This window comes from Kribbella sp. NPDC050124 (assembly GCF_044460355.1).
Taxonomy (GTDB): Bacteria; Actinomycetota; Actinomycetes; order Propionibacteriales; family Kribbellaceae; genus Kribbella.
Window position 1 is genome coordinate 171,402 of record NZ_JBITJU010000005.1, and the last position, 112,174, is coordinate 283,575.

102 protein-coding genes (2 of these 102 only partly in view) are annotated in these 112,174 nt (G+C 69.8%); 55 read left to right on the top strand and 47 right to left on the bottom strand.

The genetic code is table 11. The annotated features are described in order from the left end of the window. On the top strand, nt 1–47 hold the 3' end of the coding sequence (locus ACIBL3_RS15450) for a biotin carboxylase (RefSeq protein WP_396353947.1). Its footprint begins 1,393 nt before the window's first position; only the last 47 of its 1,440 coding nucleotides appear in the window; the start codon falls outside the window, past its left edge; its stop codon occupies nt 45–47. Between the two features lie 5 nt (nt 48–52). On the opposite strand, the gene ACIBL3_RS15455 is transcribed toward ACIBL3_RS15450, so the two are convergent. Further along, nucleotides 53–388, bottom strand: coding sequence for a hypothetical protein (locus tag ACIBL3_RS15455; protein ID WP_396353948.1), 336 nt, complete (start codon nt 386–388; stop codon nt 53–55). Between the two features lie 64 nt (nt 389–452). Here ACIBL3_RS15455 and ACIBL3_RS15460 point away from each other — a divergent pair, with 64 nt between their 5' ends. Then, nucleotides 453–3,878: an error-prone DNA polymerase gene (locus ACIBL3_RS15460; RefSeq protein WP_396353949.1), complete on the top strand. Its 3,426-nt coding sequence runs from the start codon at nt 453–455 to the stop codon at nt 3,876–3,878. Here the strand turns inward: ACIBL3_RS15460 and ACIBL3_RS15465 are convergent, their stop codons facing one another. The 3 genes from ACIBL3_RS15465 to ACIBL3_RS15475 all read right to left on the bottom strand — a co-directional run bounded on the left by ACIBL3_RS15465 (nt 3,879) and on the right by ACIBL3_RS15475 (nt 6,547). Continuing rightward, a complete protein-coding gene (locus tag ACIBL3_RS15465) occupies nt 3,879–5,126 on the bottom strand; it encodes a HEAT repeat domain-containing protein (protein ID WP_396353950.1) in 1,248 nt (415 codons plus the stop codon). Nucleotides 5,127–5,230: 104 nt separating this feature from the next. After that, nucleotides 5,231–5,626 (bottom strand): hypothetical protein, encoded by a 396-nt coding sequence (locus tag ACIBL3_RS15470; RefSeq protein ID WP_396353951.1) that lies wholly within the window; start codon nt 5,624–5,626, stop codon nt 5,231–5,233. Between the two features lie 78 nt (nt 5,627–5,704). Continuing rightward, entirely contained in the window at nt 5,705–6,547 is an 843-nt protein-coding gene (locus tag ACIBL3_RS15475; RefSeq protein WP_396353952.1) for an inositol monophosphatase family protein, read from the bottom strand. Nucleotides 6,548–6,647: 100 nt separating this feature from the next. Here ACIBL3_RS15475 and ACIBL3_RS15480 point away from each other — a divergent pair, with 100 nt between their 5' ends. The 3 genes from ACIBL3_RS15480 to ACIBL3_RS15490 all read left to right on the top strand — a co-directional run bounded on the left by ACIBL3_RS15480 (nt 6,648) and on the right by ACIBL3_RS15490 (nt 8,437). After that, nucleotides 6,648–7,499, top strand: coding sequence for a YhjD/YihY/BrkB family envelope integrity protein (locus ACIBL3_RS15480; protein WP_396353953.1), 852 nt, complete (start codon nt 6,648–6,650; stop codon nt 7,497–7,499). A gap of 118 nt (nt 7,500–7,617) precedes the next feature. Continuing rightward, nucleotides 7,618–8,040, top strand: coding sequence for an SHOCT domain-containing protein (locus ACIBL3_RS15485; protein ID WP_396353954.1), 423 nt, complete (start codon nt 7,618–7,620; stop codon nt 8,038–8,040). Then, on the top strand, nt 8,021–8,437 hold the full coding sequence (locus ACIBL3_RS15490; protein ID WP_396353955.1) for a hypothetical protein: 417 nt from the start codon (nt 8,021–8,023) through the stop codon (nt 8,435–8,437). The genes ACIBL3_RS15485 and ACIBL3_RS15490 overlap by 20 nt, the downstream gene beginning before the upstream one ends. Nucleotides 8,438–8,451: 14 nt before the next feature. Here ACIBL3_RS15490 and ACIBL3_RS15495 read toward each other — a convergent pair whose 3' ends face one another. Further along, on the bottom strand, nt 8,452–8,862 hold the full coding sequence (locus ACIBL3_RS15495) for a hypothetical protein (protein WP_396353956.1): 411 nt from the start codon (nt 8,860–8,862) through the stop codon (nt 8,452–8,454). Between the two features lie 96 nt (nt 8,863–8,958). On the opposite strand from ACIBL3_RS15495, the gene ACIBL3_RS15500 reads away from it, so the two are divergent. Then, entirely contained in the window at nt 8,959–9,963 is a 1,005-nt protein-coding gene (locus tag ACIBL3_RS15500; RefSeq protein ID WP_396353957.1) for a DUF2278 family protein, read from the top strand. A 76-nt stretch (nt 9,964–10,039) separates the two neighbouring features. After that, a complete protein-coding gene (locus tag ACIBL3_RS15505; RefSeq protein WP_396353958.1) occupies nt 10,040–10,498 on the top strand; it encodes a DUF4386 domain-containing protein in 459 nt (152 codons plus the stop codon). Here ACIBL3_RS15505 and ACIBL3_RS15510 read toward each other — a convergent pair. From ACIBL3_RS15510 to ACIBL3_RS15520, 3 genes are all read right to left on the bottom strand, one after another. Then, nucleotides 10,433–11,524: a Gfo/Idh/MocA family protein gene (locus ACIBL3_RS15510; RefSeq protein ID WP_396353959.1), complete on the bottom strand. Its 1,092-nt coding sequence runs from the start codon at nt 11,522–11,524 to the stop codon at nt 10,433–10,435. The genes ACIBL3_RS15505 and ACIBL3_RS15510 overlap by 66 nt on opposite strands. Next, nucleotides 11,521–12,426: a sugar phosphate isomerase/epimerase family protein gene (locus ACIBL3_RS15515; protein ID WP_396353961.1), complete on the bottom strand. Its 906-nt coding sequence runs from the start codon at nt 12,424–12,426 to the stop codon at nt 11,521–11,523. The genes ACIBL3_RS15510 and ACIBL3_RS15515 overlap by 4 nt, the downstream gene beginning before the upstream one ends. Before the next feature lie 61 nt (nt 12,427–12,487). After that, the gene (locus tag ACIBL3_RS15520; protein ID WP_396353962.1) at nt 12,488–13,372 is read right to left on the bottom strand and encodes an NADP-dependent oxidoreductase; all 885 of its coding nucleotides are present in this window, start codon (nt 13,370–13,372) and stop codon (nt 12,488–12,490) included. A 208-nt stretch (nt 13,373–13,580) separates the two neighbouring features. Here ACIBL3_RS15520 and ACIBL3_RS15525 point away from each other — a divergent pair, with 208 nt between their 5' ends. Genes ACIBL3_RS15525 through dmpG form a run of 7 tightly spaced genes read left to right on the top strand, consistent with a single transcriptional unit; the run spans nt 13,581 to nt 21,737 of the window. After that, nucleotides 13,581–15,140 carry an ABC transporter substrate-binding protein gene (locus ACIBL3_RS15525; RefSeq protein ID WP_396353963.1) on the top strand — a complete coding sequence of 520 codons (1,560 nt, stop codon included), beginning with the start codon at nt 13,581–13,583 and terminating at the stop codon, nt 15,138–15,140. A 13-nt stretch (nt 15,141–15,153) separates the two neighbouring features. After that, nucleotides 15,154–16,101 carry an ABC transporter permease gene (locus ACIBL3_RS15530; protein ID WP_396353965.1) on the top strand — a complete coding sequence of 316 codons (948 nt, stop codon included), beginning with the start codon at nt 15,154–15,156 and terminating at the stop codon, nt 16,099–16,101. 2 nt (nt 16,102–16,103) lie between these two features. Next, nucleotides 16,104–16,970 (top strand): ABC transporter permease, encoded by an 867-nt coding sequence (locus ACIBL3_RS15535; protein ID WP_396353966.1) that lies wholly within the window; start codon nt 16,104–16,106, stop codon nt 16,968–16,970. After that, the gene (locus tag ACIBL3_RS15540) at nt 16,967–19,039 is read left to right on the top strand and encodes a dipeptide ABC transporter ATP-binding protein (RefSeq protein ID WP_396353967.1); all 2,073 of its coding nucleotides are present in this window, start codon (nt 16,967–16,969) and stop codon (nt 19,037–19,039) included. The genes ACIBL3_RS15535 and ACIBL3_RS15540 overlap by 4 nt, the downstream gene beginning before the upstream one ends. Next, complete coding sequence (locus tag ACIBL3_RS15545) at nt 19,036–19,797, top strand: 2-keto-4-pentenoate hydratase (RefSeq protein ID WP_396353968.1); 762 nt, start codon at nt 19,036–19,038, stop codon at nt 19,795–19,797. Before ACIBL3_RS15540 ends, ACIBL3_RS15545 begins: the two co-directional genes overlap by 4 nt. 9 nt (nt 19,798–19,806) lie before the next feature. After that, nucleotides 19,807–20,733, top strand: coding sequence for an acetaldehyde dehydrogenase (acetylating) (locus ACIBL3_RS15550; protein WP_396353969.1), 927 nt, complete (start codon nt 19,807–19,809; stop codon nt 20,731–20,733). Further along, entirely contained in the window at nt 20,730–21,737 is a 1,008-nt protein-coding gene (gene dmpG / locus ACIBL3_RS15555) for a 4-hydroxy-2-oxovalerate aldolase (RefSeq protein WP_396353970.1), read from the top strand. The genes ACIBL3_RS15550 and dmpG overlap by 4 nt, the downstream gene beginning before the upstream one ends. Before the next feature lie 5 nt (nt 21,738–21,742). On the opposite strand, the gene ACIBL3_RS15560 is transcribed toward dmpG, so the two are convergent. The 3 genes from ACIBL3_RS15560 to ACIBL3_RS15570 are packed head-to-tail and all read right to left on the bottom strand — an operon-like array spanning nt 21,743 to nt 23,847. Beyond that, on the bottom strand, nt 21,743–22,510 hold the full coding sequence (locus tag ACIBL3_RS15560) for an alpha/beta fold hydrolase (protein ID WP_396353971.1): 768 nt from the start codon (nt 22,508–22,510) through the stop codon (nt 21,743–21,745). Continuing rightward, entirely contained in the window at nt 22,507–22,839 is a 333-nt protein-coding gene (locus tag ACIBL3_RS15565; RefSeq protein WP_396353972.1) for an indolepyruvate ferredoxin oxidoreductase subunit alpha, read from the bottom strand. The genes ACIBL3_RS15560 and ACIBL3_RS15565 overlap by 4 nt, the downstream gene beginning before the upstream one ends. A gap of 21 nt (nt 22,840–22,860) precedes the next feature. Continuing rightward, nucleotides 22,861–23,847, bottom strand: a complete 987-nt coding sequence (locus tag ACIBL3_RS15570) for an NAD(P)/FAD-dependent oxidoreductase (RefSeq protein ID WP_396353973.1) — start codon at nt 23,845–23,847, stop codon at nt 22,861–22,863. A gap of 205 nt (nt 23,848–24,052) precedes the next feature. Between ACIBL3_RS15570 and ACIBL3_RS15575 the strand changes: the two genes are divergently transcribed. The 8 genes from ACIBL3_RS15575 (at nt 24,053) to ACIBL3_RS15610 (ending at nt 31,857) form a co-directional block, all read left to right on the top strand. Then, a complete protein-coding gene (locus ACIBL3_RS15575; RefSeq protein WP_396353974.1) occupies nt 24,053–25,255 on the top strand; it encodes a Rieske 2Fe-2S domain-containing protein in 1,203 nt (400 codons plus the stop codon). Then, a complete protein-coding gene (locus tag ACIBL3_RS15580; protein WP_396353976.1) occupies nt 25,248–26,183 on the top strand; it encodes a hypothetical protein in 936 nt (311 codons plus the stop codon). Before ACIBL3_RS15575 ends, ACIBL3_RS15580 begins: the two co-directional genes overlap by 8 nt. Beyond that, complete coding sequence (locus ACIBL3_RS15585; protein WP_396353977.1) at nt 26,180–27,055, top strand: alpha/beta fold hydrolase; 876 nt, start codon at nt 26,180–26,182, stop codon at nt 27,053–27,055. The genes ACIBL3_RS15580 and ACIBL3_RS15585 overlap by 4 nt, the downstream gene beginning before the upstream one ends. Nucleotides 27,056–27,196: 141 nt before the next feature. After that, nucleotides 27,197–28,063 carry an alpha/beta fold hydrolase gene (locus ACIBL3_RS15590; protein WP_396353978.1) on the top strand — a complete coding sequence of 289 codons (867 nt, stop codon included), beginning with the start codon at nt 27,197–27,199 and terminating at the stop codon, nt 28,061–28,063. Next, on the top strand, nt 28,063–29,016 hold the full coding sequence (locus ACIBL3_RS15595) for a zinc-binding alcohol dehydrogenase family protein (RefSeq protein WP_396353979.1): 954 nt from the start codon (nt 28,063–28,065) through the stop codon (nt 29,014–29,016). Before ACIBL3_RS15590 ends, ACIBL3_RS15595 begins: the two co-directional genes overlap by 1 nt. A gap of 2 nt (nt 29,017–29,018) precedes the next feature. Next, nucleotides 29,019–30,281, top strand: coding sequence for a hypothetical protein (locus tag ACIBL3_RS15600; protein ID WP_396353981.1), 1,263 nt, complete (start codon nt 29,019–29,021; stop codon nt 30,279–30,281). Between the two features lies 1 nt (nt 30,282). Next, nucleotides 30,283–31,062, top strand: a complete 780-nt coding sequence (locus ACIBL3_RS15605; protein WP_396353982.1) for an IclR family transcriptional regulator — start codon at nt 30,283–30,285, stop codon at nt 31,060–31,062. Between the two features lie 21 nt (nt 31,063–31,083). Then, entirely contained in the window at nt 31,084–31,857 is a 774-nt protein-coding gene (locus ACIBL3_RS15610; RefSeq protein WP_396353983.1) for an IclR family transcriptional regulator, read from the top strand. Here the strand turns inward: ACIBL3_RS15610 and ACIBL3_RS15615 are convergent. From ACIBL3_RS15615 to ACIBL3_RS15650, 8 genes are read right to left on the bottom strand one after another with little or no spacing between them, the layout of a single operon-like run. Next, a complete protein-coding gene (locus ACIBL3_RS15615) occupies nt 31,854–32,621 on the bottom strand; it encodes an enoyl-CoA hydratase/isomerase family protein (protein WP_396353985.1) in 768 nt (255 codons plus the stop codon). The genes ACIBL3_RS15610 and ACIBL3_RS15615 overlap by 4 nt on opposite strands. Continuing rightward, on the bottom strand, nt 32,618–34,783 hold the full coding sequence (locus ACIBL3_RS15620) for a CoA transferase (protein WP_396353986.1): 2,166 nt from the start codon (nt 34,781–34,783) through the stop codon (nt 32,618–32,620). The genes ACIBL3_RS15615 and ACIBL3_RS15620 overlap by 4 nt, the downstream gene beginning before the upstream one ends. Continuing rightward, entirely contained in the window at nt 34,780–36,240 is a 1,461-nt protein-coding gene (locus ACIBL3_RS15625; protein ID WP_396353988.1) for an AMP-binding protein, read from the bottom strand. Before ACIBL3_RS15625 ends, ACIBL3_RS15620 begins: the two co-directional genes overlap by 4 nt. Nucleotides 36,241–36,299: 59 nt before the next feature. Then, on the bottom strand, nt 36,300–37,514 hold the full coding sequence (locus ACIBL3_RS15630) for an amidohydrolase family protein (protein WP_396353990.1): 1,215 nt from the start codon (nt 37,512–37,514) through the stop codon (nt 36,300–36,302). Continuing rightward, nucleotides 37,511–38,320, bottom strand: a complete 810-nt coding sequence (locus tag ACIBL3_RS15635) for an ABC transporter ATP-binding protein (RefSeq protein ID WP_396353992.1) — start codon at nt 38,318–38,320, stop codon at nt 37,511–37,513. Before ACIBL3_RS15635 ends, ACIBL3_RS15630 begins: the two co-directional genes overlap by 4 nt. After that, nucleotides 38,313–39,959, bottom strand: a complete 1,647-nt coding sequence (locus tag ACIBL3_RS15640) for a dipeptide/oligopeptide/nickel ABC transporter permease/ATP-binding protein (RefSeq protein ID WP_396353994.1) — start codon at nt 39,957–39,959, stop codon at nt 38,313–38,315. The genes ACIBL3_RS15635 and ACIBL3_RS15640 overlap by 8 nt, the downstream gene beginning before the upstream one ends. Beyond that, entirely contained in the window at nt 39,946–40,953 is a 1,008-nt protein-coding gene (locus ACIBL3_RS15645; RefSeq protein WP_396353996.1) for an ABC transporter permease, read from the bottom strand. The genes ACIBL3_RS15640 and ACIBL3_RS15645 overlap by 14 nt, the downstream gene beginning before the upstream one ends. Before the next feature lie 7 nt (nt 40,954–40,960). Further along, nucleotides 40,961–42,508, bottom strand: coding sequence for an ABC transporter substrate-binding protein (locus ACIBL3_RS15650; protein WP_396353997.1), 1,548 nt, complete (start codon nt 42,506–42,508; stop codon nt 40,961–40,963). Between the two features lie 279 nt (nt 42,509–42,787). Between ACIBL3_RS15650 and ACIBL3_RS15655 the strand changes: the two genes are divergently transcribed. Together ACIBL3_RS15655 and ACIBL3_RS15660 are read left to right on the top strand one after the other, a co-directional pair. After that, nucleotides 42,788–43,798 carry an Lrp/AsnC family transcriptional regulator gene (locus tag ACIBL3_RS15655; RefSeq protein WP_396353999.1) on the top strand — a complete coding sequence of 337 codons (1,011 nt, stop codon included), beginning with the start codon at nt 42,788–42,790 and terminating at the stop codon, nt 43,796–43,798. Nucleotides 43,799–43,929: 131 nt separating this feature from the next. Further along, nucleotides 43,930–45,183, top strand: coding sequence for an amidohydrolase (locus ACIBL3_RS15660; RefSeq protein ID WP_396354000.1), 1,254 nt, complete (start codon nt 43,930–43,932; stop codon nt 45,181–45,183). Here the strand turns inward: ACIBL3_RS15660 and ACIBL3_RS15665 are convergent. Together ACIBL3_RS15665 and ACIBL3_RS15670 are read right to left on the bottom strand one after the other, a co-directional pair. Continuing rightward, on the bottom strand, nt 45,175–46,050 hold the full coding sequence (locus ACIBL3_RS15665; RefSeq protein ID WP_396354002.1) for an IclR family transcriptional regulator C-terminal domain-containing protein: 876 nt from the start codon (nt 46,048–46,050) through the stop codon (nt 45,175–45,177). The two genes, ACIBL3_RS15660 and ACIBL3_RS15665, sit on opposite strands and share 9 nt — an antisense overlap. Further along, nucleotides 46,047–47,510 (bottom strand): amidohydrolase family protein, encoded by a 1,464-nt coding sequence (locus tag ACIBL3_RS15670; protein WP_396354003.1) that lies wholly within the window; start codon nt 47,508–47,510, stop codon nt 46,047–46,049. The genes ACIBL3_RS15665 and ACIBL3_RS15670 overlap by 4 nt, the downstream gene beginning before the upstream one ends. A 183-nt stretch (nt 47,511–47,693) precedes the next feature. Between ACIBL3_RS15670 and ACIBL3_RS15675 the strand changes: the two genes are divergently transcribed. The 5 genes from ACIBL3_RS15675 to ACIBL3_RS15695 are packed head-to-tail and all read left to right on the top strand — an operon-like array spanning nt 47,694 to nt 51,781. Then, nucleotides 47,694–48,857, top strand: a complete 1,164-nt coding sequence (locus ACIBL3_RS15675; RefSeq protein WP_396354005.1) for a CaiB/BaiF CoA transferase family protein — start codon at nt 47,694–47,696, stop codon at nt 48,855–48,857. Then, nucleotides 48,854–49,633, top strand: coding sequence for a citryl-CoA lyase (locus tag ACIBL3_RS15680; protein WP_396354006.1), 780 nt, complete (start codon nt 48,854–48,856; stop codon nt 49,631–49,633). Before ACIBL3_RS15675 ends, ACIBL3_RS15680 begins: the two co-directional genes overlap by 4 nt. A gap of 10 nt (nt 49,634–49,643) precedes the next feature. Beyond that, entirely contained in the window at nt 49,644–50,507 is an 864-nt protein-coding gene (locus ACIBL3_RS15685; protein WP_396354008.1) for a hypothetical protein, read from the top strand. Next, nucleotides 50,504–50,863: a hypothetical protein gene (locus tag ACIBL3_RS15690; RefSeq protein WP_396354009.1), complete on the top strand. Its 360-nt coding sequence runs from the start codon at nt 50,504–50,506 to the stop codon at nt 50,861–50,863. The genes ACIBL3_RS15685 and ACIBL3_RS15690 overlap by 4 nt, the downstream gene beginning before the upstream one ends. Before the next feature lie 9 nt (nt 50,864–50,872). Beyond that, entirely contained in the window at nt 50,873–51,781 is a 909-nt protein-coding gene (locus ACIBL3_RS15695; RefSeq protein WP_396354011.1) for a zinc-binding alcohol dehydrogenase family protein, read from the top strand. A gap of 3 nt (nt 51,782–51,784) precedes the next feature. Here the strand turns inward: ACIBL3_RS15695 and ACIBL3_RS15700 are convergent, their stop codons facing one another. Beyond that, entirely contained in the window at nt 51,785–52,705 is a 921-nt protein-coding gene (locus ACIBL3_RS15700; RefSeq protein WP_396354012.1) for an asparaginase, read from the bottom strand. Then, nucleotides 52,702–54,108, bottom strand: a complete 1,407-nt coding sequence (locus ACIBL3_RS15705) for a purine-cytosine permease family protein (protein WP_396354014.1) — start codon at nt 54,106–54,108, stop codon at nt 52,702–52,704. The genes ACIBL3_RS15700 and ACIBL3_RS15705 overlap by 4 nt, the downstream gene beginning before the upstream one ends. Nucleotides 54,109–54,214: 106 nt before the next feature. Between ACIBL3_RS15705 and ACIBL3_RS15710 the strand changes: the two genes are divergently transcribed. After that, the gene (locus ACIBL3_RS15710) at nt 54,215–55,774 is read left to right on the top strand and encodes a PucR family transcriptional regulator (RefSeq protein ID WP_396354015.1); all 1,560 of its coding nucleotides are present in this window, start codon (nt 54,215–54,217) and stop codon (nt 55,772–55,774) included. Nucleotides 55,775–55,940: 166 nt separating this feature from the next. On the opposite strand, the gene ACIBL3_RS15715 is transcribed toward ACIBL3_RS15710, so the two are convergent. Continuing rightward, the gene (locus ACIBL3_RS15715; protein WP_396354016.1) at nt 55,941–56,531 is read right to left on the bottom strand and encodes a DUF1989 domain-containing protein; all 591 of its coding nucleotides are present in this window, start codon (nt 56,529–56,531) and stop codon (nt 55,941–55,943) included. 118 nt (nt 56,532–56,649) lie between these two features. Here ACIBL3_RS15715 and ACIBL3_RS15720 point away from each other — a divergent pair, with 118 nt between their 5' ends. The 3 genes from ACIBL3_RS15720 to ACIBL3_RS15730 are packed head-to-tail and all read left to right on the top strand — an operon-like array spanning nt 56,650 to nt 59,815. Continuing rightward, nucleotides 56,650–57,777, top strand: a complete 1,128-nt coding sequence (locus tag ACIBL3_RS15720; RefSeq protein WP_396354018.1) for a tRNA-dihydrouridine synthase — start codon at nt 56,650–56,652, stop codon at nt 57,775–57,777. Next, complete coding sequence (locus tag ACIBL3_RS15725) at nt 57,774–58,643, top strand: polysaccharide deacetylase (protein WP_396354020.1); 870 nt, start codon at nt 57,774–57,776, stop codon at nt 58,641–58,643. Before ACIBL3_RS15720 ends, ACIBL3_RS15725 begins: the two co-directional genes overlap by 4 nt. 38 nt (nt 58,644–58,681) lie before the next feature. Beyond that, nucleotides 58,682–59,815, top strand: coding sequence for an MFS transporter (locus ACIBL3_RS15730; RefSeq protein WP_396354021.1), 1,134 nt, complete (start codon nt 58,682–58,684; stop codon nt 59,813–59,815). On the opposite strand, the gene ACIBL3_RS15735 is transcribed toward ACIBL3_RS15730, so the two are convergent. Then, nucleotides 59,784–60,365: a TetR/AcrR family transcriptional regulator gene (locus tag ACIBL3_RS15735; protein WP_396354023.1), complete on the bottom strand. Its 582-nt coding sequence runs from the start codon at nt 60,363–60,365 to the stop codon at nt 59,784–59,786. The two genes, ACIBL3_RS15730 and ACIBL3_RS15735, sit on opposite strands and share 32 nt — an antisense overlap. An 81-nt stretch (nt 60,366–60,446) precedes the next feature. On the opposite strand from ACIBL3_RS15735, the gene ACIBL3_RS15740 reads away from it, so the two are divergent. Continuing rightward, on the top strand, nt 60,447–61,535 hold the full coding sequence (locus ACIBL3_RS15740) for a serine hydrolase domain-containing protein (RefSeq protein WP_396354025.1): 1,089 nt from the start codon (nt 60,447–60,449) through the stop codon (nt 61,533–61,535). Nucleotides 61,536–61,574: 39 nt separating this feature from the next. Beyond that, complete coding sequence (locus ACIBL3_RS15745; RefSeq protein WP_396354027.1) at nt 61,575–62,858, top strand: BNR-4 repeat-containing protein; 1,284 nt, start codon at nt 61,575–61,577, stop codon at nt 62,856–62,858. Between the two features lie 3 nt (nt 62,859–62,861). Here ACIBL3_RS15745 and ACIBL3_RS15750 read toward each other — a convergent pair whose 3' ends face one another. Genes ACIBL3_RS15750 through ACIBL3_RS15760 form a run of 3 tightly spaced genes read right to left on the bottom strand, consistent with a single transcriptional unit; the run spans nt 62,862 to nt 66,315 of the window. Further along, entirely contained in the window at nt 62,862–63,641 is a 780-nt protein-coding gene (locus ACIBL3_RS15750) for an ABC transporter permease (RefSeq protein ID WP_396354028.1), read from the bottom strand. Continuing rightward, nucleotides 63,638–64,597: an ATP-binding cassette domain-containing protein gene (locus ACIBL3_RS15755; protein WP_396354030.1), complete on the bottom strand. Its 960-nt coding sequence runs from the start codon at nt 64,595–64,597 to the stop codon at nt 63,638–63,640. Before ACIBL3_RS15755 ends, ACIBL3_RS15750 begins: the two co-directional genes overlap by 4 nt. A gap of 56 nt (nt 64,598–64,653) precedes the next feature. After that, a complete protein-coding gene (locus ACIBL3_RS15760; protein WP_396354031.1) occupies nt 64,654–66,315 on the bottom strand; it encodes a phosphoenolpyruvate--protein phosphotransferase in 1,662 nt (553 codons plus the stop codon). Nucleotides 66,316–66,442: 127 nt separating this feature from the next. Here ACIBL3_RS15760 and ACIBL3_RS15765 point away from each other — a divergent pair, with 127 nt between their 5' ends. From ACIBL3_RS15765 to ACIBL3_RS15780, 4 genes are read left to right on the top strand one after another with little or no spacing between them, the layout of a single operon-like run. After that, complete coding sequence (locus ACIBL3_RS15765; RefSeq protein WP_396354032.1) at nt 66,443–67,210, top strand: DeoR/GlpR family DNA-binding transcription regulator; 768 nt, start codon at nt 66,443–66,445, stop codon at nt 67,208–67,210. Next, nucleotides 67,207–68,175: a 1-phosphofructokinase family hexose kinase gene (locus ACIBL3_RS15770; RefSeq protein WP_396354034.1), complete on the top strand. Its 969-nt coding sequence runs from the start codon at nt 67,207–67,209 to the stop codon at nt 68,173–68,175. Before ACIBL3_RS15765 ends, ACIBL3_RS15770 begins: the two co-directional genes overlap by 4 nt. Nucleotides 68,176–68,196: 21 nt before the next feature. After that, the gene (locus ACIBL3_RS15775; RefSeq protein WP_396354035.1) at nt 68,197–70,185 is read left to right on the top strand and encodes a fructose-specific PTS transporter subunit EIIC; all 1,989 of its coding nucleotides are present in this window, start codon (nt 68,197–68,199) and stop codon (nt 70,183–70,185) included. 11 nt (nt 70,186–70,196) lie between these two features. Next, nucleotides 70,197–70,454, top strand: coding sequence for an HPr family phosphocarrier protein (locus tag ACIBL3_RS15780; protein ID WP_396354036.1), 258 nt, complete (start codon nt 70,197–70,199; stop codon nt 70,452–70,454). Here ACIBL3_RS15780 and ACIBL3_RS15785 read toward each other — a convergent pair. From ACIBL3_RS15785 to ACIBL3_RS15795, 3 genes are all read right to left on the bottom strand, one after another. Continuing rightward, nucleotides 70,451–71,962, bottom strand: coding sequence for a hypothetical protein (locus tag ACIBL3_RS15785; protein ID WP_396354038.1), 1,512 nt, complete (start codon nt 71,960–71,962; stop codon nt 70,451–70,453). The genes ACIBL3_RS15780 and ACIBL3_RS15785 overlap by 4 nt on opposite strands. Before the next feature lie 223 nt (nt 71,963–72,185). Next, a complete protein-coding gene (locus tag ACIBL3_RS15790) occupies nt 72,186–72,851 on the bottom strand; it encodes a response regulator (protein ID WP_396354040.1) in 666 nt (221 codons plus the stop codon). After that, on the bottom strand, nt 72,827–75,097 hold the full coding sequence (locus tag ACIBL3_RS15795; RefSeq protein ID WP_396354041.1) for a sensor histidine kinase: 2,271 nt from the start codon (nt 75,095–75,097) through the stop codon (nt 72,827–72,829). The genes ACIBL3_RS15790 and ACIBL3_RS15795 overlap by 25 nt, the downstream gene beginning before the upstream one ends. 73 nt (nt 75,098–75,170) lie before the next feature. On the opposite strand from ACIBL3_RS15795, the gene ACIBL3_RS15800 reads away from it, so the two are divergent. Then, nucleotides 75,171–76,259, top strand: coding sequence for a mandelate racemase/muconate lactonizing enzyme family protein (locus ACIBL3_RS15800; protein WP_396354043.1), 1,089 nt, complete (start codon nt 75,171–75,173; stop codon nt 76,257–76,259). On the opposite strand, the gene ACIBL3_RS15805 is transcribed toward ACIBL3_RS15800, so the two are convergent. Both ACIBL3_RS15805 and ACIBL3_RS15810 read right to left on the bottom strand, forming a co-directional pair. Further along, nucleotides 76,234–77,097: a hypothetical protein gene (locus ACIBL3_RS15805; RefSeq protein WP_396354045.1), complete on the bottom strand. Its 864-nt coding sequence runs from the start codon at nt 77,095–77,097 to the stop codon at nt 76,234–76,236. The two genes, ACIBL3_RS15800 and ACIBL3_RS15805, sit on opposite strands and share 26 nt — an antisense overlap. After that, nucleotides 77,094–77,666: an RNA polymerase sigma factor gene (locus tag ACIBL3_RS15810; RefSeq protein ID WP_396354046.1), complete on the bottom strand. Its 573-nt coding sequence runs from the start codon at nt 77,664–77,666 to the stop codon at nt 77,094–77,096. The genes ACIBL3_RS15805 and ACIBL3_RS15810 overlap by 4 nt, the downstream gene beginning before the upstream one ends. Nucleotides 77,667–77,845: 179 nt before the next feature. On the opposite strand from ACIBL3_RS15810, the gene ACIBL3_RS15815 reads away from it, so the two are divergent. After that, nucleotides 77,846–78,502, top strand: a complete 657-nt coding sequence (locus tag ACIBL3_RS15815) for a lysoplasmalogenase (protein WP_396354048.1) — start codon at nt 77,846–77,848, stop codon at nt 78,500–78,502. Here the strand turns inward: ACIBL3_RS15815 and ACIBL3_RS15820 are convergent. Then, entirely contained in the window at nt 78,490–79,929 is a 1,440-nt protein-coding gene (locus tag ACIBL3_RS15820) for an alkaline phosphatase PhoX (protein ID WP_396354050.1), read from the bottom strand. The genes ACIBL3_RS15815 and ACIBL3_RS15820 overlap by 13 nt on opposite strands. Before the next feature lie 325 nt (nt 79,930–80,254). Between ACIBL3_RS15820 and ACIBL3_RS15825 the strand changes: the two genes are divergently transcribed. Then, a complete protein-coding gene (locus tag ACIBL3_RS15825) occupies nt 80,255–80,584 on the top strand; it encodes a hypothetical protein (protein WP_396354052.1) in 330 nt (109 codons plus the stop codon). On the opposite strand, the gene ACIBL3_RS15830 is transcribed toward ACIBL3_RS15825, so the two are convergent. The 3 genes from ACIBL3_RS15830 to ACIBL3_RS15840 form a co-directional block, all read right to left on the bottom strand. Continuing rightward, nucleotides 80,576–81,913 carry an NAD(P)/FAD-dependent oxidoreductase gene (locus ACIBL3_RS15830; protein WP_396354054.1) on the bottom strand — a complete coding sequence of 446 codons (1,338 nt, stop codon included), beginning with the start codon at nt 81,911–81,913 and terminating at the stop codon, nt 80,576–80,578. The two genes, ACIBL3_RS15825 and ACIBL3_RS15830, sit on opposite strands and share 9 nt — an antisense overlap. Nucleotides 81,914–81,976: 63 nt before the next feature. Then, nucleotides 81,977–84,715, bottom strand: coding sequence for an ATP-binding protein (locus ACIBL3_RS15835; RefSeq protein WP_396354056.1), 2,739 nt, complete (start codon nt 84,713–84,715; stop codon nt 81,977–81,979). Nucleotides 84,716–84,774: 59 nt separating this feature from the next. After that, complete coding sequence (locus tag ACIBL3_RS15840; RefSeq protein ID WP_396354058.1) at nt 84,775–85,398, bottom strand: sigma-70 family RNA polymerase sigma factor; 624 nt, start codon at nt 85,396–85,398, stop codon at nt 84,775–84,777. A 182-nt stretch (nt 85,399–85,580) separates the two neighbouring features. Between ACIBL3_RS15840 and ACIBL3_RS15845 the strand changes: the two genes are divergently transcribed. The 3 genes from ACIBL3_RS15845 to ACIBL3_RS15855 all read left to right on the top strand — a co-directional run bounded on the left by ACIBL3_RS15845 (nt 85,581) and on the right by ACIBL3_RS15855 (nt 90,442). Further along, a complete protein-coding gene (locus tag ACIBL3_RS15845; protein ID WP_396354060.1) occupies nt 85,581–86,138 on the top strand; it encodes a GNAT family N-acetyltransferase in 558 nt (185 codons plus the stop codon). Between the two features lie 117 nt (nt 86,139–86,255). Continuing rightward, nucleotides 86,256–87,989: an L-aspartate oxidase gene (locus ACIBL3_RS15850; RefSeq protein ID WP_396354062.1), complete on the top strand. Its 1,734-nt coding sequence runs from the start codon at nt 86,256–86,258 to the stop codon at nt 87,987–87,989. 86 nt (nt 87,990–88,075) lie between these two features. Next, complete coding sequence (locus ACIBL3_RS15855) at nt 88,076–90,442, top strand: glycosyl hydrolase (protein WP_396354063.1); 2,367 nt, start codon at nt 88,076–88,078, stop codon at nt 90,440–90,442. Here the strand turns inward: ACIBL3_RS15855 and ACIBL3_RS15860 are convergent. After that, the gene (locus ACIBL3_RS15860) at nt 90,418–91,068 is read right to left on the bottom strand and encodes a hypothetical protein (protein WP_396354065.1); all 651 of its coding nucleotides are present in this window, start codon (nt 91,066–91,068) and stop codon (nt 90,418–90,420) included. The two genes, ACIBL3_RS15855 and ACIBL3_RS15860, sit on opposite strands and share 25 nt — an antisense overlap. Before the next feature lie 113 nt (nt 91,069–91,181). Between ACIBL3_RS15860 and ACIBL3_RS15865 the strand changes: the two genes are divergently transcribed. The 4 genes from ACIBL3_RS15865 to ACIBL3_RS15880 are packed head-to-tail and all read left to right on the top strand — an operon-like array spanning nt 91,182 to nt 94,433. After that, on the top strand, nt 91,182–92,111 hold the full coding sequence (locus ACIBL3_RS15865) for an ABC transporter ATP-binding protein (RefSeq protein ID WP_396354067.1): 930 nt from the start codon (nt 91,182–91,184) through the stop codon (nt 92,109–92,111). Further along, on the top strand, nt 92,108–92,875 hold the full coding sequence (locus ACIBL3_RS15870; RefSeq protein WP_396354068.1) for a hypothetical protein: 768 nt from the start codon (nt 92,108–92,110) through the stop codon (nt 92,873–92,875). The genes ACIBL3_RS15865 and ACIBL3_RS15870 overlap by 4 nt, the downstream gene beginning before the upstream one ends. Next, the gene (locus tag ACIBL3_RS15875; protein WP_396354070.1) at nt 92,872–93,990 is read left to right on the top strand and encodes an FAD-dependent oxidoreductase; all 1,119 of its coding nucleotides are present in this window, start codon (nt 92,872–92,874) and stop codon (nt 93,988–93,990) included. Before ACIBL3_RS15870 ends, ACIBL3_RS15875 begins: the two co-directional genes overlap by 4 nt. Nucleotides 93,991–94,004: 14 nt before the next feature. Beyond that, nucleotides 94,005–94,433: a hypothetical protein gene (locus ACIBL3_RS15880; RefSeq protein WP_396354071.1), complete on the top strand. Its 429-nt coding sequence runs from the start codon at nt 94,005–94,007 to the stop codon at nt 94,431–94,433. An 83-nt stretch (nt 94,434–94,516) separates the two neighbouring features. On the opposite strand, the gene ACIBL3_RS15885 is transcribed toward ACIBL3_RS15880, so the two are convergent. From ACIBL3_RS15885 to ACIBL3_RS15910, 6 genes are all read right to left on the bottom strand, one after another. Further along, a complete protein-coding gene (locus tag ACIBL3_RS15885) occupies nt 94,517–96,427 on the bottom strand; it encodes a LamG-like jellyroll fold domain-containing protein (RefSeq protein ID WP_396354073.1) in 1,911 nt (636 codons plus the stop codon). Nucleotides 96,428–96,489: 62 nt separating this feature from the next. Next, nucleotides 96,490–96,885: a hypothetical protein gene (locus tag ACIBL3_RS15890; protein ID WP_396354074.1), complete on the bottom strand. Its 396-nt coding sequence runs from the start codon at nt 96,883–96,885 to the stop codon at nt 96,490–96,492. 24 nt (nt 96,886–96,909) lie between these two features. Beyond that, complete coding sequence (locus ACIBL3_RS15895) at nt 96,910–98,841, bottom strand: heparinase II/III family protein (protein ID WP_396354076.1); 1,932 nt, start codon at nt 98,839–98,841, stop codon at nt 96,910–96,912. Between the two features lie 192 nt (nt 98,842–99,033). Further along, a complete protein-coding gene (locus ACIBL3_RS15900) occupies nt 99,034–99,366 on the bottom strand; it encodes a P-loop NTPase fold protein (protein WP_396354077.1) in 333 nt (110 codons plus the stop codon). Between the two features lie 32 nt (nt 99,367–99,398). Further along, nucleotides 99,399–99,764: a universal stress protein gene (locus ACIBL3_RS15905; protein ID WP_396354078.1), complete on the bottom strand. Its 366-nt coding sequence runs from the start codon at nt 99,762–99,764 to the stop codon at nt 99,399–99,401. Between the two features lie 16 nt (nt 99,765–99,780). Next, the gene (locus ACIBL3_RS15910; RefSeq protein ID WP_396354079.1) at nt 99,781–101,205 is read right to left on the bottom strand and encodes a sugar porter family MFS transporter; all 1,425 of its coding nucleotides are present in this window, start codon (nt 101,203–101,205) and stop codon (nt 99,781–99,783) included. A gap of 162 nt (nt 101,206–101,367) precedes the next feature. On the opposite strand from ACIBL3_RS15910, the gene ACIBL3_RS15915 reads away from it, so the two are divergent. The 4 genes from ACIBL3_RS15915 to ACIBL3_RS15930 are packed head-to-tail and all read left to right on the top strand — an operon-like array spanning nt 101,368 to nt 105,222. Continuing rightward, on the top strand, nt 101,368–102,306 hold the full coding sequence (locus ACIBL3_RS15915) for a TIM barrel protein (protein WP_396354080.1): 939 nt from the start codon (nt 101,368–101,370) through the stop codon (nt 102,304–102,306). Then, nucleotides 102,303–103,286, top strand: a complete 984-nt coding sequence (locus tag ACIBL3_RS15920; RefSeq protein WP_396354081.1) for a Gfo/Idh/MocA family oxidoreductase — start codon at nt 102,303–102,305, stop codon at nt 103,284–103,286. Before ACIBL3_RS15915 ends, ACIBL3_RS15920 begins: the two co-directional genes overlap by 4 nt. Next, nucleotides 103,283–104,149, top strand: coding sequence for a sugar phosphate isomerase/epimerase family protein (locus tag ACIBL3_RS15925; RefSeq protein ID WP_396354083.1), 867 nt, complete (start codon nt 103,283–103,285; stop codon nt 104,147–104,149). The genes ACIBL3_RS15920 and ACIBL3_RS15925 overlap by 4 nt, the downstream gene beginning before the upstream one ends. A 20-nt stretch (nt 104,150–104,169) precedes the next feature. After that, a complete protein-coding gene (locus ACIBL3_RS15930; RefSeq protein ID WP_396354084.1) occupies nt 104,170–105,222 on the top strand; it encodes a LacI family DNA-binding transcriptional regulator in 1,053 nt (350 codons plus the stop codon). Here the strand turns inward: ACIBL3_RS15930 and ACIBL3_RS15935 are convergent. From ACIBL3_RS15935 to ACIBL3_RS15945, 3 genes are read right to left on the bottom strand one after another with little or no spacing between them, the layout of a single operon-like run. Beyond that, complete coding sequence (locus tag ACIBL3_RS15935) at nt 105,219–106,841, bottom strand: alpha-L-arabinofuranosidase C-terminal domain-containing protein (RefSeq protein WP_396354085.1); 1,623 nt, start codon at nt 106,839–106,841, stop codon at nt 105,219–105,221. The genes ACIBL3_RS15930 and ACIBL3_RS15935 overlap by 4 nt on opposite strands. Then, nucleotides 106,838–108,337, bottom strand: a complete 1,500-nt coding sequence (locus ACIBL3_RS15940; protein WP_396354087.1) for a sulfatase-like hydrolase/transferase — start codon at nt 108,335–108,337, stop codon at nt 106,838–106,840. Before ACIBL3_RS15940 ends, ACIBL3_RS15935 begins: the two co-directional genes overlap by 4 nt. After that, nucleotides 108,334–109,503: a hypothetical protein gene (locus ACIBL3_RS15945; protein WP_396354089.1), complete on the bottom strand. Its 1,170-nt coding sequence runs from the start codon at nt 109,501–109,503 to the stop codon at nt 108,334–108,336. The genes ACIBL3_RS15940 and ACIBL3_RS15945 overlap by 4 nt, the downstream gene beginning before the upstream one ends. A 135-nt stretch (nt 109,504–109,638) precedes the next feature. Here ACIBL3_RS15945 and ACIBL3_RS15950 point away from each other — a divergent pair, with 135 nt between their 5' ends. After that, nucleotides 109,639–110,667, top strand: coding sequence for a LacI family DNA-binding transcriptional regulator (locus ACIBL3_RS15950; RefSeq protein ID WP_396354090.1), 1,029 nt, complete (start codon nt 109,639–109,641; stop codon nt 110,665–110,667). A gap of 75 nt (nt 110,668–110,742) precedes the next feature. Next, on the top strand, nt 110,743–112,174 hold the 5' portion of the coding sequence (locus tag ACIBL3_RS15955; protein WP_396354092.1) for an ABC transporter substrate-binding protein. It continues 62 nt past the right edge of the window; 1,432 of the gene's 1,494 nt are visible here — the first part of the coding sequence; it begins with the start codon at nt 110,743–110,745; its stop codon lies beyond the right edge, outside the window.

The following is a 112,174-nucleotide window of genomic DNA, read 5'->3' on the forward strand; positions in this document are numbered from 1 at the left end:
CTCTGCAAGACCCGCCGGCCATGGCGCCGATCGCCTACGTCAAGTAGGCCGGCTACAGCGGGCGGAGGTCGGTGCCCGGGATCCAGGTGACCCGGCCGGACTTGTCGCGGACGCGGCCCAGCCACTCGCCGTTGTCGCGGATCCAGATGTCGAGCTCGCCGTTGGCCCACTGGGCGCGCTGGACCGGCTGCGGCGGGTCCACCTTGCGGATGGCGTCGGCCGGTCGCGGGCCGTGCGCGTCGTACTGGACGTCGAGGTCGCTGGCTATCCGGTGTGCCTCCGTCTCGTCGTCGATGTCTGTTGCCCGCCACCCGTTGACCGCGCCGTCCCAGACGCCGAATCTGTTCGATCCGTCGTCGGCAGGTCGCACCGTGAACCGCCCAAGCATGGCTTCAGATTAGCGCTACTTCGAACACATGTTCTAGTCTTGTGATGGATGGGAGGTGTGTGCGATGGGCTACAACAATCCGCCGATCAAGTGGTCGGAGCTGGAGCGCAAGCTGTCGGACCGCTCGCGTCCGGGCAGTCACGGCAATCGCCCGGTGACGGCCGACGGCGGCGACAGCCCGGCGTGGTCACAGCACCGCGGTCCGTACGTGCCGGCCCCTGCCCGCCGCCCGGAGCACGCGGTTCCTTACGCGGAGCTGCACGTGCACTCGAACTTCTCCTTTCTGGACGGCGCCTCCCAGCCGGAGGAGCTGGTCGAGGCAGCGGTCCGGCAGGGCCTGCACGCGCTGGCGTTGACCGATCACGACGGGTTCTACGGCGCGGCCCGGTTCGCCGAGGCCGCGGCGGCTTACGAGTTGCCCACGGTCTTCGGGGCGGAGCTGTCGCTGGGCCTGACCGGCCCGCAGAACGGGGTGGCCGATCCCGAGGGCAGCCACCTGCTGGTGCTGGCGGAGGGGCAGGAGGGGTACCACAAGCTGGCCGGCGCGATCACCGAGGCGCAGCTGGCCGGCGGTGAGAAGGGCCGTCCGGTCTACGACCTGGAGGAGCTCGCCGAGCAGGGCCGTGATCGCTGGCTGATCCTGACCGGCTGCCGGAAGGGGCTGGTCCGGCAGGCGCTGGAGCTGGGTGGGTACGCCGACGGCCCGGCCGCCGCGGGCCGGGAGCTCGACCGGTTGGTGGGCCTGTTCGGCAAGGACCGCGTGGTGGTCGAGCTGGTCGACCACCACCTGCCGGCCGACTCCACCCGGAACCAGGTGCTGGCCGGCCTGGCCGCGGACCGTGGGCTCCCGGTGGTTGCCACCAACAACGTGCACTACGCCACCCCGGCGCAGCACAAGCTGGCCGCCGCCCTGGCCGCGGTCCGGGCCCGCCGCGACCTGGACTCGATGGACGGCTGGCTGCCGCCGGCCGGGATGGCGTTCGTCCGGTCGGGGGTGGAGATGACCACCCGGTTCCAGCGGTTCCCAGGGGCGGTGGCGCGGTCGGTGACGATCGCGGACCAGGTGTCGTTCGACCTGGCCCGGGCCAAGCCGAAGCTGCCACTGCGGGACGTGCCGGACGGGCATGACCCGATGTCCTGGTTGCGGCACCTCACCTTCGAGGGCGCCGCCCTGCGGTACGGGACCCGCGAGGAGCGCCCGGATGCGTACGAGCGGCTGCAGCGGGAGCTGGACGTGATCGCGGAGAAAGGCTTCCCGGGGTACTTCCTGATCGTCCACGACATCGTCAAGTTCGCGCACGACCACGGGATCCTGTGCCAGGGCCGCGGCTCGGCGGCGAACTCGGCGGTCTGCTACGCGCTCGGGATCACCGCGGTCGACAGCATCCTCTACAACCTGCCGTTCGAGCGGTTCCTCGCCTCGACCCGGACCGAGGAGCCGGACATCGACGTCGACTTCGACTCCGACCGCCGCGAAGAGGTGATCCAGCACGTCTACGAGAAGTACGGCCGCCGGAACGCGGCCCAGGTCGCGAACGTGATCAGTTACCGCCCGAAGTCCGCCGTCCGGGACATGGCCAAAGCCCTGGGGTACTCGGTCGGCCAGCAGGACGCGTGGTCGAAGCAGGTGGACGGCTGGAGCCCGGAGATCACCTCGACCGAGCACGACATCCCGCCGCGGGTGGTGGAGATGGCGACCGGGCTGCTGAAGTTCCCGCGGCACCTGGGGATCCACTCCGGCGGGATGGTGCTGACCGAGCGGCCGGTGGGGGAGGTGGTGCCGATCGAGCACGCCCGGATGGAGAACCGCACGGTCCTGCAGTGGGACAAGGACGACTGCGCGTGGATGGGGCTGGTGAAGTTCGACCTGCTCGGACTCGGGATGCTGGCCGCGCTGCAGTACTGCATGGAGCTGGTCCGCGAGCACGTGGGGGAGTCGTGGCTGCTGCACACGATCCCGAAGGAGGAGGCCGGCGTCTACGACCAGCTGTGCCGGGCGGACTCGGTCGGGGTGTTCCAGGTGGAGTCGCGGGCCCAGATGGCGACGCTGCCCCGGTTGAAGCCGCGCCGGTTCTACGACCTCGTCACCGAGATCGCGCTGATCCGGCCCGGCCCGATCCAAGGTGGCGCGGTCCATCCGTACATCCGGCGCCGTACCGGGGAGGAGCCGATCACCTACCTGCACCCCAAGCTGCGGCCGGTGCTGGAGCGCACCATGGGGGTGCCGCTGTTCCAGGAGCAGCTGATGCAGATGGCGATGGCGGTCGGCGAGATCGACGGTGACGAGGCCGACCTGCTGCGCCGCGCGATGGGGTCGAAACGCGGGATCGAGAAGATCTCGTCGCTGAAGGAGAAGCTGTACGCCGGGATGGCGCGCAACGGGATCACCGGGGACCTGGCCGACGAGATCTACGACAAGATCGAAGCCTTCGCGAACTTCGGGTTCGCCGAGTCGCACTCGATCAGCTTCGCCCTGCTCGTCTACTCCAGCACGTGGCTGCGGCTGCACTACCCGGCGGCCTTCCTGGCCGCGTTGCTGCGGGCCCAGCCGATGGGGTTCTACTCACCGCAGTCCTTGGTCGCCGACGCTCGCCGCCATGGGGTGGAGGTGCGGCGCCCGGACCTGCATCTCTCTGGGGTCGACGCGGGCCTCGAGCAACTGGTCGACGGGCAGGAGCTGACTGGGCCGACCGGCTCGGCGGACTGCCTGGTGGATCCGCAGCCGCTGGTCGGGCCGTTCGACCCGAAGGCGCCGTTCGACACCACCATCCATCGCCGTGACGGCGCGTTCTCGGTCCGGCTCGGGTTGTCGGAGGTGCGCACGATCGGCGAGAAGGGCGCGAAGCTGATCGTCGAGGAACGCGACCGGGGTGGGCCGTTCACCGAGATGGCCGACCTGGTCCGCCGGACCGGGATCACTGCCGCCCAGGTGGAGGCGCTGGCCACCGCCGGGGCCTTCGACTGCTTCGGGCTCGACCGCCGACAGGCGCTGTGGGAAGCCGGACGGGCCGCCGAGGAGCGTCCGGGTCAGCTGGCCGGCATCACCGCCGCCGGGCCGCCGCCAACCCTGCCCGGGATGACCGACATCGAGTCCGACATGGCCGACCTGTGGTCCACCTCGATCACCACCACCAGTCACCCGATGCAGCGCATCCGGGCCGAGCTCCGGGCCGAAGGCATCCTGTCGGCCGCCCAGCTCCGCGAGGCCCCCGACGGCAGCCGGGTCCGGGTCGCCGGCGTCGTCACCCACCGCCAGCGCCCGGCCACCGCCTCCGGCGTCACCTTCATGAACCTCGAGGACGAGACCGGCATGGCCAACATCGTCATCACCGTCGGCTGCTGGCACCGCCACGCCACCGTCGCCCGCACCGCCGGCGCCCTCATCATCCGCGGCCGCGTAGAACGCGCCGGCGAAGTCACCAACCTCTCCGCCGACCACCTCCAACGCCTCCCCCTAGCCGCCAAAACCCCCTCCCGCGACTTCCGCTGATCATCTCCGGCCGCGAAGCACCGGCCACCGGCTCCTCCAGGTGCCGACGACGCGATCGAGATTTGCGCGGACCACGGGGTCGGTCTCCGTAGCCTGCAGCTTCCGTAGGTCCCGCAGCAGCGATCGTTCCTTACGTTGTTCGGCCGACTGGACGGCTTGGCGCCGTACGTCGGCATCAAGGTCCCCGAGTGCCCGGCGCAGCAGGCCGGTGGCGTCGCCGTGGGCCTTGACCGCGTAGTACACGGCCGACACGCGGTCACCGGCGGCGAGCCGTGTCAGCAGGGGCTCCAGATCGGCGACCTGACAGTCGCCGCTGTCGGTGAGGGCCCACGCCGCCGCCCACATCACTGCGGAGTCCGCGTCCGCCAGCAGGGCACGGGCGCGCTCAGCGAGGTCGGCAGTGCCAAGGACGCGGAGGACGTGGATCGCTGCGGCGCGCACCGGCGCGGCCGAGTCGGTCAACGCCGTCCGCGCGGCGGTCTCGACCTGGCGCACGGTGGATCGCCACCCGACGCCGAGCGCCGCCTCGCGGACGCGAGGATCCGGATCCGCGGCGGCTGCCGCGAGGCCGTTCCCCGCGCTGGCCCGGAAGTCCGGCAGGTAGCTCAGCGACCAGGCTGCCCGTACCCGCCGGTCCGGATCCGGGTCACCGGCAAGAATGGCGAGCAGCGCAGTCTCGTCCCCAGGCAGCTTCTGGCCGAAGTCGGTGACCGAGTATCCGGCCAGGAGTTCGTCGAGCCACCGCTCGTACCAGGTGAGGAAGTCCGGATCTTCACTCACGTACGGCGGGTCGCACCAGTCGGCGTTGACGTTGACGAGCCGCCCCCGACCCGGGCCGCTCACGACGAGATGGGTGTAGTACGCGCAACCGTGGTGAACGACGGCAAGACTGCCCTGCCGTGGCTCAGGGAACTCGCAGTACTCCTCGTCTCCGTGCGCGACGCCGTCGGCCAAGTAGCTGGGGGCGGCGAGGAAACCGACCGGGTCCTCGTCCCAGTCGAGCGCATCCCGTAAAGGCACCAGCCCGTAGCTGGAGCCTGCGCCACCGTCGCCGGCCTCGAGCAGGAACAGGCGGTACTCCGTCGGCAGCCCTACTTCGTGCTCGGCCTCGAACGCCGCGACCTCCGCCTCGGACAGTGGCGGTTTCAGCCGGTACGAGTGGGTCTTGGCGCCGAAAGACTCCAGCAGTGCAGGGGATTCGGCCGCCTGGGCGAGTTTCGCGCGGATGCGGATGATCCGGTCGTCCACCGGGACAGACTACAGAGCCACCGCGAAACCGCCCGCGGGTTTTCTGGCCCCACGCGTGAGGGGAGGTCCCTCAGCCGGCCGGCAGGGATCTGGGGTGGTGACTGCTACGGCTGGGGGAGTTTGGTGTTCCAGTGGTGGAGTTGGTCGGTCAGCCAGGGGATGAGGGGGTCGCCGACGGCGGTGTCGATGCCCAGGTAGCGGATGCCGACGGCGGCGAGGGCGAGCAGCCCCAGGAAGAGGCCGAGGACATTGAGAGCGGAGCCGGCGACGTCCGGGCGGTGGGTGCTGACCAGGCCGACCAGGCCGGTGAGTACGGCGAGGGCGCCGAAGACCAGCGAGACGCCGAACATGATCGAGAAGGTTGCCGTGAGCACCGCTCCGAGGCCGCAGACCAGCGCGGTCTCCGCCGCGACGGACATTCGCGCCCGTGGCGCCGGCGACGTGTCGATCAGTTCCTGCAGCCCCACATCGCCTCGAGGGCTGTGCCCGTACGTGGCCATACCCCAAGGCTAATCCGCAAACGCTCCGCAGACAGTCAACCAATGATCACGAAACAGCGTTTCCTTCCTGGACTGACGTCACCGAAGGTGTGGTGCGATCAGATCGAGGAGCCGGCGGTGGGTGGCAGGGTCGGCGGCGGCGATCAGGCCGGGGCCGGTGTGCAGGGGGTCGCCGCGGAAGTCGGTGACCGTGCAGCCGGCTGCTTGGCACAGGGCTGTGCCGGCGGTGAAGTGCACGCTGTCGATGAGGGTGCCGTCGGTGATGTAGGCGGCCCGGCGGCCGACGGCGACCCAGGCGAGGGTGAGCGTGGTCGAGGAGACCCGCCCGGCGAACGCCGCCCGGAACTCCTCGTCAGCCAGCAGTTGGGCACCGAGAAAGTCGGCGTCGGGCGGAGCGTCGATGTCGACGTCGACCAGGAGTGAGGTAGCGGAAGGCTCGGCCGGGACGTCGGTGACCGGCGGTGCGGCGGGGGAGTGGGCTGGGGAGTCGGCGTCGGTGGTGGCGTCGGCGGTGGCGTGGGCGGTGGCGTGGCGAACGTGGGTTGTGGTGCCGTCGGTCCAGAAGAGTTCGTGGGTCAGGGGGTCGGCCACGGCGGCGACGCCGGTGGCGGGGAGAGCCACATTGACCGAGAAGAGTGGGGTTCGGGCGGCGAAGTTGAGGGTGCCGCACAGCGGGTCCACCAGCCAGGTGCGGGCTGCTCGGCCGGTCGCGCCGTACTCCTCGCCGATCACCGCGTCGTCCGGGCGGGCCGCGCGGATGACCTCGAGGATCGCCCGCTCCGCGTGCAGGTCGGCCTCGGTGGCGAAGTCGGTCGGCGACTTGTCGTAGCGCTCGACGGTGGCGCCGTACATCCGCCGTACGACGGCGGCCCCCGCCGCGGCTGCCTCGATCGCCACCTCGGCATCAGTCAGCTGTTCCATGGCGGCATCCAACCCCAAGTCCGCCGGCGAGCCGGCAGCCGGGTGCGCTCACCCGTCGTGGATGAGTACGGAATCCGCAGGTCTGCCTAGCATCGAAATGATGAAGCAGCGGTGGGCGGAGCACCCGTGGGTGCAACGAGGCTGGACCTGGGTGCAGGGCAGCATCGTCTGGCGCATCGCGATGGCGGCGATGCACATCCGGTTCTACGACCGGGCGCTCACGATCGCGGGGCAGGCCTTCATCGCGCTGGTCCCGCTGCTGATCGTCGTCGCGACCCTGCTCAGCTCCTCCGACGCCGAAGCCATCGGCGACTGGATGATCGAGCGGTTCAACCTGTCCGGTACGACGGCCGACGCGGTGCGCTCGTTGTTCGCGCGACCGCCGTCCAGCTCGGGCGGTCTGACCGTCCTCAGCGTGCTCACCGTGCTGGTTTCCGCGAGCAGTTTCGCCCGGTCGATCCAGCGGACCTACGAGCTGGCCTGGGACCTGCCTGCGCGCGGACTCCGCCGTACCGTCGACGGCATCCAGGGCGCCGTGATGCTGCTCGCCTCCCTGGTCGCGCTGGCCGCGATCGCGAGCCTGGCCGACGACCTGCCCGGCGGCGTGCTCGTCACGCTGGTCGCACAGACGTGCGCGGCGGTCCCGGGCTGGTGGCTCGGGACGTGGTTGCTGCTCAGCCGTCGCGTCGCCTGGCGGCTGCTGTTGCCCGGAGCCGTGGTGAGCGCGGTGGCCCAGACGGTCGTCAGTACGGCGGGAGCGTCGTACGTCCCGTACCTGATCGAGCGGAACACCGAGCGGTACGGCGTCATCGGCGCGGCGATCGCGATCATCTCCTGGCTCGTCATCCTGGCCCTGGTGATCGTCGCGTCCGCGGTCGTCGGCGCCCAGCTGGGTGCTGCGCTGGCCGAGCATGACAACCGGAGCGAGCCTCCGGCGACTGCCACGCCGTAGGGGGGTGCCCGAGAACCGGCCGCAGGTCATCCGCAGGAGATGAGGCGGCGCGCCCGGGCGGCGGTCGAAACTGCCCACAAAAGGGTGCGCGCAGCGTGCCCGGAGAAGGGATACGACCATGTCGTTCTGGGATGTTGTGTGGTTCATCGTCATCAGCTTCGCCTTCGTGGCGTACCTGATGATGCTGTTCTGGATCTTCGCCGACCTGTTCCGCGACCACGCCACGTCCGGGTGGGTGAAGGCGATCTGGATCGTCGCGTTGATCATCGCGCCGCTGCTCACCGCGCTGATCTACCTGATCGCGCGCGGGCGCGGGATGGCGGAGCGGACGGCGCGCGACGCCGCGGAGAATCAGCAGCGGCAGGCGGAGTACATCCGGCAGGTCGCAGGCCAGAGCTCGGGGCCCTCGCCGACCGATCAGATCAGCCAGGCCAAGTCGCTCCTCGACTCCGGTGCGATCACGCAGGCCGAGTACGACACGCTGAAGGCGAAGGCTCTCGGCGACACGACGACGAGTGGCAATGGCCAGCGAGTCGGCTGAGCCGGGCACCGGCGCGAGCGCCGCGCCGGGTGCTTCCGCGAGCGCAGCACCGGGTGCTGCCGCGACCGCACTGGCCGGGAACATTGCCACCGCGCTGACGCGGCGGACCCGGTCAGTGGTGCGGCTCCTCTTCAGCCCGCTGCTCGACGTGCTGCTGCCGATGGCGGTGGCCGAAGGCGTACGGCGTACCGACCTGGCCGCCGCGATCGCCAAGGACGTCGAGGCCGCCCTGGCCAACGTGGACCTGACCGCGCTCGTACTCGAGCGGGTGGACCTCGACGCCGTGGTGAAGACCGCCCTGGCCTCGATCGACCCCAAGGTGCTCGCCGAGCAGATCGCCGACGCCCAGAAGGCCGAAGAGCGGGAGGCCGAACGACCGCCTGAACAGACCCCCTGAGCCTGCCAGACCCGTCAGGTACGGATCGCGCCCGGTCGGGTCAGCGACCAGATCACCCACACGTTGAGGCCGACCAGCAGCAGCGACCAGAACGGGTAGTACGGGATGAAGAAGAAGTTGTCGACCGCGCTCAGCACGGACAGGAACAGCGCGGTGATCCCGGCCCACGTCGACCGCCGCAGCAGCGCGATCCCGACCACGATCAGCAGCACACCGAGGATCAGGTGGATCCAGCCCCAGACCGTGGTGTCGAGGTCGAAGGTGTACGAGCGGACCACCACGAAGAACTCGTCGTCGATGATCGCCACCAGACCGGTGACCGACTGGAACAGCCCGGTCAGCAACAGCATCGTCGCGGCGAACGTGATTCCACCGACCGCCCAACCGGACACGTGCTCCGATGGGCTCTGCGCATTCTCGACCATGTCCCCTCCCGTCTCCTGCGGTGAATCGACGCTAGAGGGGCCCGAACACCGCCTGCCTCATCCCGGACGGGTGAGGCAGGCGATGGGGGGCAGCTCATGCCGTTGAAGTCGTACGGCGTACTCGTCGGCCGGGCCGTGGACGCGCGCCGGGAGGGCGGCACGGACACGCCGCACTACCAGGTGCGGCTGCGGGACGCGAACGACGTCGACTACCGGATCGCGGTGAACGTACGGTCGAAGGAGTTCCCGTCGGAGCTGTTGTTCCGGGTCGACGAGGACTTCCGGCATCCGGTCACCACGCAGCTGAGTGGGCTCGCCTCGGGGTGGCACCGGCTCGACACCGGGCCGCTTGGCGTGAACCTCGACTATGTCCGGCAGACGCTGTTCGACCGCGCCCTGCTGCGACCGCTGCCGCATGAGCTCGAAGGGCCGGGCAACGACCTGTCCGACCTGCTCGACGACCAGGTACGGCGTGCGATCCGCGAGCCGGCCGCGATCGTCTACGCCTTCGGGGAGCGGTGGGGGCCGGAGAGCGCCGTACCGGACAAGATCTTCGGCTTCCAGCCGGGGAACGGGGTACACGACATCCACATGAACCAGGGCAACGTCGGCGCCTTCCGCAAGGACGACGGAGTCTGGCAGGACGGCGCGCTGCTCATCACGCTGCCGGACCAGCAACGCTGGGTGGGCATCTTCCTGGCGTTCCAGAGCCAGTCGTGGCACACCGACGACGTGACCGGCCACGCGCTCGTCGACGCCCCGATCGAGGAGTTCGGCGCCGAGCCGGTGCGCATCGTGGCGGCCCTGGTCAACCCAGTCGGCCCCGCCCCCGAAGCCGAGACCGTCACCCTGCTGAACGCGTCACCCGACCCCATCGACCTCACCGGCTGGCACCTCGTCGACCGCGCCCTGCACGTCGGCCCGGTTCCCGGCGGCCTGCTCGCCGCCGGCGCGACCCTCGCCGTACCGCTGCCGCCGAACGTCCAACTGGGCAACAAGGGCGGCGAGCTCACCCTCCTCGACCCCAAGGGCCTCAAGATCCACGGCGTCTCCTACACCGCTGCCCAAGCCGCCCGCTCCGGCTGGACCGTCGTCTTCTGAACCGCGCCTCTCGCGCTTTCGTACTTAGTACGCTACCGTGGCCGTACTAAGTACGAATCCAGCAGAGGGGTACGCCGTGCGCGCTTGGAGCATCACCGGGGGAGCAGGCCTGCTGCGCGTCTTCGAGCCGGTCGACCGCACGCTGTCGCTGCTGGCAGCAGCCTTCAGGCTGGTCTACGCGGCAGTGTTCATGGTCGCCATCGGCCGGCTGCTCGGACCTTCGGCCGACCGCGAAGCGTTCTCGGAGCTCTGGCTGGTCGGGCTGGGCTTGTTCGGCGTCCACCTCGTCCTGCTCGGCTACCTCACCGTCCGGACCACCAGTTGGCTGGCCGTCCTGCTCACCATCGCCGGCCTCGGCTACCTTGCCGATGCTTTCGGCGCCATCTTCGGCCAGGACCTCGCCGTCGCCACCTACACGTTCGTCGGCGAGGTCGTCCTGGCCTTCTGGCTGCTGCTCAAACGGCCGGCGTCAAGCGAGCGGGCTCGGGCGGTCGCAGGTGCTGGTGAGACGGACGGCCGCGCCGTCGTCGGATGAGGTCTGTACGGCGCTGAGGGATTCGAGGACGTGGAAGGCGAAGGCGGCGTTGGCACGGTGCGGGCCGCCCTCGATGGCTCCGGCGAGGTCGTGGACGCCGAGGCCGCGGCGGGCCTGTTCGCGGGTGCCGACGGCGCCGAAGAGCGCGGTGACGGGTGGCAGCACGATCCACTCGTCGTCGGTGTGCCGTTTGACCCGGACGTCGCCGTCGAAGTGGTTCGGGTTCGCCAGTGACAGCGTGCCCTTGGTGCCGTAGACCTCGAGGTGCGGCAGGTCGCTGTCCCACACGTCGAAGCTCAGCTGGGCGGTCGCGATCGCGCCGGACGCGAAGGTGAAGATCGCGGCCGCATGCGTCGGCACGTCGACGTCGATCGTGTCGACCGCGCGGCCGGGCGCCGTGACGGTCCGCACCGCCGCGCCGATCCGGTTCGACGCAGTCACGGTGGCGATCGGGCCGAGCAGGTTGACCAGGATCGCCAGCGAGTACGGACCCATGTCCAGCACCGGGCCGCCGCCGGCCTGGAACAGGAACCGCGGGTCCGGGTGCCACTTCTCGGCCTTGCTGTGCCCGATGAAGAACGACGCGCCGATCGGCTCCCCGATCAGCCCGTCGTCGAGCGCCTTCCGCGCGGTCTGGCTCGCACTCCCGAGGAAGGTGTCCGGCGCGGACCCGAGAATCTTCCCGGTCTCCGTGGCCACCGCCAGTACGGCGCGCGCGTCGTCGACTGTGGTCGCCAGCGGCTTCTCGACGTACACGTGCTTGCCGGCCCGCAGCGCGGCGGTGATCGTGGCGGCGTGGTGCACCGGGGGGGTCAGGTTGACCACGATGTCGACCGCGTCGTCGGCGTACAGGTCCTGGTCGTCACCCCAGGCGGGGATGCCGAACTCGTTCGCGGCCTCCTTCGCCCGGGTGGTGTCGACGTCGCCGACCCGGGCGATCGTGAGCTCCGGGTAGCGGGCCAGCCCGGTGACGTAGCGGCCGAAGATGTTGCCGCTGCCAAGGATTCCGAGACGGTGCGCGCTCACTGGCGACCGCCTCCGAACGTGGCCCGCATCCAGGTCGCCGACGCGACCGCGCTCTCGTACGGGTCCGCGATGTCCGGCTTGTCCACCTCGACCATCAGCCAGCCGCCGAAGTCGTTGCCCAGGGCACCGAGGATCTCGACCAGCGGCAGCTCGCCGCGGCCTGGCTCGACCCACAGGCCCGACCGGACGATCTTCTTGTAGTCCCAGTCCCCGGCACGACCCTGCTCCCCGACGCTGAGGCGGCAGTCCTTCACGTGCACGAACGGCACCCGCCCGGCGTAGTCGCTGATCAAGGCGCGCACGTCGACGCCGGCCCAGGCGAGGTGACCCGTGTCGGGCAGGAAGCCGAGCTGATCGGCCGGCAGTGCCTCGAGCACTGAGCGGCCCTCGCTGTCGGTCTCGACCCAGGTGCCGACGTGCGGGTGCAGCGCCGGTCGCACACCCTCGGCCAGCATCGCGGCGGCGATGCGTCCGATCAGCTCGGTGATCGCCTCCAGCCGCGCCGGTTCCGGGTCGGTGCCCTGTGCCGGGCGCGCGAGCCGCGCCTCCGCGTTCCCCATGCCCAGGCCCAGGCCGACCACGTCGAGTCCGAGCTCGGCGTGCTGGCGCCCGATCCGGGCGGCGTCCTCGACCACGTCGTCCTGCTTGCCGTCCCGGCCGTCCGATCGGCAGACGAAGTATCCGGGGGCGAGCTCCAGGCCGGTGTCGGCGACGAGCTCGGTGTACTGCTTGGCCGTCCACTCGGCCGGTACGGCGGCCATCACGCCGTCGAATCCGGCCTTCTTGACCAGTGACAGCAGCTCCGGCGTCTCGGGCGCCTTGGACGGGTCGAGCCAGCCGTCGTCGGTCGCCATCCACTGGATCGGGTTGAGCGCGAGACGTGAGCCGGGCAGTGCGGTCATGGTCGTCCTTCCGTCGGGGTGAGGCCGTCGCCGCATGCTAAGGACGATCCTGCCGTCAAGATCAGTGTCGTGGTCCGGTAGGCAAACCGATCACGACCTTCCCAGCCACCTGACCGGCTTCCACCACGGCCAGTGCGTCCCCGGCTTCGGCGAACGGGAACACCTGCCGGACACCCGGATCGAGCTTCCCGTTCGCGACCAGCTCGGCCAGTACGGCGAGCACACCCGGATCCCCGCTGCGCTTCAGCGGCTGAGCGCCGTACTGCGCGGCAACCGCCGGATCCGCCACCGTGAGGATCCGCTCGGCGCAGACCGCTCGCAGCGCGTCACCACCGACCAGATCGAGTACGGCGTCCACCCGCGACGGACCCTGGTCATGGTCGTAAGCCACGACTCCGAGTTGTTCGACGTAAACGTGTTTCGACGGACTGGCCGTGCCCGCCACTTCGATCCCACGCATCACGGCCAACTGTGCGGCCACCGTCCCCACTCCACCGCCGACGCCGAGGATCAGCAGGCTCTCGCCCGGTCTGAGGTCCAACGCTTCGAGGGCGTCGTACGCCGTACCCGCAGCGATCGGGAGGACGGCGGCATCGGTGAACGACAAACCTTCCGGCATCCGGGCCGCGCGGTCCGCCGGGAGCAGCGCGAACTCGGCGTAGCCGCCGCAGCCGCCGACTGTCGGTCCGCAGACCCGATCGCCCACCGCGAAACCTGGCGCGGACCGCACCACGGTGCCGGCGACCTCGCGGCCGAGCACGGCGGGCAGCTCGAGTGGAAGGAACGCGCGATGCATGCCCTCGCGCACCTTCCAGTCCACCGGATTGACGCCGGCCGCGTGGACCTCGACGAGCACCTCACCGGGGCCCGGCTCGGGCATCGGGAGGTCCAGAAAGCGCTGCGAGCCGGGCCCGCCGTACGAGGTGAAGACGTATCCGAGAGGCATGGCACCGGACGCTAACCGCCGCCCCGGACGGCCCGGCCGGACGGTGTTCCGGTCAGCGAACCGAGACCGGCACGGGCCCGATCCGACCGCCCTACAGTGTGGCGATCACTGCGAGGACCGGGCCCCGATCCGGTCGCCGCCCCGGCGTTCCGCACTGCGCTTCGCACTCCGTTCACGGCAGGTGTCAGATCTAGCTCGAGGAGTTTCGATGTCTCTCAAGAAGTCAGCGGTGGCCGTTGCCGCCGCCGCGGTGATGCTTGCCGGCACCGCGTGCAGTGCCGCCACCCAGAACGCCGGCCAGCCCGGACAAGCGGCACAGAGCGCCGGACCAGTCCGCAACGGCGGCACGCTGGTGGTCGCCCAGGCGTACGACGCGGACCCGGGCTCGTTCCTGAAGACCGCGATCGGGAACATCGTCACCGAGTACGCCGTCCTCGAGACGCTGACCCTGATCGATCCGCAGACCGCCGAGCCCAAGGGTGTGCTGGCCTCGTCCTGGACGCTGGCCCCGGACGGCAAGAGCATGACGATCAAGCTGCGCGACGACGTCACCTTCCACAGCGGCCGCAAGCTCACCGCGGCGGACGTGGCCTTCACCCTGCAGCAGGCGAAGGACCCGGCGGTCGGCGCGGCGAACCAGAAGATCGCGGCTCAGATCAGCGGCATCGAGGCCACGAGTGACACCGAGCTCGCGCTCACCTTCGCCAAGCCGCTGCCGAACGTCTTCGACCTGTTCGAGACGCTGCCGATCCTGAACAAGGACACGTACGCCGACTACGCCGCCGGCAAGAACGTGGACGGCACCGGCCGGTTCGAGTGGAAGTCGTACACCCCGGGCGGAAAGATCGAGTTGGCCAAGTACGCCAACTACCGGGACGCGGCCACCACGCACCTCGACGCGATCGAGGTCAGCATGATCAAGGACCCGACGGCCCTGGTCTCGGCGATCCGTAGCGGCCGGGCGCAGTACGCGGTCGGCGTGCCGCCGGTGGACGCGCGCAGTCTCGGTGAGCAGCAGGGGTTCGCGCTGGTCAGCTCAGGCGGCGCCGCGTTCCCGTTCGCACTCAACGTGACGAAGCCGCCGTTCGACAAGAAGGAAGTGCGGCAGGCCGTCCAGTACGCGATCGACCGGAACCGCATCGTCCAGCAGGTCGAAGGCGGCAAGGCCCAGGCAGCCAGCCTGCCGTGGCGGCCGTCGACGGTCGGGTACGACGCCGCACAGTCCGGTCACTACACCTACGACCAGGACAAGGCGAAGCAACTCCTGGCCGATGCCGGGGTGAAGGCCGGTACGACGTTCGACGTCGCGATGGGCGATGCGCCGGAGGCCCTGGCCATCTTCCAGATCGTGAAGAACAACCTCGCCGCCGTCGGCCTGAACGCCAACCCGGTGATCATGAACATCCCCGACTACGAGCAGAAGCTGGCCACCCGCAGCTTCCCGACCGCCGCGGTCCTGATGCAGGCCAGCAACGGCCCGTCCCCGGCGTCGGCGATGGTGAGCCGGCCGGAGCTCGTTGCCGACAACAACGTCACGAAGTTCACCAGCCCCGAGTACACCAAGCTGACGCAGGCGGTCTCGAACGCGAGTGTGAAGGCTGACCAGGAGAAGGCGCTGCGCGACTTCAACAGCTACTTCGTCGACCAGGCCTTCGCGGTGCCGATGATCATCCGCCCGACGCTCACGGTCCGGACCAGTTCGCTGAACAACATCGTGCCGACCCAGATGGGCTTCCTGAACCTCGGCCAGTCCTGGCTGAGCGACTGAGAGGCGCGACCTGATGACCAGGTTCCTGTTGCGCAAGACGCCGTCGGTGTTCTTCGTGCTGTTCGCGAGCTCGGTGATCGCGTTCGCGTTGCCGCGACTCGCGCCCGGTGACGTCGCCGTCGTCCTGGCCGGAGAGAATCCGGACGCGGAGACGATCGCGGCGATCCGGGAGCAGCTGGGGTTGAACAAGTCTCCGGTGCTGCAGTACGCCGACTGGGTCGGCGGACTGTTCCGCGGGGACCTGGGGGAGTCTTTCCTGCTGCACCGCAGTGTGGCCAGCCTGATCGGGGACCGGATCGGCAGCACGCTGGAGCTGGCCGTGCTGTCGACACTGTTCGTGATCGTGATCGGCGCCGGGCTCGGGATCGCGGCCGGCTCGGCGCGGATCGGCTGGGCCCGGGCGCTGCTGGACTTCACCGACAGCCTGTTCGTGGCGGTGCCGTCGTTCGTGGTCGGGCTGGGCCTGATCCTCGTGTTCGGCGTGTTCAACCACTGGCTCCCGGTCAGCGGTGAGGTCGGCGTGCTGCAGAATCCCGCGATCGGGATTCAGTACCTGGTGCTGCCGTCGCTGGCGCTCGCACTGGGACCCGGAGCGGTAGTGGCCAGGTTCATCCAGACCGAGATGGCGACGATGCGGAAGGCGGAGTTCGTCGATCTGGCGGTCAGCAAGGGCGCGTCCCGGCGGCGGATCACCTTCCGGCACGTGTTCCGCAACAGCCTCGGAAGCGCGGTCGTCGCCGTCGGTCTGCAAATGGGCCACGTGCTCGCCGGTGCGGTCGTGATCGAGGCGATCTTCGCCCGGAACGGCCTCGGCCAGCTGGCGGTGACGAGTGTGCAGTCGCGCGACTTCACCGTCCTGCAGGTGCTGATCCTGGGTGCGGTCTTCGTGGCCGTCGTGTGCCAGCTGTTCACCGAGATCATCCTGGCCGCCCTTGATCCCCGAATCCGGCTGGGAGAGTAGCCATGACGAGCATCGAAGCGACGAGCGCCGGCAGGGCCACCCGCCGGCTCAACCCGACGGTGGCGCGCTACCTGTCGGCGTTCCGTACGCCGCGAGGCATCATCGGCGTGACCGTCCTGGGCATCCTGGTCCTCGCGGCAGTGCTGGCGCCGGTCCTGTTCCCCGGCGGCTATGACCAGCAGAGCAGTGCGGCGCTGACGGGCCCGTCGGCAGCACATCCGTTCGGGCTGGACGAGTTCGGCCGCGACATCCTCACCCGCAGCATCTACGGGTTGCGGATCGACCTCAGCCTGATCTTCGCCGCCGTGCCGTTGAGCATGGCGCTCGGGATGCTGCTCGGGCTGGCCGGGGCGATCTCGGAGCGGCTCGGTGAGGCGGTGCAGCGGCTGTTCGACGTGGTGGTCGGGTTCCCAGGGCTGCTGCTCGGCATCTGCCTGGTCGCGGTCCTCGGGCCGGGCTGGCCGGCGTTGTTCCTGACCATCCTGATCTCGGGGATGCCGACCGCGGGCCGGCTGGCCCGGGCGACGTGGCTGTCGCAGCAGTCGCGTGAGTACGTGCTGGCGGCGCGGGTTCTCGGCGTACCGCGACGGAAGGTGCTGACCCGGCACATCGTGCCGAACGCGATGGACTCGATCGTGGTCAACGGTTCGGTCTGGATGGTGATCGGCGTCTACATCGAGGCCGGGCTGAGCATCGTCGGGCTCGGCGTGCAGCCGCCGACGCCGTCGCTGGGCGTGCTGCTGAACAACGGACTGCGGTTCGTCACCCAGTCGCCGACGTACCTGATCGGTCCCGGACTGATTCTTCTTCTGCTCGCGCTGGCGTTCAGCTTGATCGCGGACGCCCTGAACGAGGCGGTGAACCGGTGAGCAACCCGATGGCCGTGCAGACGGCCGCGCGGACTCCTGATCCTGGCCAGGCGCTGTTGCGGGTGCGCAACCTGCGCACCGAGTTCCAGGTCGGCCCGACCAGGGTGCGGGCGGTCAACGACGTCAGCTTCGACATCAACCCCGGTGACGTGCTCGGCATCGTCGGCGAGTCCGGCTCCGGCAAGTCGGTCACCGCGCGCTCGATCATGCGGATGGTCCGGGCGCCCGGTGAGATCGTCGGCGGCTCGGTCGAGTTCGGCGGCGAGGACCTGCTGGCCCTGCCGGAGCGCGAGATGCGCCGCCGGCGGGGGAGCGGGGTGGCGATGGTCTTCCAGGACCCGCAGGCCGCGCTCAACCCGGTGATGACGATCGGCGACCAGATCGTCGAGGCGCTCACCCTGCACGGCACCGACAAGCGGAAGGCACGGGGCCGCGCACTCGAGCTGCTGGACCAGGTCGGCATCCCGGACTCCGCGGTGAAGATCGACCAGTACCCGCACCAGTTCTCCGGCGGAATGCGGCAGCGCGTCGTGATCGCGATCGCGCTGGCGAACGACCCGGTGCTGCTGATCGCGGACGAGCCGACCACCGCGCTGGACGTGACGATCCAGGCCCAGATCCTGCGGCTGCTGCTCCGGCTGCGCACCGAGCTCGGCCTGGCGATCGCGATCATCACCCATGACATGGGCGTGGTCGCCGAGCTGTGCTCCCGCGTCGCGGTGATGTACGGCGGCCGGGTCGTCGAACACGGCGCGGTCGAGGAGGTGCTCAGCGCGCCCCGGCATCCGTACACGTCCGCGCTGCTGGCTGCGATGCCCCGGCTGGACGATGAGCGCCTCGGGCAACCATTGCCGGCCATCCCCGGATCACCGCCGGACCCGGCCGCGCTACCGCCGGGTTGTGCGTTCGCCCCGCGGTGCGGGTTTGCCGAAGAGGGTTGCAGTCACGAGGTCCCGGCGCTCCTCGAGATCGGTGGCGACGGTCGGTTGTCCGCGTGTTTCGTGGCCCAGCGCGGGGTCGCCGTGGACGTCACTCCCGCACCCGCGCCGGTCGTTGTCGAGGAGGGTTCCCCGGTTGGCGACGTACCGGTCCTGGAGGTGCGTGAGCTGCGCGTGGACGTCGGGTCGCGGCGCCGCGGTCTGTTCCATCGCGATCCTCCGGTGTACGCCGTCGACTCGGTCGACCTGGCTGTGCATGCCGGCGAGACGCTCGGCCTGGTCGGCGAGAGCGGGTGCGGCAAGTCGACGCTCTCGCGCAGCATCGTCGGCATCACACCGGTGGCCGGCGGCTCGGTCATGGTCGACGGTGACGAGGTCACGTCGATGGGCGACGAGCAGGTTGCCCGGATCCGCTCGTCGGTGCAGTACGTGTTCCAGGACCCGTATGCGTCGCTGAATCCGCGCCGGACCGTTCGTCAGTCGCTCACCGAAGCCCTGTCGCTGCGCGGTCTGCGCGGTGCCGAGCTGGAGGCGGAAGCGCGTGCGCTGATGGATCGGGTCGGTCTGCGGCCCGAGTACCTCGACCGTTACCCGCAGGCGTTCTCCGGCGGGCAACGTCAGCGCGTCGGCATCGCGCGGGCACTGGCCCGGCGGCCGAAGGTGCTCATCCTCGACGAGCCGGTGTCGGCGCTGGACATGTCGATCCAGGCACAGATCATCAACCTGCTCGAAGAGCTCCAGCGCGAGCTCGGCCTCGGCTACCTGTTCATCGCGCACGACCTCTCGGTGGTCCGCCACCTCGGCGATCGGGTCGCGGTGATGTATCTCGGCCGCATCGTCGAGGCCGGTACGGCGGCCGAGGTGTACGGCGACCCGCAACACCCGTACACGGTCGCCCTGCTGTCCTCCTCGCCCACACCGACCGTCGAGGAGCGGACCCGTGAGCAGATCGTCCTGCAAGGCGACCTCCCTAGTCCGGCGAACCCGCCGTCCGGCTGCCGGTTCCGCACCCGCTGCCCGATCGGCCCGCTCACGCATCCCGAACGCACCATCTGTGCCGAGCAGGACCCCGAACTCCTGCCCCGCCGCAGCCACCACGCTGCCTGCCACTTCCCTGGAGAACTCGTATGACGATCCACGCCGCCGCCGACCGCCTCCGGCAGGCGACGCGCACGAAGACCCCGTGCGAACCCGTCCGCGACCTGATCGGCCGCGACGACATCGGTACGGCGTATGCGGTGCAGAAGCTGATCGTGGACGAGCGCATCGCGGGCGGCGGCCGCGTGGTCGGCCGGAAGATCGGGCTCACCTCGCCCGCGGTCCAGCAGCAACTCGGCGTGGACCGGCCGGACTTCGGCGTGCTGTTCGCCGACATGGAGATCGCGAACGGAGGCGTCGTCCCGGCAGGGGTGCTGCTGCAGCCCAAGATCGAGGCCGAGGTCGCCTTCATTCTCGGGCGCGACCTGGACCACGACGGCGATGTCCGGGAAGCGGTGGCGTTCGTGCTGCCTGCCTTGGAGATTGTCGACAGTCGGATTGCCGACTGGGACATCAGCTTCGGCGACACGGTCGCGGACAACGCATCCAGCGGCTTGTTCGTCCTGGGCGACGCGCGCGCGACGCTCGGGGACGTCGAGCCGATCGACGTGCAGATGAGCATGCAGCTGGACGGCGAGACGGTGTCGGAGGGATCGGGGAAGGCCTGTCTCGGCGACCCGCTGCTCGCACTCGCCTGGCTGGCCCGGACCGCCCGGGAATTGGGCGAGCCGTTGCGGGCCGGCCAACTCGTGCTGTCCGGCGCGCTCGGACCGATGGTCGCCGTCTCCTCCGGTGCCCGGGTCGAGGCCGAGCTGTCGGGTCTCGGCAGCGTCGCCGTCACCTTCGGCTGAAAGGAACCCATGGAACGCACCAAGGTCGCCGTCATCGGGTCGGGCAACATCGGCACCGACCTGATGATCAAGATCAAACGGCTCTCCCAGACTCTCGAGCTGGCCGCGATGGTCGGCATCGACCGGGCCTCGGACGGTCTCGCCCGCGCTGCCCGGCTCGGCGTGGCCACCACCCATCAGGGCGTCGACGGGCTGATCGCGCTGGACGGCTTCGACGAGATCGAGATCGTCTTCGACGCGACCTCGGCGAAGGCGCACCAGGCCAACGCCCGCGCGCTCGCGCCGTACGGCAAGCGGCTGGTGGACCTGACCCCGGCCGCGCTTGGGCCGTTCGTCGTACCGGCGGTGAACCTCGAGCAGAACCTTGCCGAGGGCAACGTCAACATGGTGACCTGCGGCGGCCAGGCGACCATCCCGGTGGTCGCGGCGGTGGCCCGGGTGACCGAGGTGGCGTACGGCGAGATCGTCGCGTCGATCGCGTCGAAGTCGGCCGGACCGGGAACGCGGGCGAACATCGACGAGTTCACCGAGACGACCGCCGCCGCGATCGAGGCGGTCGGTGGCGCCCGGCGTGGCAAGGCGGTGATCGTGCTGAACCCGGCCGAGCCGCCGCTGGTCATGCGCGACACCGTGCTCTGCCTGATCAACACCGACGACGAAGCCACCCATGAGCGGATCCGGGCGTCGGTGCGGGGGATGGTCGACGTGGTCGCCGGGTACGTGCCGGGCTACCGGCTGAAGCAGGAGGTCCAGATCACCGCGGTGCCGAAGGACCAGCCGGTGCACACGCTGACGGGTGGCGCACCGGTGACGCATCAGGTGTCGGTGTTCCTCGAGGTCGAGGGTGCCGCCCACTACCTCCCGTCGTACGCCGGGAACCTCGACATCATGACGTCCGCGGCGCTCGCCACGGCGGAAGGGATCGCACGGGCATGACCAAGCTGTTCATCCAGGACGTCACGTTGCGGGACGGCATGCACGCCGTCCGGCACCGGATGGAGCCGGCCGACGTGGCCCGGATCGTGAGTGCGCTGGACGCGGCAGGCGTCGACGGGATCGAGGTCGCCCATGGCGACGGACTGGCCGGCGGCAGCCTCACCTACGGACCGGGGTCACACTCGGACTGGGACTGGATCGAGACCGCCGCGGCCAACATCTCCCGCGCCCGGCTGACGACGCTGCTGCTACCAGGCATCGGCACGATCCACGACCTGGAACGCGCGCACAGCCTGGGAGTCCGATCGGTCCGGGTCGCGACCCACTGCACCGAGGCCGACGTTTCGGCCCAGCACATCGCGACCGCACGCGAGCTGGGCATGGACGTGTCCGGCTTCCTGATGATGAGCCACCTCGCGCCGGCGACCGACCTGGCGAAGCAAGCTGCCTTGATGGAGTCGTACGGCGCGCAGTGTGTCTACGTCACCGACTCCGGCGGCCGGCTGCTGATGGACGGCGTTCGGGAGCGAGTCCGGGCGTATCGGGATGTCCTCGATCCGGGGACCGAGATCGGGATCCACGCGCACGAGAACCTCTCGTTGTCGGTGGCGAACTCGGTGGTTGCGGTCGAGGAGGGTGTGACGCGGGTGGATGCGTCGCTGGCGGGGCAGGGCGCAGGTGCGGGCAACTGCCCGATCGAGCCGTTCGTCGCGGTGGCCACGTTGCAGGGGTGGGAGCACGGCTGCGACCTGTTCGCGTTGCAGGACGCGGCTGACGACATCGTCCGCCCGTTGCAGGACCGGCCGGTGCGGGTGGACCGCGAGACGCTGACGCTGGGGTATGCGGGCGTGTACTCGAGCTTCCTGAGGCATGCCGAGGTGGCGGCGGATCGCCACGACCTGGACGTGCGCACGATCCTGGTCGAGGTCGGCCGGCGCAAGCTGGTCGGCGGCCAGGAGGACATGATCGTCGACATCGCCCTCGACCTGGCCGCTCAGCGCTGACGGAGTCAGTGCTGTTTCAGGAAGTCGCCGACCACGTCGGCGACCTCCTGTGCATGCGCTTCCATCAACGGAATCATGCCGCCGTCGACGAGGACTGTGTCGACGGATCGCGCCGCCGTCAGGCGCTCCTGCAGGACAGGGATGTTGGGCAGCGCGAACGGATCGGCCGTCGCACCGATGAGCAGCACGGGGGCGGTGACCAGGCCGATGCGGTCCTCGATCCGGTAGCGACGGCAGGCCCGGTGTCCTTCCGCCGGATCAACCGCGAGGGCGTCCCGGACGAATCGCTCCAGCAGTTGCGGGCTGTCCGGATAGTACGGCCGCCGCATGCTCCACAGGTCGACCAGATGGGTGCCGGCGGCATCGGTTTCGACGACGTCAACGCTCACCGAATGGGCGTGCTTGGTCCATGGTGGTGAGGACAGCACGAGCGCACGCACACGCTCCGGGTGTGCGGCCGCCATCTCCAGCGCAACCGCGGCACCGGTGTGATGGCCCAGCAGCGCGGCCTCGTCGATCGACAGAGCGTCCAGCAGCGCGAACGCACCCGCTGCGTACTGCTCGATAGTCTGCGGTTTGCCGAGTACGGCGCTCAGCCCGAAACCGAGCATGTCCATCGCGATGGACCGATCGGCCAGCAGCGGTTGGAGCTCGCGGAACTCGTCGTGTGAGCGCGGTGTCTGGTGCAGTAACAGCACAGCGGGACCAGTGCCGGCCTCGGCGTAGTGCAGTTGGCCGACCGGTGTGTCGGCGTACCCACGCCGTACTGTCATCCGGCGACCAGCGGGGTGTCGACGCCGACCTCGCCGAGCTTCTGGGCGCCACCGGGGTCGCCCAGCGGTTCGTCGCGGCCGGGGAGCGGGACTTCGAAGAAGGCGCGGGAGTCGTCCAGGTGGACCTTCAACGCGGGGTCCTTGCGGGCGACCCGGTCGACGACGATCGCCTCGACCGGGCACTCGACCTCGCAGGCGCCGCAGTCGATGCACTCGTTGCCGTTGATGTAGCTCTTCCGTCCGCCGACGTAGATGCAGTCGACCGGGCACACCTCGACACAGGATCGGTCGAGGACGTCGATGCAGTCGGAGCCGATCACGTAGCTCATGGCAGTACCTCTCAGGACCTCTCAGGCGGCGTCGGTGGAATGGCCGGGGAACAGGGTCAGCTCGGGGTCCAGGTCCACGGCGACGTGGTTCATCGCGGTGGCGACCTCGCCGAAGCCGACGGACATCAGCTTGACCTTGCCGTCGTAGTCGGAGAGGTCGCCGGCGGCGTAGACCCGCGGCAGGTTGGTCCGCATCGCCCGGTCGACCGCGACCGACCGGCCGCGGAGCTCGAGACCCCAGTCGCGCAGCGGTCCCAGGTCGCTGATGAACCCGAGGGCGGCGATCACGTGGTCGGCCGGGACGATCGTCTCCTGGCCGACGTTCGACCGGAGCGTGACCTTCGTCAGCCGGCCGGCGTCGCCGGCAAGCGTGACCACCTGGGTGTCGGTGTGCAGCCGGGTGCTGCTCGACCGGACGCGTTCGAGGGTGGCGGCGTGACCGCGGAAGACCTTGCGGCGGTGCACGAGCGTGACGGACCGCGCGATCGGTTCCAGCGCGTCCGCCCAGTCGAGTGCGCTGTCGCCGCCGCCGACGATGACGAGGTCCTGGCCGGCGTGCTGCTGCGGGTCGGTGACGAAGTACGACAGCCCACTCCCGAGCCAGTCCTCGCCGCAGTCGAGCGGCCGCGGCGTCGGCGTACCGATTCCCGAGGTGAGCACGACCGCGCGCGCCCGGACGACTGTGCCGTCGTCGAGCATCACGACGGCCTCGTCGGCGGTGTGCTCGATCGTCAGCGCCTGCCGGCCGAGCAGGTACGCCGGTTCGTACGACGCGGCCTGCTCGACCAGGGCGGCGACGAAGTCCCGGCCCTTGATCGCGGGGATGGCGGCGACGTCGCGGATCTGCTTCTCCGGGTAGAGCGCCATCACCTGCCCGCCGGACTGCGGCAGCACGTCGACGACCGTCGTACCGAGGCCGCGGAAGCCGGCGTAGTAGGCGCCGTACAGGCCGGTCGGTCCCGCGCCGACGATCAGCACGTCGGTCGAGACGGTTCGGGAGGTGGTCACGAGAAGCCTCCTGGGAGATGGGATGCGCCCGAATGTAAGGAGCGGGCGGACGGAACGTCTCCCGATCGGGACCGCTCACCGGACCACGGCGCCGAATTGGCCGGCCGCCGCCGGGGTGTTCCGTCAGACGAACCGAAGTCCTTTGCCGGGCCGCGGACCCGGTGATGTGCTCGCTGCACCGATTGCGACGACCCGTGGAGCTGACGTGACCGACACCGTTGACCGAAGGCAGGTCCGCAAGCACCGGGCCAGCCGGCTGCCAGGTCGTCAGGACTGGTCGAGCTGGCCGCACTACCAGGCCGCGAAGGCCGGGTTCCGCGGCTACTGGTACCCGGTCTGCTTCTCGTCGCAGGTGGGGGAGAAGCCGCGCCAGGTGACGCTGCTCGGCGAGCGGCTGTTCGTGATCCGGGACAACGGCAAGGTCTTCGGCATGAAGGACCGCTGCCCGCACCGCGGCGTGCCGCTGAGCTACGGCAACAAGCAGTTCCCGGGCACGGTGTCGTGCGTCTACCACGGCTGGACCTTCGACCTGGAGACCGGCGACCTGAAGGCCGCGATCACCGACGGGCCGCGGTCGCCGATCTGCGGGAAGGTGACGCAGCCGACGTACGACGTCGAGGAGCGGCTCGGCATGGTCTGGGTGTACGTCGGCGACGGCGAGCGGCCGCACCCGATCGACGAGCAGCTGCCTGAGGAGCTGGTGTCCAACCCGGCGGTGGTCGGCGCGCGGATCCAGCCGCGGGAGGGCAACTGGCGGTTCGCTTGCGAGAACGGGTACGACGAGGGCCACGCGAAGTACCTGCACCGGACCGCGTTGTGGCGGTTGTTCAAGCCGATGCCGGTCTGGAACACGACCAGGATCGTGAAGCGTGGGCGCTGGATCTACCGGGTGCAGCAGGAACAGTTCTGGGACGCGGACTTCCCGGGGCTGGGCAGGTGGTCCGGCACGGCCTGGTACAAGCTGAAGCCGCCGGCGGAGACCAAGAACATCGGCAACACCGCGACCCATCGCGAGGTGAACCCGACCATCGCGGCCCAGGAGTTCCCCGGCTTCGCGTCGGTCAGCATGCCCGGCGTGCTGCGGATCGCCTACCCGACCTTCATCCACTACGAGTTCTACGTACCCGTTGACGAGGACAACCACCTGTACGTCGGCGTGCTGGCGGACTTCAAGCAGGGGCTCAAGACGCTGCCGTTCTACGCCAAGTACCTCGGCGCCGTGCGGTGGCTGTTCCACGGACAGTTCTCCGGCCAGGACAAGTGGATGGTCGAGGTCACCGACGCGCCGCCGGAGAAGCTGTACCGTCCGGACGACTCGCTGCTGCAGTGGCGCAAGCTCGCCGAGGACGTCACCGAGGACCGCCTCGACCGCTTGCGCGCCGAGGGAATCGAGCCGGCCGATGGCTGAACTCGTCCTCGGCGTCGGCGCGTCGCACTCGACCTTGATGAACACCCACTGGGACCAGGTCGTGCACACCGACCGCGCCAAGGCCTTCCGGGAGGCCTTGTCCGAGGCCAGGCAGGCGATCGCCGACGCCCGTCCGGACGTCGTGGTGATCGTCGGCTCGAACCACTTCCGGGGCTTCTGGCTCGACCTCATCCCGTCGTTCACGCTCGGCGTCGGCGAGGTGATCGCAGCCGGCGAGTCCGGTACGCCGAAGGGACCGCAGAAGACCGATCCGGTGTTCGCCCAGTCGCTGGCCACCCATTTGGTCGAGGCGGGGACCGAGGTCGCGATCTCGGCCCGGTTGCAGATCGACCATGGTCAGTCGCACGCGATCCAGTATCTGCTGGACGGCATCGACGTACCGGTGGTCCCGCTGGTCGTGAACGTGTTCGCCCAACCGCTGCCGACGTTGGCTCGTTGCATCGAGCTTGGTGAGCAGCTGGCGGCTGTGCCGGGGGACCAGCGGGTGGTCGTGATCGCGTCGGGTGGGCTGTCGCATCAGCTGCCGTGGCCGAGTGACTGGACCGACCCCGACGGCGAGGACGAAGCGTTCCTGGTCGAGGCCTGGCTGAACGGGCGCGGTGAGTGGGAGCGGTACGACGAACGTCGCCGGGAGATCATCGTGGCGGCTCGTCCGACGATCTTCCCGGAGTTCGACGAGGCATTCCTCGACGACCTGACCAAGGGCGACCTGCAGCGGTACGGCGTGATGACGACGGCCGAACTGGAAGCGGTCGCCGGGAACGGCGGGCAGGAACTGCGGACCTGGCTGGTGATGGCGGCCGCACTCGGCTTCGTCCCCGGCCGGCGGCTCGCCTACGCACCGATGCCCGAATGGCTCACCGGGATGGGCGTTGCCGTCCTCGACCCCTCGGAGGGTCGCCCATGACCACCCGATCGCCGGCCGCCGGCCCTGCTCCGAAGAGCCAGTTCGCCACGGCGGACGAGGTCACCTACCACTTCCACGAGCTGGGCGAGGGCCCGGACACGATCTTCCTGCACGGGGGCGGTCCGGGCTGCACAGGCTGGAGCGACTTCGGACCGGTCGCGCCGTACTTCGCTGCCGATCGGCATTGTTTGATTGTCGACATCCTGCAATACGGCAAGTCGGACAAGTGCCGGATCACCGGGCCGATGTGGGACTTCCACGCCGCCAAGACGGTCGCGCTGATGGACTCGCTCGGCGTCGAGAAGGCCGACTTCATCTGCAACTCCTGGGGCGGAACCATCGCCCTCTGCCTGGCCGCGCGCTATCCCGAGCGGGTCCGCTCCCTGGTCGTCACGGGCAGCATGCCGGTCTTCTACGGACCGCTTGCTCCGCTGCCGGAGCGAGGCCATCGCGGCCGTGCCGCCCGTGACATCTACTACGGCGGCGAAGGACCGACCCGGGACAAGATGCGCGCGCTCATCACCCGCCTGGAGTGGTACGACGCCGACCGGCTGCCCGAGGAGACCGTCGACCTGCGGTACGAGCAGAGCCTCGATCCGGGCGAGCGCGAACTGGCCGCGAGGTCCGACTCGCCGCGCGGCGACTGGCAGGACCTGACCGCGGAGCTCGGCCTGGTCGAGGCGCCCGCGCTCTTCGTCTGGGGCCGCGAGGACGCGTTCCTCACGCCCGACTACCCGATGATGCTGGCGCGGATGGTGCGGCGCGGGAACCTGCACGTGATGGACCACGTGTCGCACCACCTGCAGGAGGAGCGGCCGGCCGCCTACCACGCCGTGGTGGACGGATTCCTGCGCTCCGTCGACCACCCTTGATGAGAGAGAGCGCATGAAGAAGATCCTCGTCGTACTCGCGGTGCCGGCGCTGGTCGTCGTACTGCGCAAAGTGCTTGCCCGGAGCAACACCCAGATCCACCGGATCAACCAGCACCGCTGAAACTCACTGGAGGAACCGATATGACCCTGGCCGAGACCATCTGGACCGAGTTGACCGGTGTCGACTTCCGCCTCACCACGGTGGACGCGGGCGGCGTGCCGACCCGGTCGCTGCAGGCCGGGTCGGGTGAGCCGGTGATCTTCCTGCACGGCACGAGCGGCCACCTGGAGGCGTTCACCCGCAACCTGGGCGCGCACGCCTCGCGCTATGCGTGCCACGCGATAGACATGCTCGGCCACGGCTACACCGGCAAGCCGGACTACCCGTACGAGATCCCGCGATACCGCGACCACCTGCTCGGCTACATGGATGCCGTCGGCATCGAGTCCGCGCACATCGTCGGCGAGTCCCTCGGCGGTTGGGTCGGCGCGCGTACGGCGATCGACGCGCCGGACCGGATCGCCTCGCTGCAGCTGCTGTGCGCCGGCGGGACGGTAGCCAACCCGCAGGTGATGGAGCGGATCCGGACCAGCACCCGGGAGGCAGTGTCGCGCGACGACGTCGAACTGACCCGGGCACGACTGCGACTGCTGATGGCGGACCCGGTCGACGCGACCGAGGAGCTCGTCGCCGTGCGGCACGCGATCTACCACCAGCCCGACTTCGTCGAGAACATCGACAACCTGCTCTGCCTGCAGAACCTGGAGGTCCGGCTGCGCAACGTGCTGCGGCCCGAGCACCTGGCCCAGATCACCGTGCCGACGCTGGTGGTGTGGGGCCGGAACAACCCGTTCGGCGAGGTCCCGGAGGCGAACGCGATGCACGAGGCGATCGCCGGGTCGGAGCTGGTGCTGTTCGACGAGTGCGGCCACTGGCCGCAGCACGAGCAGGCCGCCCGGTACAACGAGCTCAGCCTCGAGTTCCTCGCGAAACACCCGGTGCGCTGATGCGCGCGGTCCGAGTCCACGCGTGGGGCGCCGATCCGGTGGTCGAGGAGGTGCCGTCGCCGGTCGCGAAGGACGGCGAAACCCTCGTCCGCATCGAAGCGGCCGCGATCTCCCACCTGGACCTGACGGTCGCGAGCGGCAGCTTCGACCTCAAGCCCGACCTCCCGTACATCGGAGGCGTCGAAGGCTGCGGCGTGGTCATCTCCTCCGACAGACACGAACCAGGCACCCGAGTAGCCCTGCGAGGCGCCGGCCTAGGCCTCCTCCGCAACGGCACCTGGTCCGAGTACGTCGCCACCCGCAAAGCCGCGTCCCCGCTACCCGCCGACCTCTCGCCCGAGATCGCCGCAACCTACTTCGTCCCGACCACAACGGCCTACGTCGCCCTCCACGAGATCGCCCACCTCGGATCCTGGCCCGATGTCGAGGACGAGGTTGTGGTGGTGGCTGGGGCAGCGGGGGCCGTCGGGTCGATGGTTGCTCAGCTTGCGCTTCGCGCTGGATGCACCGTGCTGGGGGTGGTCGACGCGTCTCAGGTCGAGCTGTTGCCGGCCGGTGTCGAGCCGGTTCTGCTGGGGGCCGAGAGTGCCGAGCTGAGCAAGGAGCGGCCGGCCTCGTTGCTTGTGGACACGCTTGGTGGGCAGGGGGTGGCGCAGCGGACGCGGTGGGTGCGGCCGGGCGGGCGTGCGGTCGTGGTCGGGTACGTCGCCGGCAAGGAGCTCAGCCTGGATGTGCCTGCCTGGTTGCTCGATGACGTGGCGTTGCTGCCGGTGAACATGATTCGCCGGGAGGCGGCGGCTCGCGAGTATGCGCCTCTGCTCGCCGAGCTTCTGGCGAAGGGTGAGCTGACGCTGGAGGTGCAGTCGTTCGCGATGGACGACGCGCCGAAGGCCCTGCACCTGCTGGCTACCGGTGGTCTCCGCGGCCGCGCGGTGATTCTGCCGGGGAGCTGACGATGACGACCGAGCACGCGGTGGCCCGGGTGCTGGAGTACGTCACCCGCGATCGCCTCGCGGAGGCGATCGGCGGGATCGTCGACATCCCGAGCCCGACCGGATCCGAGGCAGTTGTCGCCCAGTGGATTGTCGACGATCTGACAACGCACGGGGTCCCGGCGCTGCTGCAACCGCTCGACGACCGGCAGGCCAACGCCGTCGGTATGGTGGCCGGTGGCAACGGTCCGTCCACGTTGCTCTACGCACCGCTCGACACGTTCACCACCGGCGATCCGGCGTACGACGTACCGTCGGCGGCGCTCGCGATGCGGCCCGACATGGTGCCGCGGGCGGTGCGGCACGGCGACCTTGTGGAGGGTCTGGGCGCCGGGAACCCGAAAGGGCATGCGGCCTGTGTGCTCGTCACGTTGCAGGCGCTGGCGGCGTCCGGTGTGCACCTGGCCGGCGACGTCGTCGGCGGGTTCGGCGCGGGTGGGATGCCGAGTTTCGCGCTCGACAGCGGCCGGCAGAACACCGGTCATGGAGTAGGCGCCGCCTTCCTGCTCGAACGCGGCTTCACCACCGACCATGCGGTGATCGCCAAGCCCGGCTGGAACGTCTCCCACGAGGAGGTCGGGCTGGTGTGGCTGGACGTGCTCGTGCCCGGTATCCACACGTACGCCGGCAGCCGGCACCGGTTGCCGTACCACAACGCCGTCGTACGCGCTGGTGAGGTGGCCGCCCACCTCGAGGAGTGGCTGGAGGACTACGCCGTCCGGCACGAGACCGGCACGATGCGTCCGCAGGGAATCGTGTCGTCGATTACCGGTGGATCTGAGCGGTTGGCAGCGTCGACTCCCGCGCAGGTTCGGTTGAGGCTCGATCTGCGGATCACCACAGAGCAGACAGCCGCTGCCGTCACCCGCGAAGTGCGAGCCGAGGTCGAGAAGCTGGGCGCGGACCTGCGGGTCGAGCAGGTGGCGGCCGTGCCCGCGTCCCACACGTCTCCGGACGCACCGATCGTGCGGGCGGCGGTTGCCGCCTGGGAGGCTGTCGCAGCGGAGGCGCACGTGCCGATCGCCCAGAACAGCGGCGCGACCGACGCCAACATCCTGCGGATGCGCGGAGTGCCGACCGCGCGGGTCGGGATGCCGAAGGTCCCGGCCACGCCGGCTGGTGACCCGCCGGACTTCACCGCGGGGATGAACCTGGCCGACCTGAGGGAGATGCGGCGGCTGGTCGAGATTCTGGTCCGGACCGTGCTGCTGGTCGAAGGAGGCTGAGATGGACGTGCCACGGACCCGACCGTACGGCGAGGGCCTCGGCGCCGGCGCGAACAGTGTGCTCGGCAAGGCCCGGCTGATCCTCGAGGCGTTCCAGATCGACGAGCTCGACCTCTCGCTGTCCGAGTTGTCCCGCCGGACCGGGATCTCCAAGGCGTCCGTGCACAGGTTGGCGCAGGAGCTGCTGGAGTGGGGGATGCTCGAACGGTCCGGCGCCGAGTACCGGCTCGGGATGCGGGCGTTCGAGCTGGGGTCACGGGTGCCCCGGTTCCGGGTGCTGCGGGACGAGGTACGGCGGTTCATGGAGAACCTGCACTACGCCGTGAAGGAGACCGTGCATCTCGCCGTACTGGATGGGCTCGAGGTGCTGTACCTGGAGAAGATCGCCGGCGGACCGCAGGCCGCGCGACCGTCCCGGATCGCCGGCCGAATGCCGTTGCACTGCACCGCGACCGGCAAGATCCTGCTCGCCTACTCGCCGCCCTCCGTGCTGGACGACGTACTCGCCCGGCCGCTCGAACGGCTGACCCCGTCGACCGTGATCATGCCGGGGGCGCTGCGGGACCAGGTGCGTAAGATCCGCACGGCCGGTCACGCAGTGGAGTTGGAGGAGACGGTCATCGGGTACTGCTCGGTGGCGGTGCCACTGTTCGGCAGTAGCGGGCTGCTGCTCGGGGCGCTGTCGATCACCGCGCCGACCTTCCGCGCCGAGTGCGCGAAGTACGCGGTCGCGCTGACCGACGTGAGCCGGAAGGTTGCGCTGACGCACCAGATCAACTGACGGCATGCGTACTGTGCTGTTGTGGCAGACGTGAGTCCGCGCCGGTACGGCGAAGGCCTCGGGGACGGGGCGAACAGTGTGCTGGGCAAGACCCGGCTGATCCTGGAGGCCTTCCAGCTCGACGACACCGACGTCTCGCTGTCCGAGCTGTCCCGCCGGACCGGGATCTCCAAAGCATCCGTGCACCGGCTCGCCCAGGAGCTGCTCGAGTGGGGGATGCTGGAGCGGTCTGGTGCGGAATACCGGCTCGGGATGCGGGCCTTCGAGCTGGGATCCCGGGTGCCGCGGTTCCGGGTGCTGCGCGACGCCGTCCGGCCGTTCATGGAGAACCTGCACCACGCCACCAAGGAGACCGTCCATCTCGCGGTGCGTGACGGCCTGGAGGTGCTGTTCCTGGAGAAGATCAGCCCCAGTCCGCAGGCCACCAAACCGTCGCGGATCGCCGGTCGGCTGCCGTTGCACTGCACCGCGACCGGCAAAGTCTTTCTCGCGTACTCCGCCCCGACCCTGCTGGAGGAGGTACTCGCGCGCCCGCTGGAGCGCCTGACCCCGTCGACGATCTCGCTGCCGGGCATCCTGCGCGAACAGCTCCGGAAGGTGCGCGAGGCCGGCTTCTCGACCGAGTTCGAGGAGACGGCGATCGGCTACTGCTCGGTGGCCGTCCCGGTGTTCGGGAGCACCGAGTTGCTGCTGGGAGCATTGTCCATCACCGCGCCTACGTTCCGCGCCGACACCGCCAAGTACGCGACCGCGCTGATGGAAGTGACCCGCAAGGTGGCCAGCCAGATCAACTAGCGACCGGTGAAGGCAGGTGGGCGCTTGTCCAGGAACGCCTGCAGTCCTTCGGCTGCGTCCGTGAGCTCGAGGTTGCGCAGGACATACTCCTCCTCGACCGCCATCGCCTCGTCGATCGGCAACCCCCAGCCCCGGTCGACGACCTGCTTCACCAAGCCGATCGTTGCGGTCGGCAACGCCGCGAGCCGGGTCGCCTCCCGGTCGACCACGACGTCGAAGTCGTCGCCGGCCACGAGGTCGACCAGGCCGTGTGCGAGTGCTTCGTCCGCGGTCAGCCGGGTGCCGTCGATGATGAGCCGCTTGGCCCGGTGCGGCCCGATCAGCCGGGGAAGCCGCTGCGAACCGCCCGCCCCCGGGAAGATGCCGAGCCGCGTCTCGGGGAACCCGAAGGTCGCGCGCGCATGCAGGATCCGCAGGTCGCAGGCCAGCGCCAGCTCGGCGCCGCCACCGAGCGCATGCCCGTTGAGCGCGGCGATCACCGGCTTCGGCGCGAGCTCCAGTGCGCGCTGCACCTCGACCCAGCGCCGCATCGCCCGGTACGTCGCCGGTTCCAGCCGCCGCATCACGGTGATGTCGGCGCCACCGACGAACACCTTGTCCTTGCCCCGGATCACGATGCACCGGACCTCGGGATCGTCGGTCAGCGCCGGCAGCCGGTCGATCAGCCGCTCGATCAGTCCCGGATCCACGGTGTTGACCGGCCCGTTGTCGATGGCCAGGGTCGCGACCGGTCCGTCGTACCGGATCTGGAAGCCGTCCTTCATTCGAGGACTCCTTCGTCGTGGAGGGTGGCGAGGCGTTCGGGGGAGAGGCCGAGGAGGTCGGTCAGGAGTTCGTCGGTGTGCTGGCCGAGGAGCGGAGCGGGTTGCCACAGGCCGCCGGGGGTGCTGTGCAGGTGGGCGACCACGCCCTCGTGGGCCACCGTGCCGGCTAGTGGATGGTCGAGCTCTTGGTAGAAGCCGCCGGCGGCTAGTTGAGGGTCGTGGTCGACCAGGTCGCGGCCGTCGCGTACGGGGTAGGCGGGGATGCCGAGTGCCTGTAGATGCTCGGCGAGAGCGTCTGCGTCTTGCTCGGCAACGAACGCAGCGAGGCCGGTTGTTCCGAGAGTTGACGCTAGGTCGTCTGTCGTTGCGCCGATAGCGATCCAGCGGTCGTCGCCGGCGGTCCGGAGGATGCGCGAGGCAACCTTTCGCGGTTGGGTTTCGAGCAGTGCCGGGCCGAGGTGGGCGGCCATGGCTTCGAGTTGGGACAGGTCGACGTGGCCGCCCTCGCCTCGATGGAGGAGGTCCAACGTGGCGAGGGTGGCTGCGTTGGCGGCCACCATGTCACCGAGGCCGAAGGTCAGGCCCTGCGGCGGCTGTCCGGTCTCGAAGGTCAGCCCGGACATCGCGGCCAACGTGTCCGCGAACGTCACCGCCGTACGCCACGGACCGGTCTGCCCGACCCCGGCCATCGAGACGAGCACGACGTTCGGGTTGAGTTCTCGCAGTCGCGGGTAGCCGAGACCCCAGCGGTCGAGCACGCCGGGGCTGAAGTTCTCGATCACCACGTCGACCGTCGCGGCCAGTTGCCGCAGGAGCTCCTGGGCCTCAGGGGTGCGGAGGTTGAGCGCGAGGCTGCGCTTGTTCCGGTTGAAGTTGAGGAAGTAGCCGCTGTCGTCGTACGTCGCCTCCGGACGCAGCCGCATCGAGGGCGCGAACCGGGTCGGGTCCTGCCGGTGCCGCGACTCGACCTTGACGATGTCGGCGCCGTGCTCGGCCAGGATCTTCGTCGCGTACGGTCCTGCCAGCACCCAGGTCAGATCGAGCACCCGCACGCCGTCCAACGCCGCGCCACGGCCACGACCGGTACGGCGTCGTAGCGGTGTGCGCTCGCGGTCGAGCCAGCTGACGGACGCGTCCACATCCTGCGGCTCTTTCAACCGACCAGATCGCGCCCGGAACGGGAAGCCGGCATTCCGGACCGGGCCGTCGGACGTCTCGATGTCCAGGAAGAACCCGCGATCCAGCAACTGCGGGTTCTGCAGTACGTCGGCCGGCGCGGCAACCTTTGCCCAAGGCAACCCGCGGTCGCGCGCCCCGGTGGCGATCTCGTCCGCGGTGCGCCGGGCAACGAACGCTCCGACCACGTCGTCGACGTACGGGCGATGCTGCCAGCGATACGTCGCGTCCTGCCACCGCTCCTCGGTCAGGTCGGCCGCCTCACCTTCCTCGGCCATCCACGCCAGCAGGTCGTCCCACATCCGGTTCGGTCCCGAGTAGCCACCGGCGACGTGGCCGTCCTTGGCAGCGAACACACGATGCGCGACGTGGCCGTACACCCCCGACGTCCGGCCCGGGATCGTGCCGGCGTGGATCCATGAGATCGCGCCGGTCTCCAGCGTCGCGGCCACCGCCTCCTGGACCGAGATCTCGGCGAGCTGACCGACCCCGGTCCGCTGCCGGGCGAGTAGGGCGAGCATGGCCGCGATGGCAGCGTGCGTGCCCGCCAACTGGCCGGCTTGGGCGCGCGGTGGTGGCTCGGGCGCCTCGCCGGGCGTACCGCCGAGCCAAGCCATCCCGCCGGCGGCGGTCGCGACGACATCGTCCGCCTGCCAAGCCTTGCACCCTCCCCACGTCCCGAACGGCGTCACGACGACATGCACCAGATGTTGCCAGTCGGGTCCGCGTCGTTTCAGCGTGCGCAGCCGGTCGAGCGGCCCGGACTCGAGGACGACGTCCGCGTCGGGAAGCAGACGACTCAGTACGGCGCCCAACTGGTCGTCGTCGGGCACGTGGAGCACCCGTTGACCCGCGTGCCAGTGCAGGCGATCCGCGCGGTCGGTCGTTCGCTCGCTCTCGATCCGGATGACGTCAGCGCCGAGGCCGACGAACAACCGGCCGGCCGAGCGCGCCAGATCGTCGGTCAGATCGAGTACCCGGGTCATGAATTCTCCATTTCGGCGTCCCAGGCGTCAGGCGGCAGGCCGCGGGACCGCAGCTCAGCCCTGGACACCTTCAGGTTGGTGGTGCGCGGCAGCGACTGCTCGACGCTGACGAAGCGGGGGAATGCGTGCCGTGGCAGTCGGCCGGTGCAATGTCGCCGTACGTCGGCCGGCTCGATCACTCGGCCCGGCTGAGGTACGACGATCGCGAGCACCTCGTCCTCGGTGTACTCGGACGGCACACCGACCACGGCGACCTCGGCGACGCCGGGCATGGTCGCGATGGCGTCCTCGACCGCGTCGGGCGAGATGTTGATACCGCGCCGCCGTACGACGTCCGCGCTGCGGCCCTCGAAGTACAGCCAGCCATCGTCCAGCCGCACCTGGTCACCGGTGTGGAACCAGCCGCCACGCCAGGCTCGTTCGGTCGCCTCGGGGTCACCGACGTACTCGATGAAGGTGAGATGCGGGTGCTGCGGGCGCACGAGCAGCTGATTGCCGGCAATCCTCAGCTCGTACTCGGGCACCGGTCGGCCGGCGGCGCCTGGACGGACGTCGCCCGCGTACGTCGTTGCCACGTCGCCCAACTCGGTGCAGGCATAGGCCTGGAGCAGCGTGATGCCGAAGCGGTCCTGCATTGCCTGGAACAGGTGCTCGGGCGCCGGCCCGCCGTACGCTCGCCGGATCAGGTGATCGCGGTCACGGTCCGACGGGGGTTGGCGGAGCAGGAGCGCGGAGACGGCGCCCATGAAGTTGAAGGCCGTGATGCCCTCGGCCCGGACGGTGTCGAGGAAGCCGGACGCCGAGAAGCGGGGGCTGATTACGAGTCGTGCGCCGGAGAGGACCGCGGGGAGGAAGGCCGCGTGGCGGGCGTTGATGTGCTGCCAGGAGAAGAAGCTGTAGAGCACGTCGGACGCGTCGTACTGCATGGCGCGCTGGACGCGAGCCGCTTGGCCCGGACCAGCAGCCACCGGCAGCAGGGCGCCCTTCACGCGCCCGGTCGTCCCCGAGGTCGTCATCACGGCCGCCGGATCGCCAGGCGCACTCCGGTAGGGCGAGACCCGCCGCCCGTCGGCGACCAAGTCGTCCAGCAGCACGCCGTCGCCGACCACAATGCGACCGAATTCGTTCCTGACCTCGGTCGCGCAGTCGGTTGTCTTCTTCAGCGTGCGGACCCACTGCTCGTCCAGATCAGGGCTGAGCGGCAGCTCGACAGCTCCGAGCGCCGAGATCGCCGTCGTGACCGCGATGGCTTCCGGTCCCGGCGGCAGGCACGTCGCGACCGCCGCACCAGGCGCGACGTACCTTGACAGCCCGCCGGCGATCGCCAGCGACCGCTCCCACAGCGCCGCGGCCGTCCACCACGGCGAGCCGACCAGTCGCACGAGCTCGTCGTCCGGCCGGGCCTCGGCCCGCTGCGCGACGATCCCGTGGAACGACACCGCCGCACCGGAACCCATACCTGATCCTCCAAAACCAACCCGAGATCGCGCAGCCCGTCGTTCCGCTCACCGAACCGTCACGTCAGGTCCTTGACCACCCGGCCGCCCGTGACCACCAGCTGGATCCGGGTCGGGTCGCCCAGCGCCTTGATCTCCCGCAGCGGGTCGGCGTCGGTCACGACGACGTCGGCGAGCAGACCGGGCCGCAGGGTGCCGACCTGGTCCGCGATACCGAGCAGCTCCGCGCCGTTCCGGGTGCCGGACACGATCGCCGCCAGCGGGGACATGCCGAGCTGGACCAGGTGATCGAGCTCGCGCAGGTTCTCGCCGTGCGGGCAGACCCCGGCATCCGTGCCGAGGGCGATGCGTGCGCCCCGGGCGATCGCGTTGCCGATGTTCTCCTTGGTGAGCTCCGACCACTTCACCTTCTTGGCGTAGTGGTACGGCGGCATCGTCGCCTGGTCGATCGCGAACACCGTCGACAGCGTCGGCACCAGGAACGTCCCGCGCTCACCGAGCAGGTCGAGCCCTTCGTCATCGATGCCGTAGCCGTGCTCGACACTCCTGACCCCGCCCCGGAGCGCGGTCAGAATGCCCTTGCGCCCCTGGGCATGCGCGGCCACCGCCCGGCCACCGTGCCGGTCGAGCTCGTCGACAATCCCGCGAACCTCGTCCAGCCGCAGCCCCTCGTCATCAGGCTGGTCGTGCCGGCTGCCCATCCCACCCGTCGTGCAGATCTTCACCAGGTCGGCGCCGTCGCGCAGCACCCGCCGCGTAGCCTTCCGAACCTCGTCGACAGTGTCCGCCAGCTCCATCATCCCGGGCAGCGTGGGTACGACGTGCCCGCCGTGCAAGTGCATGTCGCCATGACCCGCCGTGTGACTGATCGGACGTACGGCGAGCTGCAGCCGCGGTCCCCCGATCAGCCCACGCTCGATCGCCTCCCGGAACCCGAGTGTCAGGCCGCCGAGATCACGCGCGGTCGTGACCCCGGCGTCGAGCGTCGCCCGGATCCGCGCCGCCGACTCGAGCACCACCAGCGCCGGATCGTTCTGTACGACGTGGAACGGACCGTCGGCCAGGTTGAACCCGAGGTGCACGTGACAGTCGATGAACCCGGGCAGCAGCGTCTTGCCGCGCAGATCGCGCAACTCGGCGCCGACCGCGATCGGTGGCGCGGCGGCCGCCGTACCGACGAAGCCGATCCGGCCATCGGGGGTGATGTCGAGGACGCCACCCCGGATCGGGGCGGCGCCGGTGCCGTCGATGATGTCGGCGTTGACGAACCTCATGCGACCTCCCGCCGTCGGGGCTCGATGTCGAAACCCGGCGCACCGGGGACGGCGTTGAGCAGGGTGCGGGTGTACTCGTGCTGCGGATCGCCGTACACCTGAGCGGCCGGTCCGTGTTCGACCACCTCGCCGCGGTACAGCACCACGACCTCGTCGCTGACCTGCCGGACGACGGCCAGGTTGTGCGAGATGAACACCATGGTCAGGCCCAGCTCGACCCGCAGCCGGGCGATCAGCCGCAGGATCTCGGCCTGGACCGAGACGTCGAGCGCGGAGGTGATCTCGTCGGCGATCACCACCTCCGGCCGGACGATCAGGCCGCGGGCGATCGCGACGCGCTGCCGCTGGCCGCCGGAGAGCTCGTGCGGGTACCGGTCCAGGGTGTCGGCCGGCATCCGGACCGTCTCCAGCCACTGCACGATCTGGTCGCGGTGCCGGCCCACGTTCGCCCGGCGCGGGTCGACCGCCTCGGCGAGCGCCTCGCCGATGGTCCGTCGCGGGTCGAGTGAGGAGTACGGGTCCTGCGGGATCAGCTGGACGCTGCGCCGCATCGCCGTACGGCGGGCGCCGCGGGCCGCCGTGACGTCGAGCCCACCGATCGTCACGGTACCCGCGGACGGGCGGACCGCTCCGACCAAGGTCTTGGCCAGCGTCGACTTGCCCGAGCCGGACTCGCCGACGACCGCCACTGTGTTGCCCTTGGCAACGTCCAGGGTGATGCCGTGCAGGACCCGCGTCGTCCTGCGGCCCCAGCCGTAGCCGACCTCGAGGTCGCGGACCTCGATGGCCGGCGTCTCGTCAGCCATGCGCATTCTCCAGGGTGAGTTCGGGGGTGGCCTCGAGCAGGGCCTTGGTGTAGGGGTGCTGGACGCAACCGGGCGAGAGCCGGCCGGCCTCGATCTCCTCGACCAGCTCGCCCTGGTACATCACGACGACCCGGTGGCACAACGCGCGGACCACGCCGAGGTCGTGCGAGATGACCATGATCGACGTCCCGAACTCGCTGTTCAGCCGCTTCAGCTCGCGCAGGATCTCGGCCTGGACGGTCACGTCGAGCGCGGTGGTCGGCTCGTCGGCGATGAGGAGTCGCGGCTCGGTCGCGAGCGCCGCCGCGATCATCGCGCGTTGCCGCATCCCGCCGGACAGCTCGTGCGGATGCTGCTTGAGGCGCTGCTCGGGCTTGGTCAGCCGCACCACGCGGAGTGCGTCGAGGATGCGGCGCCTGGCCTCGTGCCGACCGAGTCGCCGGTGAGTGCGCAGTACTTCGGTGAGCTGCGTCCCCATCCGGAGCGCGGGATTGAAGGTCGAGCCCGGGTCCTGGTAGACGAGGCCGACCGTTTGCGCCAGCAGGCTGGGCGGCACCGGGCCGAGCAGGTCCAGGTCGCCGATCGTCATCCGGGTCGCGGTCGAGGCCAGGCCGTCCGGCAGCAGTTGGGCGAGCGACATCGCGGTCAGCGTCTTGCCCGAGCCGCTCTCGCCGACGATGCCGAGGATCTCACCGGGCTTGATCCCGAACGAGATCCCTTTCACCAACGGCTTGCCGTCACACGAGATGGCCAGATCCTGCACGTCGACGAGATAGCCGTCCCGAGGAGTGCCCTGGCTGGCTCGCTCGGTGGCGCCACTTGAAGCAGTCCGGCCGGCACGCGGGCTGGCGGTCGCCGCGAGGCCGTCGCCGATCAGCACCGCGGCGAGCCCGGTGACCACGATCAGCACCGCCGGACCGACGAGCTGGAACGGCCGGTCCGACAGCAGTGACGGCAACGCCTCGTTGAGGAGTTTTCCCCAGTCGTACGACGGTGACTGCACACCGAGTCCCACGAACGACAGCGCCGAGATCGCGGTCAGGGTGGCGGCGAATGTCGACGCGGACAGCACCAGCAACGGCTCCGACATGTTCGGCAGCAGATGCCGAAACGCGATCCGAGCCGGACGCACACCGAGCAGTCGTGCGGTCGAGACGAACTCCTGCTGCGACACCTTCGCCGCCAGGTTCCCGGTGAGACGCGCGAAGTACGGAATGCCGGCCAGCCCGATCGCGATCACCGCCGACGAGCCGCCCGCGCCAAGCACCGCCGCCACCACGAGCGCGAGCAGCAGCCCGGGGAACGCGACCATCGCGTCGATCGCGCGCAGGCAGAGCTCCCGCAGTCGCGGCGGCAGCAGCCAGACACCGGTGCCGAGGAGGATGCCGAGTCCAACTGCGATCGCAGTCGCGGCGACGGTCATCAGCAACGTGAGTCGCGTCGCGACCAGGCTCCGCAGCAGTACGTCGTGACCGGCAGCATCGGTCCCGAGCCAGTGATCGCCCGACGGAGGGGCGAACCGCGGACCGAGTTCGTCCGCTCCGGCTGTGAGCAGGAACGGCGCGAGGACGGCGACCACGACGATCACGCCCAGCAGGCTCAGCCCGATGCCGAGCCCGAGGTTCCTACGCCGCGCCATGGGAGCCTCCGAGGGTTCGTTCGTCGATCAGGCCGAGCAGGACGTCGACGAGCAGGTTGATGAGCGCCGCGATCATGCCGATGACGATCACCATGGCCTGGATGACCGGGTAGTCCCGGTCGAGGATCGCCTTGATGATGCCGCTGCCCAGACCAGGGAGCGCGAAGACCGACTCGATCACGACCGCGCCGCCGATCAGCCCGGTCAGCACCAGCCCGCTCACCGTGAGCGTGCTGGTCAGCAGGTTCGGCAGCGCCCACTTCACGTACCGCTTCCAGGCCGGCAACCGCCAGCCGCGCGCGGTCCGCAGATAGTCGTTGCCGAGCACAACGGCCGTCTCCCGCCGCACCACCCGGGACACCGTGCAGATCGGGCCGATCACGATCGCCGCGATCGGCAGCACGAACGACGCCGACCCGAACCGCGGCGTGTAGGCGGGCGGGAACAGCGGCAGCACGCCGATCCCGAGCGCGAACATCACCACCAGGAACGTCGCCATCACGTAGCCCGGCACCGAGTCGAGGAAGCCGGTGACCAACCCGAACCCGGTGTCCAGCCACTTCCGCCGCCCACCCTGGGTCAGCACCCCGATCAGCATGCCCAGCGGGATCGCGACCAGCAGCACGATCGCGATCCCGGCCAGCGCGACGGTCGCGGTGAACGGCAGCCGGTTCTCGATGATCGTCAGCACCGGCTGCCGGTACATGAACGACGTCCCCAGGTCACCGGACAGCACGCCGCCGGCGTAGTCGGTGAACCGTTGCCACAACGGCTGGTCGAGCCCGAGCTGCTGCCGGACCCGCTCGATGTCGGCCAGGTCGGCGTTCGCGCCGGCCAGTCCCGCCGCCGGATCGCCCGGGATCAGCTGGACGATCAGGAACGACACCACCAGCAGGACGGCGAAGATCGCGGCCAGCCCGGCCAGCCGTCGTACGGCGAAGTGCAGCCAGGGCGACGTGGTACGGCGTTCGGCGAGTGCCTCGGCGTGAACCATGACAGGCCTAACCGGCGATCCGGACCGTGGCCGGGTCGATGTAGTCGTCGAACTGCCGGATGCTCACGCCGCTCGCGGTGATGACGGTGGTGGGCAGCACGGCCAGCGGGATCGCGTCGACCCGTTGGAGGAACGACTTCTGCGCGCCTTGCAGGGCGGCACACTGCGCGGACTTGTCGACCTCGCTCATCGCCTTCTGGACGTAGCCGTAGCCGTCGCCGTTGACCAGGCCCATCTTGTTCCGGCCGCCGTCCTCGGTCGCCGGTCCCATCACCCGCAGCAGCGACGACGTCAGCGTGCCGAGCTGGTTGTTGTCGCCCTGGACGTTGATGTCCCAGTCCTTTCCGCCGGCCGCTGTCACGGTGGCCCAGTTCGCGTTGTCGAGCGAGCTGACCGTGACGTTCGCGCCGGCCTTGCGGAGCGCCTCGCCGATGTACTCGTTCCCGCCGCGGAGCAGCGTCGTACCGACGACGCGGAACTTGACGCCGGTCAGCTTCGCCTTGGCTGCCGCTGCGTTCTGGGCGACCAGCTGCGCCTTGTCGGTGTTGACACAGGCAACCTTGTCCGACCCGACGGTGGCGATCGTCGTACCGCGCTTGCCGCTGATGATGTCGCTGAAGGCCTGCGCGTCGATCGCCTGCGCCACGGCCGTGCGCAGGTCCGGCCGGTCGGCGAACACCGTGCCCGGCCGCTCGTTGAACAGCAGGTACGTCGTCGTGTTCGCGGCCGTCGTACTGGTGAACTGGCTGTTGTCGGCGAACCGGACCACGTTCTCGTCGTTCACGCCGCCGACGTCCAGGCTGCCGGACAGCATCTGGGTGGCGATGGTGGCCATGTCGGTGATCGGCATCAGGTTCAGCTGCTTGGCGGGCTTGCCGTCGAGCGGTTTCGCGAACTTCGGCCAGGCGTCGTAGCCGTCGCGCAGCGTCAGTTGGTACGACACCGCCGCCTGCGACGACGTCAACGTGTACGGGCCGGAGAACGCGCCCTGCACAGTGCCGGCGGCCAGCCCCTTCAGATCCTTCAGCCCTGCCGGGCAGACGATGCCGGCCTGCGGCAGGGTCAGCCCGGTGAGGAAGTCCGACCACGGCTTGGACAGTTTCGCCTTGACCGTGCCGGCCTGGTCGTCCGCGGTGAACGTCGCGGTGGCCGAGCCCATCGCCAGCGTGCGACCCGACGACCCGGTGTCCTTCGCGGCGAAGCGGGTCAGCGACGACGCCACCACCGACGGGGTGATCGCACTGCCGTCGGAGCACTTCAGCCCGTCGCGGATGGTGAACGAGTAGTTCGCCGCGTCGATCGCCTTCCACTCCGACGCGATCCCGCCCGCCAGCGTGTTGCCTTCGTCCTTGCGGACCACGGTGTCGAACAGCAACCGGGCCACGGTGTAGTCGTCGCCGCCCTTGGCCAGCGCCGGGTCGAAGGTCGCCGGGTCGGTGTTCAGCGACATGCTGAGCGTGTCGCGCGACTCGGAGCTCGCCGGGCCACCACATCCGGCGACAGCCAGGCCGACCGCGGCGACCAGCGCCAGGGGAACAGCAGATTGACGTAACACGGCTCCTCCAACAGGGCCAGGAGAACAATGGCGTGGAGCGTAGGACCGCGTCCGCCGGTTCCAGGTGGTCCGGACCCGACTGCGCAAGGAATTGGGCCAAACCCGCGCCCGGCTGCACGATCTCGTCCCGCCGGGCCCGCTCGGCCCCTTTCCGTGGCGTTACGGCCGTTGCACGGATTCACGCCGTACCGGGCCGTCCGGAACCCGCTTTTCCGCTCAGCGGACCGGCTGCTGCACGATCACTGGAGCGGTGCGGTATCCGGGCGCATGATGCTGGACATGGTCGACACACTGGATCTGCAGATCATCAACGCGCTGCAGATCCATCCCCGGGTCTCCTGGGCGCAGCTGGGCCGGATCCTGCGGGTGGACCCGTCCACGATCTCGCGCCGCTGGTCGACACTGACCAAGGACCGGAAGGTGTGGACGAGCTGCTTCGAGGGCGCCGGCGCGCGCTCCCAGGAGCCGACCGTCTCCGCGCTGGTCGAGATCCGCTGTGCGCCGGGGCGGCGCGGGGACGTGATCGCCGAGCTGGCCCGGCAGGGGCCGATCTTCAGCGTGCACTGCACGTCCGGGCCGCGTGATCTCTACATCATGATCTCGACGCACAGCCTGTTGTCGATGGACCGCTACATCGACGAGAACATCGCGGTGACGCCGGGCATCGTCGGCACTCGGACCCACTACCTGCGGACGATCTTCCTCGAGGGCTCGGGCTGGCGGCTGCAGGCGCTCGCCGAGGACCAGGTGAAGGCCCTGCATCACCTGCGGCCGTCCGATCCGCCGGTCGAACGCAAGGCCGCCTACCGCGACATCATCGACGCGCTCGGCACCGACGTACGGCGGACCACCGCCGAGCTGCAACGTGAGCTCGGACGGTCGCTGCCGGTGCTGTCGCGCGACATCGACGCGCTGCTGGCCGCGAGCTGGGTGCGCTGGCGGGTCGACTTCGCGCACACGCTACTCGGCTGGTCGGCCGGAGCGGTGTTGTGGCTGAACGTCCAGCACCCCGATCTGGAGCGCATCGTAGCGTCGTTCCGGCAGCTGAACCAGGTCCGGTTCTGCGCGTCGGTGACCGGGGAGGCGAACCTGGCGGTGTTCCTCTGGCTGCACAACCTGCAGGAACTGGACGAGATCGAGAGCAAACTCGGCGCGGTCTTCCCGCGGGTGCTGATCAAGGACCGCTGGATCGTGCCGCGGATCGCCAAGCGGACCGGGTACATCCTCGACCTGGACAGCCGGCGGCTGCGCTACGTCCCGGTCAGCAGCCAGCCGGTCTTCGAGGACTGACTTCGTGCAGCACCCGGGCCGGATCGTGCGGTTTCGTGCCGACTTTCCGGGATCCGGCAGTAGATCGCCGTACCTCTCCCTACCCTGAGCGAACGTTTTCGCCCAGGGAAAGCTAGGGAAAGAGGTCTGGAGTGGAGTTCGAGCAGCTCCGTGCGTTGCGCCGGGAACTGCACCGCAACGCCGAGCCCGCGTTCGCCGAGATCGGCACCGCGGCCCGGATCGAGCGAGCGATCGCGGGCTTGCCGGTCGCGGTGCGGACCGGGAAGGAGGCGCACGACCTCTCGGCCGTCGTCGACTACCCGGCTCCGGAAACGTTGGATCGGTGGGAGGCGGCCGCGGTCGCGGCGGGGACGGCGGCGGAGCGGGCGCGGTACTTCCGGGAGAACGGCACCGCCCTGGTGGTGGATCTCGCCGGAAATCGACCGGGGCCGGTATGGGGACTGCGGGTGGACGTCGACGCGCTACCGATGCGCGAGTCCGCCGATCCGGACCACTTCCCGGCGGCGCAGGGGTTCGCCGCGACGAACGGCGCCATGCACGCCTGCGGCCACGACGCGAACGCGACCATCGGTGTCGGCCTCCTGCACCGCCTGGCCGACCACGACTTCGCCGGATCGCTGCGGGTGCTGTTCCAGCCCGCTGAGGAAGGGGTCCGGGGCGCGCAGACGATGATCGACGCCGGTGTTGCCGACGGCATCGATCGGATGCTCGCGATCCACCTGGCTGGCGGGATGCCGGCCGGCACGGTGATCGGCAGCTTCACCGGTGGCATGGCAACCCGCAAGCTGAAGGTCAACTTCGACGGCAGGGCGTCGCACGCAGCGGGCGCACCGGAGGCCGGCCGCAACGCGTTGCTCGCGGCGTCGATGTCTGCACTGGCGATCATGGCCGTGCCGCGCTTCAGTTCCGCGGACACCCGGCTGAACGTCGGCACCCTGGTCGCCGGTGACGGTGTGAACATCGTCCCGTCCTCGGCCGTGATGACCTGCGAGGCCCGCGCGACCGACGACACCGTCGTCGACGAGCTGGTCGACCGGATCCGCTCCATCGTCGCCGGTACGGCGGCCGCCCAAGGCGTCGACGCGGACATCGCGGTGATGGGTCAGTCCGCCACCCTCGCACCCGACGACGAACTGATCGACCGCGTCGTCGCGGCCGCCACCGCTCAGCCATCGGTCGCCGACGTGATCCGGACCCAGACGCTGGCCGGCAGCGACGACGCCAACCTGCTGATCAGGCACGTCCAGGCACGCGGCGGCCAGGGCGCCTACGTCATGGTCGGCGCGTCGAGCCCCGGACCGCACCACAGCGAGACCTTCGACATCGACGAGGAAGCCATTGCCATCGGCATCGACACGCTCGAGGCGCTGATCCGCTCAAGCTGACGATTCGCGCGTGGGCTGCGGGAGTTCGTGGTGGGGGCGCGATTGGTACAGGGCCCATTCGGCGCTGACGTCGCCGGCGGTGCGGAGGAGGAGGGGGAGAAAGTCGTGCAGGAGTTTGTCGGTGGTGGTTTCGGCGGCGTGGACGGTGACGTTCATGGCGGCGCGGACGGTTCCGGTGCCGTCGCGGACCGGGGCGGCGACCGAGCGGACGCCGGGGGCGAGCTCCTCGTCGGCCAGGGCCCAGCCGCGGGCGCGGATCTCCGTCAGCTCGTCGCGCAGCTGGTCGGCGGTCCGGCCGATGTACGGCGGGAGACCTGCCCGGCTCGGCAACGCGAGGGTGTCCGCTAGCTCGGCGGGGGAGAGGGCGGCGAGCAACACCTTGCCCTGGGACGTCTGGGCGGCCGGGAAGCGAGTGCCGATGTCGACCCGGAGCGCGATGATCTTCGGCACCGACACCCGGGCGACGTAGACGATGTCGGAGCCGTCGAGCTGCGCCATCGACGACGACTCGCCGGTGCGCGCGACCAGCGCTTCGAGGTGCGGTTTCGCGATGTCCCACAGCCCGAGGGCGCCGACGTACGCCATGCCGAGCGTCAGCACCTTCGGGGTGAGCTGGAACGAGCCGTCGGTCGACCGGACGAACCCGAGCTCCTCCAGCGTCAGCAGCAGCCGGCGGGCCGTCGGCCGGGCCAGCCCGGCTGCTGCCGCCACCTCGGACAGCGACATGGCGCGGTGGTTCGCGTCGAAGCAGGCGAGCACGTCAAGCCCGCGAGCCAGCGACTCGACGAAATCCGGGCCCGCGCCACGTCCTGCCATCAGTTCCTGCCTCCCGTCGTACGACGTACCGTCGCAGCCTACTGAGGTCACTCGCCGAACATCGTGCCGCGGGCCTCGCGCGTCGACTCGGACTTGTACTCGGTGTACTGGTACGGGTTGTCGAACACCTCGTCCTTCGGCAGGTCCGGGTTCATCCCGCCGGCCCACGCCTCGTCGCCGAGCGCGCCGCGGAGGAAGTCCACGGTCGCTTCGACACTCCGCCGTACGGCGGGCAGGTCGACGCCGACCAACTGGTTCGCGGACTTCACCACCCGCCCGTCGACCAGCACTGTGTGGACGTCGCCACGCTGCGCCTGGAACGCCACGTGCCCGTAGGGGTTGACCAGCGGGAACGACACCGGTGAGTTGTCGTTCTTGATCAGGACCACATCCGCCTTCTTCCCGGGCTCGAGACTGCCCAGGTCGTCCCGGCCGATCGCCTTCGCGCCACCGCGGGTGGCCCAGTCGACCACGTGCTCGGCCCGCAGGTGGCTGTGCGTCACGGTGTCGCCCTTCATGTGGGCCTCGAGGTGCTCGCGGGCCCGGTCGGCGCCGAGCGTCGTACGCATCGCGGTGAACAGGTCGCCGCTCCACCAGACGCTGGTGTCCATCGACAGCGACACCGGGATGCCGTACTTGCGGACCTGCCAGGTGGGTGGGTAGCCCTGACCGGCGCTCTGCTCGGACTCGGTCGAGACGGAGACGGAGCCACCGGTCGCGGCGATCCGCTGGTAGGAGTCCTCGGTCAGCGTGGCCGCGTGCACGTAGATGTTCTGCGGCGTCATGAAGCCGTTCTCGTGCATCAGCCGGATACCGTCGTCGTTCGTCGCGCCCCAGACCCCGGCGTGCGTGGTCACCCCGAGCCCGAGCTCACGAGCCACCTCGAACGCGGCCCGTTCGGGGAACGACGGGTCGCCGGTGACGTCGAACGCGAGCTGGAGACCGAGCCGGTCGTCGTCGCGCAACCGCTCCAGGAACGCGCGGACCGGCGGCTGCGCGGTCCACTCCCACGGCCCGGCCTGAATGTTGCCGTAGGCAAGGACGAACCGGCCGGGGACGGACCGCAGCGCGTCCACCGCCGCCTCGGCGTGGTCGACGGACTGCAACCCGTGCGACCAGTCCACCGTGGTGGTGACACCGGCCTCGAGCGACTCCCACGCGGACGTCAGGTTGCCGGCGTGGATGTCCTCGGGCCGGAAGGTCTTGCCGTGCTCGAGGTAGTACCACACGAAGTACTGCGTCAGCGTCCAGTCGGCGCCGTACGCGCGCATCGCGGTCTGCCACATGTGCCGGTGCGTGTCGATCATCCCCGGCATCACGATTCCGCCGCGGGCGTCGACCTCCTGCGTCCCCTCGGGTGCGTCGAGGGACGCGCCGACGGCCTCGATCCGGTCGTCGACGACCAGTACGTCGCCCTCGGTCAGCACGGTGTGGTTGTCGTCCATCGTCAGCACGGTCCCGCCGCGCAGTAGTACCGGCCGGCCCGCCACCGGCGTCTCGGCAATGGTCATGATCCCCTCCAGACTCTCGCCGGACATACGTCCGTATGCCGGTCACGACGGCTCCATCGTCACTATCCGAGCGCTCCCGAGCGGTGTCAAGGGCTCGCTGACCGCTCCTTGACAGGCGAAGGCCGCGCTCGCAGACTGAGGCGACGGAGCAGTTGCGGACAAGTGTCCGGAAGGAGTGAGGTCGTGCCCGATGCTGCGGCGGACTCGCGCGGGCCGCTGGCCGGGTTGCTGGTCGCGGACTTCTCCCGGATCCTGGCCGGCCCGTACGCGACCATGCTGCTCGCCGACCTCGGCGCCGAGGTGGTCAAGGTCGAGGCGCCCGGCGGTGACGACACCCGCTCGTGGCAGCCACCGGTCCGCGACGGCATCTCGACGTACTACCTCGCGGTCAACCGGAACAAGCGGTCGATCGCGCTCGACCTGAAGGAGCCGAAGGACCTGGCCGCGGCGCAGGAGCTGGCCCGGCGGGCCGATGTCGTCCTGGAGAACTTCAAGCCGGGCGGGCTGGCCCGGTTCGGGCTGGACTACGACACGGTCGCGGCCTCGAACCCGCGGGTCGTCTACGCGTCGATCAGCGGCTTCGGCAGTGGGCCGAAGGGGGCGGTGCTGCCGGGGTACGACCTGATCGTGCAGGCCATCTCCGGTCTGATGAGCCTCACCGGCGACCCGGACGGTGAGCCGTTCCGGGCCGGGATCTCGGTGTTCGACGTAATGGCCGGGCTGCACGCGACGATCGGCGTCCTGTCCGCGCTGAACGCCCGGCACGAGACCGGTCGCGGCCAGCACGTCGAGGTCAACCTGCTGTCGTCCGCCCTGTCCGGTCTGGTGAACCAGTCGAGCGCGTACGTCGCGGGCGGCGTCGTACCGCTGCGGATGGGGAACAGCCACCCGAGCCTGTTCCCGTACGAGCCGTTGCCGTGCTCCGACGGTGAGCTGATCATCACTGCCGGGAACAACGGGCAGTTCCGCCGGTTGACCGAGGTGCTCGGCGTCCCGGAACTGGCCGATGACGAGCGGTTCGACCAGAACGAGAAGCGGACCGCGAACCGGGAGGACCTGCGGCCGCTGCTGGTCGAGCGGCTGCGAACCCGGACCAAGCTGGAGTGGTTCCGCGACATCATCGCCGCCGGAGTCCCGTGCGGGCCGATCAACACGATCGACAGCGGGGTCGCCTTCGCCGAGGACATCGGCCTCGACCCGGTGGTGACGGTCGGCGACATCCCGACCGTGCGGAACCCGATCACGTTCTCCGAGACGCAGGCGTCGTACCGGCTGCCACCGCCGGAGCTGGACGAGCACGGCGCCGAGCTGCGCCGCTGGCTGACCGACGAGGAGCGTTCGGCATGACGACCTTTCCCACGTCACTCGGTACCTCGACCGCCGACGAGATCCGCCTGCTCGGTCAGGATCTGACGGCCGACCTGATGGGCAAGGTCGGCTTCGGCGAGTTGGCCTTCTGGCTGGTCGCTCTGCGCCGACCGACGCCGTCGGAGACCCGACTCTTCGAGGCAGTTCTGGTGGCGCTGGCCGATCACGGCTTCACGCCGACGGCGATCGCGGCTCGGCTGACGTACCTGTCGGCACCTGATTCCTTGCAGGGAGCGCTCGCCGCCGGGCTGCTTGGCGGCGGCTCCCGGTTCCTTGGTGTCACCGAGGACTGTGGGATGTTCCTGCACCGCGCGATCGAAGGACGGGAACTGCCGACCGATGACGCCGGCTGGGACGCACTTGCGCTGGAAGTCGTGCAGCAGGCGAAGGCCGGCAGCAAGTTCGTTCCCGGGCTCGGGCATCCCGTGCACAAGGTTCAGGACCCGCGCACGCCCGTGCTGATCGGCATCGCGGACGAGGAAGGGCTGCTCGGACCGCACCTGCTGTTGTTCCAGGCGATCGGGCGGGTGCATGAACAGGTGCTCGGCCGCAAGCTTCCGCTGAACGGCGCCGGCGTCTGCGGCGCCGCGCTCGCCGACCTCGGCCTGCCGGTCGAGCTGCTGCGCGGATTCGCCTTGCTGGCCAGGGCCGCCGGCCTCCTCGGGCAGCTCGCCGAGGAACGCCGCCGCCCGATCGGCATGGACGCCTACCTCACCGTCGACCGCAACGCGGTCTACGTCGACCCGACCGGATAAGGAGCAGCCAATGGCCACAGTCGTCGCGGTCATCGCCTCCACCCACCACCCGTTCTACTACCGCGCGAGTACGTCGACCGGCGCCGACCGGCCGCCGTTCGCGGACGAGTGGGTGGCCAAGATCGAGGCGTTCCGGGAGACCCTGACCAAGGCCCGGCCGGACATCCTGGTGATGGTCGGCAGTGACCACTTCCACCAGCTGTGGCTGGACAACATGCCACAGTTCCTGGTCGGCAAGGCGCCGTACTTCGACGCGAACTGGTACAACGAGGAGCGCGAGTTCGGGCTGCCGCGGATGACGTTGCCGGGGGAGGAGCGGCTGTCCGCGCACATCCTGCGTAACGGCCTGGACGCCGGCTTCGACCTTGCCTTCAGCAACGAGCTGCGGATCGACCACAGCATCACCTGCCCGATCATCACGCTGCGGCCGCAGGCGGACCTGCCGATCGTGCCGATCTACACCAACATCTTCGCGCCGCCGCTGCCGCAGCCGAAGCGGTTCGTCGAGCTGGGCCGGACGATCCGGCAGCTGGTCGAGTCCTGGCCGGACGACAGGCGGGTCGCGATCATCGGCACCGGGCACCTGTCGCTGGAGCTCGGCGGTCCGCGGCAGTTCGGTGCCCACGGCCCCGATCCGGAGTTCGACCGGAAGGCGGTCGACTGGATCGCGAGCGGTGACATCGAGGGCTGCCTGGCCGAGGTGACGCTGGACAGCCTGCACCTGCCGGGCAACGCGACCCACGGGTTCATGGACTTCATGCTGATGATGGGCGTCGCCGGAGCCGGCGCGAAGGCCGACCACGTCGACTCGCTCGACCTGTTCCACACCATGGAGGCGTACTTCACCTGGTACCCGAACGGAGTCCCGGCATGAGCAGGTACTTGCTGGACAAGTTCCTCTTCACGATCGACCGCGATCCGGAGCTGGTGGAGCGGTACCGCGCGGACGCCGCCGGGACGGTCGCCTGGTGGGAGGCCGAGATGGCCAACCGGATTCTGAACTGCACGTCCGGTGAGCAGTCGACCTGGCTTGCGTTCACCGACGAGGAGCGGCAGGCGCTGGTCGCGCAGGATCACGTGACGCTGTTCCGGATGGGCGCGCATCCGTTCCTCACCTTGACGCTGTTCATCGCGATGTTCGAGCGTGACCACGGACCGTTGGAGTACCAGAAGGCCTACGGCAAGGCCATGGAACACTTGCGTCTGCCCTACCCGGACATCGCCACCTAGGAGAGCGCCGTGCGAGCTGGAGTCCTGCGTGGTCACGGTGAAGCACCGGTCCACGGTGAACACCCGGACCCCGTCCCGTCGGAAGGGCAGTCGATCGTCCGCGTCACCGCGGCGCCCGTCGTACCGCTGGATGTGTTGTGTGCTTCGGGTACGTCGTACTTCGGGCCGCCGGACATCCCTTACGTGCCAGGGGTTCAGGGTGTCGGCGTGGTCGAGAGCACCGGAGAGCGGGTGTTCTTCGCGACCTCGGCCGGGATGTCGCCGGGGGACGGGAGCTTCGCCGAGTACTGCGCTGTGCCGGACGAGGATCTGGTGGTCCTCGACACGGCCGTGCCGGATGCCGAGGTGGCTGCGATCGGTCTGTCCGGGGTGGCCGCGTGGATGGTGTTGACCTGGCGGGCTCAGTTGCAACCGGGGGAGCGGGTGCTTGTCCTTGGCGGCGGTGGAGCTGTTGGGCAGGCGGCGATCGGGGCAGCGCGGGTGCTTGGGGCCAGCGGTGTCGTTGCTGTGTGCCGGTCTGCGGAGGCTCGGGGTCGCGCGTTGGGGGCGGGTGCGGACGAGGTGGTCGCCGCGGACGAGCTCGAGGGCAGCTTCGACGTCGTGGTGGATCCGGTCTTCGGCGCGGTGGCGACAGCGGCGGGGCGGTTGCTGGCGCCAGGTGGTCGGTTGGTGAATCTCGGGGGTGCTTCGGGAGACGAAGCAACGTTCTCGTCAGCGATCCTGCGCAGCCGCTCGGCGAGCATCCTCGGCTACACCAACAACGCGCTCACCCCCGAGCAACGCCGGGACGCCCTCACCTCGGTGCTGGAACGTGGCATCAAGGTCGCCTACGAGAGTGCGCCACTGGCGGAGATCGAGGCGGCGTGGGAGCGGCAATCGTCCGGTCGGACGGCAGGTCGGCTCGTCCTGACGATCTGAGCCTCACCGGAAGTGCTCGGGAAGGCGGTGCACGGCCGCAGACGCGAGCGCGACCGACAACAGGATGCGCGCCTTCGACGACGGGAGCGGTCCGGCCATCAGGGCACCGGCAGCCTTCAGATCGGCACCACCACCGGACCCGTAGACGGCTGCAGTCGGTCCGCCCGCGCACCGGCTGGTGACGACGACCGGCAGACCCGCGTCGAGACAAGTGCGGACCTCGGCCAGCAAGCCGGGCGTAGGGTTTCCGACTCCGAGAGCCTCGAGCACCACGCCGGCGGCGCCCGCGGCTCGGCAGGCCGCGAGTTGCTCTCCGCCGGCGTCGACGTACGACGTGACGATGTCGACGCGAGGTAGTTCGGCAGGGATTGGAAAGCCAGGCGGTCGCTGCGGCGTCGACCAGATCCGTACCTCGTCCCGCCGTACCTCGCCGATCGGACCGCCGAAGGACCGGAACGCGTCCGGCGCCTGCGTGTGTGCCTTCACCGCCTGCCGCGCCGCGTGGATCCGACCGTCCATGACCAGCAGCGGACCGAGGCCGCGAGCCGCCGCCGAACCCGCGACCAGGATGGCGTCCGCGATGTTGCGCGGCCCGTCGGAGTCCGGCTCGCCCGCGTGCCGCTGTGCTCCGGTCAGCACGACCGGTGCGGGCGGATTGACGAGATCGAGCAGGTACGCCGTTTCCTCCATGGTGTCGGTGCCGTGCGTCACGACGACCGCGTCGCCGGCGGCGGTCTCGGCCAGCACCTCCCGTGCGATGGTCAGGAGATCCGAACCGGTGAACGCGAAGCTGTGCTTGCGCAGGATCTCCCGGACCGGCGCGGCCTCGACCAGCTCCGCGCCGCCCAGAGCGACAGTGACCGACCCGTCGGGAGCGGGACGGGAGGCGATGGTGCCTCCCGTCGTCAGGACCCGAACCGTCACCGGCCCTCCAGACTCAGCTCCGCCGTCCGTACGACGACCCGCCGGCTCGCCAGGTAGTACACGCCACCCGCGACCAGCGCCCCGGACAGCCAGGAGAAGTCGGTGTTGTTCAAGGCGATCGCGATCGGGCCCTGCATCTCCGGCACCAGGCCGTACTGCCAGCTCCAGCCCGCGAGAATTCCGAGGACGAGGCTGACCAAGGCCCGCGGGTTCCACGATCCGTACGGCGACGGGTCGGCGTACAGGGCCTGGATGTTCAGGCGGCCGCGGCGCAGGACCAGGTAGTCGACCACGACGATCGCGCTCCACGGGCTGATCCAGACCAGGATCGACACCATCCAGCTGTCGAAGGCGTGACCGAAACTGTCCGCGCGGACGAAGGCCACGAGCACCGCGGACGCGACCAGCCCGGCCAGCAGCGTGAGCTTCCAGCGTGCGACGGTGATGCCGATCGACAGCGCGGCGAGTGAGCAGGAGTAGAGGTTCAGGATGTTGGTCGCGATCGGGCCGTGCATGATCAGCAGCAGGACCGGCACCGCCATCACGCCGAACGCGTTGATCACCAGTGCGGACGGGTCGCTACCGGTGCCCGCACCGGCCAGGCAGGCGCCGAGCGCGGCGAGCCAGACGGTCGGGATGTACATGCCGAGGGCGGTCGACCAGAACACGGATCGCGAGGACGCCTGCGGACGGACGAAGCGGCTGTAGTCGGCCGAGTACGGCAACCAGCTGATGCCCCAGCCCACGCCGATCGCCGTCGTCAGCTGAGTGATCGCGGTCAGCTTCTCGGCCGGGGTGATCGCGGTGGCCGCGGTCATCCGCAGGTCGGCCTGGCTCAGCGCAAGGACGGTCATCACGGCCATCACCACGACGGTCAACGGCACGGTGTACTTCTCGAACGTGCGGATGGCGTAGAAGCCGTACAGCGCGAGACCGAGCTGGACGATCATGATCACCGCCGCGACCAGGTACTCCAGCCACAAACCACCGTGGATCCCGAGTTTGCCCAGCACCGCCAGGGCAAGATCGAGGACGACCCAGGTGTTCACGCCGACCCAGGCCATTGTCAGCAGACCCTGCACGACCCCTGGTACGACGGCGCCGCGCCGGCCGAACGCCGCCCGGCCGAGCACCATCTGGTTGACCGCGGTGCGATGCCCGATCACGTTCAGCAGGCCGAACACCGCACAGCCGACCAGGTTGCCGAGAGCAACCACCAGGATCGTCTCCAGGACGCTGAGTCCGAGCGTGATGCCGAGGGCGCCGAGCACCCAGTTGATCGGCGCCAGGTTGGCGCCGGCCCAGATCCAGAACTGCTCCCGCGGCGTGGAGTCACGATGCTCCGGCGGGATCGGCGCAACCCCGTGCGAGTCGAACGGCACGGCTTCGGATGAGGTGGTCATGACGGCCTCCAGGGGAACGAGTTGGCTCAGATAACCAGCAGCCGCCTCTCCGAGGCAGTGGGTAGATGTCTAGTGAAATGCGGATCCGACTGGATATGTTCACAGCATGCTCAGCCTGGCAGCCCTGATCGGCAACCCCGCGCTCCGGCTCCGGTTGCTCGTGCCCGGACCGGACGGCGCCCTCGAGCGCGAGGCGTTGTGGGTGCACAACACCGAGTTGCCCGACCCATCGCCGTACGTGCGGGCCGGGGAGATCGTGCTGACCAACGGGCTGTGGTTGTCCGCGACGAGCCCGGCGGCGTTCGCGGCGAGTGTCCGGAGGGCGGGCGCCGCGGGCATCGTGTTCGGGTTGCGCACGCAGACGCCGGCGACGCCCGCCGAGCTGATCGAGGCGTGCCGCGCGGAAGGCCTGCCGCTGGCGGAGATCGCGATCGAGGTCCCGTTCACCGCGGTGACCGAGGCTGCCTCCGCGATCCACACTGACCAGCGGCGTGATGCCCTGGTCGGGATGGTCCGCCGGGGCGATGCGCTGGCCTCGGCGATCTCGCGCGGCGCCGGGGCGTCCGGCGTGCTCGCCGTACTGCGGCGGGAGCACGACCTGCCGCTGGCTGTCGTCGACCGGATGGCGAGGCCGCTCGCGTCGACGGGGCTGGAGTTGACCGCCGAGCAGCGCCGGATCGTTGCCGACGGACTGGCCCGGCATCCACCGCCGCTCGAGGTGGACCTCGGCGGCGACGAGGGGCGAGCGACGGTGTTCTTGGTTGGGGCGGTGGGTGACACCGACGCGGCGCTGCTGTGCCTGCGGCCGGTGAGTCGATTGACCAAGCCGGAGCAGGATGCGCTCGACCAGGCGGCTCGGTTCCTCAGTCTGGAAGTGGCCAAGCAGCAGGCGATCCAGGCGATCGAGCTGCGGTTCGCCTCCGAGTTGCTCGACATGATCCTGTCCGGTGCGCAGCGTGCCGCGGAGGTGCCGGATCGGCTCCGGGCGTTCGGGGTGGATCCGTCGGGGGAGTTGGTGGTGCTCACCATCGCCTTTGCCGACGGCAACGAGTCCGCTCCGCCGGGACTGTCGGAGACGGTCGGGGACTTCTTCCTGGCCGAGAGCCTGGCCGTCGTCGTGGCCGGTGGCAGTCAGGACGTGGTCGCCGTACTGCAGCGTCCGCGGCAGGAGCTGAAGGAGCTGGCCGAAGCTTTGTGCGCGGCAGTGCGGAAGCGGTTCGCGGATCGGCGTCCGGTGGTCGGGCTCGGTGAGGTGGCCGCGTCGGCGGCCGAGTTGCGGCGCCCGCTGGTGCAGTCGCGGGAGGCCTGTCAGGTGCTCCGGCGGCGTCGCGGTGGTCAGGCGGTGGCGTCGTTCCAGGAGTTGGGCACCCACCGGCTGCTGCTCGGGCTGCAGGACTCCGGCACGCTGCAGGGATTCGCAGACGGTGTGCTCGGACCGCTGCGCGAGTACGACGGTCAGCGCGCCGGCGAGCTGGAGACGACGCTGCGGGCGTTCCTGGCGCACGACGGCCAGTACGGCGCGACCGCGGGCGCCCTGTACGTGCACGTGAACACGCTGCGGAACCGGCTGGCGAAGATCACCGAGCTGACCGGCCGCGACGTCGCCCGCACCGAGGACCGGGTCGACCTCTACCTGGCCCTCGAAGCGGACGAGCTGTCGCGCTAATACTGCATCCCCAACCACCACCCACGCCCCGACCCCTCTGGTGGGTCAGCCCACCAGAAGATGGGTTGCCCTACCAGACTCCGGTGTGGGAACCACCACTCTGGTGGGCTGACCCACCACAGCGCCCGGAGCCGCGGGGAGCGGGGCGGCCGGGGTGGCCGGGGCGCTAGTCGAGGACGTCGATGGCGAGGTCGGTGGGCGCCGCGCCGTTGATGACGGTCAGGTCCTGCGGGCAGGCCGAGACCACGACGACGCAGTCGAGTTCGGCCCGGAACGTGATCGAGTCACCGGGCACTGTTGCTGCTGGCAACCAGTCGAGGGAACCGTCGGCCCGGACCGGGATGTGCATGAACACGTTCACCGGCTGCGGGACGACATCGACGCCAAGGGCCTCGCGGAGGTTCCGCGCGCACGACGGGTGATCCGGTACGCCGAGACCGGCGTACCGGGCGTCGTCGCAGGCGGCGATCAGCAGGTCGTGGTGGCCGGGTGAGGTGTCCTCGATCAGCGTCAGGATCGGCCGGCGCTGATCGGTTACGAAGCTCTCGCCGAGGCCGGGGAAGATCCGGCTGGTCGCGGCCCTGGTGTGGGACGCGCTCAGGTACTCATCGGTGCCGCCGGTGGGCGAGGCGACGTACGCGAAGAGGTCGCCGACCTGTTGGCCGGCGAGGTCGACGACTCGGACGGATTGGCCGCGGCGGACCCGGACGGCGCGTCCGGTGCGGGCGGGGACGAGAGTGCGCGCGACAGTCTGCATAACTCCACCGAACCAGCCCCGGGCGGGCGGTTCAGTGGAGGATCCTCCAGTGTCCTCCGGCCTGTGCTGTGGATCGGTCCATCGCGGTCGGGTGCTCGCGGCTGGTGAAGTGAGAGCCATGGATCTCACAACGACTCGTGTTCACCCGGCCTTGGAGCCGATCGACCTCGGCGGCCTGGCGCTGGCGAACCGTTTCGCGGTCGCGCCGATGTCCCGGGTCTCCGCCACGCCGGACGGTGTGCCGACGGCCGAGATGGCCGACTACTACGCGGAGTTCGCCGCCGGCGGGTTCGGCCTGATCATCACCGAGGGCGTCTACCCCGACTCGTCGTACAGCCAGGGCTACCTCAACCAGCCTGGACTCGCCACCGCGGCCCAGGTCGAGGGCTGGCGGCAGGTGACGGACCGCGTCCACGCCGCGGGACGCCCGATCCTCGCTCAGCTGATGCATGCCGGCGCGATCTCGCAGGGCAACCCGCGCACCACCGAGCGGGTCGGGCCGTCCGCCGTCCAGCCGCTCAACGAGATGCTCACCGAGTACGGCGGCTCCGGGCCGTGGCCGGTGCCGTCCGAGCTCACGGTCGCCGCGATCGACGAGATCGTCGACGGGTTCGCCGTCGCCGCCGTCCGCGCGTCCGAGGCGGGTTTCGACGGGGTCGAGATCCACGGCGCGAACGGCTACCTGCTCGACCAGTTCCTCACCGTCTACACCAACCAGCGGACGGACTCGTACGGCGGACCGGTCGCGAACCGGATCCGGCTGACCGCCGAGGTCGCCCGGGCCATCGTGGACGCGACGCCGTCCGGCTTCGTGGTCGGGGTGCGGCTGTCGCAGACCAAGGTGAACGACCTGGAGTACCGCTGGCCCGGCGGCGCATACGAGGCCGAGGCGATCTACGAGGCACTCGCCGGGACCGGGATCGGCTACCTGCACATCGCGAGTGAAGGCCGGAACTGGCTGGAGACCGCCAGGCTGCACGGCGGCCAGACGCTGACTGGGCTGGCTCGGCGGGTCACCGGCCTGCCGGTGATCGCGAACGGCGGGATGCACGACCCGGCGCAGGCGGACCAGGTGCTGACCGACGGTCACGCCGACCTGCTGTCGCTGGCTCGCGGTGCACTGGCCAACCCGGATCTGCCCCGACGCCTGGCCGAGGACCGCGAGCTGGAGCGGTTCGACCGGCGGCTGATCGAGCCCGCGGCAACCCTGGCCAACGCAAGGCAGTGGCAAACTGGACGGTCATGACGGAATTGTCGTGGCGCGGTGGTGCGGCGGCCGTTGTCACGCTGACTTTTGATGTCGACGCCGAGACGCCGATTCTGGCGGCTGGGCGGCAGTATGCCGATCACCTGATGGTGATGTCGCACCAGGCTTACGGGCCGGAGGTCGGCGTACCGCGGATCCTGGAGCTGCTGGCCGAGCTCGCCGTACCGGCGACCTTCTTCGTGCCGGGGTGGGTGGCCGAGCAGCGGCCGGGGCTGGCGGCAACGATCGTCGAGCACGGGCACGAGGTCGCGCACCACTCCTACAGCCACCGGGCGCCGACGTCGTTGACCCCGGCGCAGGAGCGGGCCGACTTCGAGCGGGCGCTGGCGGTTTTCGATGCTCAGGGCATCGAGATCGCCGGTCACCGGGCCGCGTTGTGGGAGGCCACCCGGACCACGCTCGAGCTGATCGCCGAGCACGGGCTGGCCTACGACTCCTCGTTGATGGGCGATGATCGGCCGTACCTGCTCGAGGTCGAGGGCGGGCCGGTCACCGAGTTGCCCGTGCACTGGTCGCTGGACGACTGGGAGCAGTACGCGTACCTACCCGAGCCGCAGATCGGCTCGGTGATCGAGTCGCCCCGTCAGGTGCTCGAGTTGTGGCGGGCAGAGCTGGACGGCATGCGGCACTACCGGTGCCTGTTCAACCTGTGCCTGCATCCGTTCCTGTCCGGACGGCCGAGTCGTCTGTTGGCGGTCCGGGAGCTGATCGAGTACGCGCAGTCCTGCGGCGACGTCAGCTTTGCCCGCTGCCGCGATCTCGCGGCGCTGGCGCGTGCCGACCGCACGCTCCGACCACGGAAGCCGCCGTCGGTCGTCGCCGATCCTACGGTGTACCCGGACTGAGTCTCGTTGAGATAAGAACGATCGGTATTATCTAGTCCATGACTGTTCCGGTCCGGCGGTTGTGGGCGGCGGTGCTGTGCGGGTACCTCGCGTTCGGCGCCGCGTTGCAGGCGTTGCCGGCGGACGTTCCGCAGCGGTACGGCGGGGGCGCGCTGGCCAGCGGGACCGCGGTCGGGATCGCCTTCCTGGCGACGGCTTTGGGGCGGCCGTTCGCCGGCTGGCTCGCGGACGGTGGGTGGTCGCGTCCCGTCGTACTGCTCGGTGGGGCCTTGACCGCGGCAGGTGGGGTCGGGCAGTTGGTGGCGCCAAACCTTGGCGTCCTGCTGGTCGCGCGGCTGGTGATGGGCGCGGGGGAGGCGGCACTGTTTTCGGCGGCGTTGCCGTGGGTGCTGGCCGGCACGCGGGTCGCGCAGCGCGGGCGGGTCGCGGGCTGGTTCGGGCTGTCGATGTGGGGCGGGCTAGCGGGTGGGCCGGTGATCGCCTCGGTGGTCGGCGACTGGGTCTGGTGGACGATCGTCGGACTCGCGGGCTTGTCGATGGTGCTGGTGCTGTCGACACGTGCGGATCCGGAGCGGGTCGAGCCGTTGGTCCGGATTCGCCGGATCCGGGACCTGGTGCCGGCCGGCGTACCGTTGCCGGGTGCCACCATCGGACTGGCGGCGTATTGCTACGGCACGATCGCGGCGCTGCTCGTACTCCGGCTGCGCGACGACGGCATCGGCGTGGACGGCTACGCGCTCGCGGTGTTCGCGGCGTCCTTTCTGGTCGTGCGGTTCACGGGCAGCCCCTTGGTCGATCGGTACGGCGGGCGCACGGTGGCCGCCTCGACGGTCGCGATCGAGGTCGTGGCGTTGATCGGTCTTGCACTGACTGAGGGTGCTTGGAGTGCGCTGGTGTTCACCGGACTGGCCGGGCTGGGGCTGGCGTTGATCTATCCGGCCTGTGTGTCGATGACGCTCGACCGGGTGTGCGGGTTGCGGCCGGGCGTGTCGATGGGTGTGATGACGTCGTTCTGGGATCTCGGGGTGATGGCGGCGGGTCCGCTCGGTGGGCTGGTGGCCGAGCAACTCGGGTTCCCGGCGGCGTTCTTCGTTGCCGCAGGCACCGGTGCGGCGTGTGTGCTCGTCTGCCTGGTGTTCCTCAGGCCGCGTCCAGCACTATCTCCACGATGACCCGCGCCTCGGCGCCGAGCCCAGGATCGCGGTCGATCGCGCTGATGAGGGTCGCCCCTTCGAGTACGACGACCAGCTGGCGGGCGGTGGTCTCGGGGTCGCGCGCACCGGCCTCGGTGAGGAGCCGGCGGAACAGGTCGCGGTAGAAGGTCAGGTGGTCCTGCGCGAGCCGCCGAGGTGCGCCGTCGTGCGCGCGGTCCTCGGTCGCGGCGTTCATCATCGCGCACCCGTGGAACCCGGCTTCGGCGTACCAGGCCGCGACCAGATCGAAGACGGCCAGAATCCGGTCCCGCCCGGAGTCGGCCTGCTCGACCGCCTGCTGGTACCAGGCGCGCACCCGCTGGGTCCGGTCGGTCAGCACGGCCTCGACCAGGCCCTCCTTGGAGCCGAAGTTCTTGTAGATGGTCAGCTTGGACGCGCCGGCCGCCTCGGCGACCTCGTTGATGCCGACGGCATGGATCCCGCGCTGCCGGAACACCTCGGACGCCGCCGCCAGGATCCGGGCCCTGGTCGCCTCGGGGTCGAGTCGTTCACCCGCCTTGACCGGCATCGTGCACCACCTCCGGAGTTCATAGTACCGATCGTTCTCATGTACTGGCGTCAGATAAGAACGATCGGTACTATCTCGGCCATGATCAACGGATGGACGGCTGCCGGATTCGAGGGCGTGGCCGAGGCGTTCACGCGGAACTTCACCGAGCGAGGCGAGCTGGGGGCGGCCTTCGCGGCGTACCGGAACGGCGAACTCGTGGTCGACCTGTGGGGCGGGACGGCGGATCGCGACACCGGGCGGGCATGGGACCGGGACGCGGTCCAGCTGATGTTCTCCGGCACCAAGGGGCTCGTGGCTGCTTGTGTCCTGCTCTTGGTGCAGCGGGGAGAGTTGTCCCTGGGTGATCCGCTCGGCCGCTACTGGCCGGCGTTCCGCGCGGGCGAGACGACGATCGCCGAGGTGCTGTCGCATCAGGCTCGGCTGCCCTGGGTCGAGGCCGGGTACGCCGACCTGCTCGACCATGACGTGATGGCTGCCCACCTGGCGGCTCAGGCTCCGGCGGCGGACCCGCGAGCCGCCTTCATGTACCACGCGATCACGTGGGGCTGGCTGATCGACGAACTCATCCGCCGGGTCGACGGGCGAACCGCGGCGCAGTTCTTCGCCGACGAGTTTGCAACACCGCTGGACCTCGAGGTGTGGATCGGGTTGCCGGACGAGCTGCACTGGCGGGCGACCACGATGGTGGCGCCGGACGGCGTACTCGTGGACGAGCCACAGACCGACCCGCTGCTGCGGCTCAACCGCAACCCGCTCTGGGTCCCGGGCGCGGAGAAGATCTGGAACAGCCCCGAGTACCGCAGCGCAGGACTCGCCGCCGTCGGAGGATTCGCAACCGCCCGCGGCGTGGCCCGCTTCTACTCGTCCCTTCTGGCCGACGGCGTCCTGACCCCGCAGACGGTCGCATCAGGCCGCCGCGAGCTCCGCCGCGGCATCGAACCGACCTGGGGCAGCGAGATCGCGTACGGCGCCGGCTTCGAGCTCCACACCGCCTCCGCCAACCTCGGCCACCCCGCCGACTCCTTCGGCCATCCCGGCGCAGGCGGCTCCCGCCACGGCGCCTGGCCTACCCGCGGAATCGCCTTCTCCTACCTGATGAACGAGGTCCGCGCGGCCCCGGACAACCGCCCCTTCGACCTGCTCACCGCACTCGAAAACGCCGGGTGAGGTCGTGTTGGTAAGCGCTTGCTGGCAGACTGATGACCCATGCGTGAGCCTGTGGTGGTCAATGACAACGGTGCGTGGTGCTGGTTTCAGGATGAGCGGGCGGTGGTGGACCCGGACAGCCAGACGCTTGTGGTCGGGTCGATCGCGGCGCCCGAGGGGCCTGGCGGTGACGGGCGGGCCGGGAACGTCGAGCTGACCGTGGTCGATCTGCGGTCCGGTTCGAGCGAGGTCGTCGTACTACATGAGAAGTTCGAGGTGGACGACCACGACGTGCCGGCGTTGTGGCGGCGGGCGGACGGGCGGTGGCTGGCCGTCTACACCAAGCACAAGACGGACGACCTGACCCGGTGGCGGGTGAGTGAGCCTGGTGATCCGACGTCGTGGGGGCCGGAGCAGACGTTCGACTGGAGCGAGTTCACCGGTGGGCGTGGGGTCACGTACTCGAACCTGCATGTGCTGGACGGGCGGCTGTACTGCTTCGCCCGGGCGGTCAACGACGATCCGTGCGCGCTGGTGTCGGACGACGACGGTGACTCCTGGACGTACGCCGGCAAGCTGTTCACCCGGCCGAAGGTCGGCTACGTCAACGGCTACACCCGGTACGTCTCGACGCCGACGCGGATCGACCTGGTGACGACCGACCACCATCCGCGCGACTACAACAACTCGATCTACCACGGCTATCTGGAGGCCGGGGCGTTGCATCGCAGCGACGGGACCGTGGTGGATCCGGTCGCTTTGAAAGGCGAAGCACCCTCTCAGGTGGAGCTCACCACGGTGCTTCAAGCCGGATCGTTGTGGGACGGCGAGCCGATGACGCACTGCTGGACGATCGACATCCGGCGCGGTGCCGACGGCACGATCGCCGCCGTTCTGCTCGCCCGGCAAGAAGAGCCGGCGAAGGACAACGACCGGCACCGGGTGGTGCGTGATCACCGCTACTTCTACGCTCGGCTCGCGCCGGGTGGGGAGTGGGAGGTCCGTCAGCTGGCCAAGGCCGGGCCTGGACTGCTGCCGCACGAGCAGGACTACACCGGGTTGGTCGCGATCGACCCCTACGACCTGGACTCGCTGTTCGTCTCGACGCCGATCGACCCGCGCGACGGCACCGACCTGCCGCACCACGAGATCTTCCACGCCCGCCTGAGTGACAGCGGTACGGCGTGGACGCCGGTCACCGAGAACTCCGACGTCGACAACCTCCGGCCGATCGTTGCCCCCGGCGACCCGAGCCGGGTCCCGCTGCTGTGGTTCCGCGGCCCGATGACCGCCTCCCAGCACTACAACTGCGAGGTGGTCCTGCTCGACCGGCCGCGCGGGTGATGCTCAGACCTTGCGTCGCAGCGCGAGTACCGAGATCGGCGCGAAGACGAGCATGATGCCGCCCGCCCAGAGCAGGCTCAAGGCGACCGGTTCAGCGACCGGTCCGCCGACCAGCAGGCCGCGGGCGGCGTCGGACAGGATGGTCACCGGATTCGCCTCGACGATCGGCTGCATCCAGCCCGGCATCGTCTCGGTGGGAACGAAGACGTTGCTGACGAACGTGATCGGGAACAGCACCGTGAAGCCGAAGAGCTGAACGTGTTCCGGGTCGCGGGCGAGCACCCCGACCAGGACCGAGATCCAGGAGAACGCCAGCGCGAACACCAGCACCAGGCCGACCATGGCGAACAGTTCCAGCACCGAGGTCTGGATCCGGAAACCCATCAGGTACCCGACGGCGAGCAGCAGGAACACCGACCACGCGTGCTTGACCAGGTCCGCGGTGATGCGCCCGGCCAGCGGCGCCCAGCGGGCGATCGGCAGCGACCGGAGTCGATCGAAGACGCCCTTGGTCAGATCGGTGTTCAGCCCGGTGCCGACGTACATCGTCACGAAGAACATGTTCATCACGATGATGCCGGGCAGGGTGATCGTCAGGTAGTCGGCGGTGCTGCCGGAGATGGCGCCGCCGAAGATGTAGGTGAACAGGACGAGGAACAGGATCGGCTGGAAGCTGAAGTCACCGAGCTCCCACGGGTTGTGCCGGATCTGCACGATCGTCCGCCACGCCAGGGTGGCCGACTGCCGCAGGCCCTGCACGGGAGTGACTCTGACGCTGCTCATGCCCGGACCTCCGCTTCGGTCTCTTCCTGGGCGGTGTGGCCGGTCAGCGAGAGGAACACCTCGTTCAGGCTCGCACCGCGCAACGTGAGGGTGCCGATCAGGACACCGGCGTCGTCCAGCCGCCGTACGACGGCCGGCAGCACAGCGGGGTCGGTGACCGGCGCGGTCACCACCTCGCGGTCGACCTCCGGCTCGGCCTGGGCCAGCTCGCCGACGACCGCGATCACCGTGGGCAGGTCCGACCGATCGAGAGGGCGTACGGCGAGGGATTGCGCGCCGGCCTTCGCCTTGAGCTCGTCCGGCGTGCCGGTCGCGATCAGCTTCCCGTGGTCGATGACGGCGATGTTGTCGGCCAGCGCGTCGGCTTCGTCCAGGTACTGCGTCGTCAGCAGGACCGTGGATCCGCCGCGCACCAGGTCGCGGACGATGTTCCACAGTTCGAGCCGGGCGCGTGGATCGAGGCCGGTCGTCGGCTCGTCCAGGAACAGGATCCGCGGCCTGCCGACCAGGCTCGCGGCCAGGTCGAGCCGACGCCGCATGCCGCCCGAATAGGTCTTGGTCGCGCGGTCTGCCGCGTCGGAGAGGTCGAAGTTCTCGAGCAGCTCGTTGGCCCGCTGTCGTGCGGTGCGCCGGGACAGGCCGAGCAGGCGTCCGATCAGCAGCAGGTTCTCGGTGCCGGTCAGGTTCTCGTCGACCGCGGCGTACTGGCCGGTGAGGCCGATCAACTGCCGGACCTGGTGTGCTTCCCGCAGTACGTCGTACCCGCCGACCGTCGCGCGTCCCTCGTCGGGACGCAGCAGTGTCGCGAGTGCGCGGACCGCAGTCGTCTTTCCTGCCCCGTTCGGGCCGAGCAGGCCGAGAACGCTGCCCGTCGGCACCGCCAGATCGACCCCGGCCAGTGCCACGGTCTCGCCGAACCGCTTGGTCAACCCTTCCGCCCAGATCGCGTGGTCCATGCCGCGCCCTCCCAGCTCGGTATGACCTCCCAGTCGACTACTCGATCAGCGGTGCGTCAACCGGGTTGGTTCAGCGCCGAGCGGGCCGCCTCGCGTCCGGCGGCGGGGTCTTCGGCGGCGAGGGCTGCGGTTGCGGCGGCACGGCATTGGTCAAGGGTCACCGTGGCCAGGCGGGCGCCGACGGCGGGGAGGGCGGCGGTTGCTGCTGACAACGACGTGATGCCGAGGCCGACGAGAACGCAGGCCAGCAAGGGATCCGCGGCCGCCTCGCCGCAGACGCCGACGGGCTTGCCGGCGGCCTGGCCCGCGCGGGCGACCTGGGCGACCAGCGCGAGATGCGCCGGCTGCCAAGGGTCGGTGAGGTTGGCCAGGTCGGGTGACAGCCGGTCCGCGGCCATCGTGTACTGGGTCAGGTCGTTCGTGCCGATCGACAGGAAGTCGACGTGGTCGAGGACGCGATCGGCGAGCAGGGCGGCCGCGGGAACCTCGACCATCACCCCGGCGACGAGGCCGCGGCTGCGGGCGCGCTCGGCGAAGAACCGTGCGTCGGCGACGGTGGCGACCATGGGGGCCATCACCCAGGGCTGTTCGCCGGTCCGCTCCGCGGCCTCGGCGATCGCGTCGAGTTGGCGGTCCAGGATGCCCGGATCGGTGAAGGCGAGTCGCAGGCCGCGGACGCCGAGCGCCGGGTTCGGCTCGTCGGTCGCGCCGGTGAACGCGAGCGGCTTGTCGGATCCGGCGTCCAAGGTCCGTACGACGACCTTCCGGCCGGCGAATGCCCGCAGTACCTCGGCATAGAGGTCGGCCTGCTCGTCGACGGTCGGCTCGGTCTCGCGGTTGAGGAAGGCCAGTTCCGTCCGGAAGAGGCCGACGCCCTCGGCCTGGCTCTTGGTGGCCTGCTGGGCGGACGCTCCGTCCTGTACGTTGGCGAGGATGCCGACCGGGTGACCGTCGGCGGTGCGGCCGGGGCCTTGCCAGGACGCGGTCGCGGCACGTTGCGCGGCCGCGTCCCGGACGGCTGCGAGGGCCATGGTCTCGTCGGGCTCGACCAGGATCTCGCCGGTCTCGCCGTTCACCAGAACCGGCGTACCTGCGGGGATTTCGGGAAGGTCGGTGACCGCGACGACACAGGGGATGCCGAGTTGCCGGGCGATGATCGCGGTGTGGCTGGTGGGTCCGCCGAGCCGGGTCGCCAGCGCGACGGTCAGCTCGTCGAGGCCGGCAGTGTCGGCGGGGGAGAGGTCGTCGGCGATCAGCACGGACGGCTCGGCCGGATGCGGTACGCCGGGCTCCGGTTGGCCGGTGAGCTCGGCGACGATCCGGTCGCGGATGTCGTGCAGGTCGGTGACCCGCTCGGCCATCAACCCGCCGAGCTGGGTGAACAGGGCGGCGAACTGGTCGGTCGCCCCTACACAAGCGTGGACGGCGTCGGTGCCGGACTGGATCCGCTGGGCCGCCGCCGCGGCGAGGCCGCGGTCGCGTGCCAGGTCGGCGGTCGCGCTGAGCACCTCGGCTGCCGCGCCCGAAGCGAGTCCGGCGCGGGCGGCCAGCCGTTCGGCGACGGTCGCCGCGGCGGCGTCGTACCTGGCGACCTCGGCAGCCCGGTCCGGCTCGGCGACGGTGGTCGGGGCCGGGATCGCCGCGCGCGGCTCCGGGCGGATGAGCGGGCCGTAGCCGACGCCCGGTACGACGGGAACGCCCTTCGAGATGTGGTTCATGACGGGTCCTCTAGCTCGACTGGATTGCCAGGACGTTACGAACAGAGGTCTTGACATGTCAATAGATCGGGCGTAAAACCAACTGAAACAACACAAAATCCCAACGAAACAAAGATCTGGAGTCGATATGTACGCGGAGGAGCGGCAGGCGGCGATCGTCGGCAAGGTCCGTGAGCAGGGCCGGGTCACGGTCAGCGGCATCGCGACCGACCTCGGCGTGACGACCGAGACCGTGCGCCGCGACCTCGCTCAGCTCGAGCGGGCCGGCCTGCTCCGCCGGGTCCACGGCGGCGCGGTGTCGACCACCGCGCTGACCGTGATCGAGCCCGGCGTCGCCGAGCGCGACGCGACCCAGGCCGACCAGAAGGACCGGATCGCCAAGGCCGCGATCGAGTTGCTGCCGGGCAGCGGCGGCAGCGTCCTCCTCGACGCCGGTACGACGACCGCCCGGATCGCCTCGCTGTTGCCGGTGGACCGCCAGCTCGTGGTCGTGACGAACGCGGTGCCGATCGCGGCCCGGCTCGGCGCGTCGGACAGCGTCCGCCTGCACCTGCTCGGCGGGCGGGTCCGCGGTGAGACGCAAGCAGCTGTCGGCGATCAGACTGTCCGATTGTTGACCGATCTACGCGTCGACCTGGCCTTCATCGGCACCAACGCGCTGACGGTCGACCACGGTCTCACCACCCCGGACACCGACGAAGCCGCCGTGAAACGCGCGATGATCGCGGCCGCCCACCAGGTCGTCGTGGTCGCCGACTCGTCCAAGATCGGCCGCGAGCACCTGGTCCGCTTCGCTTCCCTCGACGACGTCGACGTACTCGTCACCGACGACGAGATCGACCCGGCGGTAGTCCGCGAGCTCGAGGCCCGCGAGGTGGAGGTGGTGATCGCATGATCGTCACGTTGACGGCCAATCCGAGTGTTGATCGGACGATCGAGCTTGCGGGGGAGTTGCGTCGGGGGGAGGTGCAGCGGGCGATTTCCGTGCGGAGTGAGCCGGGTGGGAAGGGCGTGAATGTTGCCCGGGCGCTCACGTCTGCGGGGGCGCCGGCGATTGCGGTGCTGCCTGCTGGTGCTGATGACCGGATGCTGGCTGCGTTGCGCGATCAGGCGGTTGCCTACCGGGCGGTCGACGTACCGCATCCGGTGCGGGTGAACGTGACGGTGGTCGAGCCGGACGGTACGACGACCAAGCTCAACGAGGCCGGGACATCGCTGACGCCGGAGGTGCTCGACGCTCTGGTTGCCGCCGTACTGCGGGAGTCCGCCGATGCTCGGTGGGCGGTGCTGTCGGGGTCGCTTCCACCTGCTGTGCCTTCAGACTTCTACGTCGATCTGGTCGCCGCGCTGCATGAGCAGGGATGTGCGGTTGCGGTCGACACGTCTGGCGAGCCGCTGCGCGCGGTCGCGGCGGCCGCTGTCCAGCCGGATCTGCTCAAACCGAACGCCGAGGAACTCGCCGAGCTCACCGGGTACGACGTGGCGCGGCTCGAGTCCGACCCTGCTTTCGTTTCCGAAGCAGCCCGTGCGCTGATCGCTCGCGGCGCCGGTGCAGTGCTCGCGACGCTCGGCCGGCACGGAGCGGTGCTGGTCGACGGCTCGGGTACTGCGTGGCTCGGGAAAGCCGAGGCGGTCGTACCGATCAACACCGTCGGCGCGGGTGACGCCACCCTGGCCGGCTACTTGCTTGCCGATCTGGCCGGAGCGGGGCCGGCCGATCGGTTGCGTCAGGCGGTGGCGTTCGGCGCCGCCGCAGTCCAGCTCGCCGGATCCGCGATGCCGCGGCCCGGTGATCTCCGTCCTGCGGGCGTCAGCGTCGTCGCCCTGGCTCCCCGTTCCGTCGCGTCGCCACGTGGCTGACGACGGCTGAGAGGAACTGCCATGTCCCAGATCATCCAGGCCGACCTCGTCGTACTCGACGAGAACCTCGGCAGCACGTCGCCGGACGTGATCCGTCAACTCGCGGCGCGGGTCGTCGAGGCCGGTCGGGCCACTGAGGTCGACGGGTTGTCCGCCGACGCGCTGGCCCGCGAGGGGCAGGCCGCGACCGGGCTGCCCGGCGGGATCGGGATCCCGCACTGCCGGTCGTCGTACGTCACCGAGCCGACGCTCGCGTTCGCGCGGTTGCAGCCCGGGGTGGACTTCGGTGCGCCGGACGGGCCGGCCGACCTCGTGTTCTTGATCGCGGCACCCGCTGGTGGGGATGCCGATCACCTGACCCTGCTGACCGCCCTGGCCCGGTCGCTGGTGAAGCCCGATTTCATCACCTCATTGCGCGAGGCAACCACCGCCGACGAGGTGGTCACCCTGGTGCAAACAGCCGTCTCTCCGGCAGCACCTACTCCCGCCCCCGCGCCTGCCCCCGCCGCCACGCCCACTCCTACCGAGGAGCGGCAGGTTGTGGCGGTGACTGCTTGTCCGACTGGGATCGCGCACACTTACATGGCGGCTGACTCTCTGGTGGCTGCTGGTAAGCGGGCTGGTGTGAAGGTTCTGGTCGAGACTCAGGGATCCGGCGCCTCGACGCCGCTCGGGCCGGAGCAGATCGACGCGGCGGATGCGGTGATCTTCGCGACTGACGTCGGCGTGAAGGACCGCGGCCGGTTCGCCGGCAAGCCGGTCGTCGCCTCCGGCGTGAAGCGGGCGATCAACGAGCCGGACGCGATGATCGCGGATGCCCTCGCGGCAGCAGCCGACCCGGACGCACCCCGGGTGCAGGCCTCCGCGTCGACGGCGGCGCCGCGCCGGGATGCACGCTCCAGCGACGTCTCGTGGGGCGTGCGGCTGCGGCAGATCCTGCTCACCGGCGTGAGCTACATGATCCCGTTCGTCGCGGCCGGCGGGTTGCTGATCGCGCTCGGCTTCCTGTTCGGCGGCTACAAGATCAACGCGTCCGCGACCGACATCGTCGCGAACAATTCACTCGCCAACCTCCCGTCCGGCGGCCTCGCGCAGTACCTCGGCGCTGTGCTGTTCAGCCTGGGTGCACTCGCCTTCGGCTTCCTTGTCCCCGCGCTGTCCGGCTACATCGCCTTCGCGATCGCCGACCGTCCTGGCATCGCGCCGGGCTTCACGGTCGGGGTGGTCGCGACGACCGTCGGCGCCGGCTTCATCGGCGGCATCGTCGGCGGTCTGCTGGCCGGGTTCGCCGCGCTGTGGATCAGCCGGCTGAAGGTGCCCGCCTGGGGTCGTGGCCTGATGCCCGTCGTGGTGATCCCGCTCGGCGCGACGCTGTTCGCCGGCGGGTTGATGTTCCTGGTGCTCGGCCGGCCGCTGGCCGCGATCACCTCGGGCCTGGAGAGCTGGCTGAACGGCCTGTCCGGCTCGTCCGCGATCGTGCTCGGCATCGTCCTCGGACTGATGATGGCCTTCGACATGGGCGGCCCGGTGAACAAGGCGGCGTACGCGTTCGCCACCGCCGGCCTGGCCGTCGACAACCCGGCCTCGCTCAAGGTGATGGCCGCGGTGATGGCGGCCGGGATGGTGCCGCCGCTCGCGCTGGCGCTGGCGACCGCGGTCCGGCCGAAGCTGTTCAGCCCCGCGGAGCGGGAGAACGGCAAGGCCGCTTGGTTGCTCGGGGCATCGTTCATCACCGAGGGCGCGATCCCGTTCGCGGCCGCCGACCCGCTGCGGGTGATCCCCTCGATCATGTTCGGCTCCGCCGTCACCGGCGCGCTCGTGATGGCGGGTGGCGTGACGCTGTCCGCACCACACGGCGGCATCTTCGTCTTCTTCGCGATCGGCCACATCGCCTGGTTCGTGCTCGCGCTCCTCGCCGGTGCGGTGATCGGCGCGGCCGCGGTGACGGTCACCAAACAGCTCGGCCGCAAACCCGCCACCACTCAAGCTCGCACTGCCGTCACGGTCTGAAAGGAACTGCCATGTCCAGCACCATCGTCACCGTCGGATCGTCCGTCGGCCTGCACGCCCGTCCCGCGGCCCTGATCGCGGCCGCCGTCACCGAGGCCGGCGTACCGGTCACGCTCGCCACGAACGGCGGCGTACCGGTCGACGCCGGGTCGGCCCTGCTGATCATGACGCTCGGGGCCAAGTGCGGCGACGACGTCACCGTGTCCTGCGACGACGACGCGGTCCTGCGCAAGGTCGCCGACCTGGTCGCCGCCGACCTGGACGCTTAGGACGTCAGCTGCTCGCGGGTGGCCGTGAGGTCGGCGGCGATCGCCGCCTCACGGTCCCGGGCACTCGACTTGTACGACGCCAGCTCGCCGGCGGCCTCGTCCGCCTTCTCCTTGAGCCGGACGATCTGGTCCGCCGCATCCGTCTTCGCCTGGGCGACGTCGGTACGGGCCGACCAGAACCGGTGCGCCGCGACGCCCAGGATCACCACACCGACCACGATCCAGAACGGGTGCACCAGGCCCAGCCCGATCCCCACCACGAGACCGGTCACGGCGATCGCGATCGCCCCGCCCACCGACTTCACGGTCAGCGGCGGCGCCTCGGAGTTGATCTTCGCCACCGCAGCCGCCATCGACTGTGCGTCCGGACCGTCCGGGAGCACGGTGATGTCCCGCCGGCCGACCTTGCAGACGACCTCCGTCGGGACGAGCGCCCCGGCCGTCTTCGCCAGCTCCTCCGCCTCGGTCAGTACGTCGTCCGCCACCACCCGCAACGCGGTCGCCGACAGATGCGGCTCGTCGTCGCGTCGCAGGTCGGCCCGGAGCAGGTTCTCGATGGTGTCGACCGGGTCGGTGATCGCGGCGGCCGCGGCCGCGGTGTTGGTGATCCGGGCCCGCAGCGCGGCGACCCGGGACAGCGGCTCGCGTTCGTGCTCGCTGCCCTCGGAGATGAGCATCCGCAGCACCGACGACGCGCTGTCCGGGTCGGGTTCGCCGTACGCGAGATCCCGATCCGGCTCGCGTACGGCGGTGTCGCCGGCGACCGTGTCGACGGCGGCCCGGAGCTGGCTGAGCCGGTCCCGCGCATTGGCCGCGGTGGCGATCTCCTTGAAGCTGGGATGCCCGTGGCGCACCGCCTGAGCTCGGCTCACGACGGTCTCGACCCAGCTCAGTCCTTTGACGTGGTCTCGCAGCCGCTCGATGATCAGCGTCTGGCCGTCCGCGCCGAGTCCACCGCGTGCGCCGGTTGACCACAGCGCGCGCTGCAACCGGGTGACCTTGCCGTCGGCCGGCGTACCGAAGGCTGTCTCCAGCCAGGACGTCTGCACCAGGTCGCGCCGTCCCAGTGCGGCCAGGGCCAGGCAGAGGAAGATCGACGTACGGTCCTTGTCGAGCGCCATGGCCTCGGACAACGGCCCGTCCGGCAGTGCGGTCGCGTCGATGGACAGGCCGTGGATCGTCGCCACCGCCGGCTGCAACCAGTAGCCGGGTACTGCGGCTCCGGCGGCCGGCGGCTGCTGTCCGGAGGCGAGCGCGGTCAGGACCTGGCTCGCATGCCGCCGTACTTCGGCCGCGTCGGCGAACCCGATCAGCTCGTACCGGATGTCGGACAACTCCACGAACGCATCGAACGCGTCGCTCAGCTGCCGCAGCCGCGAGTCGAGGCTGCCCTGCAACTGCGACACCTTCGATCGCAGACTCGACGCCTCGGAGTATGCCCGCGACATCTCGCTCCGGAGCTCCTCGAGCTCCCGATCCTGCCGCCGCTCCACGTACCAGTCCGACATCCACAGCTCCCGTCCGGCCGACTTCTGCCGACCTAGCATCCCGCCTCGCGGGGTCGCCAGAAGCCATCGGAACGGGTGCGCCGGTCGGCGCACTGCCTGGTCGGTCCCCCTGTGCTGACCGGCAGTGCGCCACCCCCCGCACAACCTGGGCGAGAGGAGTTCGCCCTTGGTTCGAACGGTAGGTGGAGCCGGGACGGAAGTGGGTCCGGGAAATCCCGGGCATTTATTCGGTGGCCAGATCCTCGACCGTGACGACGCGGTCCTCGAGGGCGCGGCGGATCAGGGCCGCGATGCTGCCCGCCGGGCGGCCGAGGTTCGCGTACTTGATCCGGGCCCGGTCGATGTAGGTCTCGACCGTGCGGGCGCTGACGCCGAGCCGTTGGGCAGCGAGCTGCTTCGAGCCGGTCTGGAACCAGGCCCGCAACGCGTCCCGCTCCTGCATGCTGAGCCGGACCCGTTGGTCGGCCTGGATGGCGCCGGCCAGAGTGGGCGCCGTGTGCGGTAGATGAGCGGCCGCCTTGACGATCGCGGGGACCAGGTGTTCCGGCCCTTCGTGCTTGGTCAGGTAGGTGTCGACGCCGAGGCTCATGCAGTGCGTGATCGTCTCCGGGTTCGAGCTCGACGAGTACACGATGACCGAGCGGCCGGCGTCCACCAGCTCGGTCAGGGCGCCGTACTCGGGGACCGGGATCCGGCCGTCGCGGTCGTCGAGGTGCAGGTCGAAGATGACCACGTCGGCCGAGGCGGCCGGTCCGGTCCACAGTTCGGCGAGCCGGTCGCCGACGTCGATCAGCTCGATCGGCGGGACGGCAGCCGCGCACCACACCCGGACCCCGGCTGTGGTCGCCGGATGATCCTCCACGATCACCGCGATGATCGGCTTGCCCACTGCGCCTCCACCCAGAGCAGCCCGTCGAACCGCGTCGTACTCAGATGCACATTGTGATCGACTGGTAGCGGTACGTCGAGATCGGGCGCGTCGGCCACGACGCTCACCGCGAGCGAACCGTCGATCGACGACACGGTGATCCGGGCCTGGCTGGCGGCTGTTGCGAGCAGCATCAGCGGTGCCTCGGTCAGGTCACGCCGGACCTGCAGTGGGGGAGCTGACCAGGTCCCTGCGGTGGCAAGCGTGACGAGTACGCCGCGGCGGTCCGCGAGGTCCGCGCAGGCGCGGAGCTCGTGCAGCAGGGGGTCGGGTGTCTCGTCGTACTCGGCGAAGATCCGGCGCATCCGCGCGGCCTCGATCGCGCATCGGCGCCGTACCGATTCGTCTTGTGGATCAAGCGTTCCATCGGCCAGGCCGGCGAGTAGCGGGCCTGCCGTCGCGGACAGCTCGGCATAGCGCCGCTGGCGGCTCTCGTGGGTCTGCGTCGCGAGTTGCTCGGCTATGCGGACCTCCTCCGCGTCCCGCCGTTGCTGCGCCGCCTGCTGGGCGAGTGAGGCGAGCAGTGAGGTGGCGACCGCGACTGCGAGCGGGTAGCCCGCGCTGGTGATCATGCCCGCCAGATAGCCCGTCACGATGCCGTTGACCGGCAGCAACAGCATCCGCCCGATCGCTATCAGGTGATTGATCGCGAGGACGGCGACGACTTCCTTGAGCCGTTCACCGAGTACGACGAGGGCGAGCCAAGGCGCCGTACCGACGAACCAGTTGCTGGCCAGGGCGTGTGCAGTGTGCTCGACGCCGGAGGCGCTCAGCAGGCCGGCTGTGGCGATCACGGCGATCGCAGCCCACCGCCACCGGCCCCAGCCGAGGTTGCGCCTGAACAGGATCGCCCCGGTGACGAACACCAGCGACAACAGGCCGAATGCGATCAGTTGGATGCCGAGCGAGCGGTATTCGGAGAGGTTGCTGAACAGCGCGGCAGGCGCGAGCAGGAACAGCACGGCCGCCGTGATGATCAAGGTGGCAAGGCGCAGTTGGCGGTGCAGACCGCTGGCGGTCGAACCGGCCAGATCCGCTTGCCAGACTGCTGCCTCGTCGGTCGGCTCGGGTCGGCGTTCTGCGTGCCAGTCAAGGCGAACGACCGTGCCGCGCCCGGGCTGGGACTCGATGCTCGCCGTGCCGCCGACCGCCTGCATGGTCTCGACGATCGAGTGCGTGATCCCGCGGCGGGCGTCCGCCGTACCGCGGAAGCCGGTGCCGTCGTCGATCACTTCGACCTGTACGGCGTCGCTCGGCCGACTGACCCGGCAAGTCGCCGTACGGCGGCCGGAGTGGCGCAAGACGTTGGTCAGCGCCTCGTGGACAGCGTCTGCCAACGCGGCCACCACGTCGCCGGGGAGGGAGAGGTGGCTGTCGCCTTCGAGTCTGATGCTCAACGGACTGCGCTCGATGACGGCTGCCAGCGCGTCGCCGAGGTCGCGGTCTACCTTGGAGGGCAGGACTTCCGGGACTCGGGACAGAGCGGCGAGGTCCCGGGCGGCCTGCTCCGGCAGCCAGTCGTCGGTCGGGCGAACGTACCCGGCGCCGATCATCAGCAGGGTGGTCGACGAGGTGTCGTGCAGCATCCGGACTGCCCGTTGCTCGTCTGCGCGGACCGCGGTCGCTACTTCGCGTTCCCGCCGTACCCGCGAGGTCTCCTCAGCGGCCTGGTCTGCCAGTGTGCCGCCACGACGTACGAGCACCCAGAGCCAGCGGGACAACCCGGCCGAGACGAGCAACCAGATAAGGCCGACCACCCAGCCCTGCCAGTACTGCGGAGCCGCCCGCCACGCCCCGACCGCCACGGCGAGGTCGACGACCACCGTCGCACCGAAGCCCAAGCGGACCGAGGTGTGCAGCTGGTACGACACGCACACGAAGCTCGCCCAGCTGATCACCCACCCGGCGCCGACCGCCAGCACTTCCAGCCGCTCGGTCACCTCGAGATTCATCGCGACGAACGCCACCACCGCGACGTCCGCGACCACCAGCCAGGTCGCCGTACCCCGAAGCAGCCGCCAACTGTAGAAGCCACCCCACCCGATCACGAGCGCGACCAGCCCCGCCGCCCGCCACCGCATCGCCGGCTCCGCACTCAGCAAGCCGACCAGCCCGCACGACACCCCCACCGCCCCGTGCACAACGGCCGCATAACGCAACGCCAACCGATCCAGCAACCGCGTGGCATCGCCGGCACCTGGAGGCACCGGAGAATTATCGCCCGATCTGGGTAATACCGTTACCACTCGACGGCTATGACAACGATGTAACGGAGGACGGATGAGTCTGTCGCGGCATGTGGTGAGTGGGATCGGTACGGCGGAAGTGGGGTCGGAGTACATCCGGGACGTGGGGCGGAACTCGTTTCGGGGGCAGCACGGGCGGGGCGGACGTGAGACGGCGTACGTGGTGGAGACGGATCGGGGCGCGGTCGGGTGGGGGCTGCCGCTGTCCGTGGGGGATCCGAGTGGGGTGATCGGGCGGAACCTGGCGGGGCTGATCGATCCGGATCACGGGGTGATCGAGCCGGCGGCGGAGTTTCTGGACTACGCGTTGCACGATCTGGCGGCGCGGATTCTCGACGTGCCGGTGTACGCGATGCTCGGAAGTGCGGGGCCGGCCAAGGTGCGGTGCTACAGCGGTGGGATCTACCTGGACGACCTCGACCCGGAGGACGCGCCGGCCGGGCCGACCGCGATCAAGCAGAACCTGGCGCAGGACCACGAGTTCGGCTTCCGCGACTTCAAGCTGAAGCTCGGCCGCGGGTACCGGTGGATGCCGTACCAGGCCGGCCTCGACCGGGACATCGAGGTGACCCGGCTCGCCCGTGAGCTCTACCCGGACGCGGAGATCCTGGTCGACCCGAACGACGGCTTCAGCGTCAACGCGCTCACGTCGTACCTGGAAGCCGTCTCGGACTGCCGCCTGTACTGGATCGAGGAGGTGTTCGCCGAGCGCCGCGAGGACCTCGAGTTCCTGCGCGACCACCTGGCCACGCTGCCGTGGCGACCGCGGGTCGCGGACGGCGAGTTCGACCCGGACGCCGCCTACATCCTGCGGCTCGCCGAGGCCGGCCTGGTCGACGTCGCGCTGATGGATGCGGTCGGCTACGGCCTCACCGCGTGGCGCCGGTTCATGCCACAGCTGAAGGCCGCGTCCGCCGAGGGCTCACCGCACGCGTGGGGCGCGCCGCTCAAGACCCTGTACGCCGCCCACATCGCGGCCGGACTCGGGAACGTCCCCATCGTCGAGGGCGTCCCCGGTCACATCCTCGGCACCGACGGGGACGGCTACCAGCTGTCCGACGGCTACCTCGACCTGTCCGACCGGCCAGGCTTCGGCATCACTTTGGCAGGTAGTTCCAGATGAAGCTGCGGCGGCAGCTCGCCGGGTCCGGATGCGGCTTGTCGCTCATCCAGACCACGAGCTTGCCGTCCGGCCCGACGTAGCAGGTTGCCCCTTGGGCCCGCCACTCGCCGTCGGTCTTCGGGCTGGTGTACACCAGGTTTCCGGTGGCGTCGTACCCGTGAATCGTGTACGGCAGCGCAGTGGCGTCGGTGCGCGGGCCCCGGACCCGGACGTACGGGACCGCGGTGAAGAAGAACCCGTGCCGCAGCACCGCCTCGACCGGGGGCTGGTTGCCGACGGCCACGGTGACCCGGGTGATGTGCGCCGCGTAGGTGCCGGCGCCGATCATCCGGGTCTCCACCGCGCGGTAGAGCGGCTGGTCCACGCCGCTCGTCGTCGACTGGATCGGCTGGTCCTGGGCGTTCAGCCCGCAGGCCGTCCAGACGTCGAATGTCGTGTTCTTGACGATCACCCACGTGGCGGTGAAGGCGTTGGCGGGTGCGTTCGTGACCCTGAACCCGTCGACCACCTGGTAGCCCTCGCGCTGCTTGATCAAGGCTGTCCGGCTGCGGGCGAAGCAGATCTTGCCGTACCTGGACTTGTCAGCGGCACTCAACGGCTCGACGCTGACGGGCTGGGGGTTGCCGCTGACCGCGGGCTGGCTGTTGTCGCGTCGCAGCGCGGGCAGACCGATCGCCAGGCTGGCGATGATCGCGACCACGGCCGCGGCGGCGACCAAAGGGACGAACCTGCGCTGTGGCGTGGTGGCCGAGTCCTGCTCGACGATGGCGATCAGCTCGGCGCGCTGGCGGGCGCGGGCCTCGGGGCGGAGGTCGCGCTCCGGAGGGGGCATGGTCATGACTGCGGCTCCACGGAGGACAAGGGGTTGAGCTCGCGCAGGTGCTTGCGGGCCCGGGAGAGCCGGGACTTCACCGTGCCGATCGGGACGTTCAGTGCGACGGCGGCCGCCTGCTGGTCGAGGCCGGCCCAGATGCAGAGCTCGACGATCTCGCGCTCCTGCGCCGGCAGGTGCTTCAGCGAGGCGCGGGCCTGCTGGATCCGCCGGTCGTCGTCGAGCCGCCCGGCGACGTCGTCGGCGTGGTCACGGACGTGCTCGACCAGCTGGCGCGCGGCCGACAGCGCGCGGCGGTTGCGCAGCTTGGCGCGCCAGGCGTTCCGGACCGTGTAGTCCGCGGTCCGCAGCAGCCACGGCAGCGCGGAGTCCCGGTCCAGGACGACGTCGGTACGGCGGCGCCACGCGTGCAGGAACACGGTCGAGGTGAGGTCCTCGGCGTCACTCCAGGAGCCGGTCCGCCGGTACAGGAAGTTGTAGATTGCCCGGGCATGCCGGTCGTACAGCCGGCCGAACGCCTCGGAGTCGCCGCTGGTGGCCCGTTCCCACAGGCCCCGGTCCGAGATCGTCGACATGATGAGGCCATCCTGCACGGCCTGAAGTCCGCTCACGAGCTATTTCCACAGGTACTGCCGCGCATCCGCGCTCCGATCGCTTCGTCAAGGCTGCCTTGCACCTGACTTGTGTCGAGCGAACGCGGAAGGTTCCCACCGATTTCACCAGGCGCTCACCGACCGTGCGGGAGACTCGCGACATGGGACTGGGGCGACTGGCGAGCGGGCGGCGGCGGTTGGCGGCGTACTGGGGCGCGACCGTGGTGCAGGTGGTCGCCGTCGCCTGTGACGTGAAGGCGCTGAAGCAGGCGAGCAAGGTGTCGCTGATGCCGCTGCTGCTGTCCTGGGCGCGGACCGAGAAGGCGTCACCGCTGATCCAGGCCGCGCTGCTGGCGTCTGCCGCCGGTGACATCCTGCTGGAGACGGACCTGCAACTGGCCGGGATCGCCGCCTTCGCCGCGGCTCACGCCTGCTACCTGGCCGTCTTCCTGACCCAGCCCGGCCAACGGTCGTGGCGAGTCGTTGCGGCGTACGGCGCTCTGTGGGCAGCTCTGGTCGCGGTCCTGGCTCCCGGGTTGGGCGGCCAGCGTGTTCCGGTCGCGGCGTACGCGCTGTTGCTCACCGCAACCGCGATCGCCTCGCGCTGGCACAACCCGCGCAGCGGCCTCGGCGGCACCCTCTTCCTCATCTCCGACGCCCTGATCGCGATGCGCCTCGCCGGCCGCGACTTCCGCGGCCGCGGCGCCCTGGTGATGTCGACGTACGCCGTCGGCCAATACCTCCTCGCCTCCGGCGCACAACAAGAGGGCCGCCCACCGGACGGCCCTCTCGATGTCGGTACGGCTCAGCCGAGGTAGTCGCGCCAGGGGCCGGTGATGGCGAAGGTGATGCCGGGGGACTGCAGGTTGACGAAGAGGACCTTGCCGTCGTTGGAGAAGGCGGGGCCGGTGAACTCGGAGTCGTTCAGCATGTTGCGGGCGATCGCGTACGTCGGGCCGCCCGGCGTCGAGCTGAGCACGTGGCTCGAGGCGTTGCCGTCCTCGGCCAGGACCAGCGAGCCCCACGGGGTCACGGTGACGTTGTCCGGGCTGTCGAAGTTGTAGTCGTCGTACCGCGCCTCGGCGCCCTTGTCGGCGGCCGCGTTCTCCGGGAAGTAGGTGACCAGCTGGATGGTCCGGGCCTGGTAGTTGTAGAACCACACCATGCCGTCGTGCGGGACCGCGTCGGCGGGCAGGTCGGCGGTGCCGGACTCGGCGTACGAGTTCACGACGTACACACCCTGGTCGGTGCCGAAGACGCCCTCGAACTTCTTGCCCCGGGTGACCGTGCCGTCGGCGAGCTGCTTGCGGCATGAGACCGAGACCGCGTCCCGGTCCGGCACCGGCACCCAGGCGACCCGGAACGGCCGGAGCAGCTGCGCGGACGTCAGGTAGGCCACGTCCGGGATCGGCTTGCCGTCGTCACCGAGGATCGCCATCGCCTCGAGGGTGCCGAAGTCGACGTCGGCGAGGTCCTGCCAGCTGTTCGGGCCGAGCTTGTAGCCGCGCGGCGCGGTCCAGCGGTAGAACAGGCCGTTCGGGCCGGAGGCGTCCTCGGACAGGTAGATGTGGTCGCGGTCCTCGTCGACCGCGAGCGCCTCGTGGGCGTAGCGGCCGAGCGCCTTCAGCGGGACCGGGTGCGCGGTCTTGCCGTCGCCCCAGACCTCGAAGACGTAGCCGTGGTCCTTGAGCCGGGTGGTGCCGTTGGCCTTGGACTCGGTCTCCTCACACGTCAGCCAGGTGCCCCACGGGGTGTGGCCGCCGGCGCAGTTGGTGAGGGTGCCGGAGATGCCGACCCACTCACCGAGGTTCGCGCCGTCCTTGTCGACCGAGATGACCGTGCAGCCACCGGCCGCTCCGACGCCCGCGTCGTACACGGTGCCCTCGACGGGCGGGACACCGAGTGCGTTGGCGCTGCCGATCTCGTGGTTCTGGATCAGCAGGTACTGGCCGCGGTCGCCGCGGAAGACCGCGGTGCCGTCGTGCGCGCCGGGGGTCGGCTGGCCGGTCTTGAGCTTGGTCTCGCCGGCCTTGGTGACGATCTTGTACCGGAAGCCGGGCGGCAGCGCGAGCAGGCCGGCGGCGTCGTCCAGCAGCGGCGGGAACGGGCGGTGCGCCGGGAACGGCGCGTGCTTCGGGCCGGGCGTGGCCTCGGCGAGCGACGGCACGGTGCCGACGGTGGCGAACCCGACCCCGGCGGCGCCGGCGGCGGCTCCCCGGAGGACGGAACGGCGGTCAACGGACATGACTGGTTGCTCCTTGGTGCGTAGGCGGGCGGGCGGCCCCAGGCGATCCTGCCCGCGCCCGGCCGACACCCGGCAAACATCAAAAGAACAAAACATCTGAACAACAACCACCTCGCTGCGCTCGGCGGGTGGTGGAGGTCGAGTGAACAACAACCGCCTCGCTCCGATCGGCGGGCGGTGGAGGGGGCTGCAACGATCCGCCCCTGTCCGTCGTCCATAGTGGGAGGTGATGTGGATGCGAAGGTTCAGCGGGCCGGCCGTCGCCGTCGCGGTGGCGGCGCTACTGGTTGCGTGTGGCAATGAATCCGGGACGGAAGGACCACCGATGCCCTCGACGGGGAGCAGCAACACACCAGACCCGAGTACGCCGCCCCCGACAGGCGGCCCCACAGACGGCCCCGCGGCCGGGCCGGTGGAGCTGGCCAAGGCGGATCTGGTCAAGCGGCTCGGTGTCGACGCGGGCCAGGTGACTGTGGTGAGCTCCAGCGAGGTCACCTGGCCCGACGGCAGTCTCGGCTGCCCGGAGCCCGGGATGCGCTATACCCAGGCGCTTGTCAACGGCTCCCGCGTCGTCCTCGAGGCGGGCGGCAAGCAGTACCACTACCACTCCGGTGGCACGCGCCCGCCGTTCCTCTGCGAGAACCCGTCACGCTGAGCGCGACGACTCCAGCACCGGTACGTCGGCCTCGTTGACGAACGCGTCGCGGGGCCGCTGGACCGAGGCCAGCGAGACGATGTCGCGGCCGTAGAACAGGGCGGCCACCCAGACGGCCAGCACCCGCACCTTCCGGTCCCAGGTCGGCACCGCCAGCACGTGGTACCCGCGGTGCATCAGCCAGGCGAGCAGACCCTTCACGACGATCCGCTTGTACTGGAAGATCCCGCGGCCCAGCCCCAGCGTCGCCACCGCCCCGAGGGTGTGGTGGAGGTACTGCTTCGGCTTGCGCCCACGCAGCGACCGGAGCAGGTTCCTCGCCAGCAGCTTCCCCTGCCGTACGGCGTTCTGCGCGTTCGGCACCGTCAGCATTCCAGGCGCCGCCGCGAGGTCGGGGATCGCGGCGTCGTCGCCGGCTGCCCAGGCGTCCGGTACGAACTCGTCCTCGGTGCCGACCCGCAGGTCGGCGCGGGTCTGGATCAGGCCGCGCTCGGTGACCGGGAGGTCGGTGTGGCTGCGGACCAGCCGGGTCGCCGCGTTGCCCGTCGTCCAGACGAGCAGGTCCGAGTCGAACGCCGTACCGTCGGACAGCAGCACGCGGCCGTCCGCGGCCGACACCAGCGTGGTCTCCAGGTGGACCCGCGCGCCCTGGCGCTCGAGCTTGTCCCGGACCCACTGAGCCTGGCGGTCGCCGACCTCCGGCAGGATCCGCTTCGTCGCCTCGACGAGGTGGAAGTGCAGGTCGTCGCGGGTCAGCTCGGGGTAGGACTTGAGCAGCCCGTTGGCCAGCGAGAGGAGCTCGGCGAAGCCCTCGACACCGGCGAAGCCGCCGCCCACGAAGGTGACCGTCAGCAGCCGCTCGCGGTCCGGACCGGGCGGGAGCACCGAGGCCTCGTCGAAGGCGGTGAGCAGGCGGTCGCGGATCGCGACGGCCTCCTCGACGTGCTTCATGCCGATCGCGTGCTCGGTCACGCCGGGCAGCGCGAACGTCCGGGTCACCGCGCCGGCGGTCACCGCGATGATGTCGTACGGCATCTCGAAGTCGGCGCCCTGGACCGGGTGGATGGTGACCGTCTTGCGGGCGTGCTCGATCTTGGTGACCGAGCCGGCGACGACCTTGCTGTGGCGCAGGTTGCGCCGCAGCGAGATGGCCGCGTGGCGAGCCTCGATCGACCCGGCCAGCACCTCCGGAAGGAACGGCTGGTAGGTCATGTAGGGCCGGGGATCGACGACCACGATCTCGGCCTCACCCTTGCGAAGTTTCTTCTCCAGCCTCCACGCCGTGTAGAAACCGGCGTACCCACCGCCGACCACAAGGATCCTGCGCACTTCGGACCTCCGATTGGTTCTGTCTGTCTACAGGTAAGACAGTTGAGGAGCCCGATTTGTGACTTACCCAAGAATCGGCCCGAGTTGGCGGCGCGACGTGATGCCGAGCTTGGTGAAGACCTTGCGCAGGTGCCACTCGATCGTGTGCTGGCTGAGGAACATCTGGGCGCCGATCTGCGCGTTCGTCAGCCCGGATCCGGCCAGCTCGGCGATGTGGGCCTCTTGCGCGGTGAGCACGTCCGCGGCCCGGCCGGCTCGCTCGTCGACGGCCTCGCCGGCGGCGGCGAGCTCGCGGCGGGCGCGTTCGGCGAAGGCGTCCGAACCGGCCGCGGTGAGCATCTCGTACGCCGTCCGCAGCTGAGCGCGAGCGTCCTGCCGTCGACCGGCTCGCCGGAGCCACTCGCCGTACAGGAGGTGGGACCGGGCCAGGTCCATCCGGACCCGGGTCCGGCCGAGTCGGTCGATGGCCCATTGATAGCCGGACTCCGCGTCCGGGCCGGGCGTCAGCAGGGCGGTTGACCGGTCGAGCAGGCCGAGTGCCCAGTCCGTCCCGGTGGCTTGGGCCAGCTCGGTCAGCCGGTCGAGCGCCTCGGTCCCCAATTCGCGCTGCCCGGCGCGGACCGCGGCCTCGATGAGCTCTGGCAGTGACCAGCTGGCGACTCCGAGATCGTTCGGATCGGCGCTCGCCGCCTGGGCGGACGCGAGCGCCTCGGGATACCGGCCGATGCTGTTCAGGAGTACTGCGTTCGCCCACCGGGTGTACGACATCCCGGCGCCTTCGCCGCGGGTCGTGACCTCCTCCAGGGTGGCGGCGATCAGGGGAGTCGCCTCGTCCACCCGACCGCGCATGACCGCCAGGCCGATGGCGCCGTACGGAGCGAGGCCGATGCCCGTCGCGTCGGCGATCGTCCGGATCTCGGCGAGGAGTGCGGCGGCGGCCGGGACCTCGCCGCCGAACAGGTGCAGGTGCAGCCGCGAGTTGAGGACGAGTGGCAACTGGCTGAGGTCGCCGAGCTCCCGGCCCAGCTGGACGTGCCTCGCAGTGAGCACGTCCCAGTGCTCGAAGTCGAACAGGTCGACGGCGGTGCGGGACGCCAGCCAGAGCCAGCGCAGGTCACCCGGGTCCGCGCGGCTCTCGTCGGCGAAGGCTGCGATCGCGTCCCGGGCCAGCGGCACCGCGGCCGGGTAACCGTCAGTGAAGGAGACGGCCAGGGTCTCGAGCAGGAGATCGTGCTTGCGCGGCGTGCTCGGCCTGGGCGCGGCGCGAGCGGCCTGGGCGACCTCGGTCTGCGGCGATCCGTCGGCGAGCACTCCGGCGAACATCGCGGCCATCATCGCGTCGAGGTACGTGTCGCGGGCCAGTTGGAGGTCGAGCGGCTCGAGTCGGCGGGCGGCGTCCAGGAGCAACTGTGCGGCGGTGGCGCCGTGACCGGAGGCGAAGGCGATTTGGGCCCGGAGCAGGTTGACCGTGGCCTGGTGCAGTTCGTCGGGCGACCACTCGTCGGCGGTCACGAGCAGCTTCAGCGCCGGCTCGAAGGCGCCGGCCCGCATCGTGGCCTGGGCCGCGGTCACGGCGCGGCCCGCCCGGGTGGTCGGATCCGGGGTCAGCTCGGTGGCCCGCTGCAGGAACGCAGCCGTGGCGGCGAGACCGCCGCGGCGTTGGGCCCGGTCGGCGGAGGCGATCAGCTCGGCGGCGACTGCTTCGTCGGGCTGGTCGGCCGCTTGGGCGCGGTGCCAGGCCCGGCGATCGGGGTCGATCGTCGGGTCGATCGCGTCGGCCAGCGCTTGATGGACAGCGCGACGGTCGGCTGAGACGGCAGCCCGGTACGTCGCCGACCGGACCAGCGGATGCCGGAAGCGAACCCGCGCTCCCAACTCGATCAGGCCGGCCACTTCGGCCGGTCCGGACGCGTTGACCGGGATGTCCAACGACCGGAGTGCCCGGAGCAGCAGCGGTACGTCGCCGACCGGTTCGGCAGCCGCGGTCAGCAGCAGCCGCTGGGTCTGCGGTGGCAGCAACTGCACCCGCTGCGCGAAGTTCTGCTCGATCTGGCTCGCCAGCGGACGCGCATCCGGCCGCTCGAACCCACCGGCGAGCTCGGCCGCCGTCAGCCCGCGCGGCAGCTCCAGCAGCGCCAGCGGATTGCCCCGGGTCTCGGACACGATCCGGTCCCGGATGTGCTCGTCCAGCCGCCCAGGTACGACGGAGTCGAGCAGCGCCCCCGCCTCCTCATCGGCGAGTCCGCCTACCACCAGCTCCGGGAAGCCCCGCCACTCCGGCGCGGTCGCCGGGTCCCGCACCCCGAACACGACCCCGATGCGGTCGGCGAACAGCCGCCGCCCGACGAAGGTCAGCGCTTGGGCCGAGGCCTGGTCCAGCCACTGCGCGTCGTCGATCACGCAGAGCAGCGGCTGCCGGTCGGCCACCTCCGCGAGCAGGCTCAGCACGGCCGCGCCGACCAGGAACCGGTCCGGCGGCCCGCCGAACTCCAGGCCGAAGGCCACGGCCAGGGTGGCGCGCTGCGGCGGCGGCAGGTGCTCGGCAAGGTCGAGCATGGGGGCGCACAACTGGTGCAGACCGGCGAACGGGAGCTCCATCTCGGACTCGACCCCGGACGCGTGCGCCACCCGGCAGCCGTCGGCGTTGCCGGCCACGTACTCGAGCAGCGCCGACTTCCCGATCCCGGCCTCACCACGGACGATCAGGACCTGGCCCTGGCCGGCCCGGACGTTCGCGACCAGGCGGTCGAGGGACTCGCATTCCGAGCGTCGACCGCGAAGGCCCTCCGTCCCACCCGTCATGGCTCCATATCCTCTCATTCAGAGGACAACGAGCCAGGCTTTCCACGAGGGGTGGACTCTCACGCGGCCTGTTCGGCCAGCCCGGCGGTGAGGAAGTCTTCAAGATCGGCCAGATCGCCGGCCCGGGAGGCGGACACCAGGGCCTGGACGAGCTGACTGTGGGCGGCCTGGGTGAAGGGCCGGCGGCGGTCCGAGGCGAGCCGGTCGCGGGCCCGCTTCACCAGCTGCCTGGCGTTCGGCGCGCCGATCCGCAGCTTCTCCGCGATCCGCTGGTACGGGTACTCGAAGCCCTCCCGCAGTACGTAGGAAGCCCGTTCGGCCGGGGAGAGCCGTTCGAGCAGCACCCGGGCGGCGAGGTCGATGGACTCGTTGCGCTCGGCCTGGGTGTGCGGGTCGTCGCCGTCGGAGGCGCTCTCCTCCGGTAGCCAGGTGGCGACGTACGTCTCGTGCCGGCGCCGCGCGCACTTGACCAGGTTGATCGCGAGCCGGGTCGTAGTGGTGGCGAGGAAGGCAGCCGGGTCGATGACGGCCGACCGGTCGGTGCGCTGCCAGCGCAGCCAGACCTCCTGCACGATGTCCTCCGCCTCCGGCGCGTTCCCGACGATCCGGTAGGCGATGCCGAACAGCCGGGGGCGGACGACGAAGAAGACCGAAGCGGCCTGGTCCAGGGTGTGCGCACTCATGTTCCGGCTCCTCTCATCGGTCCCCGAGGTAACGGATCCACCGTCGCCCCTGGACCGTGGTGGTCGCGCCCTGGAAGTCCGTGGTCGGATCCGTGGTCACCCGTGGGGACCGCGTGTCACAGCGGCCCGGGCTACGTGGTCAGAGGTGCGTAGTCCCCGGGACCCGGCTGCGGAGGGAAGAGATGAAACCGAGGATCGAGACCGAGCGACTGGTGATCCGGCCCTGGCGCGACACCGACGCGTCCGACGCGCTGGTGATCTACGGCGACGAGCACGTGACCCGCTGGCTGACCCCAGCAATGACCTGGGTGCCGAGCGTGCAGGCGATGCGTGACGTCCTGCACCGCTGGATGGCCGAGGACGTGCCCCCGGTGCGGCACTGGGCCGTCGAGCTGCGGGACAGCGGTCGCGTGGTCGGTGGGGCTGCGGTGCTCCGGTTGGCGCCCTGGGAGGACCTGGAGATCGGCTGGCAGCTCGCCCGTACGGCGTGGGGCCACGGGTATGCCGCGGAAGCCGGAGCCGCGGTCGCCGACTGGACGATGCACCACACCGACGTCGACGAACTGTTCGCCCTGGTCGGCCCGACGAACGCCCGCGCCGCCGGGACCGCGAAGCGGATCGGGATGGAGCTGATCGGCGAGACGGACCAGTACCACGGTCAGCAGCTCAACCTCTACCGGATCCGGCACTATGACCTGGCGTACCACGCCGACGCCCAGGAGCAGGCGAGTGAGACGTGACAGACAGCCGGGTTGTGACCGGAGTGACAGTCACAGACCGCCGTCCTGAGCTGTCCTAACTGTGTCACCTGAACAGTCCAACAGGTGTGACACCGAAAACGAGTCGAAGGAGATTCGATGAAGACCACCGAGCAGCAGATCGCCACCTCAGTTCTGGTGATCGGAACCGGTGGTGGGGGGCTGCGCGCCGCGATCGAGCTGGCCGAGCAGGGCGTCGAGGTGCTTGCCCTGGGCAAACGCCCGCGCTCGGACGCCCACACGTCACTCGCCGCCGGCGGCATCAACGCGGCGCTGGCCACGATGGACCCCGACGACAGCTGGCAGCAGCACGCCGCCGACACGTTGCAGGAGAGCTACCTGCTGGCGAACCCGCAGACGGTCCAGATCGTCACCGAGGGCGCGGCCCGGGGCATCGAGGACCTCGAGCGCTACGGCATGCCGTTCGCCCGGGAGGCCGACGGCCGGATCTCGCAGCGGTTCTTCGGCGCCCACACCTACCGGCGGACCGCGTTCGCGGGCGACTACACCGGCCTGGAGATCCAGCGGACGCTGATCAACCGCGCGGTCCAGCTGGGCGTGCCGATCCTGGACACCGTCTACGTGACCCGGATCCTGGTGCGCGACAACAAGGTGTTCGGCGCGTACGGGTTCGACCTGACCACCGGGCGGCGCTACGTCATCCACGCCGACGCGGTGATCCTGGCCGCGGGCGGTCACACCCGCATCTGGCGCCGTACGTCGTCCCGTCGTGACGAGAACACCGGTGACTCGTTCCGGCTGGCGGTGCTGGCCGGCGGCAAGATCCGCGACCCTGAGCTGGTCCAGTTCCACCCGTCCGGCCTGATCGAGCCCGAGAACGCGGCCGGGACCCTGGTGTCCGAGGCGGCGCGCGGCGAGGGCGGCCAACTCCGCAACGCCCTCGGCGAGCGGTTCATGGCCCGGTACGACGCCGAGCGGATGGAGCTCTCGACCCGGGACCGGGTCGCGCTGGCGGCGTACACCGAGATCATGGAAGGCCGCGGTACGCCGAACGGCGGGGTCTGGCTGGACGTGTCGCACCTCCCGCGGGAGACGATCATGCGCCGGCTGCCCCGGGTCTACCAGACGCTGCTCGAGCTGCAGATGCTCGACATCACCAAGCAGCCGATCGAGATCGCCCCGACCGCGCACTACTCGATGGGCGGGGTGTGGGTCCGTCCCGACGACCACGGCACCGGTGTCGACGGGCTGTACGCGATCGGCGAGGCCGCCAGCGGTCTGCACGGCGCGAACCGGCTGGGCGGCAACTCGCTGATCGAGCTGCTGGTGTTCGGCCGGATCGTCGCGGAGGCGGCGGCGAAGTACTCGATCGGCCGGCAGTCGCAGGAGCGGTCCGCGGACGCGGTCGCCGAGGCCCGCGCCGAGGTCGACACGCTGCTGGCCAACGACGGCGAGGAGAACGTCCGGGCCCTGCAGCGGGCGCTGCGCGACACCATGACGAACCGCGCCGGCGTCGTCCGCGACGAGGCCGGGCTGCTGGCCGGCATCTCCGAGCTGGTCGAGATCGAGGATCGGATGACGAAGATGGGCGTCCACCCCGACATCGCCGGCTTCCAAGATCTGGCCCACGCGTTTGACCTGAAGTCGTCGGCGATGGCCTCCCGCGCCACCTTGGACGCGGCCCTGGAACGGCGTGAGACCAGGGGCTGCCACAACCGCTCCGACTACCCGGAGCTGGACGAGTCCCTGCAGGTGAACATGGTCTGGTCCGGGCCGGGCGAGGTGGAGCGCGAGGCGATCCCGCCGATCCCCGCGGAGCTTCGCAAGCTGATGCGCGACGACATCACCACCGAGGGAAAGCTGGTCGAGTGACCTGACCGGTACTGGTCACGGGCGTTGACTCTCCGCAAGGTCTCGGGATGGGGTGGTCGGACCGAGACTTGCGGAGGTCGGGACCAGTGCCGACGGTGGACGACGTACGACGGCAGTTCGCAGCACCACCGCCCGAGGGCCGGCCGATGATGCGCTGGTGGTGGTTCGGGCCGGCGGTTGATCGGCGCGAGCTCGAGCGCCAGTTGCAGGCGATGGCGGCCGCCGGGCTCGGTGGTGTCGAGGTCGCGTTCGTCTATCCGATGAGCTCGGTGGACGCGCCGTTCGGGTCGGACAAGTTCCTGCAGGACGTGGGGTTCGCGGCGCGGACCGCGCGGGAGCTGGGACTGCGGTTCGACCTCACGCTCGGCAGCGGCTGGTCCTTCGGCGGCGGCCACATCGGCCCCGAGTTGGCCGCGCGCCGGCTGAGCTGGGACCGCCGGGAGATCGGTGGCGAGGCGTACGACGTACCCGTGGTCGCGGCCTGGCCCGGTGACGAGGTGGTCGCGGCCTTCGTCGGAGCCGGGTCGGCCGGGCAGCCCTCGTCGTACGACGAAGTTGCGGTGAGCAACGGGATGATCCGGGTGCCGTCGGGCGCCGGGCCGCGCGAGGTGTTGATCGCGACCTCGCGGCTGACCGGTCAGAACGTCAAGCGGGCTGCGGCCGGTGCCGAGGGGCCCGTGCTCGACCACTACTCGAGGGCTGCGGCGGAGGAGCACATCCGGTCGGTGGCCGAGCCGCTGCTGGCGGCAGCCACGCCGGAGCTGGTCGGATCGGTCTTCTGCGACAGCCTGGAGGTGTACCAAGCCGATTGGACGCCGTCGATCTTCGAGGAGTTCGCTCGTCGGCGCGGGTACGACCTGCGGCCGCGGCTGTGGGAGCTGCGGACGGAGTCCCAGGTCCGCATCGATTTCTACCGCACGTTGTCGGAGCTGTACGAGGACAACTTCGTCACCGTCTTCCAGCGGTGGGCGGCGGCGCACGACGTACCGTTTCGGATCCAGTCGTACGGCGAACCACCGGCGACGGTGAGCAGCTACCGACACGCCGACCTGTTCGAGGGGGAGGGCTGGGGATGGACCCGGCTGCCCGAGACGCGATGGGCTTCGTCGGCGGCCAGTATCTACGGCCGCTCGGTCGTCTCGGCCGAGGCCTGGACCTGGGTGCACTCGCCGTCGTTCCGCGCGACTCCGCTCGACCTCAAGGGTGAGGCGCACGAGCACTTCCTGTCCGGCGTGAACCAGTTGATCGGCCACGGCTGGCCGTACTCGCCGACCGGCGAACCCGGCGTCGGCTGGATCTTCTATGCCGCGGGCGCTCTCGACGACCGCAACCCGTGGTGGCCCGTAGCACCGGACCTCTTTGGCTATCTCCACCGGCTGTCCTGGCTGCTTCAGCAAGGCACCCCGGTCCGGCCGGTCAAGGTGTACGTCCCGGCCTCCGATGCCTACGCCACTGGGTCCTTGAACCTCTATCGCACCGTACGGCGGTTGATCGGCGCCGAGATCCCGCGGACGATCCGCGAGTCCGGGCTGGACTTCGACCTGATCGACGACGACGCGATCGGCGTGGTCGAACCGGCCGGCGTTTCATTGGTCGTCGTACCTCCGGAGGCGACGGTGCCGGCGGGGACCAAGCGGTGGCTGCATGCGGTGGTCGCGGCCGGGGGAGTGGTGGTCGATGACGTCTCGGCGTTGGCGGATCGCCTGCCTGAGCGGTTGCCGGAGGACATCGGGGTGGTGCATCGGCGGCTCGACGACGGGGAGTTCTACTTTGTCGCGAACACGGGCAACCAGACGCGGACGTTCAGCCTCGATGTTGCGTCTGTGGAGCTGTGGGATGCCGCGACCGGGGCGATCAGGCCGTCGTCGAGCTCGGTGACGTTGCATCCGTATCAGGCTGTTGTCCTGGTGCCGGTCGCTGGTTCTGAGGAGCGGTTGGTGGCCGACGTGCCGTTGCGGACGGTCGAGGGGGCGTGGCAGGTCGATCCATCACGGTTCGCTGCTGCAGGCTCAGCGTCGTACGAGGTCGAGTTCGAGTTGCCGGCGGTCGACGACCGGATCGTGTTGGACTTCGGCGACGGGGTGCCGGCCGAGCGGGACGGCTATCTGCCGGAGCATTCCTACCAGGCGTTGATCACCTCGCCGGTCGGGGTTGCCGCCGAGGTCTGGGTGAACGAGACCCGGTGCGGGACGCTGTGGGCGCCGCCGTACCGGATCGACATCACGGACGCCGCTAGGCCGGGCGCCAACACGTTGCGGATCGTCGTCTACAGCACGGCGACGAGCGCCCTGGCAGCCGACCAGCACCTGCACGCGTTGGTCGAATCGGTCACCGCTCGCTTCGGCCGGCGGTTCGACCTGCAGGACGTCGAGCACGCGGCCGACTTCCAGGACTCCGGACGGCTCATCCCGCCGACCATTGTGCTGCGTCAGCTGGGGAAGCGCGGCTCGTAGCTCCGCGAGACCTCGCGCACCTTGCGCAGGCCGAGATACCCGATGACGACCACGGTCACGAGGGCCGTGGCGGCGGCGATCAGAGTACGCGCGGTGTCCCCGGCGCCGGCCGCCTCGCAGATCACCGCGGCCAGCACACCGGTGACGACCGAGTTGATGATGCCGACCACGACCGGTGACCCGGACAGCCAGTGCGTCACCCCGATCCGGCGGCGGAAGCTGTACGTCGTCCAGATCCCCGGCGGGTCGTCGTGGTGGCTCGCGATGAAGTACGGCTCGAGCTCCGGCGCGAGTTCGACGTACGCGTGCCGCAGCCGGTTCATGCCGATGATCAGCCAGGTGTCCTCGATATCCGCCTCGATCAGCCGGAAGTACGTCCCGAACCCCACCAGCAGCACCACCGGCAGCACCAGCAACGCGAACGTCGTGAACCCGGACCCGAACCCGGTGGCGTTCGCCACCAGCGACAACGCCACCACCGCCGCCGACAGCACCGTCAGGTACGTCCCCGTCCGGCTGAAGATCTCCTGCCACGTCATCCCCCGCGTAGCCAGCAAACTCCAGTGCTCCGTCGCCAAAAACTGCGCATGCGTCTTCCCGGCATCAACATCCCTGAGCTCTCCCATCCCCCGAGTGTGACTGCCGCCACACCGTGCCGTCCCGTGGAAGACGTTGTCGCGCGATCGAGAGTCGTTGGTTGGGTGTTGACAGTCGATAGGTCAGCATCGATTATCGATAGGTGATCAGTGTGCGGGGAGTGACCAAGCGGTACGGCGACGTGCAGGCCGTGGACGAGTTGAGTTTCGAGGTGCCGGCGGGGCAGGTGACCGGGTTCCTGGGGCCGAACGGGGCGGGGAAGTCGACCACGATGCGGATCGTGATGGGGCTCGACCGGCCGACGGCGGGGACGGCGCTGGTGAACGGGCAGCGGTACGTCGACCTCGTCGAGCCGCTCCGTCAGGTGGGGGCGCTGCTCGACGCCGGCGCGATGCATCCCGGCCGAACCGGGCGCGGGCATCTGAGGATCGGCGCCCGGACCAACGGGATCCCATCGCGGCGGGTCGAGGAGGTGATCGAGCAGGTCGGCCTCGGGTCCGCGGCCCGGCGGCGGATCAAGGGGTACTCGCTGGGCATGCGGCAACGGCTCGGGATCGCGGCCGCGCTGCTGGGGGATCCGCAGGTGCTGCTGTTCGACGAGCCGGTCAACGGGCTTGACCTCGACGGTGTCCGGTGGATCCGGTCGTTGCTGCGCGGGTTCGCCGACGAAGGCCGGACCGTGCTCGTCTCGAGTCACCTGATGAGCGAGATGCAGTTGATTGCCGACCGCATCGTCATCATCGGCCGCGGCCGGCTGATCGCCGAGGCAGCGGTCGACGAAATCCTGCGCGGTCTCGGTGGTCAGCGCGTCCGCATCCGCACGCCGCAGATCGACGTACTGCAAGAGGCGTTGGCCGATCGGGCCGCCGTGGAGCGCACTGCGCCGGACGAGCTGGAGGTGACCGGCCTGACGGCCAAGGAGCTTGGTGATCTCGCCTACTCGCTCGGCCTGCCAGTGCATCACCTGGCCGAGCTTGAGCAGTCCCTCGAACATGCCTACCTCGCGTTGACCGAGGAGAGCATCGACTACCACGGCAGCACGCCGGCGTACGCGGACGGAGCGAAACGATGAGCACCCCGACCGTCCTCGCCCGGACCGGCAACGCCGAGTGGAGCCGCCTGTGGAGCGTTCGCTCGACCTGGATCTTCGCCATCGCGACCGCGATCGTCGTCCTCGGCTTCGCGACGATCGCGGGGTACGACATCTCCGACGACCCGACCGGTCCCGGTCCGGACGCGACCGCGTGGGACGGTGGCCGGTTCACGGCGATGTTCGCGCTGTTCGGCGTACTCGCGCTGTCCGTCGTCACCAGCACCGCCGACCACGGCACCGGTGGCATCGTCCCGACGCTGCAGTGGACGCCGCGCAGGGGCGTGCTGCTCGCTGCCCGGACCGCTGTCATCACGGCCACGATGACCCTGCTGGGTGTGGTGCTCGTGGCCGCGGCGAGCGTTGTCGTGTGGTCGTTCCGGCCTTCACTCGGGTTGCCGATCGGCGAGGGGATCAAGTCGCTCGCCGAGCTCGGATTCGTGTACACGTTCGCCACGCTGCTCGGCATCGGGTTGGGCTTGCTGACACGCAGTACGGCGGCCGCGCTCGTCAGCGTGATCGCGCTGATGTTCGTGCTGCCGCTGATCCTGGCGCAGCTCCCGTACGACTGGACCGTCACGCTGTCCGCCCGCATGCCCGGCTCCGGCGCGCTCTTCCTGCTCTTCGGCGAGGGACCACGCGACGACATGACGACCACCTCGGCCCGGCTCACGCTCGGGCTGTGGGGCGTTGCACTCACCGCGGCCGGCGGGTTGCGGCTGATCCGGGCCGACGCCGACCGATGAACACAAGCGACGTACTGGTGGTGGGAGCCGGGCTGGCAGGGCTTCACACGGCCACCTTGTTGGCCCAGCACGGGCATGATGTCTTGCTGGTGGAACGCCGTACGAGCTTGACCGCCGCGATTCGGACCACGGGCATCTTCGTGCGGAAGACACTCGACGACTTTCCCTTGCCAGTCGAGTGCCTCGGGCCGCCGATCCGTCGCGTGGTGCTTTATCCGCCCGACCTGCGCAGGCCGGTCGAGTTGGTGAGCGATCGCGACGAGTACCGGGTGGGCGTCATGGGGCCGCTGTACCTGGCGGCGGCCGAGCGTGCGCTCGAGGTCGGCGTGCGGCTCTCCCTGGGCACGCGTTACGCGGGCTGGCGTGCCGGTGCCTTTCACTTGGTCGATCGCGATGGGCCGACTCAGGTCCGGGCCCGGTACGTCGTCGGAGCAGACGGAGCGCGATCCCGGGTGGCGCGCGACCTCGGCCTGGATCGCAACACGCACCTGCTCGTCGGGGCGGAGGAGGTCTTCGCAATTCCATCGACCGAGGAGCCGCCGACGTTCCACTGCGTGCTCGACCCGTCGATCGCTCCGGGCTATCTCGCGTGGGTGGTCAACGACGGGCAGCACGCGCACGTCGGTGTCGCGGGTTACGCCGATCGCTATCCGGAGGGCATGCGCAAAGCCCTGCAGCGCTTCAGCAAGGACGCGCCTGGGCTGGCTTGTGTCGATCGGCCGGTTGAAGTGGAGCGGCGTGGCGGTCCGATCCCGGTCGGCGGTCTGTTGCGGCGGATCGGATCTGCGGACGGGCTGCTGGTCGGCGATGCGGCTGGTGCGGTCTCGCCGCTCACCGCGGGCGGTCTGGACCCCTGTCTGCGCTTGTCTTCGCTAGCGGCCGAGGTCCTCGACGATGCGTTGCGAGGCGGTGCGGCGGCGTTGCCCGCGTACGACGGTGCCGCCCTGCGCGCACGCTTCCGCGGACGGTTGATGCTGCGTCGAGGGCTCGCTCAAGTGCGTACGCCGGCCGCGGCGTCGCTGGCGTTCAAGCTGCTCCGGACACAACCCGGGCGGCTGGCCGCTCGCCACATCCTGTTCGGCGACAGATCCTTCCCAACTGCCCGATCGCGGTGATCTAGGGTGGGACGGTGGACAGTGAGCCGAGTTGGCGCGAGAAACGACGTGAGGCGTCCGCCGCCCACGCCGCCGCGCTCGAACAGCGCAGGGCAGCCGAGACGGCCCAGGCCCGCGCCTTACTGACCGACTTCGTCCAGCAACTGAAGGCCAGGGGTGTCGAACCCGAGGCGCTGCGCGCACCCGTGACGGGGTCGAGCGCCAGCTACCGGACCGACATCACCGGCTGGTACCTCCGTCGCAACCACTCACTCGCCGTCGACACCGACAGTAACTTCTACATCCTCGGCACCGCCGCCAGCGTGAAATCCCGCGTCCTGGGTGTCCGGATCCTGCCCTCGGACCCGCCGCTGACCGTCGGCTTGGGCGCCCGCGACGGCGAGTCCATGCCGCTGCAGCAGTTGCTCGCCCTCCGCCTCGAAGAGGTCGACACCCGAACCTGAGCGGCCGCCCGTGGTGGGCAGGAGGCCGCCGGGCAGCACGTCGTACGCCTACTCGCGTACGGCGCTCCTTTGGTTGCAGTTTGTCAGAGGGGGATGCCCCAGGCGGCGAAGGTGGTGGGGGTGGGGTCGTAGTACTGGCCGGGGTTCTCGAAGAGCCAGTGGATGTTGGTGGCGCTGAGGGGGGTGTCGAAGAGGCGGAGGTCGTCGACGTCGGCGACGGACGAGTCGGGGTTGTCGCCGCCGGCGTGGAGCTCGGTCGGCTGGAGGAGGGCGCCGACCGCGTACGGCTCGACGGTGAAGACCTTGCCGTTCAGGTAGAAGTGGATCGACTTCTGGTCGCACGACGCCGCCACGTGGGTCCAGGTCTCGACGGCGATCGGGCCCCGGGACGAGCTGATGATGCCTGTGGTCCCGCCGCTGCCGAACAGCCGGACCCAGAACAGCCCGTCCAGCAACCCCGCGTGCGCCACCTCGTCCGTGGCGTTCCGCAGCACCAGGAAGCGAGCGCCGCTGCTGCTCGAACGACACTTCACCCACGCCGCGAACGCCCACCCCGGCGGCGACGCCGGCCACGTGAGCGAGGTCCGCGACGCGCTCGGACCCGTGCCGTTGGCTCCGAGCGCCGTACCCTCGACGCCCGTCACCCACGACCCCGCCGCTGTGAGCGTGAGGTCGTTGGCCGCCGGCGACTTGTCGTCGACCAGGCTCCCGGTGCTCTCGTTGAAGTGGTAGACCCCGCGCGCGACATTCGCCGGCCGGTACGGCGTGACGACCGGAGCGCCGGCCCAGTACAGCGAGGACACCTCGGCGATGAAGTTCTTCGTGAACGTCACGTAGTCGTAAGCGACCTGACCACCCGCCGTCGCATCGCCACCGACGTACAACTGGTCAAGCCCGTCGATCGTCGGCGACACATGCGGGACCCCGTCCCCGATGTTCACCGTCGCCTGGTCGGTGTCGAGCCGGACCTGCACGTACGTCGGGTTGATCGCGAACTGGAACCGAGTCCACTGGCCGACGGTCAGGGTCGCCGTACTGGTCACCGGCACGGTCTCGTCGTCGATCGTCGTCCACGTAGCGGTGACCGTCCGGTCGGTGTTCACCACGACCCGGACCCGCGCGCTGCCGAGTGCGTCGTTGATCGCGAGGATCGGCGCCGCCGCACCAACTGGCGCGGCGTCGAGGCGGAGCCAACCGCAGATGGCGAGCCGGTCGCAGTCGGGGAATCCGACCGTGCCGGAGGCGCCCGCCGCGGCCGTGCCGGAGACCAGGGCACGTCCGTACAGACCGGTCGTGAAGCTGGCCGATCCGGCGACAGTCAGGTCGCGACCGTAGCTGCCGAAGTCCTCGGCAGTGTCGTGGTCGAACGGGTAGATCGCCAGCTGATGGTCTATCTGCTCCGCGCCGACGAGGGTCGGCCAGTACGCCGCTTCGACCGGGTCGTTCCACCAGCGCAGGTCGTCGAGGATCCCGTCGAGCGCTTCGGAGCTGCTCAAGGCGTTCCGCCCCGCCTCCACAGTGGCTTCGGTGCCGGAGTAGGCCAGCGCCGCAGTCGCATCGACGGACAACACCTGGACACCGTCCACAGCGATCTTCACGGTATCGGTAGTCGGCGTCGCGTCGTACGTGACGAGCACGTGGTGTTCCTGCCCGTCCCGGATGCTCGTCGTCGTGCTGTACGTCGCCCCGGCGATCTTCGCCTCCACATTGCCGGAGGCGTTGGAGGCGTACACGGCCCAATTGAGCGTGCTGCCGCTGGTCGCGGACGCGATGCAACGCGCGGCGGCCGTCGAGTTGTTCAGCTGCACCCAGGCGGCGACCGACAACCCGCCGTCGATGTTGAGCGGATAGAAGTCGTCCCCAGCCTTCGGCGGCCGTACGACGACCCGCATCGCACCCCCGGTGCAGGTCAGCCCGTTCCCGTACCGCCCGGCCACCACCGCGGCCGACCCCACGATCGTCCCGTGCAGGAAGTACCCCGCCACATCCCGCACCGTCGTCCCGGTGACCGTATTCGCATTGAAGGTGTACCCCGCTGATTGCGCCACGGCCGGCCTTAGCTGGTGCGCCGTACGCGGACGGTCACGGTCAGGTCGGCCCCTGCGGCCGTGGAGCCGACCTGGTCCACGTCGACCGTGAGGTAGTCACCGGCGGCGAGGGTGGTGACGGCGGGGTCGTTGCCGGTGGCGGTATTCGTACCCGCGGCGATGGACGGGCGCTTCGACTGGTCGGTGTAGACCGTCGTGCCGTTCCTGTTCAGGTCGACGATGAGCGCGGCGCCGGTGGGCGCGGTGTTGACGGCGGCTCGGACGGTCTCGATGGCGTAGGACTCCTCGAGGTAGATCCGTGACTTGCCGGTGGCCACCGCGGCGGTCCCGGTGACGGCGAACGTGTGGGCTTCGATCGGGACGACGAGGACGCCGTCGATGGTCAAGGTCCCCTGGATCTGCATCTGTGTGTTCCCCCCTGTGCCTGTCTACTTGATCCGGGTGAGGCGACCGTTGTCGGTCACCCGGATGGTGGTCTTGCGTTTCCCGACGGTCAGGTCGACGAAGAACATGCCGCCGGCGGTTCTGGTGCTGAAGGCAACGGTCTCGCCCCGGTTCGCCGGGACCAGCGCGGACAGGATGGTGGCCGTCGGACCGCTGCGGTTGAACTTGACCACCGGCGCGGGCTGCCGGTCGAAGATGGTCGGGAAGTACCAGCCCTGCACCGGGTCCGCGGAGCCCCGCACGACCGTGATCGCGTTGGCCGGCAGCGCCTGCTGGTAAGGGATCTGCAGCAGGTGCGTCTTGACCTGGTCGCCGGGTTCGGCCGCGACCGCGGTGGTGGGGGAGGTGACCGTGACCTTCTGGTCGGCCGGCAGGTGCCACAGCGTCTCGTAGTGCTGCTCGGTCCCCGACCGCCCGCGGTCCAGCGTGATGATGAGATCGGGATCCTTCAGCACCAGCACGTCCCGGGTCCGCTCCACTCCTTCGGCCGGCGTGTCGGCGAGCGCGTAGTACTCCGAGGTGTCCGCGATCGCCGCGCTGACCAGCCGCGTCTCGGCCCCGGTGCCCTTGGCCGTCGGGACGTACATCACGTTGTGCGCCGAGTGGTCCTTCGTCCAGGCCTGCCACTTGTCGTCCACGTACCCGGAGTGTCCCGGGTCGATCAGGATGTCCCGCCCGTGCGAGGTGTACGTCATCGACGTGTGGTCCTGGTGACCGTGGTACCGGCGTCCCGGCCCGAACCTGATCGTGTACGTCGACTCCTCGGTGAACGCCCGAGTCTCGCCCCACCCGGTCCGCCCGAAGATGTAGCCGGCGTCGAACACCCCCGTTCGCTGGGTCGGCCGCGTCCCCTTCTTGCCGAGCGAGGCGGCGTACTCCAGGGAAGTCCCAGGTACGGCGTCCGGCTTCTGGCGGATCGCGTCGCCGACCTGGGGGAGTTGCCCGGTCGACGTGGTCGCGAGAGCGAGCCACTCCGCGAGCGCCCGGCGCCGCTCGTCGATGACGGGACTCGGATCCGCACCGCACCGGTGCAGCACGGTGCTCGCCCGGCCCCACAGGTTGTAGTTGAACATGGCGTACCCGATCGACTGCTCGTTCGTCGATCCCTGCGGGTCGATCGCGGTCGTGATCGCCTCGGTCAGCCGCTCGACAGCGAGTGTCTTCAGCTCGGGCCGGTTGAGGGTGCACCCGACTCCGAACATCGCGATGCTCTCGTCGGTGCCGTGGTTCGACGGGCCACTCCAGTTCTCGGTCATGAACCTGGCGTGGTCGAGCAGCGCCTGATCGAGCCAGGCGTACTGCGCCGGCAGCTGACGGACCTTCAGACCCGACAACACCGCCTGCCGCGCGCAGATCAGCACGTTGGTGCGGTGCATCGTCGACTCCCAGGCGCCGAGGTCGCCCTTCCACGAGTACGGGTTGTCCCGCACCCAGTCCTGGATGATCGCCATCACGTGCGTCAGGGCCCGGCGGTCACCCTTCCCACCGGCTGTGATGCCCTGGCCGAGCCAGCGCAGCGAGTGCAACCACATGTACCAACTCGGCTTGCTGTACGGATCCGACCGCCACCGGATGTCACCCGACCCGTCACCCACCTGGTACGGCGGATCGTCGCCCCAGGCAAACGTGTCCCGCAGCAAGGTCGGCAGCGGTATTTTCGCGTCGATCCCGCTGAACCCGGCGCACTGATACGTCCCGGTCCGCGCGACCGGTGTCGGTTTCGAAGGCGCCGACGGCGACGGGCTCACGGTCGGCGGCGGCTCACTGGGGCTGGGCGACCCCGGAGCGGTGGCCGCGACACTCCGCTCCCGCTGGCCCGGCAACAGCACCTTCACCGCCCCCGCGAACGCGACGGCGCACACGACCAGGCAGACCACCGCCAGCCCAACCGTGTTCCCCGCCCGCCGCGAAGCCACCCCAGTCACCCCCACGCGCCCCACAGGTCTAACGGTGTATACCAGAACCGTCCCGGCCAATCCAGTACCAGTAAAGACGCACCGACCCCCACAAAAGGCTGCACCGCCCCCGAACTACTTCAGTCGTACTGCTCCTGCACGATGTCGACGAGGAGTTCGTCGTACCCTCGGTAGCCGGCACCGAGGAGCCACTCACCGAGTACCGCCGCGGCGAGACCGGTCAGCCGGCAGCGCCGTTGCGATCCCGCCGAGGAGCTCGGACACGACGGCTTCGGATCCGGCCAGCGCCCAGGGCGTGACGTAGGCGAGGCTCCACCGCGACCTGTCGAGACCCTTGACGATCAGATTGACCGTGCTCGTCTTGCCGCTGCCCCACGGCCCGACCAGCCCGATGACCGTGCTGGCCGGGGATCCACCCACGTGGTCGATCAGCTCACGGACCCGCTCGACGAACACCTCCCGATCGAGCCGGTCCGAGCCCGGCGACTCGATCGGCTCGTCGACCCACCAGTTCCCACCCGCCATGGCAGCCAGAATGCCGCATCGAACGTGCTCCGTCAGTCAGCCCCCTCGGTGAGTTTGACGGCAAGGACCGGGATGGGGGATTCGAGCAGCAGGCGTTGACTGATGCTGCCGAGGAGAGCCTTGCCGACCGGCGAGCGGCGCTTGACGCCGATCACCAGCCGCCGGGCGCCGTACTCCTCGATGTCGGCGAGCACGGCGTCGGCCGGGTCGCGATCCGATCTGCCCTGGCGTTCCAGGACGGTGACCTTGGTCGTCGACGGGATCGACGACGTGTCCAAGGGTTTGAGGGCGAGATTGACGGCGACCAGGTCGGTGCCGAGCAGGTCGGCCTCGGCGGCTGCGGCGGCGAGGGCAGCGACGCCTTCGGGGCTGTCGGGTACGGCGACCATCACAGTCATCGGGGGTACGACCTTTCTACGCGTGCGCGGCCTTGAAGGAGTCCTCGAACTGTTCGAGGGTTACGCCTCGGGTTTCGGGGACCGAGGTGGTGATGAAGATCAGCGCGAAGACGCCGAGGACGGCGAACATGAAGAACGTGGGGGCGATGCCGACGGAGGCCACCAGCGGCGGGAAGCCGAAGGCGACGCCGGCGTTGGCGATCCACAGGCAGAAGACGCAGACGCCCATCGCGAAGCTGCGGATCTTCAGCGGGAACATCTCCGCCAGCAGCAGCCACACCAGCGGGCCGATGGTGCCTTGCATCGAGAACACGAACAGGACCGCGAACACCAGCAGCAAGTACGGCTTGAGGTCGTTGTCCGGCATCAGCAGCGCCGTCAGCCCGACCAGCAGGTGAAAGGTGGTGGTGAGACCGAAGCCGGCGAGCAGCATGGTCCGGCGGTTGATCTTGTTCATCACCAGGATGCCGACCGAGATCCCCAGCACACTGGCCAGACCGAACAAGGTGTTCCCGAGGATCGCGGCCTCTGCGGAGAAACCGGCGTCCTCGAGCAGTTGACTGCCGTAGTACATGATCGAGTTGATCCCGGTGAACTGCTGGAACACACCGAGCCCGATCCCGATCAGCAGCAGCCGCCGGATCCACGGCACCGCCAGGTCCGCCCAGCCACCGGTCTGCGCGGCCTTCTCCTCCTCGGCCAGCGCCCGTACCTCGGCCAGCTCGGCCTCGGCCCGCTCCGGCGACCGCACCTGCTTCAGCACCGCCAGCGCCTCTGGGTCGCGGTCCTGCGAGGACAGCCACCGCGGACTCTCCGGCATCCGCAGCATCCCGAGGAACAACGCGATGGCCGGCAGTACGGCGACCAGCAGCATGAACCGCCAGACCGCGTCATGCTCGCCCCAGAGCTGGAAGATGATCGCGTTGACCACGAACGCCGCGAACTGGCCGGACACGATCATCACCTCGTTGCGGGTGACCAGGCTGCCACGACGCTCGTACGGCGACACCTCGGCCAGGTACACCGGGACCGTCGCGGACGCCCCGCCGACCGCCAGCCCGAGGATGAACCGGAAGACCGCGAGGACCTGCCAGGTCGGCGCGAGCACGCAGCCGAGCGTGCCGAGCGCGAAGATCGTGGCCAGCAGGAGGATGTTGTGCCGGCGCCCGAACCGGTCGGACAGCCGGCCGCCGATCAGCGCTCCGAAGGCGGCGCCGAAGATCAGGATGCTGACCACGAGGCCCTCGGTGAACGCGGTCAGGCCGAGGTCGTCCTTCATCGGCGCCAGCGCGCCGTTGATGACGCCGGTGTCGTACCCGAACAGCAGGCCGCCGAAGGTGGCGACCACGGCGATGAGTCCGAGCCGGCGCGAGTGCGGGCCCGGGACGTCGGCGGGCAAGGTCGGATGGTGCTCCCCGGAAGTGCTGGTGGACTGGGTCATGTGGCGAACCTTCCGTTCCGCTACTAGCACGTGCTAGGCGTGATGTGGTCCGAGACACTAGGACGGGGGTGCGACCGCGTCAATAGCTCGTGCAGCCACGGTTTAGCACGTGCTAGCCCGTGACCTCTTGACAGGACTAGCACGTGCTAGTTCTGATGAGGTGTGACCAACCTTTCCAAGCTCCGTCTCGGTACGGCGCCCGACTCCTGGGGCGTGTGGTTCGCCGCGGACCCGCACCAGGTGACCTGGGACGTCTACCTCGACGAGATCGCCGCCGTCGGCTACGTCCACACCGAGCTCGGTCCGCAGGGCTTCCTGCCGCAGGACCCCGAACAGCTGAAGGACGAGCTGGCCCAGCGCGGCCTCTCGGTGTGCGGCGGCACCGTCTTCGCGGCCCTGCACCAGGGCGCCGACGCGTTGCAGAAGGCGAAGGCCGACTTCGGCCGGGAGGCCAAGCAGCTCGCGGCACTCGGCGCCGAGTACCTGGTGCATCTCCCGGAGCAGTACACCGACATGCACACCGGCGCGGCGACCCAGGACGCCGCGATCGACCCCGAGCAGTGGAAGAACCTCGTCACCGGCACCGACGAGCTGGCCAGGTACCTCTACGAGTCGTACGGCGTGAAGCTCGTCTTCCACCCGCACGTCGACACGCACGTCGACACCCAGCAGCGGATCGAACGGTTCCTGGCCGACACCGACCCGGAGTTCGTGAACCTCTGCCTGGACACCGGCCACGTGGCGTACTGCGAAGGCGACAACCTCGAGATCATCGAGCGTTTCCCGGACCGGATCACCTACGTCCACCTCAAGTCGGTCGACCCGGCGGTCCGGGATCGCGCTCTCGCCGAGAGCCTGCCGCTGTCCGAGGCCGTCAAGCTCGGCGTGATGTGCGAGCCGCCGTACGGCGAACCCGACATGCCGCCGCTGCTCGAGGCGCTCGGCCGCCTGGACCGCGACATCTTCTGTGTCATCGAGCAGGACCTCTACCCGGTGGAGCCGCACATCCCGCTCCCGATCGGGGCACGCACCGCCGGCTACTACGTCGGCTGCGGCCTCGGCCCGGTCCGGCGCTGGCCCTACGACCAGGACCAGTCATGACTGTCGGCATCGGAGTCATCGGCACCGGCATGATCGGTACGTCGCACATCCGCCGGATCACCGACTCACTGTCGGGAGCCCGGATCACCGCCGTCACCGACGCCGACCTCGGCGTGGCGAAACAGGTCGCCGAGGACTTGCCGCACGCCGAGGTGTTCGACTCCGGTCAGGCGCTGATCGGGTCCGACCGCGTGGACGCCGTACTCGTCACCTCTTGGGGACCGACGCACGAGGAGTTTTTGCTCGCGGCGATCGCGGCCGGCAAGCCGGTGTTCTGCGAGAAGCCGCTCGCCACCACCGCTGAGGCCTGCAGGCGCATCATCGCCGCCGAGGTCGCGGCCGGTCGTCGGCTCGTCCAGGTCGGATTCATGCGCCGGTACGACGCGGCGTACCGACAGCTCAAGGCCGAGATCGAGTCGGGTGAGCTCGGGGTGCCGCTCATCTACTACTCGGCGCACCGCAATCCATCGGTGCCGAGCAGCTACACGCGCGAGATGGCGATTGTCGACACCGCCGTGCACGACTTCGACATCGCTCGCTGGCTGCTCGGCGAGGAGCTCGTCGCGATCCGCGTCGTACCGGCGAAGCCGAACAGTCTCGGTGAGGGCCTCCAGGACCCGCTGCTGATGATCGTGGAGACCGAGAGCGGCGTCTTGGTGAACGTCGAGACCAGCGTCAACATCCGCTACGGGTATGACATCCGTGGTGAGGCCGTGGGGGAGCGGGGGACGGCAACGCTCGAGCGCCCGGCCCGGGTGCCGGCCGACTGGCGCGAGCGGTTCACACCGGCCTTCGACACCGAACTGCAGGAGTGGATCGACACGATCGCATCCGGCGCGGAACCGACCGGACCGTCGTCCTGGGACGGCTACGCGGCCACGGTGGTCTGCGATGCGGGCGTGCAGTCCCTGGACACCCTCGACCGGGTGCCCGTCGTCCTCGGCGCCAAGCCGGCACTCTACGAAAGGTCCGCGCGATGAAGATTGCCCTCGACCCGTACATGTTCCGTACGACGCCGCTGCTCGAGCTGCCCGGTCTGGTCGCGGACCTGGGCTACGAATACATCGAGCTGTCCCCGCGCGAGGACTTCACGCCATTCTTCCTGCACCCACGCGCCAACGACTCGACGGTGACCGGGTTCAAGAAGGCGCTGGACGCGGCGGGCGTGCAGATCGCCTGCCACCTGCCTTTGTACCGGTGGTCCGGCCCCGACGAGGACGAACGCCAGGCAGCCGTCCGCTACTGGAAGCGCGCGATCCAGCTGACCGTCGATCTGGACTGCCGGGTGATGAACTCGGAGTTCAACGGCCGGCCCGAACAGGCCTCCCGCAGCGAAGGCATGTTCTGGAAATCCCTCGAAGAGTTGCTGCCGGTCTTCGAGCGGGAGGGCGTGGAGCTGCGGCTGGAGCCGCACCCGGACGACTTCGTCGAGGACGGCCTCGTGGCGGTGGACATGATCCGCGGCATCAACTCGCCGCTGGTCAGCTTCCTGTACTGCGCCCCGCACACCTTCCACATGGGCGGCAACATGGTCGAGATCATGCGCTACGCCGGCCCGCTCCTCACGCATCTGCATTTGGCCGACTCGTTCGACCACACCGCGTCGTCGGGGCTGCGTTACATCGTCAACCCGCCCGGCTCGACCGCCCGGGTTCACCAGCACCTCGACATCGGGCAGGGCGAAGTCGACTGGGACACCTTCTTCACCACATTGGGCGAGCTCGGGTTCGGCGATCGCGAGGACACGATCATGACCTCGTGCGTGTTCGCCTGGGAGGACCGGGCCCGCGACTCGTCGACGTACATGCGCGAGACGATTGCGAAATACGTCAGCGCCTGGTGACGGCAGGTTAGCCTTCACCGATGAGCGAAGGAGATCCGATGGAGGCGCGCCGCCCGCCTACCATGGCCGACATCGCGGCCCATGTCGGCGTCTCCCGGCAGCTCGTCTCGCTGGTCCTGCGGGACGCGCCAGGTGCGAGCGAGGAGACGCGGCGGCGGGTTCGCGACGCCGCGAAGGAGCTCGGGTTCAGTCCGCACGTGGGCGCGCGGTCGCTGCGGCGCGCCCGCAGCAAGGACCTCGGCGTCGTCTTCGCGCCCGCGCACTCGACCGAGCCGGAGATCGTCGAGGCGATCTACCCGGCGGCAGCGGACCGCGGGTACGACGTCATCCTCAGCGCGCAGACCTCGACGCACAGCACGGACCAAGCTGTCGACGAGCTGCTCGGTCACCGCTGTGCAGCGCTGATCGTGATCGGCTCGAACCTGGATCATTCCGGCCTCCGGTCGCTCGCCGAGCGGAGCCTCGTGCCCGTGGTCGACGTCGGCCAGGGCAAGCGCAACCAGTACTACGACATCGTCCGGTCCTCCGGAGACAGGGGAATCGAGGAACTGGTCGGCCACCTGGCCGAGCTGGGGCACCGAGGCATCACCTACGTGGATCCGTCCGCGATGCCGCCGGGCGCGCTGCGTCGCCGGGGCTACGAGCGCGCGATGAAACGCCTCGGGTTGCCCACCGACATCCTGTCGATGCCGGGCGACTACGCAGCCGGCAACTACTTCGAAGAAGCCGGCTCGTCCGCCGCGCACCAACTCCTGCGACGGCGCAAGCTCCCGACGGCGGTGGTCGCTCCGAACGACGACACCGCCGTCGGACTGCTCCACACCCTCGTCCGCAACGGCGTCCGTGTCCCGGAGGACGTGTCCGTGGCCGGCTTCGACGACGCCCCGATCGCACGGCTGACCTCGGTCGACCTGACCAGCGTGCGCCAGGACCCTGGACTGATGGGCGTGTCCGCGGTCGAAGCCGCCGTACGGCGAGTCGAGCAGACCGGCGTCCGCCCACGGGAAACCGTCGTCGACACCTCGCTCGTCATCCGGAGCAGCACCGCAGCGCCACGCCGCCGCAAGACCTAGAGCGAATAGGACAGCAGCGTGATGCTGTGCGGTGGGAAGTCGTAACCGTCGACCGGCATCTTGACCGTCCCGCGGTCGCGAAGGGCCACTCGATCGGGTTCGCTCAGGCTGTTCGACGCGAGTACGTCGTCGACGTCCACGCCGAGGTCCTTGACCGTCACCTCCGGCGGAAGCGCGTTGGTCCGGCCGTCCAATGCGATCGTGGCCCGGACCGTGGACGTGCGGTGCCGGTTGATCACCGCCAGCCGGACCGACTTGCCGTCGGCGGTCTCCGTCGCGGTCACGTCGAGGTCGGGGATGGTCGCCGTACGGGTCTGGAAGCCGCCGGTGTGGTCACGTTCGTCACCCTGTCGTACGGCGGCCAGCCGGCTGGGAGACCGTACGTCGGCGGCGAGCGCGATCGGGCCGAGGTGGTTCTGGTAGAGGTCCCACACGTGGTATGTCGCTGCACGAACAGCCCCGCCTGGTCGAGCCACGACGACGCCGTTCGCGTTGAGCAGGTTGACCGTGTTCGCCATCGTCACCGGCACCTCGAGCCCGCTGGCCCGGTGCAGCGCATGGAAGACACCGGCGTAGAACAAAGCGTCCGCCAAAGTCCGGGGGCTCCAGCGGTTGACGCGTTGCGGCCCGTCCGTCTCCAGCCCGTGGAGGTCGCGGTCGGCGGTGCCACCGTCGTCCGACGGCTGTGGCGCGGGCCAGGCTGACGGCTCGACGTGCCGGATGTTCCATTCGTCCAGGGCCAGGCCGAGCGGTCGTTGCGTCCCGCTGCGGGCGGCCAACTCGGTGACGAGGGCCGAGTAGTTCTGAATCTCCTGCTCGAAGTACTGCGACTGGGCAACGATCGCGTCGTACTCGTCGGCGCCGTCGATCAGTTGCGTGGTGGCGCCGTACAGGTGGAACGAGAGGTAGTCCACCTGGTCGCCGACCGCCTCGAGGACAGCGCTCGTCCAGCCCTGCCGGTCGTCGGTCAGCCCGACCGCGATGAACTTCAGCGACGGGTCCACCGTCCTCATGAACCGCGCGTGCTCACGGGCGTCTGCGGCGTACTGGCTCGCGGTCCGGTGACCCATCTGCCAACGCCCGTAGACCTCGTTGCCCAGTCCCCAGTACTTCACGCCGTACGGCGAGGGATGGCCGTTCGCCGTTCGTTGCCGGGTGAACGACGTGTCGCCGGCGTGGTTGGTGTACTCGACCCAGCGAACCGCCTCGTCGACGTCCCGGCAGCTGTGCGCGAGGTACGGCTCGGTGCCCACCTCGGCACACCAGGCCAGGAACTCGTCCGTCCCGAAGTGGTTCGACTCCTCTTCACCCCACGCAAGCTCCAGCCGACGCGGCCGTCCGTCGCGCGGGCCGATGCCGTCCTGCCAGTGGTACGCCGACGTGAAGTTCCCGCCGGGCCAGCGGACGATCGGCAGCCCGAGCTCGCGGCACAACTGCACCACGTCGCGGCGAAGGCCGTCGCGTGCGTCCGGCTCGTCGTACGACAGCGGCGAGCCCTCGTCGAAGACGCCGCCCTCGATGTTGCTGAAGAACGCCGACTCGAGGAAGTGCCCGTAGATGAAGGGATCGATGGAGCTCCGGCGGTTCCGGCGGATGTCGATCGTGGCGTCGGCGGTCACTGGTCACCCCGGTTCGTGTACGTCGCTTCGTCGAGTCCGCTCAGCGTCGGGTCGTAGGCCACCTCGCCGACGTCGTACATCGACGTCATCCAGTGGTAGAAGTTGTCCCCCCGGTCGCGCAGGACGGCGTACAGGCGCTGCATCATCTGGGTACGGACCTCCAGGTGCTCCGGGTGTTCGTAGACGTTCAGCAGCTCGTCCGGATCGACCTCGAGGTCGTAGAGCTCGTTGACCGAGTCCGGGTTGACGACGAGCTTGTAGCGGTCGGTGCGCAGCATCCGCTGCGGGTACGGGAAGTGGTGCCCGTGGAACTCGCAGACGATGTCCTGGTCCCACTCGACCTGCGCGTCGCCGGTCAGCGGCAGCAGGCTGCGCGAGTCGACCGCGAGCTTGGGGTCGAGGCCGGCCAGGTCGAGGATGGTCGCCGTACAGTCCAGCAGGCTGACGAACTCGTCGCGGACGGCACCCGGCTGCTGACCGGGCACGCGGAGCAGACCGGGAGTCCGGTAGATGTCCTCGTACATCGCCGGACCCTTGTCGTGCAGCCGGTGCGAGCCGGTGAACTCGCCGTGGTCGCAGGTGAAGAACACCGCGGTGTCGTCGACCAGACCGAGCCGCTCCAGCGCGCTCATCACGCGACCGAGTTGCTGGTCGATCAGGGCGACGTACCCCTGGTAGACGGCGATCAGCTTGCGGGTGGTCTCGATCGGCATCGTGTCGAAGGTCCAGTGCGCGCTGTAGTTGCGCTGCACCGGCGGCTTGCCAACGAACGTCTCGGCCACCGAGCGCGGCAGCTCGACGTCGGCCGGGTCGAACAGGTCGAAGTACTCGTCGGGCAGGATGTACGGCAGGTGCGGACCGAAGAAGTGCAGGGCCAGGAAGAACGGACGGCCCTGGTTCTCGGCGTCGGCGGCGTACCGCTCCAGGGTCTCGATCGTCCGGGTGGCGAGGTAGTACTCGAACGTCGCCTCGACCGGCTGGTGCAGGCGCGCGGCGAGCAGGTTGCCGGGACCGCCGTTCGGCAGCGTCCCGCGGATCCGGTCCGAGATCCGGTACGGCGGCAGGTCGTGCTCGGCGAGGTAGTCCAGATAGTCCGGGTGATCGACCGGGTTGTGCCAGCCCGGCAGGTCCGGGCCGTCGAAGCCGAAGTCGCCGGCGGTCTTGTTCGTGCCGACGTGCCACTTGCCGATCAGCCCGCAGTTGTAGCCCTTCTCGCGCAGTGCGTGCGAGAACGCGAACTGGCCGTCGGCGAGGTCCTCGATGTAGCCGACGTTGCGCTCGTGGTTGGCGAGCAACTTGTGCCGGAACGGCGCCTGCCCGGTGAGCAGGCTGGCCCGCGCCGGGGTGCAGATCGCGGTCGGGGTGTACCAGCGGTCGAAGCGGGTGCCGGTCCGGGCGAGTTCGTCGAGCACCGGCGTCATCGCGCGTTGGTTGCCGTAGGCGCCAAGCGTGTCGACCCGATGCTGGTCGGTCATCAGGAACAGGATGTTCGTCACTTGGCGACCGCCCGGAAGTCCTCGAGCAGCGAGTACCCCTGACCGGCGAGGCCGTTCCGGCCGGGCTGCACGGTGTACGGCGCGAACACGCTGTTCAGCAGCCACGGGTCCTTGGCCGGGCCGAAGTTCTGCACCATCAGGTCGTCCTGCCGGAACCCGTACGACGCGAACGCGAGCCGCCCGGTGTCCCGGAACCGCTGGACCTGTTCCCGCAGGAAGTCCTTGTTGTCCTCGGCCCACGGGCACGCGGCCAGGAAGTCGTTCCACTGTCGCTGCGGGAAGGGCTGCTCGATCGCGTCCCGGATGACCTCCCAGACCTGGGTCTGCGGTGCGTACCCGTACCGCTGCGCGAACTCCGCCGGGATCGTGTCGGTCAGGTGCGCCTTCCACAACCAGACCAGGGAGAACTCGGTGACGAGGAACTTCTGCTCCGGCCGCAGCCGCGGCAGGATGTAGTCGAGGAACGGCTCGACGGCCGCCACACTCGGCACGTGCGGATGGATGTCCACACCCTCGATGTCGGGTGTTTCACGGACGAACGTCATCCACCGCTCGGCCGCCGGCGTGTGCCGGTCCGGCAGGTCCAGCCGGTTGAGCGCGCCCATGTAGAGCCTGGTCCGGCACCGCTCGCCACAGTGGGTACGGCGGTACTCGATCACGTAGTCGGCGACCGCCTCGTAGAAGGCGTTCAGGCGGTCGTCGCGCTCGGCCGGCCGGCTCTCGATGAACGGCTCGTTGCCAATGGCAAGAATGTCCACGCGGCCGACGACCAGCGGCAGGATCTTGTCCAGCCGGGCCAGCTCGGTGGCCATGGCCGGGCTGCCGGCGGCCGGGAACTCGCGGTCCGCGAACGGGAACTTCAGGCTCAGCACCGTGCCGTAGCCGCGCTTCCCGGCGTCGTGGACGGCACGGATCGCGAAGTGGTTCGCCGGGTCCGGCTCGTCGGCCCACGGCATCGCGAAGAAGCCGCGGATCCAGCCGGCGTGCGCGGCCTGGAGCTCGCGGTAGTCCACGCTGTCGAGGTTCTGGTTGTAGTTCGCCCCGAGCACGCCGTCGGCGGCGCGCGGTCCGGGCGTGGCCGTGGCGGGGGCCGAAGCGAGGGCGGGGGCCACGGCGGTGAGTGCGAGCGTGGCGCCGAGCGCCGTGAGCGTCATCAGACGAAGCACCGTCACTCCTTTGGTCGGTGGGCTCGGTCAAGTTAGCGCTAACATGGATGTCGGTCAAGGTCCTGGCCGATCCGGGGCCTACCATCAGGCGGTGGCCGTACTGGCAGGTGCGGCTTGGATGAGAGGGGGTTTGCGATGCCGCGTCGGGCCGGTGAGCGTCGTCGTCTGGTGCAGCAACCCTCGATGGCCGATGTCGCCGCCGTGGCCGGTGTGTCCGCGGTGACGGTGTCCCGCGTGGTCAACGGCCACGCGTCGGTCACCCCCGAGACCCGCGAACGCGTCGAGCAGGCGATGAAAGAGCTGGGCTACCGGGCGAACACGGCCGCCCAAGCCTTGGCCACCGGCCGGTTCGGCGCCATCGGCGTGGTGTCCTTCGACCTGACCGCGACCGGCAACCTCTACATCGTCGACGCGGTGATCCGCGAGGCCCAGCAAGCCGGGTACGGCGTCAACCTCGCGACTCTGGACGCCGCCATCGATGCCCGCCTCCAGGCCGCCGTCCGCCGGTTGACCAGCCTGGCCATCGACGGGCTCGTGGTGGTCGAGGCGCGCATCCTGGACGCGCCCAGCCTGCGCCTGCCGGACAACGTGCCGGTCGTGGTCGCGGAGGGCGCCTCGGACGTCGGATATCCCGCGGTGGGTGCGGATCACGGCGCCGGCGCGACCGCAGCAGTCGAGCATCTGCTGAACCTCGGGCACCGCACCGTGCATCACGTGACCGGGCTGGCCGACTCCTATCCGGCCGTCCGCCGCAAGGAAGCGTGGCAGCGAGCTTTGCGGCGCCGCGAGCGCGAGATCCCGCCGCCGGTGACCGGCGACTGGACGGCCGCGTCCGGCTACGCGGCCGGGCTCGACCTGCTTCGCGATCCCAGTGTGACGGCGATCTTCGCGGCCAACGACCAAATGGCCGCAGGTGTCCTGCGGGCGGCCACGGAGCTCGGCCGGCGAGTGCCGGAGGACTTGAGCGTCGTCGGGTACGACGATGCCGAGGTGGCGGCGTACTTGAACCCGCCGCTGACCACGGTGCGTCAGGATCTGGTCGGCGTCGGCAAGCACTGCGTGGACGTGCTGCTGACGGCCATGCGCGGTGAGAAGCTCGACTGGTCCACCCGGTTGCTCGCGCCCGAGCTGGTGATCCGGTCCAGCACGGCGCCGCCGGCCTGATTCGTCTTCTTGCCTCTTGACGGGCTCTGGGGTGCTGCCTATGTTAGCGCTACCAAGAGCCCAAAGGGAGTCGGCATGACAGACCAGAGAATCTCCCACCGCCGGTTGCTCGGCCTGTCGGGCGCACTCGGGGCCTCCGCGTTCCTCCCCGCCTGCACAGGCGGCGGGCAGTCCAGCGAGGCCTCGCAGGCCGCGACCGCAGCAGCCTCCGGATCGCCCTCCGGCGCGGTCACCTGGTGGGACCAGTACCGGCCGCTGACGAAGCTGTTCACCAACGACGTCTTCGCCGGCTACATGCAGCAGCACACCGGCGTGAAGGTGACCCGGCGGGAGATGCCCGCACCCGATCTCGCCCAGGCGCTGCAGATCGGGCGACGCAGCAAGCAACTTCCCGACGTGCACTCGATCGCCGGGCTGGAGGCCGCCCCGGCTGCGTTGGTGAGCGAGGGCTGGTTCAGTCCGATCGGCGATCTCGTCGACGTCGAGAACAGCCCGGTCGGCCCCTACCTGTACGACGGCATCCACCGGTTCGACGGGAAGGTCTACACGTTCCCGGTGTTCACCGGGCGCTGGCACGACGCGATCCCGTGGACCAACACCGCTTCGCTGAAGTCGGCCGGCGTCGACCCCGCAACGTCACCGGCCACGTGGGACGAGTTCCGCGCCACGGCTCGGACTCTGACGGACAAGACCCCGGACGACGTCTTCGGACTCGTTGTGCCGGGCAAGGAAGCGCCGTACCTCGACGCGCTGGTGAATCGGCTGGCGATGACCGCCGGGGCGTCGGGTGGTGTCGACTGGAAGACCGGTGAGTACGCCTACGGCTCCCAGCCGTACCTGGATGCCTTCGAGTACTTGCTGTCGCTCAAGGCGGACAAGGTGATTCACCCCGCCTCACCCTCGATGGGACCGCGCGACGCGCGGGCCAGGTGGGCGGCGGGTCAGGCGGTCGTCTACATGTGGGGCCCGTGGTTCATCGGTGGGCTGAACGTCGAGGAGCCGGAAGCGGTCCAGCGCGGCGTCGGCGTGTGGCACGTGCCGACACCGGAAGCGACGCGCAACCTGGTCTACAGTTCGCCGGCGTCGGGGCCGTTCTGGGTCTCGAGCGCGTCCAAGAACCCCGCGACGGCGGCGGATCTGATGCTCAAGCTGGCCACCGAGGACGTGCAGTCCAAGCTCGCATCGACGATGGACGTGCCGCCGGTGCTGCTGGACCAGGTCAAGGGGTCGAAGGCGCATCCGACGTACCAGCAGAACGTCGCGTTCATGGAGCAGGACGTCCGGATCGCGCCGGTCCCCGAGGTGGGCACGCCGGGCGTGGCGAAGGTGCTGGCGACCATGCGCGACATCCACCCGAACGTCGGTGAGATCGCGCAGTCCGTGCTAAGCGGCTCGGACGTCGACTACAAGAGCGCCTTGAGCAACTACGCCGGCAAGGTGACCGCCGAGCGGGACCGGGCGCTGAAGGTGGCGAGCAAGGGTGGCGCCGAGGTGGACGTGAAGGCCT

Excerpts from the sequence above, each read along its gene's own strand:
- ACIBL3_RS15455 (WP_396353948.1), bottom strand. The coding sequence starts at position 388 with ATGCTTGGGCGGTTCACGGTGCGACCTGCCGACGACGGATCGAACAGA.
- ACIBL3_RS15460 (WP_396353949.1), top strand. The coding sequence starts at position 453 with ATGGGCTACAACAATCCGCCGATCAAGTGGTCGGAGCTGGAGCGCAAG.
- ACIBL3_RS15470 (WP_396353951.1), bottom strand. The coding sequence starts at position 5,626 with ATGGCCACGTACGGGCACAGCCCTCGAGGCGATGTGGGGCTGCAGGAA.
- ACIBL3_RS15475 (WP_396353952.1), bottom strand. The coding sequence starts at position 6,547 with ATGGAACAGCTGACTGATGCCGAGGTGGCGATCGAGGCAGCCGCGGCG.
- ACIBL3_RS15480 (WP_396353953.1), top strand. The coding sequence starts at position 6,648 with ATGAAGCAGCGGTGGGCGGAGCACCCGTGGGTGCAACGAGGCTGGACC.
- ACIBL3_RS15485 (WP_396353954.1), top strand. The coding sequence starts at position 7,618 with ATGTCGTTCTGGGATGTTGTGTGGTTCATCGTCATCAGCTTCGCCTTC.
- ACIBL3_RS15490 (WP_396353955.1), top strand. The coding sequence starts at position 8,021 with ATGGCCAGCGAGTCGGCTGAGCCGGGCACCGGCGCGAGCGCCGCGCCG.
- ACIBL3_RS15495 (WP_396353956.1), bottom strand. The coding sequence starts at position 8,862 with ATGGTCGAGAATGCGCAGAGCCCATCGGAGCACGTGTCCGGTTGGGCG.
- ACIBL3_RS15500 (WP_396353957.1), top strand. The coding sequence starts at position 8,959 with ATGCCGTTGAAGTCGTACGGCGTACTCGTCGGCCGGGCCGTGGACGCG.
- ACIBL3_RS15515 (WP_396353961.1), bottom strand. The coding sequence starts at position 12,426 with ATGACCGCACTGCCCGGCTCACGTCTCGCGCTCAACCCGATCCAGTGG.
- ACIBL3_RS15520 (WP_396353962.1), bottom strand. The coding sequence starts at position 13,372 with ATGCCTCTCGGATACGTCTTCACCTCGTACGGCGGGCCCGGCTCGCAG.
- ACIBL3_RS15525 (WP_396353963.1), top strand. The coding sequence starts at position 13,581 with ATGTCTCTCAAGAAGTCAGCGGTGGCCGTTGCCGCCGCCGCGGTGATG.
- ACIBL3_RS15530 (WP_396353965.1), top strand. The coding sequence starts at position 15,154 with ATGACCAGGTTCCTGTTGCGCAAGACGCCGTCGGTGTTCTTCGTGCTG.
- ACIBL3_RS15535 (WP_396353966.1), top strand. The coding sequence starts at position 16,104 with ATGACGAGCATCGAAGCGACGAGCGCCGGCAGGGCCACCCGCCGGCTC.
- ACIBL3_RS15545 (WP_396353968.1), top strand. The coding sequence starts at position 19,036 with ATGACGATCCACGCCGCCGCCGACCGCCTCCGGCAGGCGACGCGCACG.
- ACIBL3_RS15550 (WP_396353969.1), top strand. The coding sequence starts at position 19,807 with ATGGAACGCACCAAGGTCGCCGTCATCGGGTCGGGCAACATCGGCACC.
- dmpG (WP_396353970.1), top strand. The coding sequence starts at position 20,730 with ATGACCAAGCTGTTCATCCAGGACGTCACGTTGCGGGACGGCATGCAC.
- ACIBL3_RS15560 (WP_396353971.1), bottom strand. The coding sequence starts at position 22,510 with ATGACAGTACGGCGTGGGTACGCCGACACACCGGTCGGCCAACTGCAC.
- ACIBL3_RS15565 (WP_396353972.1), bottom strand. The coding sequence starts at position 22,839 with ATGAGCTACGTGATCGGCTCCGACTGCATCGACGTCCTCGACCGATCC.
- ACIBL3_RS15580 (WP_396353976.1), top strand. The coding sequence starts at position 25,248 with ATGGCTGAACTCGTCCTCGGCGTCGGCGCGTCGCACTCGACCTTGATG.
- ACIBL3_RS15585 (WP_396353977.1), top strand. The coding sequence starts at position 26,180 with ATGACCACCCGATCGCCGGCCGCCGGCCCTGCTCCGAAGAGCCAGTTC.
- ACIBL3_RS15590 (WP_396353978.1), top strand. The coding sequence starts at position 27,197 with ATGACCCTGGCCGAGACCATCTGGACCGAGTTGACCGGTGTCGACTTC.
- ACIBL3_RS15595 (WP_396353979.1), top strand. The coding sequence starts at position 28,063 with ATGCGCGCGGTCCGAGTCCACGCGTGGGGCGCCGATCCGGTGGTCGAG.
- ACIBL3_RS15600 (WP_396353981.1), top strand. The coding sequence starts at position 29,019 with ATGACGACCGAGCACGCGGTGGCCCGGGTGCTGGAGTACGTCACCCGC.
- ACIBL3_RS15605 (WP_396353982.1), top strand. The coding sequence starts at position 30,283 with ATGGACGTGCCACGGACCCGACCGTACGGCGAGGGCCTCGGCGCCGGC.
- ACIBL3_RS15615 (WP_396353985.1), bottom strand. The coding sequence starts at position 32,621 with ATGAAGGACGGCTTCCAGATCCGGTACGACGGACCGGTCGCGACCCTG.
- ACIBL3_RS15620 (WP_396353986.1), bottom strand. The coding sequence starts at position 34,783 with ATGACCCGGGTACTCGATCTGACCGACGATCTGGCGCGCTCGGCCGGC.
- ACIBL3_RS15625 (WP_396353988.1), bottom strand. The coding sequence starts at position 36,240 with ATGGGTTCCGGTGCGGCGGTGTCGTTCCACGGGATCGTCGCGCAGCGG.
- ACIBL3_RS15630 (WP_396353990.1), bottom strand. The coding sequence starts at position 37,514 with ATGAGGTTCGTCAACGCCGACATCATCGACGGCACCGGCGCCGCCCCG.
- ACIBL3_RS15635 (WP_396353992.1), bottom strand. The coding sequence starts at position 38,320 with ATGGCTGACGAGACGCCGGCCATCGAGGTCCGCGACCTCGAGGTCGGC.
- ACIBL3_RS15640 (WP_396353994.1), bottom strand. The coding sequence starts at position 39,959 with ATGGCGCGGCGTAGGAACCTCGGGCTCGGCATCGGGCTGAGCCTGCTG.
- ACIBL3_RS15645 (WP_396353996.1), bottom strand. The coding sequence starts at position 40,953 with ATGGTTCACGCCGAGGCACTCGCCGAACGCCGTACCACGTCGCCCTGG.
- ACIBL3_RS15655 (WP_396353999.1), top strand. The coding sequence starts at position 42,788 with ATGGTCGACACACTGGATCTGCAGATCATCAACGCGCTGCAGATCCAT.
- ACIBL3_RS15670 (WP_396354003.1), bottom strand. The coding sequence starts at position 47,510 with ATGACCATTGCCGAGACGCCGGTGGCGGGCCGGCCGGTACTACTGCGC.
- ACIBL3_RS15680 (WP_396354006.1), top strand. The coding sequence starts at position 48,854 with ATGACGACCTTTCCCACGTCACTCGGTACCTCGACCGCCGACGAGATC.
- ACIBL3_RS15685 (WP_396354008.1), top strand. The coding sequence starts at position 49,644 with ATGGCCACAGTCGTCGCGGTCATCGCCTCCACCCACCACCCGTTCTAC.
- ACIBL3_RS15690 (WP_396354009.1), top strand. The coding sequence starts at position 50,504 with ATGAGCAGGTACTTGCTGGACAAGTTCCTCTTCACGATCGACCGCGAT.
- ACIBL3_RS15705 (WP_396354014.1), bottom strand. The coding sequence starts at position 54,108 with ATGACCACCTCATCCGAAGCCGTGCCGTTCGACTCGCACGGGGTTGCG.
- ACIBL3_RS15710 (WP_396354015.1), top strand. The coding sequence starts at position 54,215 with ATGCTCAGCCTGGCAGCCCTGATCGGCAACCCCGCGCTCCGGCTCCGG.
- ACIBL3_RS15715 (WP_396354016.1), bottom strand. The coding sequence starts at position 56,531 with ATGCAGACTGTCGCGCGCACTCTCGTCCCCGCCCGCACCGGACGCGCC.
- ACIBL3_RS15720 (WP_396354018.1), top strand. The coding sequence starts at position 56,650 with ATGGATCTCACAACGACTCGTGTTCACCCGGCCTTGGAGCCGATCGAC.
- ACIBL3_RS15725 (WP_396354020.1), top strand. The coding sequence starts at position 57,774 with ATGACGGAATTGTCGTGGCGCGGTGGTGCGGCGGCCGTTGTCACGCTG.
- ACIBL3_RS15730 (WP_396354021.1), top strand. The coding sequence starts at position 58,682 with ATGACTGTTCCGGTCCGGCGGTTGTGGGCGGCGGTGCTGTGCGGGTAC.
- ACIBL3_RS15735 (WP_396354023.1), bottom strand. The coding sequence starts at position 60,365 with ATGCCGGTCAAGGCGGGTGAACGACTCGACCCCGAGGCGACCAGGGCC.
- ACIBL3_RS15740 (WP_396354025.1), top strand. The coding sequence starts at position 60,447 with ATGATCAACGGATGGACGGCTGCCGGATTCGAGGGCGTGGCCGAGGCG.
- ACIBL3_RS15745 (WP_396354027.1), top strand. The coding sequence starts at position 61,575 with ATGCGTGAGCCTGTGGTGGTCAATGACAACGGTGCGTGGTGCTGGTTT.
- ACIBL3_RS15750 (WP_396354028.1), bottom strand. The coding sequence starts at position 63,641 with ATGAGCAGCGTCAGAGTCACTCCCGTGCAGGGCCTGCGGCAGTCGGCC.
- ACIBL3_RS15755 (WP_396354030.1), bottom strand. The coding sequence starts at position 64,597 with ATGGACCACGCGATCTGGGCGGAAGGGTTGACCAAGCGGTTCGGCGAG.
- ACIBL3_RS15760 (WP_396354031.1), bottom strand. The coding sequence starts at position 66,315 with ATGAACCACATCTCGAAGGGCGTTCCCGTCGTACCGGGCGTCGGCTAC.
- ACIBL3_RS15765 (WP_396354032.1), top strand. The coding sequence starts at position 66,443 with ATGTACGCGGAGGAGCGGCAGGCGGCGATCGTCGGCAAGGTCCGTGAG.
- ACIBL3_RS15770 (WP_396354034.1), top strand. The coding sequence starts at position 67,207 with ATGATCGTCACGTTGACGGCCAATCCGAGTGTTGATCGGACGATCGAG.
- ACIBL3_RS15775 (WP_396354035.1), top strand. The coding sequence starts at position 68,197 with ATGTCCCAGATCATCCAGGCCGACCTCGTCGTACTCGACGAGAACCTC.
- ACIBL3_RS15780 (WP_396354036.1), top strand. The coding sequence starts at position 70,197 with ATGTCCAGCACCATCGTCACCGTCGGATCGTCCGTCGGCCTGCACGCC.
- ACIBL3_RS15785 (WP_396354038.1), bottom strand. The coding sequence starts at position 71,962 with ATGTCGGACTGGTACGTGGAGCGGCGGCAGGATCGGGAGCTCGAGGAG.
- ACIBL3_RS15800 (WP_396354043.1), top strand. The coding sequence starts at position 75,171 with ATGAGTCTGTCGCGGCATGTGGTGAGTGGGATCGGTACGGCGGAAGTG.
- ACIBL3_RS15805 (WP_396354045.1), bottom strand. The coding sequence starts at position 77,097 with ATGACCATGCCCCCTCCGGAGCGCGACCTCCGCCCCGAGGCCCGCGCC.
- ACIBL3_RS15810 (WP_396354046.1), bottom strand. The coding sequence starts at position 77,666 with ATGTCGACGATCTCGGACCGGGGCCTGTGGGAACGGGCCACCAGCGGC.
- ACIBL3_RS15815 (WP_396354048.1), top strand. The coding sequence starts at position 77,846 with ATGGGACTGGGGCGACTGGCGAGCGGGCGGCGGCGGTTGGCGGCGTAC.
- ACIBL3_RS15820 (WP_396354050.1), bottom strand. The coding sequence starts at position 79,929 with ATGTCCGTTGACCGCCGTTCCGTCCTCCGGGGAGCCGCCGCCGGCGCC.
- ACIBL3_RS15825 (WP_396354052.1), top strand. The coding sequence starts at position 80,255 with ATGCCCTCGACGGGGAGCAGCAACACACCAGACCCGAGTACGCCGCCC.
- ACIBL3_RS15835 (WP_396354056.1), bottom strand. The coding sequence starts at position 84,715 with ATGACGGGTGGGACGGAGGGCCTTCGCGGTCGACGCTCGGAATGCGAG.
- ACIBL3_RS15840 (WP_396354058.1), bottom strand. The coding sequence starts at position 85,398 with ATGAGTGCGCACACCCTGGACCAGGCCGCTTCGGTCTTCTTCGTCGTC.
- ACIBL3_RS15845 (WP_396354060.1), top strand. The coding sequence starts at position 85,581 with ATGAAACCGAGGATCGAGACCGAGCGACTGGTGATCCGGCCCTGGCGC.
- ACIBL3_RS15850 (WP_396354062.1), top strand. The coding sequence starts at position 86,256 with ATGAAGACCACCGAGCAGCAGATCGCCACCTCAGTTCTGGTGATCGGA.
- ACIBL3_RS15860 (WP_396354065.1), bottom strand. The coding sequence starts at position 91,068 with ATGGGAGAGCTCAGGGATGTTGATGCCGGGAAGACGCATGCGCAGTTT.
- ACIBL3_RS15870 (WP_396354068.1), top strand. The coding sequence starts at position 92,108 with ATGAGCACCCCGACCGTCCTCGCCCGGACCGGCAACGCCGAGTGGAGC.
- ACIBL3_RS15875 (WP_396354070.1), top strand. The coding sequence starts at position 92,872 with ATGAACACAAGCGACGTACTGGTGGTGGGAGCCGGGCTGGCAGGGCTT.
- ACIBL3_RS15890 (WP_396354074.1), bottom strand. The coding sequence starts at position 96,885 with ATGCAGATCCAGGGGACCTTGACCATCGACGGCGTCCTCGTCGTCCCG.
- ACIBL3_RS15900 (WP_396354077.1), bottom strand. The coding sequence starts at position 99,366 with ATGGCGGGTGGGAACTGGTGGGTCGACGAGCCGATCGAGTCGCCGGGC.
- ACIBL3_RS15905 (WP_396354078.1), bottom strand. The coding sequence starts at position 99,764 with ATGACTGTGATGGTCGCCGTACCCGACAGCCCCGAAGGCGTCGCTGCC.
- ACIBL3_RS15910 (WP_396354079.1), bottom strand. The coding sequence starts at position 101,205 with ATGACCCAGTCCACCAGCACTTCCGGGGAGCACCATCCGACCTTGCCC.
- ACIBL3_RS15920 (WP_396354081.1), top strand. The coding sequence starts at position 102,303 with ATGACTGTCGGCATCGGAGTCATCGGCACCGGCATGATCGGTACGTCG.
- ACIBL3_RS15925 (WP_396354083.1), top strand. The coding sequence starts at position 103,283 with ATGAAGATTGCCCTCGACCCGTACATGTTCCGTACGACGCCGCTGCTC.
- ACIBL3_RS15930 (WP_396354084.1), top strand. The coding sequence starts at position 104,170 with ATGAGCGAAGGAGATCCGATGGAGGCGCGCCGCCCGCCTACCATGGCC.
- ACIBL3_RS15950 (WP_396354090.1), top strand. The coding sequence starts at position 109,639 with ATGCCGCGTCGGGCCGGTGAGCGTCGTCGTCTGGTGCAGCAACCCTCG.